Annotated in this window: 104 protein-coding genes (2 of these 104 only partly in view); 60 read left to right on the top strand and 44 right to left on the bottom strand. The window is 48.7% G+C overall.

The window, feature by feature from the left end:
* Both ACFPK9_RS09845 and ACFPK9_RS09840 read right to left on the bottom strand, forming a co-directional pair.
* Positions 1-233, bottom strand: the 5' end (the start) of a protein-coding gene (locus ACFPK9_RS09845; protein WP_377094711.1) for an alpha-amylase family glycosyl hydrolase. The gene continues 2,749 nt to the left of window position 1, outside the view; only the first 233 of its 2,982 coding nucleotides appear in the window; its start codon is at positions 231-233; the stop codon falls past the left edge of the window.
* A gap of 5 nt (positions 234-238) precedes the next feature.
* Positions 239-1,063 carry an HAD-IIB family hydrolase gene (locus ACFPK9_RS09840; protein ID WP_377094710.1) on the bottom strand — a complete coding sequence of 275 codons (825 nt, stop codon included), beginning with the start codon at positions 1,061-1,063 and terminating at the stop codon, positions 239-241.
* 159 nt (positions 1,064-1,222) lie between these two features.
* On the opposite strand from ACFPK9_RS09840, the gene ACFPK9_RS09835 reads away from it, so the two are divergent.
* From ACFPK9_RS09835 to ACFPK9_RS09815, 5 genes are all read left to right on the top strand, one after another.
* Complete coding sequence (locus ACFPK9_RS09835; protein WP_377094709.1) at positions 1,223-1,969, top strand: VC0807 family protein; 747 nt, start codon at positions 1,223-1,225, stop codon at positions 1,967-1,969.
* Positions 1,970-2,001: 32 nt separating this feature from the next.
* Positions 2,002-2,895: a DUF4261 domain-containing protein gene (locus ACFPK9_RS09830; protein WP_377094708.1), complete on the top strand. Its 894-nt coding sequence runs from the start codon at positions 2,002-2,004 to the stop codon at positions 2,893-2,895.
* 20 nt (positions 2,896-2,915) lie between these two features.
* Positions 2,916-3,347: a YchJ family protein gene (locus ACFPK9_RS09825; RefSeq protein ID WP_377094707.1), complete on the top strand. Its 432-nt coding sequence runs from the start codon at positions 2,916-2,918 to the stop codon at positions 3,345-3,347.
* A 134-nt stretch (positions 3,348-3,481) separates the two neighbouring features.
* Positions 3,482-4,117 carry a YceI family protein gene (locus ACFPK9_RS09820; RefSeq protein ID WP_377094706.1) on the top strand — a complete coding sequence of 212 codons (636 nt, stop codon included), beginning with the start codon at positions 3,482-3,484 and terminating at the stop codon, positions 4,115-4,117.
* A 304-nt stretch (positions 4,118-4,421) separates the two neighbouring features.
* Positions 4,422-5,774 (top strand): IS5 family transposase, encoded by a 1,353-nt coding sequence (locus ACFPK9_RS09815; RefSeq protein ID WP_377096607.1) that lies wholly within the window; start codon positions 4,422-4,424, stop codon positions 5,772-5,774.
* A gap of 215 nt (positions 5,775-5,989) precedes the next feature.
* On the opposite strand, the gene ACFPK9_RS09810 is transcribed toward ACFPK9_RS09815, so the two are convergent.
* The 3 genes from ACFPK9_RS09810 to ACFPK9_RS09800 all read right to left on the bottom strand — a co-directional run bounded on the left by ACFPK9_RS09810 (position 5,990) and on the right by ACFPK9_RS09800 (position 8,313).
* On the bottom strand, positions 5,990-6,805 hold the full coding sequence (locus ACFPK9_RS09810) for a CvfB family protein (protein WP_377094705.1): 816 nt from the start codon (positions 6,803-6,805) through the stop codon (positions 5,990-5,992).
* A gap of 78 nt (positions 6,806-6,883) precedes the next feature.
* On the bottom strand, positions 6,884-7,789 hold the full coding sequence (locus tag ACFPK9_RS09805; RefSeq protein ID WP_377094704.1) for a serine/threonine protein kinase: 906 nt from the start codon (positions 7,787-7,789) through the stop codon (positions 6,884-6,886).
* A gap of 356 nt (positions 7,790-8,145) precedes the next feature.
* Positions 8,146-8,313 carry a hypothetical protein gene (locus ACFPK9_RS09800; protein WP_377094703.1) on the bottom strand — a complete coding sequence of 56 codons (168 nt, stop codon included), beginning with the start codon at positions 8,311-8,313 and terminating at the stop codon, positions 8,146-8,148.
* Between ACFPK9_RS09800 and accB the strand changes: the two genes are divergently transcribed.
* Together accB and accC are read left to right on the top strand one after the other, a co-directional pair.
* Complete coding sequence (accB, locus tag ACFPK9_RS09795) at positions 8,302-8,733, top strand: acetyl-CoA carboxylase biotin carboxyl carrier protein (RefSeq protein ID WP_377094702.1); 432 nt, start codon at positions 8,302-8,304, stop codon at positions 8,731-8,733. The genes ACFPK9_RS09800 and accB overlap by 12 nt on opposite strands.
* 65 nt (positions 8,734-8,798) lie before the next feature.
* Positions 8,799-10,163, top strand: coding sequence for an acetyl-CoA carboxylase biotin carboxylase subunit (accC, locus tag ACFPK9_RS09790; protein WP_377094701.1), 1,365 nt, complete (start codon positions 8,799-8,801; stop codon positions 10,161-10,163).
* A 245-nt stretch (positions 10,164-10,408) separates the two neighbouring features.
* Here accC and tadA read toward each other — a convergent pair whose 3' ends face one another.
* Positions 10,409-10,969, bottom strand: a complete 561-nt coding sequence (gene tadA, locus ACFPK9_RS09785; protein ID WP_377094700.1) for a tRNA adenosine(34) deaminase TadA — start codon at positions 10,967-10,969, stop codon at positions 10,409-10,411.
* Positions 10,970-11,071: 102 nt separating this feature from the next.
* Here tadA and rpe point away from each other — a divergent pair, with 102 nt between their 5' ends.
* From rpe to ACFPK9_RS09750, 7 genes are all read left to right on the top strand, one after another.
* Positions 11,072-11,710, top strand: a complete 639-nt coding sequence (gene rpe / locus ACFPK9_RS09780) for a ribulose-phosphate 3-epimerase (protein WP_377094699.1) — start codon at positions 11,072-11,074, stop codon at positions 11,708-11,710.
* 205 nt (positions 11,711-11,915) lie between these two features.
* Positions 11,916-13,295 (top strand): dihydrolipoyl dehydrogenase, encoded by a 1,380-nt coding sequence (lpdA, locus tag ACFPK9_RS09775; protein WP_377094698.1) that lies wholly within the window; start codon positions 11,916-11,918, stop codon positions 13,293-13,295.
* Between the two features lie 176 nt (positions 13,296-13,471).
* Positions 13,472-14,383 (top strand): PEP-CTERM sorting domain-containing protein, encoded by a 912-nt coding sequence (locus tag ACFPK9_RS09770; RefSeq protein ID WP_377094697.1) that lies wholly within the window; start codon positions 13,472-13,474, stop codon positions 14,381-14,383.
* Positions 14,384-14,525: 142 nt separating this feature from the next.
* Positions 14,526-15,434 carry a DUF4339 domain-containing protein gene (locus ACFPK9_RS09765; protein WP_377094696.1) on the top strand — a complete coding sequence of 303 codons (909 nt, stop codon included), beginning with the start codon at positions 14,526-14,528 and terminating at the stop codon, positions 15,432-15,434.
* A 16-nt stretch (positions 15,435-15,450) separates the two neighbouring features.
* Entirely contained in the window at positions 15,451-16,374 is a 924-nt protein-coding gene (locus ACFPK9_RS09760; RefSeq protein WP_377094695.1) for a DUF4339 domain-containing protein, read from the top strand.
* A 15-nt stretch (positions 16,375-16,389) separates the two neighbouring features.
* The gene (gene hemF / locus ACFPK9_RS09755) at positions 16,390-17,301 is read left to right on the top strand and encodes an oxygen-dependent coproporphyrinogen oxidase (protein ID WP_377094694.1); all 912 of its coding nucleotides are present in this window, start codon (positions 16,390-16,392) and stop codon (positions 17,299-17,301) included.
* A gap of 42 nt (positions 17,302-17,343) precedes the next feature.
* Positions 17,344-17,586 carry a LapA family protein gene (locus ACFPK9_RS09750; protein ID WP_377094693.1) on the top strand — a complete coding sequence of 81 codons (243 nt, stop codon included), beginning with the start codon at positions 17,344-17,346 and terminating at the stop codon, positions 17,584-17,586.
* Here ACFPK9_RS09750 and ACFPK9_RS09745 read toward each other — a convergent pair whose 3' ends face one another.
* Positions 17,587-17,991 carry a hypothetical protein gene (locus tag ACFPK9_RS09745; RefSeq protein ID WP_377094691.1) on the bottom strand — a complete coding sequence of 135 codons (405 nt, stop codon included), beginning with the start codon at positions 17,989-17,991 and terminating at the stop codon, positions 17,587-17,589.
* Positions 17,992-18,074: 83 nt separating this feature from the next.
* Entirely contained in the window at positions 18,075-19,115 is a 1,041-nt protein-coding gene (locus ACFPK9_RS09740) for a DUF21 domain-containing protein (protein ID WP_377094690.1), read from the bottom strand.
* Positions 19,116-19,379: 264 nt separating this feature from the next.
* On the opposite strand from ACFPK9_RS09740, the gene fbaA reads away from it, so the two are divergent.
* Both fbaA and ACFPK9_RS09730 read left to right on the top strand, forming a co-directional pair.
* Positions 19,380-20,408, top strand: coding sequence for a class II fructose-bisphosphate aldolase (fbaA, locus tag ACFPK9_RS09735; protein ID WP_377094689.1), 1,029 nt, complete (start codon positions 19,380-19,382; stop codon positions 20,406-20,408).
* A gap of 172 nt (positions 20,409-20,580) precedes the next feature.
* Positions 20,581-20,928 (top strand): zinc ribbon domain-containing protein YjdM, encoded by a 348-nt coding sequence (locus ACFPK9_RS09730; RefSeq protein WP_377094688.1) that lies wholly within the window; start codon positions 20,581-20,583, stop codon positions 20,926-20,928.
* Between the two features lies 1 nt (position 20,929).
* Here the strand turns inward: ACFPK9_RS09730 and ACFPK9_RS09725 are convergent, their stop codons facing one another.
* On the bottom strand, positions 20,930-22,549 hold the full coding sequence (locus ACFPK9_RS09725; RefSeq protein ID WP_377094687.1) for an outer membrane protein assembly factor BamB family protein: 1,620 nt from the start codon (positions 22,547-22,549) through the stop codon (positions 20,930-20,932).
* 82 nt (positions 22,550-22,631) lie between these two features.
* The gene (locus ACFPK9_RS09720) at positions 22,632-24,035 is read right to left on the bottom strand and encodes an ATP-binding cassette domain-containing protein (protein WP_377094686.1); all 1,404 of its coding nucleotides are present in this window, start codon (positions 24,033-24,035) and stop codon (positions 22,632-22,634) included.
* 111 nt (positions 24,036-24,146) lie between these two features.
* Here ACFPK9_RS09720 and ACFPK9_RS09715 point away from each other — a divergent pair, with 111 nt between their 5' ends.
* Entirely contained in the window at positions 24,147-24,932 is a 786-nt protein-coding gene (locus ACFPK9_RS09715) for an L-fucose dehydrogenase (protein WP_377094685.1), read from the top strand.
* A gap of 100 nt (positions 24,933-25,032) precedes the next feature.
* Here the strand turns inward: ACFPK9_RS09715 and ACFPK9_RS09710 are convergent, their stop codons facing one another.
* A complete protein-coding gene (locus ACFPK9_RS09710) occupies positions 25,033-25,560 on the bottom strand; it encodes a FadR/GntR family transcriptional regulator (RefSeq protein WP_377094684.1) in 528 nt (175 codons plus the stop codon).
* Complete coding sequence (locus ACFPK9_RS09705) at positions 25,557-25,733, bottom strand: winged helix-turn-helix domain-containing protein (RefSeq protein ID WP_377094683.1); 177 nt, start codon at positions 25,731-25,733, stop codon at positions 25,557-25,559. The genes ACFPK9_RS09710 and ACFPK9_RS09705 overlap by 4 nt, the downstream gene beginning before the upstream one ends.
* Positions 25,734-25,895: 162 nt before the next feature.
* Here ACFPK9_RS09705 and ACFPK9_RS09700 point away from each other — a divergent pair, with 162 nt between their 5' ends.
* The 17 genes from ACFPK9_RS09700 to ACFPK9_RS09620 all read left to right on the top strand — a co-directional run bounded on the left by ACFPK9_RS09700 (position 25,896) and on the right by ACFPK9_RS09620 (position 48,316).
* Positions 25,896-26,717 (top strand): amidohydrolase family protein, encoded by an 822-nt coding sequence (locus ACFPK9_RS09700; protein ID WP_377094681.1) that lies wholly within the window; start codon positions 25,896-25,898, stop codon positions 26,715-26,717.
* Between the two features lie 29 nt (positions 26,718-26,746).
* Positions 26,747-27,496, top strand: a complete 750-nt coding sequence (locus ACFPK9_RS09695) for an SDR family NAD(P)-dependent oxidoreductase (RefSeq protein WP_377094680.1) — start codon at positions 26,747-26,749, stop codon at positions 27,494-27,496.
* 69 nt (positions 27,497-27,565) lie between these two features.
* On the top strand, positions 27,566-28,429 hold the full coding sequence (locus ACFPK9_RS09690; RefSeq protein ID WP_377094679.1) for a fumarylacetoacetate hydrolase family protein: 864 nt from the start codon (positions 27,566-27,568) through the stop codon (positions 28,427-28,429).
* 101 nt (positions 28,430-28,530) lie between these two features.
* Entirely contained in the window at positions 28,531-30,177 is a 1,647-nt protein-coding gene (locus ACFPK9_RS09685; protein ID WP_377094678.1) for a UxaA family hydrolase, read from the top strand.
* Positions 30,178-30,244: 67 nt separating this feature from the next.
* Positions 30,245-30,403: a hypothetical protein gene (locus ACFPK9_RS09680; protein ID WP_377094677.1), complete on the top strand. Its 159-nt coding sequence runs from the start codon at positions 30,245-30,247 to the stop codon at positions 30,401-30,403.
* Positions 30,404-30,520: 117 nt separating this feature from the next.
* The gene (gene fucU, locus ACFPK9_RS09675) at positions 30,521-30,952 is read left to right on the top strand and encodes an L-fucose mutarotase (protein ID WP_377094676.1); all 432 of its coding nucleotides are present in this window, start codon (positions 30,521-30,523) and stop codon (positions 30,950-30,952) included.
* 42 nt (positions 30,953-30,994) lie between these two features.
* Positions 30,995-32,284, top strand: a complete 1,290-nt coding sequence (gene fucP / locus ACFPK9_RS09670) for an L-fucose:H+ symporter permease (protein ID WP_377094675.1) — start codon at positions 30,995-30,997, stop codon at positions 32,282-32,284.
* A 325-nt stretch (positions 32,285-32,609) separates the two neighbouring features.
* Positions 32,610-36,014 carry a DUF7133 domain-containing protein gene (locus ACFPK9_RS09665; protein WP_377094674.1) on the top strand — a complete coding sequence of 1,135 codons (3,405 nt, stop codon included), beginning with the start codon at positions 32,610-32,612 and terminating at the stop codon, positions 36,012-36,014.
* 213 nt (positions 36,015-36,227) lie between these two features.
* Positions 36,228-37,040 carry a tryptophan synthase subunit alpha gene (gene trpA / locus ACFPK9_RS09660; protein ID WP_377094673.1) on the top strand — a complete coding sequence of 271 codons (813 nt, stop codon included), beginning with the start codon at positions 36,228-36,230 and terminating at the stop codon, positions 37,038-37,040.
* Positions 37,041-37,138: 98 nt separating this feature from the next.
* The gene (gene dapF / locus ACFPK9_RS09655; protein ID WP_377094672.1) at positions 37,139-37,945 is read left to right on the top strand and encodes a diaminopimelate epimerase; all 807 of its coding nucleotides are present in this window, start codon (positions 37,139-37,141) and stop codon (positions 37,943-37,945) included.
* A 137-nt stretch (positions 37,946-38,082) separates the two neighbouring features.
* Complete coding sequence (locus ACFPK9_RS09650) at positions 38,083-38,613, top strand: sigma-70 family RNA polymerase sigma factor (protein ID WP_377094671.1); 531 nt, start codon at positions 38,083-38,085, stop codon at positions 38,611-38,613.
* Positions 38,614-38,690: 77 nt separating this feature from the next.
* Positions 38,691-40,166 (top strand): FecR family protein, encoded by a 1,476-nt coding sequence (locus ACFPK9_RS09645; RefSeq protein ID WP_377094670.1) that lies wholly within the window; start codon positions 38,691-38,693, stop codon positions 40,164-40,166.
* 107 nt (positions 40,167-40,273) lie between these two features.
* Complete coding sequence (locus tag ACFPK9_RS09640) at positions 40,274-40,999, top strand: PEP-CTERM sorting domain-containing protein (RefSeq protein WP_377094669.1); 726 nt, start codon at positions 40,274-40,276, stop codon at positions 40,997-40,999.
* Positions 41,000-41,074: 75 nt separating this feature from the next.
* Positions 41,075-43,855 carry a sulfatase-like hydrolase/transferase gene (locus tag ACFPK9_RS09635; protein ID WP_377094667.1) on the top strand — a complete coding sequence of 927 codons (2,781 nt, stop codon included), beginning with the start codon at positions 41,075-41,077 and terminating at the stop codon, positions 43,853-43,855.
* A 37-nt stretch (positions 43,856-43,892) separates the two neighbouring features.
* Positions 43,893-44,633: a hypothetical protein gene (locus ACFPK9_RS09630; protein ID WP_377094666.1), complete on the top strand. Its 741-nt coding sequence runs from the start codon at positions 43,893-43,895 to the stop codon at positions 44,631-44,633.
* Positions 44,634-44,806: 173 nt separating this feature from the next.
* Entirely contained in the window at positions 44,807-45,541 is a 735-nt protein-coding gene (locus tag ACFPK9_RS09625) for a PEP-CTERM sorting domain-containing protein (RefSeq protein ID WP_377094664.1), read from the top strand.
* Positions 45,542-45,616: 75 nt separating this feature from the next.
* Positions 45,617-48,316 carry a sulfatase-like hydrolase/transferase gene (locus ACFPK9_RS09620; protein ID WP_377094663.1) on the top strand — a complete coding sequence of 900 codons (2,700 nt, stop codon included), beginning with the start codon at positions 45,617-45,619 and terminating at the stop codon, positions 48,314-48,316.
* Between the two features lie 51 nt (positions 48,317-48,367).
* On the opposite strand, the gene ACFPK9_RS09615 is transcribed toward ACFPK9_RS09620, so the two are convergent.
* The 12 genes from ACFPK9_RS09615 to ACFPK9_RS09560 form a co-directional block, all read right to left on the bottom strand.
* Positions 48,368-49,354 carry an MBL fold metallo-hydrolase gene (locus tag ACFPK9_RS09615; protein WP_377094662.1) on the bottom strand — a complete coding sequence of 329 codons (987 nt, stop codon included), beginning with the start codon at positions 49,352-49,354 and terminating at the stop codon, positions 48,368-48,370.
* 322 nt (positions 49,355-49,676) lie between these two features.
* Positions 49,677-50,402 carry a sialate O-acetylesterase gene (locus tag ACFPK9_RS09610; RefSeq protein WP_377094661.1) on the bottom strand — a complete coding sequence of 242 codons (726 nt, stop codon included), beginning with the start codon at positions 50,400-50,402 and terminating at the stop codon, positions 49,677-49,679.
* 217 nt (positions 50,403-50,619) lie between these two features.
* Positions 50,620-51,051, bottom strand: a complete 432-nt coding sequence (locus ACFPK9_RS09605) for a P-loop nucleotide/nucleoside kinase family protein (protein WP_377094660.1) — start codon at positions 51,049-51,051, stop codon at positions 50,620-50,622.
* A gap of 138 nt (positions 51,052-51,189) precedes the next feature.
* Positions 51,190-51,600: a F0F1 ATP synthase subunit epsilon gene (locus ACFPK9_RS09600; protein WP_377094659.1), complete on the bottom strand. Its 411-nt coding sequence runs from the start codon at positions 51,598-51,600 to the stop codon at positions 51,190-51,192.
* A gap of 70 nt (positions 51,601-51,670) precedes the next feature.
* The gene (atpD, locus tag ACFPK9_RS09595) at positions 51,671-53,137 is read right to left on the bottom strand and encodes a F0F1 ATP synthase subunit beta (RefSeq protein ID WP_377094658.1); all 1,467 of its coding nucleotides are present in this window, start codon (positions 53,135-53,137) and stop codon (positions 51,671-51,673) included.
* A 103-nt stretch (positions 53,138-53,240) separates the two neighbouring features.
* Positions 53,241-54,137, bottom strand: a complete 897-nt coding sequence (gene atpG / locus ACFPK9_RS09590) for an ATP synthase F1 subunit gamma (RefSeq protein ID WP_377094657.1) — start codon at positions 54,135-54,137, stop codon at positions 53,241-53,243.
* An 82-nt stretch (positions 54,138-54,219) separates the two neighbouring features.
* The gene (gene atpA, locus ACFPK9_RS09585; RefSeq protein WP_377094656.1) at positions 54,220-55,752 is read right to left on the bottom strand and encodes a F0F1 ATP synthase subunit alpha; all 1,533 of its coding nucleotides are present in this window, start codon (positions 55,750-55,752) and stop codon (positions 54,220-54,222) included.
* Positions 55,753-55,813: 61 nt separating this feature from the next.
* Entirely contained in the window at positions 55,814-56,206 is a 393-nt protein-coding gene (locus ACFPK9_RS09580; protein ID WP_377094655.1) for a F0F1 ATP synthase subunit delta, read from the bottom strand.
* Positions 56,207-56,253: 47 nt separating this feature from the next.
* Positions 56,254-56,796, bottom strand: coding sequence for a F0F1 ATP synthase subunit B (atpF, locus tag ACFPK9_RS09575; protein ID WP_377094654.1), 543 nt, complete (start codon positions 56,794-56,796; stop codon positions 56,254-56,256).
* 91 nt (positions 56,797-56,887) lie between these two features.
* Positions 56,888-57,082, bottom strand: a complete 195-nt coding sequence (locus ACFPK9_RS09570; RefSeq protein ID WP_377094653.1) for an ATPase — start codon at positions 57,080-57,082, stop codon at positions 56,888-56,890.
* A 92-nt stretch (positions 57,083-57,174) separates the two neighbouring features.
* On the bottom strand, positions 57,175-58,107 hold the full coding sequence (locus ACFPK9_RS09565) for a F0F1 ATP synthase subunit A (RefSeq protein WP_377094652.1): 933 nt from the start codon (positions 58,105-58,107) through the stop codon (positions 57,175-57,177).
* Positions 58,108-58,257: 150 nt separating this feature from the next.
* A complete protein-coding gene (locus ACFPK9_RS09560) occupies positions 58,258-59,604 on the bottom strand; it encodes a YiiX/YebB-like N1pC/P60 family cysteine hydrolase (protein ID WP_377094650.1) in 1,347 nt (448 codons plus the stop codon).
* A gap of 234 nt (positions 59,605-59,838) precedes the next feature.
* Here ACFPK9_RS09560 and ACFPK9_RS09555 point away from each other — a divergent pair, with 234 nt between their 5' ends.
* The gene (locus ACFPK9_RS09555; protein ID WP_377094649.1) at positions 59,839-60,114 is read left to right on the top strand and encodes an HU family DNA-binding protein; all 276 of its coding nucleotides are present in this window, start codon (positions 59,839-59,841) and stop codon (positions 60,112-60,114) included.
* 61 nt (positions 60,115-60,175) lie between these two features.
* Here the strand turns inward: ACFPK9_RS09555 and ACFPK9_RS09550 are convergent, their stop codons facing one another.
* The 10 genes from ACFPK9_RS09550 to ACFPK9_RS09505 all read right to left on the bottom strand — a co-directional run bounded on the left by ACFPK9_RS09550 (position 60,176) and on the right by ACFPK9_RS09505 (position 71,648).
* Positions 60,176-62,023 carry a tetratricopeptide repeat protein gene (locus ACFPK9_RS09550; protein ID WP_377094648.1) on the bottom strand — a complete coding sequence of 616 codons (1,848 nt, stop codon included), beginning with the start codon at positions 62,021-62,023 and terminating at the stop codon, positions 60,176-60,178.
* A 75-nt stretch (positions 62,024-62,098) separates the two neighbouring features.
* Positions 62,099-63,145, bottom strand: coding sequence for a Mul1B family putative transporter subunit (locus ACFPK9_RS09545; RefSeq protein WP_377094647.1), 1,047 nt, complete (start codon positions 63,143-63,145; stop codon positions 62,099-62,101).
* 25 nt (positions 63,146-63,170) lie between these two features.
* Positions 63,171-66,224 carry a tetratricopeptide repeat protein gene (locus ACFPK9_RS09540; protein ID WP_377094646.1) on the bottom strand — a complete coding sequence of 1,018 codons (3,054 nt, stop codon included), beginning with the start codon at positions 66,222-66,224 and terminating at the stop codon, positions 63,171-63,173.
* A gap of 126 nt (positions 66,225-66,350) precedes the next feature.
* On the bottom strand, positions 66,351-66,809 hold the full coding sequence (locus tag ACFPK9_RS09535; RefSeq protein WP_377094645.1) for an ExbD/TolR family protein: 459 nt from the start codon (positions 66,807-66,809) through the stop codon (positions 66,351-66,353).
* Between the two features lie 15 nt (positions 66,810-66,824).
* Complete coding sequence (locus ACFPK9_RS09530; RefSeq protein WP_377094644.1) at positions 66,825-67,280, bottom strand: ExbD/TolR family protein; 456 nt, start codon at positions 67,278-67,280, stop codon at positions 66,825-66,827.
* A gap of 13 nt (positions 67,281-67,293) precedes the next feature.
* A complete protein-coding gene (locus ACFPK9_RS09525) occupies positions 67,294-67,746 on the bottom strand; it encodes an ExbD/TolR family protein (protein ID WP_377094642.1) in 453 nt (150 codons plus the stop codon).
* 75 nt (positions 67,747-67,821) lie between these two features.
* The gene (locus ACFPK9_RS09520) at positions 67,822-68,598 is read right to left on the bottom strand and encodes a MotA/TolQ/ExbB proton channel family protein (RefSeq protein ID WP_377094641.1); all 777 of its coding nucleotides are present in this window, start codon (positions 68,596-68,598) and stop codon (positions 67,822-67,824) included.
* A gap of 289 nt (positions 68,599-68,887) precedes the next feature.
* The gene (nth, locus tag ACFPK9_RS09515) at positions 68,888-69,538 is read right to left on the bottom strand and encodes an endonuclease III (protein WP_377094639.1); all 651 of its coding nucleotides are present in this window, start codon (positions 69,536-69,538) and stop codon (positions 68,888-68,890) included.
* Positions 69,539-69,631: 93 nt separating this feature from the next.
* Positions 69,632-70,279 carry a 3D domain-containing protein gene (locus tag ACFPK9_RS09510; protein WP_377094638.1) on the bottom strand — a complete coding sequence of 216 codons (648 nt, stop codon included), beginning with the start codon at positions 70,277-70,279 and terminating at the stop codon, positions 69,632-69,634.
* Between the two features lie 391 nt (positions 70,280-70,670).
* Positions 70,671-71,648: a L,D-transpeptidase family protein gene (locus ACFPK9_RS09505; protein ID WP_377094637.1), complete on the bottom strand. Its 978-nt coding sequence runs from the start codon at positions 71,646-71,648 to the stop codon at positions 70,671-70,673.
* Between the two features lie 291 nt (positions 71,649-71,939).
* Here ACFPK9_RS09505 and ACFPK9_RS09500 point away from each other — a divergent pair, with 291 nt between their 5' ends.
* Positions 71,940-72,449 carry a hypothetical protein gene (locus tag ACFPK9_RS09500; RefSeq protein ID WP_377094636.1) on the top strand — a complete coding sequence of 170 codons (510 nt, stop codon included), beginning with the start codon at positions 71,940-71,942 and terminating at the stop codon, positions 72,447-72,449.
* Between the two features lie 79 nt (positions 72,450-72,528).
* On the opposite strand, the gene ACFPK9_RS09495 is transcribed toward ACFPK9_RS09500, so the two are convergent.
* The 4 genes from ACFPK9_RS09495 to rseP form a co-directional block, all read right to left on the bottom strand.
* Positions 72,529-73,563 carry a lipoprotein N-acyltransferase Lnb domain-containing protein gene (locus ACFPK9_RS09495; protein WP_377094635.1) on the bottom strand — a complete coding sequence of 345 codons (1,035 nt, stop codon included), beginning with the start codon at positions 73,561-73,563 and terminating at the stop codon, positions 72,529-72,531.
* A gap of 5 nt (positions 73,564-73,568) precedes the next feature.
* On the bottom strand, positions 73,569-74,747 hold the full coding sequence (locus ACFPK9_RS09490) for an esterase/lipase family protein (protein WP_377094634.1): 1,179 nt from the start codon (positions 74,745-74,747) through the stop codon (positions 73,569-73,571).
* Positions 74,748-74,863: 116 nt separating this feature from the next.
* Positions 74,864-75,250 carry a hypothetical protein gene (locus ACFPK9_RS09485; protein WP_377094633.1) on the bottom strand — a complete coding sequence of 129 codons (387 nt, stop codon included), beginning with the start codon at positions 75,248-75,250 and terminating at the stop codon, positions 74,864-74,866.
* A gap of 111 nt (positions 75,251-75,361) precedes the next feature.
* The gene (gene rseP / locus ACFPK9_RS09480) at positions 75,362-76,837 is read right to left on the bottom strand and encodes an RIP metalloprotease RseP (RefSeq protein ID WP_377094632.1); all 1,476 of its coding nucleotides are present in this window, start codon (positions 76,835-76,837) and stop codon (positions 75,362-75,364) included.
* 106 nt (positions 76,838-76,943) lie between these two features.
* Between rseP and ACFPK9_RS09475 the strand changes: the two genes are divergently transcribed.
* Positions 76,944-77,966 carry a hypothetical protein gene (locus ACFPK9_RS09475; RefSeq protein ID WP_377094631.1) on the top strand — a complete coding sequence of 341 codons (1,023 nt, stop codon included), beginning with the start codon at positions 76,944-76,946 and terminating at the stop codon, positions 77,964-77,966.
* 77 nt (positions 77,967-78,043) lie between these two features.
* On the opposite strand, the gene ACFPK9_RS09470 is transcribed toward ACFPK9_RS09475, so the two are convergent.
* Complete coding sequence (locus ACFPK9_RS09470) at positions 78,044-79,006, bottom strand: 6-phosphofructokinase (protein WP_377094630.1); 963 nt, start codon at positions 79,004-79,006, stop codon at positions 78,044-78,046.
* 165 nt (positions 79,007-79,171) lie between these two features.
* Positions 79,172-79,894, bottom strand: a complete 723-nt coding sequence (locus ACFPK9_RS09465; RefSeq protein ID WP_377094629.1) for a DUF1287 domain-containing protein — start codon at positions 79,892-79,894, stop codon at positions 79,172-79,174.
* A 290-nt stretch (positions 79,895-80,184) separates the two neighbouring features.
* Between ACFPK9_RS09465 and ACFPK9_RS09460 the strand changes: the two genes are divergently transcribed.
* The 7 genes from ACFPK9_RS09460 (at position 80,185) to ACFPK9_RS09430 (ending at position 85,527) form a co-directional block, all read left to right on the top strand.
* Positions 80,185-80,706 carry an NADPH-dependent FMN reductase gene (locus ACFPK9_RS09460; protein WP_377094628.1) on the top strand — a complete coding sequence of 174 codons (522 nt, stop codon included), beginning with the start codon at positions 80,185-80,187 and terminating at the stop codon, positions 80,704-80,706.
* Between the two features lie 5 nt (positions 80,707-80,711).
* Positions 80,712-81,179: a hypothetical protein gene (locus tag ACFPK9_RS09455; RefSeq protein ID WP_377094627.1), complete on the top strand. Its 468-nt coding sequence runs from the start codon at positions 80,712-80,714 to the stop codon at positions 81,177-81,179.
* Positions 81,180-81,194: 15 nt separating this feature from the next.
* Positions 81,195-81,803, top strand: coding sequence for a hypothetical protein (locus ACFPK9_RS09450; protein WP_377094626.1), 609 nt, complete (start codon positions 81,195-81,197; stop codon positions 81,801-81,803).
* Complete coding sequence (locus ACFPK9_RS09445) at positions 81,800-82,384, top strand: rhomboid family intramembrane serine protease (protein WP_377094625.1); 585 nt, start codon at positions 81,800-81,802, stop codon at positions 82,382-82,384. Before ACFPK9_RS09450 ends, ACFPK9_RS09445 begins: the two co-directional genes overlap by 4 nt.
* A gap of 65 nt (positions 82,385-82,449) precedes the next feature.
* Positions 82,450-84,183 (top strand): Na/Pi cotransporter family protein, encoded by a 1,734-nt coding sequence (locus tag ACFPK9_RS09440; RefSeq protein WP_377094623.1) that lies wholly within the window; start codon positions 82,450-82,452, stop codon positions 84,181-84,183.
* Between the two features lie 49 nt (positions 84,184-84,232).
* Positions 84,233-85,033, top strand: coding sequence for an inositol monophosphatase family protein (locus ACFPK9_RS09435; protein WP_377094622.1), 801 nt, complete (start codon positions 84,233-84,235; stop codon positions 85,031-85,033).
* 38 nt (positions 85,034-85,071) lie between these two features.
* Positions 85,072-85,527, top strand: coding sequence for a 6-pyruvoyl trahydropterin synthase family protein (locus ACFPK9_RS09430; RefSeq protein ID WP_377094621.1), 456 nt, complete (start codon positions 85,072-85,074; stop codon positions 85,525-85,527).
* Here the strand turns inward: ACFPK9_RS09430 and ACFPK9_RS09425 are convergent.
* On the bottom strand, positions 85,524-86,459 hold the full coding sequence (locus tag ACFPK9_RS09425) for a ligand-gated ion channel (RefSeq protein WP_377094619.1): 936 nt from the start codon (positions 86,457-86,459) through the stop codon (positions 85,524-85,526). The genes ACFPK9_RS09430 and ACFPK9_RS09425 overlap by 4 nt on opposite strands.
* A 236-nt stretch (positions 86,460-86,695) precedes the next feature.
* Between ACFPK9_RS09425 and ACFPK9_RS09420 the strand changes: the two genes are divergently transcribed.
* From ACFPK9_RS09420 to ACFPK9_RS09405, 4 genes are all read left to right on the top strand, one after another.
* Positions 86,696-87,220: a hypothetical protein gene (locus ACFPK9_RS09420; RefSeq protein WP_377094618.1), complete on the top strand. Its 525-nt coding sequence runs from the start codon at positions 86,696-86,698 to the stop codon at positions 87,218-87,220.
* Between the two features lie 60 nt (positions 87,221-87,280).
* On the top strand, positions 87,281-88,750 hold the full coding sequence (gene cls / locus ACFPK9_RS09415; RefSeq protein ID WP_377094616.1) for a cardiolipin synthase: 1,470 nt from the start codon (positions 87,281-87,283) through the stop codon (positions 88,748-88,750).
* A gap of 760 nt (positions 88,751-89,510) precedes the next feature.
* The gene (locus ACFPK9_RS09410) at positions 89,511-89,798 is read left to right on the top strand and encodes a type II toxin-antitoxin system HigB family toxin (RefSeq protein WP_377096604.1); all 288 of its coding nucleotides are present in this window, start codon (positions 89,511-89,513) and stop codon (positions 89,796-89,798) included.
* Positions 89,799-89,834: 36 nt separating this feature from the next.
* On the top strand, positions 89,835-90,995 hold the full coding sequence (locus ACFPK9_RS09405; protein ID WP_377094614.1) for an ImmA/IrrE family metallo-endopeptidase: 1,161 nt from the start codon (positions 89,835-89,837) through the stop codon (positions 90,993-90,995).
* 164 nt (positions 90,996-91,159) lie between these two features.
* Here ACFPK9_RS09405 and groL read toward each other — a convergent pair whose 3' ends face one another.
* From groL to dnaK, 3 genes are all read right to left on the bottom strand, one after another.
* Positions 91,160-92,821: a chaperonin GroEL gene (gene groL, locus ACFPK9_RS09400; RefSeq protein WP_377096602.1), complete on the bottom strand. Its 1,662-nt coding sequence runs from the start codon at positions 92,819-92,821 to the stop codon at positions 91,160-91,162.
* Positions 92,822-92,857: 36 nt separating this feature from the next.
* Positions 92,858-93,145, bottom strand: coding sequence for a co-chaperone GroES (locus ACFPK9_RS09395; protein WP_377094613.1), 288 nt, complete (start codon positions 93,143-93,145; stop codon positions 92,858-92,860).
* A gap of 90 nt (positions 93,146-93,235) precedes the next feature.
* Positions 93,236-95,173: a molecular chaperone DnaK gene (gene dnaK, locus ACFPK9_RS09390; RefSeq protein ID WP_377094612.1), complete on the bottom strand. Its 1,938-nt coding sequence runs from the start codon at positions 95,171-95,173 to the stop codon at positions 93,236-93,238.
* Between the two features lie 453 nt (positions 95,174-95,626).
* Between dnaK and ACFPK9_RS09385 the strand changes: the two genes are divergently transcribed.
* The 12 genes from ACFPK9_RS09385 to ACFPK9_RS09330 all read left to right on the top strand — a co-directional run.
* The gene (locus ACFPK9_RS09385; protein WP_377094611.1) at positions 95,627-96,325 is read left to right on the top strand and encodes a type II secretion system protein; all 699 of its coding nucleotides are present in this window, start codon (positions 95,627-95,629) and stop codon (positions 96,323-96,325) included.
* A 130-nt stretch (positions 96,326-96,455) separates the two neighbouring features.
* Complete coding sequence (speA, locus tag ACFPK9_RS09380; protein WP_377094609.1) at positions 96,456-98,354, top strand: biosynthetic arginine decarboxylase; 1,899 nt, start codon at positions 96,456-96,458, stop codon at positions 98,352-98,354.
* A gap of 86 nt (positions 98,355-98,440) precedes the next feature.
* Positions 98,441-99,214, top strand: coding sequence for a porin family protein (locus ACFPK9_RS09375; RefSeq protein ID WP_377094608.1), 774 nt, complete (start codon positions 98,441-98,443; stop codon positions 99,212-99,214).
* Between the two features lie 121 nt (positions 99,215-99,335).
* A complete protein-coding gene (locus ACFPK9_RS09370) occupies positions 99,336-101,084 on the top strand; it encodes a LamG-like jellyroll fold domain-containing protein (RefSeq protein ID WP_377094607.1) in 1,749 nt (582 codons plus the stop codon).
* A gap of 75 nt (positions 101,085-101,159) precedes the next feature.
* On the top strand, positions 101,160-102,134 hold the full coding sequence (locus ACFPK9_RS09365; protein ID WP_377094606.1) for a DUF6268 family outer membrane beta-barrel protein: 975 nt from the start codon (positions 101,160-101,162) through the stop codon (positions 102,132-102,134).
* 90 nt (positions 102,135-102,224) lie between these two features.
* Entirely contained in the window at positions 102,225-105,869 is a 3,645-nt protein-coding gene (locus tag ACFPK9_RS09360) for a hypothetical protein (protein ID WP_377094604.1), read from the top strand.
* A gap of 41 nt (positions 105,870-105,910) precedes the next feature.
* The gene (locus ACFPK9_RS09355) at positions 105,911-106,690 is read left to right on the top strand and encodes an SDR family NAD(P)-dependent oxidoreductase (protein WP_377094603.1); all 780 of its coding nucleotides are present in this window, start codon (positions 105,911-105,913) and stop codon (positions 106,688-106,690) included.
* Positions 106,691-106,813: 123 nt separating this feature from the next.
* Positions 106,814-107,029, top strand: coding sequence for an RNA-binding protein (locus ACFPK9_RS09350; protein WP_377094602.1), 216 nt, complete (start codon positions 106,814-106,816; stop codon positions 107,027-107,029).
* Between the two features lie 475 nt (positions 107,030-107,504).
* Entirely contained in the window at positions 107,505-111,011 is a 3,507-nt protein-coding gene (gene dnaE, locus ACFPK9_RS09345; protein WP_377094601.1) for a DNA polymerase III subunit alpha, read from the top strand.
* A gap of 31 nt (positions 111,012-111,042) precedes the next feature.
* Positions 111,043-111,996, top strand: coding sequence for an IS1096 element passenger TnpR family protein (locus tag ACFPK9_RS09340; protein ID WP_377094600.1), 954 nt, complete (start codon positions 111,043-111,045; stop codon positions 111,994-111,996).
* 150 nt (positions 111,997-112,146) lie between these two features.
* Positions 112,147-113,451, top strand: a complete 1,305-nt coding sequence (locus ACFPK9_RS09335; RefSeq protein ID WP_377094599.1) for a tetratricopeptide repeat protein — start codon at positions 112,147-112,149, stop codon at positions 113,449-113,451.
* 117 nt (positions 113,452-113,568) lie between these two features.
* Positions 113,569-115,343, top strand: the 5' portion of a protein-coding gene (locus ACFPK9_RS09330; protein ID WP_377094598.1) for a TonB-dependent receptor. Its footprint extends 292 nt past the window's final position; 1,775 of the gene's 2,067 nt are visible here — the first part of the coding sequence; its start codon is at positions 113,569-113,571; the stop codon falls past the right edge of the window.

The raw sequence follows: 115,343 nt of genomic DNA, 5'->3' as shown, positions 1-115,343 counted from the left end.
TCATTCGCTCTGTCCAAACCAATGATAATTTGATCAAGGTAAGGAACCTGCGCGATCTCATCGACAATCTTTGAGAGTGCTGGCCCTTCTAACTCTGAAAAAAGCGAAGGCAGCACCAGCGCCATCGGCTTTTTCTTAGAAAATTGTACAAGCTCATTCTCCAGATCCTCAAGAGGTCGGTCATTAAGCTGATGAAGTGTCGTAATAATTCCGTGTTGGTGAAAGTCGCCCATAATATCTAGAAGTTTTTAATAATGTTAGAAATAGCTTCGCCCCAACCTTTGGAGCCAGTTTGAACCGCATCGATGCGGTGAGAATTGTTCGGATCAACGCGAGGCCCATCTGCATGGGGAATCACTACGGCTATATCCGCAGCTTCAAGCATCGCCTTGTCATTTGCGCTGTCACCCACCGCCACGACCACCCATTCGGTCGTTGGCTCTGCTTGCTGATACAGCTCAGTTACCTTTTGCATGCCTTGCGCTTTGTCCACCGGCCCCATCAGATGGATAAATCGCCCACCTCGCAGCGCTTTCACTCCATGCTGCTGCATCTTCGCCATAAACACTTCCCACTCTTGATCTGTGTCGCGCCATAAAATCGGCTCTGTCGTATCGCGCTCCATCGCCTGCCTCGCAGACTCAGTGCTGAGCCCAGTGTGCTCAACCACCTGCTCTACCGACCAATCAGAAAAACCTTCAAACTGATATCCTTCACTGGCCCGCAAGCCATGTGCATACCTCAAAATCTCCTGCCGCGACATACCCGAAGACTGAGGGATGTAACCAAAAGCATCCGCCTCCCCCTCCGGAGCGATCACACTCTCCTTATGCACAGCAACCATCCCACCATTTTCAGCAACCACCGCATAACATTGCTCTAACTCATGCGCCAAAAAGCGCAATTCCGCGTAGGTTTTGCTCGAATTAGGCACCAGTGGGAAGCCATGCTCTTTTAACTCTCGAATCGCCTCTTTCGCACCATCATAGCCGTAATCCTCATCTAACAATGAGCTATCTAAATCAGTTACTACTAAAAGTTTCCGCGTCGTTTTTTGGGTCATGAGAGAGTTTGTGAATGAAATAATCAGCCACTCAGTAATCAACTAAGCAACTACCATACCAGCTTCCCATAAAACCTATGGGCGGCAAGAATTGATTCATGAAATCTCTGCCATACTAAATCGCGTTGACCAATGCCTCGTGACTGCTAAACCAAGCTCATGAGCCAAGCTCCCGCCAAAGAAGAAAACCCGTTGGTCAACATCATCATCAACGTACTCCTCCCCACCATCATCCTTAGTAAATTAAGTAAAGAAGGTGATGCCGTCTATCAGCTTGGCCCCACCCTCGCGATGGTCGTTGCGCTGGCACTACCTTTCGGCTACGGTATTTGGCATTGGGTCAAACATAAGAAACTGAACATCTTCTCCTGTGTCGGTCTCGGCGCCATTCTCCTCACTGGTCTCATCACCATCTTCCTCTGGAAAAGCCCAGAAGCGAAACCGCACGTCGCCCTCATTTTCGGCCTCAAAGAAGCAATCCAGCCACTCATCCTCGGCTCACTCTTCCTCATCACCCGCCGCTCTAGCAACCCACTTTTCCGAACATTCATCTACAACGACAGCATCTTCGACGTCAAACGCATCGAACAATCAGTCGCAGAAAAACAACGCATCTCAGAATACGATGGCCTTATCTGGAAATGCACCCTCCTCTTCTTCGGCTCCTTTTGCATCAGCGCTGTGCTTAACCTTGGCCTCTCATTCTATTTCCTCGGCGACCTCGAAGCCACAAACCCTGACTGGCGCACCGTATACAATGAACAAGTCGGCCGCATCACCTTTTGGGGTTTCCTCGTCATCGGTGCTCCTCTGATGATTGTCGCCTTCTACATTCTCTACACCATGGTCAATGGCCTTGAAAAACTCACAGGCCTCGACCGCGAAACTCTCCTCGTTCCCCGCTAGCATTCCCCCATTGACCAATGCCTAATTGACCAATGATTCGTGTAAAACAACTCGCCCTGCTGCTCGCCCTTCCATTTATCCACCAGCCCCTTGCCGCTGAACCTAACAAAGAGCCCGAAATCCCCACCACCGGTCTCAAACCTCTGCGCCCAGCCACCGAAGCACAATTCGCATTCCTCTGCCTCAATAATGTAAAAATCGCCAAATCAGAAGATCTCAAACAAGCTCTCGTAAAATGGTTCAAACTGTCATCTGAAAAAGAAATTCACGAGTGGAAATTTAAGCCAGAAACTCAAACCTTTTCATGGAGAATCGGCCGCTCCCGCTTCGTCGCTAGCTTCGAAGCTCAGCCAATCCCGAAAGACGATATCCGCTACGCCTCCAATAACTCCATCCATTGGCCAAATGCGGAACAAGAAATGCTCAAACACGCAGCCCACTACACCATCACTTGCACCAGCATTCACCACGAACCATGGCACGCAGCTCTCGATCTCTCACACGCCATTGCCGCACTCACTGAAACCCATCAGCCTACTGGCATCTATTGGGGGGACGCATCCATTGTCCATGCGCCTAACAGCTTCCTCAAACAGGCCAATTACCAACTCGATCAAGCAGGTAAAGTCCCTAGCTCGCTCTGGATCGGCATCCTCTTCGAATCCAATACGAAAGGTGGCTGGAACATTTTCACCGACGGCTTCAGCCCGCTCGGTCATAAAGACATCGAAATTCACAACTCCCAGCTTCAACGCACTCTCCTTTTCGACCTACTCAACGACCTCAAACAACGCGTCCTCGAACGCAAACTCAAGCTAACAAACGATCTAATCATCGACGGTCCCGACAATACCCAGTGGAAAATAAACACTGGAAAATCCATCATCGGTAAAACCAAACCCGTCTGGATCCTCACCCAGCAATAAGCAAACCATTTCCCATTCCTATGTCTGAAACTGAAGAAGACCGCCCACTACGCATACGCCTGCGCTCCGATTGCCCCTGCGGCTCCAGCCAGAGCTATAACGATTGCTGCCGAGATTATCACATCGGAAAAGCTCAACCAAAAACTGCGGAGCAGCTCATGCGCGCACGATATTCCGCCTTCTTTTTCCGCTTACCTGACTACCTCGTTAGCACCCAACACCCAGACACCCGTAAGCCAAATCTTAGAAAAGAGTTAGACGCTATGCTGCCCACAGTCATGTGGCGCTCACTCAATATCCTCAGCTCTAGCAAGGGCGGTCTCGAAGACAAAAAGGGAAAAGTCGAATTTACAGCCCAATACCACGAAGACGGCGAACTCCACGAAATGTATGAACACTCACGCTTCAGACGCCTCAAAGGAATGTGGAAATACCTCGATGGCAAGGGCTAAAAGCAAAACCAATGAAGACTCATAACTCTCAAATGAGCCCCCTTCATAAATCTTGGGAATAGTCTTCGCTATCTATCCTCCTATTTAAGGAAAGCGTTCCGCCACTTTCCCGATAAATTAAATCAATACCTGTCATGAAAAACGCCATCATCGCCCTCACCGGCGCAACCACACTCGCCCTCGTCTCCTGCGAAAACCCTGCAGATAACTCGACTGCAGCTAAAGTCTCAGACGCCAAAGAAGTCACCACTAGTGAGACTTCGGGTCAAAAATGGGTCTTTACTGACGCCTCCACCATCACCTTCGTTGGTTCAAAAGTAACTGGCAGCCATGATGGTGGCTTCAAAACATTCTCTGGGCACTTCTATCTCGATGGAGAAAGCCTCGCCCCGAGTGGACACCAAGTTGTCATCGACATGAACTCCACTTGGTCAGATTCAGAAAAACTCACAGCACACCTCAAAAACCCAGACTTCTTTGATGTCCCACAATTTCCAGAAGCGAAATTCGTCGTCACAAACATCAAAGACCAGCGCGGAGCCAAAGGCGAAACCCACCTCCTCACCGGTAACTTTACCTTTCACGGCATCACTAAATCCCTAGATATTCCAGTAACCGTTGATAAGTCAGAAAATTCTATCAACGTTAAAGCCGACTTCTTCATCAACCGTTTTGACTTTGACGTGAAATATGAAGGTAAAAAGGATGACCTCATTCGCAAAGAAGTCGTAATCCGTTTCGACCTACACGCCGAACCAGCTGCTGAATAATCCTTCCTTGAACGAATTCTTTTCACCTAGACCCTCTGAGTACACGTTTACTCAGGGGGTTTTTGTATTATTCCCATACTCAACAAACTGTTAAGCTCGTGGCTTTAACCTCACCGAAAATGTTGACTTGGGGGAACTTTATAAAAAGCCAGATAAAACAGCCAACCTAACACTGGAATCAAAATAGTCCCCCGTTAAAATCATTCAATCCTAAGCGTGCTCTTATCCAGCACGCTTTTTTCTTTAAATGATCTACAAGAAATCGCCTTCTCAGCGCGTAAACCTTGTAGATTTTTCTAACAGTATGCGCCCACCAAAGCATTCCAATCAACCTGAAACCGCCCACCTGTTCCAACCTCTGCTCATCGATATTCTTGACCCGTCCCACGAGCTCGTCGTCTTAGCAGCGAAAATCGACTGGGACTGGCTCGACGGACAACTCTGCGAATTGTACTCGACCACGGGGCGCGCCGCCATTCCCACCCGACTCATGGTTGGCCTGCATCTACTCAAACATGCCAAGGCTCTTTCCGACGAAGAAGTCTGCCGACAGTGGAAAGAGAATCCCTACTTCCAACTCTTTTGTGGTGAAAAATATTTCCAGCACCGCTTCCCGATCGAGCGCAGCTCCATGACCCATTGGCGCAAACGCATCGGTGATAAGAAACTCGAACCCCTCATCAGTGAACTGCTACGAGTTGCGCATCAAACAGGAGCCCTGGACATTGAAAGCTTGAGCAAGGTCATCGTCGACACCACCGTCCAGCTCAAGAACGTCACTCATCCGACCGATGCCAAGCTCGCTTTGCGCGGACTCACAGAGCTTGTCAAAATGGCAAAACTTCACGGCATCAAACTGCGTCAATCTTACGCGAAGGAGGCCAAGCGACTCGCCATCATGGCTGGTCGCTACGCCCATGCCAAACAGTTCAAACGCATGCGTAAGACTCTCAAAAAACTCAAGGGACGTCTTGGCCGCGTGGAGCGCGACATCGCCCGCAAAATAAGCGGCAACACGGACCTCGAAGAGACCTTTCGCCTGCCATTTTACAAAGCCTTCCTCATCCGCACGCAAAAGCCACGCGACAAGGTGAAGATCTACAGCTGGCACGCCCCGGAGGTTGAATGCATCGCCAAAGGCAAGGCGCACAAACCCTACGAATTTGGCATCAAAGTTTCGGTGACCACACCGATGGAACGCTCTGCAGGCGGGCTGTTTGTTCTGCACAGCGAAGCCATCGAAGGCCGGCCTTACGACGGCCATACCCTTAATCGGGTCATTCAGGCAACCCGAGCCATCAGCGGCATCAAACCCGAACGCATCTACGTGGATAAAGGCTATGTCGGTCACGACTACCCAGACAAGCGCGCAGTCTTTCGCAGCGGACAAATCCGTGGCGTGACCCCTGAGATCAAAAGAGAGCTTCGGCGACGCTCCGCGGTCGAGCCAGTCATCGGACACATGAAAACCGACGGTCACCTAGGACGCAATTATCTCCACGGCAAGGATGGAGACAAGATCAATGCAGTTCTGTGTGGCGCAGGCCACAATATGCGCCTTCTGCTCAAGTGGTTCGCCACTTTTTTGCTCAAAATCCTCAGTACAATCTTTTCGCAAAAAAGCTCCGGCCACAGACCGGAGCTTCAATGCGCTTGAAAAATGCTATTTTTAACGTGGGACAAAATAACCAGCGACCAAAAGATCTTCTTACTAGCGCTGCCCTCACGTCCCAACAATTGCCCCACCAAGAACCCTGTAACTATAAAGTATACCCCAATAAAACAGACCAACGCCACTACACTAGCAAGGTCTCCCTTCAAAGCATCGCTGACGGTCTCCTGAATTTTCTCTGCGAGCATTCTCTGTGAAATTTATTGCACCAGACGGATCCCGCCATCTTCAAAAATAATTTTCCTCTCTTTGAATAGCTGGCTCAGAGCTCGCTTATATGTCTTTTTACTCACGTTATAAGCTGCCAAAATAGAGCTCGGATCAGCCTTATCTCCCAACTCGGAAAATCCACCACTCTGCTTCAAGCGATCCAGAATTTGCTGACTCAAATCCATCGCTTTCTGTGGGCCAGGTTTCTGTAAAATGAGATCCAACTTGCCGTCAGGACGAGTCTCCAACACGTAAGCTTTGAGCTTCTGTCCTACTTCTAGTGCTTGAAAAATTTGATTATGATAAAGCAAACCCCAATCTTCTCCTTCGACCACCACTCGATAACCAAGGTCAGTACGATCTACGATCATGATATCCACCTCTTCATTTTCCAAGTAGCGTCGCCCCGTCTTACCTAGATATCTACCTAGCCTCGCCGTTGCAGCTATACGCCGCGTTTCCTCGTCCACATACACTCGCACAACCACATTGATTCCCTGGCTCACCTTCCTTTTCTGCTCACCAAATGGTAGCATTAAATCCTTCACCAAACCCCAGTCCAAAAACGCTCCATGCGGAGTCACCTGCGTCACTTTCAACACAACAAAATCCCCCACCATCGCTTTAGGCGTCCATGTTGTAGCAATCAGACGATCTGCCGAATCACGATAAATGAACACATCGAGCATATCGCCAATATAAGTCTCCTCAGGGACCTCCTTAATCGGCAAGAGAATCTCTCCATCAGTGCCAGCTTCGAGATAAATGCCACGTTCCTCTTCACGCGTCACCTCGAGAGTATTCATCTTGCCGAGCTCAATCATGTTCAATGCCTACTTCCATCTGACAACGATAGAAAGACAAAGTTTAACACATTAGACCGACTAGTCTGTCTCAGCCTTGTAATTAGGACTCATGTCCTCAGCTCCCATACGCATCGGCTGAGGTAAACTCGGTGCAGTCGTTGCCGCCTCAAATGAAGGCAACTCTTGAATCGCCACTAACACAGACTCAGGACGCTTACTCGGATCGGATTCGATCAACCAATAAATCCATTTCCTAAAAACCTCAGGAATATCTGCCCGATAACCTCTCAAATAAGGGATTTCACCCGCCTGATGCTTCGCATGCGCCAGATCTAGCGGCAAACCCGCAAGGGGATGCCCTCCCACAGATACCCAATACACTAATTGACCGAGCATATACAAAGAGCTCTTCGCCCCACACGGCTTTCCATCAAAAATTTCAGGTGCCATCAGTGCTGGATCTAATGTTTTAGACAATGCTCGCTGATCTCCTCCTGCGACCAAAGGAATCAACTTAGAGTGCCCTAAATCCATTAATATATAATGATAACCGCCAGAAGCCTTCGGCGTTCCAAGTACAGAGGAAGGGCATAGCGCATGATGGTAATAACCCGCATTTTCTGCCGCTTGAAGAGCATCCAAACATTGTCGCGTGAGATCATAAATACTACGCAAACTCATTTGCTCCTTCTGCTTTAAAATTTGACTCAACCGTAAGCCCTCCACATGGGCTGTCACCAAATAAGGGCCTTGCTCATCTACCCCAGCATCAAATACTGATAAAATATTAGAATGGCTAATCCCAGAAAGATCGCTCACAACTTCATTAAAACGCTTCAGCCATTCCTCATTGTGAAAATTTTCTTCCGTTGTATCGAACCGACGAAGCGCCACTAGACGATTGAGCTCGGTGTCATATGCTTCATACACCGCACCAGCCCTCCCTCGGCCTAGTTCTTGTTCAATCCGGTAACGTTCGTCCATCTAGAATAAGGGTATGCAGATGCTATATTTCCGACAAGTCGCATTTTCGAGCGCCATACATTTAATCTGTACGTAAATTCACAGAACATACATCAACATATAATTAAAATACACCGCAAGCTAAAGCTTAACATACTCACCTATCAATACTTACAAAACCAGCAAAAAGACCATTATCCTTCACTCGTTTTTCTATAATGAAAACCAGAAAAAATCTCAAAGGAGCCCTTCACATAATCTACTTTTCCAAAGCCACATTAAAGGATTTCCCCAAAATAGCCTTCTACGCATTGTAAAACACACCCGCAAAAACAACAATAATAAACTTTTTTTAGACACTTACATCAAATACACACTCATTCCAAACTAGCAACCATCGGAGCTTGACGCTGTCTACTAGCTACCGCTAGCCTGTAGGCCTTCTCACCGACTCGGGCGTCGGTGCCGATCAATATTAACTCAGCCAAATTACTATCGTGGACCACAACGACATCCGCAAAATCGTAGAGCTCATGGATGAGCACGATCTTTCCTACTTCCACCTTGAGAAGGACGACTTCAACCTCAAGCTTAAGAAAGGTCTCGATGCCGACTCTATCCAAGCAGCATTCGCAGCAATGCCGGCACCTGCCGCCGCTCCAGTAGCTGCTGCCCCAGTCGCTCCAGCAGCTGCTACTCCCACTGCCGAGCCAGCCGCTGCTGCTCCTACAGGAGAAACTATCGACTCACCGATGGTTGGCACTTTCTACCGCAAGCCATCTCCTGATTCCCCTAACTTCGTGGAAGTTGGCGACACAATCAGTGAAGGCCAGACTATCTGCATCATCGAAGCAATGAAGGTGATGAATGAAATCAAAGCAGAGACATCCGGAGTCGTCACAGCCATCAACGTAGAAGACGCCACACCTGTACAATTCGGTGATGCGCTCTTTACTCTCAAGTAATTTCGGCTCCCGCCGAGACATTTCCTTCACCTGAATCCTGAGCTGTAAGAACAGTTGTCTGTACCATGTTTAAAAAAGTCTTAGTCGCCAACCGCGGCGAAATCGCTCTCCGAATCATCCGCGCCTGCCGTGAGCTAGGCGTCGCATCTGTCGCTGTATACTCAGAAGCAGATGTCGACTCCATGCACGTGCAACTCGCCGATGAAGCAGTATGCATCGGCCCTGGGCCATCTAAAGATTCCTACCTCATGCCAGACCGTATCATCGCGGCAGCAGAGGTGACTGAAGCAGACGCCATTCACCCTGGCTATGGCTTCCTCTCCGAAAACGCACGCTTCGTAGAAATCTGCGAAAGCTGCGACATCACATTTATCGGGCCAAAAGCTGAAACTATCCGTCGCATGGGGGACAAGAACACAGCCCGCGCCACAGCACTTGAAAATGGCGTTCCTGTAACCCCAGGCTCCGATGGCATCCTCGAATCCGCACAACACGGCCTCGAACTCGCTAAAGAAATTGGCTTCCCAGTCATGATCAAAGCCACTGCAGGTGGCGGCGGACGCGGCATGCGCCCATCCTTTAGTGAAGACGACTTCATCGACCTCTACAATCAGGCATCTCAAGAAGCCATTGCCTGCTTTGGCAACGGCGAATGCTACCTCGAGAAATTAGTTCTCAATCCACACCACGTGGAATTCCAAGTTTTCGGTGACACCCACGGCAACGCCATTCAACTCGGTGAACGCGATTGCTCCATGCAGCGCCGCAACCAGAAAATTATTGAGGAATGTCCATCGCCACTCCTCACACCTGAACTCCGTGAGCGCATGGCTGAAGCCTCAGTGAATCTCGTGAAGAACATTGGCTACATCAATGCTGGCACCATTGAATACCTCGTTAACGCAGACGCCACTGACTTCTACTTCATGGAAATGAATACCCGTATTCAGGTCGAACACCCAGTCACAGAAGAAGTCATGGGCTGCGAACTCATTAAAGAGCAAATTCGTATCGCTGCAGGTGAACCACTTTCCGAGCATGTCAAAAATGCAGAACCTCGTGGCTGGTCCATCGAGTGCCGCATCAATGCCGAAGACCCGTATAACAACTTCGCGCCAAGCCCAGGAAAGATCGACCTCTGGTATGCACCTGGCGGTAAAGGCGTCCGTGTAGACACCCACGTCTACTCCGGCTACTCCGTCCCGCCATACTACGATTCCATGATCGCTAAACTCATCTGCACCGGCGCTACACGTGAAATCGCCATTGCTCGCATGAACCGCGCTCTTCAAGAATTCATGATTCGCGGAATCAAAACCACTATCCCATTCCAGCTCGAAATCATCAACCACCCAGACTTCAAGTCTGGCAATTACGATATCGCTTGGGTCGGAAAATTCCTCGAAGAAAAAATGGCCGAAAGAGCCTAATTCATTTTCTTCCTACATTTTCAACAAAAGCGAGGCTCATCGAGTCTCGCTTTTTTCGTGATCCAAATACCCATTCTAAGTCCGCATAAACAACGCATATAAAAAGAATGAGGCGACGAGCCGAAGCTCGCCGCCTTATTGTGTGTGTCGTTTTGCTTTTATTGCCTCAAGGTGGCGAGGACAATCTGTGCGAAAGTGGAGATTTTGTCTAGTAATTTGTGTCTATTATTTAACTCAAAAGTTAATCAGTCATTTGAACAACAGGAGCTATCACTTTCATCGCCCAAAGCTAATTCCTGTTTTCGTAAATCTCTCTCAGCCTTCTTCTTCGCTCGAGCTTCACGGAAAAAATGTTGGAGAATCGCCAAACACTCCTCTTCTAAGACACCAGACTCCAATTCGCATTTGTGATTAAGCGGTGGATTAGAATCTAATAAATTGATCCAACCACCAGCTGCACCACCTTTTGGATCGGGAATACCAAACACCACTCTATCTGGGCGACAATGCACCAAAGCTCCCGCACACATAGGACACGGTTCCTTTGTCACGTACACTGTACACCCCTCCAACCTCCAATCTCCAATCGCACTCTGCGCCGAAGTCAGTGCTAACATTTCCGCATGTGCCGTCGCATCTTTTAGCGTTTCTACCTGATTCCACGACCGCGCGATGATTCGCTCCTCTTTGACGATCACCGCCCCAATCGGCACCTCCCCAGCCTTGTATGCTTTCTCAGCCTCACGTAAAGCCTGCTGCATATAATACTCATCACCCTTGCCTTCGATCAAGAAATCCTCGCTCATGAATTAAGTTTTAATCCTGCAATCCCGCACTGCCAACTTGAAACCACCAATTTTCCGCCTAGTATTCAGCGCATGAAGAACTGGCACCACACAGATCGTATTATGGCACCTTCCCTACTCGCCGCTGATTGGGGACGCGTCACCGAAGAAGTTACTCGCGCAATTAACTCCGGAGCCGATTGGCTCCACCTAGATGTCATGGACGGCCACTTCGTCGACAACATCTCTTTCGGTCCGCAAATGATCCAAGCCATTCATGAGAGCAATGACATCTTCCTCGACGTCCACCTCATGATCACACGCCCAGACCACTATCTCCCACGCTTCCTCGCCTGTGGAGCTGATATGATCACCGTCCACGTAGAAGCCGAACACAACGTCGCGCACACCCTCTCTGAAATCCGTAAAGCCGGTGTCCTCGCTGGCCTCGCACTCAACCCAGCAACTCCATTTGAAGAAGTCATTCCGCACCTTTCAAACATCGACCTCCTCCTCCCCATGACCGTCGTTCCAGGCTTCGGTGGCCAAGCCTTTATGGAAGACATGATGCTCAAAGTTGAAGCCGCAGCAGCTTTCCGCAGCGAACACAATCTCAATTTCCACATCGAAGTCGATGGCGGCATCAACGCCGAAACCGCAGCCATCGCAGCCAAAGCGGGTGCAAACGTCCTCGTCGCTGGTTCCTCCTCTTTTGGCGCTAAAGACATGAAAGCCGCCATCACAGCCATGCGCGAAGCGTAATTACCTTCACGCTCACCTAAAAGCCCACCGCATAGAACGGCTCAACGGTGAATAAAACTCATACATCTCATTATTGTGTGTAGTGATAGTCACTGAAACTTCACACTTTTCACTTCACACTTACACGATCCACTCCTACCTTTTCCGCATTCGAAGCAAGCTAATCACCAGCGTGCAAAATTTTCACAACACAAATAAATAGATTATGTCCTACGACCTTATTGTCATCGGCGGCGGCCCTGCTGGATATGTTGGCGCAATTCGCGCAGCTCAGCTCGGTAAAAAAGTAGCCTGCGTAGAAATGGATAGAGCTGGCGGCACGTGCCTCAACTGGGGATGTATCCCAACAAAAGCTCTTCTTAAAAATGCAGAGCTCTACCAAACACTCACCAAAAAAGCAGGTGAACTGGGCCTTTCATTCGACAACCTAACGTACGATTGGTCAAAAGTAGTAGGACGCTCCCGCAAGGTTTCGACACGCCTCGCCGGCGGCATCGAGTTTCTCTTCAAAAAGAACAAAGTCGATTACGTCAAAGGTTTCGGCGCAGTCACTGGTGAAAACACAGTTGAAGTCACTGCAGAAGACGGCTCCAAACAAACTCTCGAGGGATCTAACATCCTCGTAACTACTGGCTGTAAATCTCGCGAACTCCCACCACTTCCATTTAACGGCAAATCCGTTATCTCTTCTAAGGAAGCAATGGTTCTCGAAAAACAACCTAAGTCTCTCGCCATCATCGGCGCAGGTGCGATCGGTGTAGAATTCGCATACATCTATAACGCATTCGGCACTGAGGTAACACTCATCGAAATGATGCCTAACATCCTTCCAGTCGAAGACGACGAGATTGGTGCTGAAATCGGTAAATCATTCAAAAAGCAAGGCATCAATGTGCTCACTGACACCAAGGTAACTGGCACCCAAGACAACGGTGACTCCGTCACTCTCACTGTCGAAAATGCTAAAGGCACTCAAGAAATCACTGCCGACGTTTGCCTCGTAGCAATCGGTGTCGCTCCTGTACTTCCCGGCGGCCTTGAGCCAGAACTCGACCGCGGCTTCATCAAGGTTGGTGACCGCTATGAGACATCCATCCCTAATGTTTACGCATGTGGTGACATCTCTGGCCCACCATGGCTAGCTCACACGGCATCATTCGAAGCGGTTCAATGTGTCGAAGGCATGTTCATCGAAGGAAAAGTCCCACGCAAAGTTGGCAACTTCCCAGGCTGTACCTACGCTCACCCACAAGTAGCTTCCGTCGGTAAGACTGAACGCGCACTGAAGGAAGAAGGCGTCGACTACAAGGTTGGTAAATTCCCATTTGCAGCGATCGGTAAAGCACAAGCTGCTGCCGACACTGAAGGCTTCGTCAAACTTCTCTACGGCAAAGAACACGGTGAACTTCTCGGCGCCCATATCATTGGTGACAACGCCACTGAGCTCATCGCTGAAATGGGTCTCGCACTCGAAATGGAATGCACCACGGATGAAATCCACAGCACCATCCACGCGCACCCAACACTCGCAGAAGCCATCCACGAGGCAACTCTCGACGCAGACGATCACGCGATCCACTTCTAAGACTAATTAGAACACAACTCTCTTAAAAGCAGCCCTCTACGGGCTGCTTTTTTTATTTAGGTGACAATTCCTCCTCAAAAATCATTAAGAGTTGACCGAGACCTTAAATATACTTACGGCACGCTAACTGCTGCGAAAGCAGCGATAAAAGGAAACTTTTACCCTCAAACACACACATGAAACTTACCATTCCCCTAGCGGTACTGCTCTTCGCAGCCCCATACGCTTCGGCTATTACCGTGTTCGACGTAACGAACATGACTGTAAATGACTCTGGAAACCCAGGTAATGTAGCGCTTACCAATGGAGGATCCACACAGATTACTACCTCAGGAGACCTCAACTTGGTCAACTTTACTGTCGGCTCTTCCACAACCTACCTTGCCACGGACTTTATCTCAGGCATTGGTACCAACCGCGATATCACTTCCAGTAATGTCGCCGGAGTGATCCAAAATTCAACAGCAACTAGCGATGGATCTCTCGCCCATGGTACCCCATCAGATCTTTCTACCTACCTCACCCAAGGTGAGCGCGGACTAGCGTTCTCCTCGGCACTGAATTACACCACCTCCGATGATCCGGGAACCATCACTTTTGATCTTTCATTCAAAAGCGATCCCACAGCTGGCAGCCGTCCGACTTTCATCGTTGGTGACGGAGCTGACAATCAGTCGATTGACCTCTGGAGCTTTCTTGATTCAGACGATAATGTTCTTTTCTCATTCACTATCGGTCCTGACGAATATTCCGTTTTTGGAAAACAAGTCGTCGACCGTGTTTCTAGTGACGACTCAGGTTTTAATGGAGGCAACACCTCCAGCTCAAACAATACTGCACGCGGCTTAGGCTTATCCGCTTTTAGCTTAACAAGCGCTGACCTTAATGGCGCATCTTGGGAAGATGTTGCACAACTATCCATTCGTGTCCCCGCCACAGGCAACCAACCAAAAACCGACTACGCTTTCTTTGGCGTAGACACAGGGCTAGTAGATTCACCAGACATGGTAGTCGCCGTTCCTGAGCCAAGCTCAAGTGCCCTACTGTTACTCGGTAGTATCGGCTTCATCCTTCGCCGTAAGCGATAAACAACCAAAAAGTTAGACATCAACTCTATATAAGGCGACTCGTAATCGGGTCGCCTTTTTGCTTTCCATCAAGACCCTCTAACCACAAACTCCCACTGAATCAATCACTCAGCATTCAACCTCTTTTTTCTTCAAGATTTCCATGTGGTACTATACCCTCAATGGCCAGCAAGCAGGCCCCATTTCTCAAACCGAGCTCGCTCAGAAGCTCAACGGCCAACTACCCCCAGACACACTCGTATGGAAAGAGGGTATGGAAAATTGGTCCGCAGCTAACACCATCGCTGTCTTTCGAAACTTTCAGACACCACCACCTCTCAACCCCACCACTGCCGACTCTAATAATCCCTACGCTCCGCCTTCCAGCAATCTCGCCACCGAACCAGATCCGACATCAGAGTACCCGTTACCTAAAGTTAAAAAATCTAGCTACCCGCTACTCGCCAGCCTCACCATACTAGGAATTCTCGTACTCACTACTGGTTACGGTCTGATGTTTGCCGAGCTCATATCCTCCGCAGAAACCAGCTCGACCTACGCGGAAACTCATTACTCGATCGAAAACTCTGAGGGAGCTATCATCGAAACCACAGAAACTGAATCCTCCCAGGTCTCGAGCGATCCCGATTTCGGCAACATTGGCAGCTCAATGCTCATTATCGGCATAGGTTGGCTAATAAATATGGCCGGCTTCATTCTTGGCCTCATCTACCTCCACCGTGCATGGAAACTCGTCCAAGCCAATGGCACAGATGTCACCCCCGCCAAAGCTGTCGGCTTCTTATTCATTCCCTTTTTTAATCTCTACTGGGTATTTATTGCCTATAAAAAATGGGCGGAAGAATGGAACTCCATCCGCAACTCCTCGCCCTCGATGTTCCAAGCACCCGCCGGAGCTGCAGGCGTTTTCCTAGCAATGCCCATCTGCTACTATTCCAGTATCTTCACCAGCATCCTCGGAATCCTCGCCTGCGGCATCCTCTACCTGATCGGAATGAAATCGATGTGCAATGCCATCAACTTCGCCTCTGAATACGGCAATCAAACCTAACATCCAACTTCATACTATGTGGTACTACACTTCCAACGGCCAACAAGCTGGACCCATCTCCCAAGAAGAACTTGCCGAAAAGCTAAAACACGAACTCCCAAGTGACACACTCGTATGGAGAGAAGGTCTGACCCAATGGAGTGCAGCCAACGAAACCGAAGCCTTCAAAAACATCTCCAGCGCTATCCCCCCAACTCTTCCGCAGTCCCTAGGAGCGAACCCATATATAGCACCCTCAAGCATCAATACCCAAGCGACTATCACCGATCCCTACCCATTTCCAAAAGTCAAAAAAGCGAGCTTCCCGCTCCTCATCATCGCCACCTCACTCGCTTTACTCAGCACTGCTTTCTTCGTCGCCTACTTTATGGCAAATGGCCTTAGCAGCCTCCAAGTATTAGAAGCTCAGGCCAGCGGCGGACTCGAACAAACGATCCAAGCACAAATGGATCCCCATGCCTCTCCAGAAGAAAGAATGCCTGAAATACCAGAGCTCGACCCAATGGCTCAGCTCAAGCAAATCTTCACTCCCACCTTCTTCTTTCTCTTAGCCCTCACCTCTGGACTATTCATCTGGTCCACCATTCTCGGCCTAATCTACCTCCACCGTGGATGGAAAATCCTACAACCAGCCAAAGCCTCGACCACCCCAGGTATGGCCGTCGGTTTTCTCTTCATCCCACTCTTTAACCTTTACTGGACATTCATCGCCTACTGGAAATGGGCACAAGATTGGAACAAAGCAAAACAACGCTACCAATCCCTTCAAGACGCTCCCTCAGTAAACGAAAACATGTTTCTCGGCATGGCCATCTGCCAATGCGCTAGCCTGATCCTCAGCATCGCAGGCCTCGGCCAAATTGTCCTTTACTTCATCGGCATGAAATCTATGTGCGACACCATCAACTACGCAGCCGATCAAAACACCAGCAACGCCTAACACCACCTTCTAACCATGAGCAACTCTATCGATCTCGACGCCATCAAAACCTACTTATTAGGATTGCAAGACTCTATCTGCCTACAGCTCGAAACCGCAGACGGAAAAGCCAAATTCCAAGAAGACTCATGGCAGCGCGAAGAAGGTGGAGGTGGTCGCTCGCGCGTGATGACTAATGGCGCCGTCTTCGAAAAAGGTGGTGTCAACTTCTCTCACGTTCACGGCACCTCTATGCCTGCATCAGCCACAGCACATCGTCCAGAGCTCGCAGGTCGCTCATTCGAGGCAATGGGCGTCTCACTCGTCATGCACCCACACAACCCTTACGTGCCGACCAGCCACGCGAACGTGCGCTTCTTCTGCGCACAGAAAGAAGGTGCGGAACCTATCTGGTGGTTCGGTGGCGGCTACGATCTCACTCCCTATTACGGAAATGACGAAGACTGCCAACACTGGCACCAAACCGCTAAAGCAGCCTGCGACCCCTTTGGTGACGACGTCTATAACCGTTTCAAAAAATGGTGCGACGACTACTTCTACCTCAAGCACCGTGCAGAACCACGCGGAGTCGGCGGGCTATTCTTCGATGACTTCAACGAGCTCGGCTTCGACAGATCCTTCACCTTCATGCGCTCCATCGGCGATAGCTACTGTGACGCTTACATTCCCATCGTAGAAAAACGCAAGGACACTAAGTACGGCGAACGCGAACGCCAGTTCCAACTCTACAGACGTGGACGCTACGTCGAATTCAACCTAGTCTTCGACCGCGGCACTCTCTTTGGCCTTCAATCAGGTGGTCGTACCGAATCTATCCTAATGTCGCTCCCTCCACTTGTCCGATGGGAATACGATTACCATCCAGAGCCTAACACTCCTGAAGCGAAACTCTACGACCACTACCTCAAAGCCCAGGACTGGCTCTAGAACGGTTCCTCCGTTTAACAAACCAACAATTAGAACATCCTCATGACCACTGGTAAAAAAATACGCCTCGGCATCATCGTGGCCCTCGTCGCGATAGCCGCCATTGTCATTCTACAAAATAGAGAACAGGTCACCACCAAGATTCTTTTTGCCAGCATTGAGATGCCACAAGCCTTCTTGCTCTTTCTTACCTTTGTACTAGGTGCTTTAGCAGGCTTCATTCTCGCCTACATGCGCTTGGGCTCACGATTGAACGCAGTGCAAAAAAGTATTTCTAAGAAATAATCAATCCTGTGTCACCTCAGAATTAATCTCATAAAAATCAATCACTTTTAAACATTCTTCCTCATTGGGAAAATGGTGCAGGCTGAAGATGCCCTCATCATGAATAAATTCGACGCCGTAATCGTCACCGTGCCGCTCTTTTATTTTCACCATAATCACACGTGTCACTCTCGACATTTTAATGGTTTCAGCTTTCGTGATCGTATCGAAAAACCGATGCTCCCTCCGCAAATAATCACGGTGCAAAATGTAACGCCGCGTATCGATAGCTGGGTAAAGTAAAGCTCCCAGTAAAAGCCCAATAACTAAAGCAGTACCTGGTGACCAAAAAAGCAAAACAATCACGATTGCTAAATAGCCACCTAAAAAACAATACTGCTTCTTTCGACCATGATCACCGATCATGAATACGAAGCACTCCTCACTCAGTCGGTTCAAGCTCCCCTTTTCGTACAAGAGCGCTTTCTCTATCGAATCAATTGGCATGATTACGTCACTGGCCTTAAACCATGCTCTTCCGCCCTATCAGATGGATCCATCGGCACACGCTGTGCAATCCCCACCAATAACTGCCCAAAGATGTCAGCGCCAGTAATGATACGTTTCTTGTCAGGCGTCCAATACAACACAATGTCCTGATCCACCACGTGGTCATTCCGATCATCCGCTTCCACGACAAACTGGCCTAATACTGCATCCAGAGTCACATGATCATCCTCAATAAGAATCGGTCGATGGCAGAAACGATAAATATCCACATCGCCATCGTACGCTAAATAGCGCGCAAGGAATTCCGGCGTATCTAACACAATTAGCGGCAAATCATTTTCATCAGTCACGATCCGCCACTTTGCCGGATTAATTTTCAAGCTCGCTAAAAATGCTCGTCCCTCATCGGTCGTAAATTCTGGAAATTCAGGCAAATCCATCTTCGCCGGCATCTTGATAATCGTACTCGGCTTGATCACACTCCCCTGTGCCGAAATTTTCCTATCGTCCAATGCCAAGAAATTGAGTGCTCCTCGGCCTTCATTCGCACTAATTTCACTCGCATCTTCATCAATGTGCTTCTCGAGAATTATCTCAATATCGCGCTCGCGGAAAAACGAAGGCCCCTCTGGCCCGATCCAACCATCAAGAATCAACGAACAAGGTTTCGCCACGGGATAGAGTAACACTTTATAAAACCAAACTGCTGGAGCAAGCTTCGCCCCGACCTTCATAGCGTGTCTCGAAAAGTACGCCTGTGGGATGATTTCACCGAAAAATGTAATTCCCACAGTCGAGAACACAAAGCCAGCGACGCCAGCCATCACGCTCTCAGAAAGCAATGCCAGTAACACATTCACAGACACATTACCCCATAAAATAGTGCACAGCAAAAGGTTCGAATCCTTGCGTAGTCTCAATATCTTGCCAGCAGAACGAGACCCCTTTTCGGCCTCCGCTTCTAACCGCATTCTACCAAGAGAAAATAAAGCCAAGTTAAGCCCTGAGAACATTGCTGATTGCGTTAAACAAAAAGCCATTCCCACCCATATCCAAATATGTTCCGTTTGCATTCTCTATTGAATATCAGCTTTCCTGCGCTGATTGCTGAAACTAAGTAAGCATCTAAGTCAGAAAGTGCCAGAAAAACCGTACACCTCATTGCGTCATTACCTCCAAAAGCAGGTCGCATGCCTAAATACATTCAAACCTCCTTCCTATAGAAGAAATAGATTCATCGCCAGCCACAGAATGTGACACTCTCGGTACTTGCACAATTCCCAGAAGTCCACTAGATGAATGGTATGCCAGTTGCAACTCCACAACAATACGCTGAAATGTTAGACGCCGCACAAAAAGGCGGATATGCGTACCCAGCTATCAACATCACCTCTCTCACCACAGCCAGCGGAGCTCTTAAAGCTTTTGCCGAGTCCGGTTCAGACGGCATCATTCAAGTTTCGACTGGTGGTGGCGCATTCGCTTCCGGTACGTCCCTGAAGGATGAAGCCTTCGGTGCTATCGTTCTTGCTGAGGCAGTTCACCGCCTTGCCGAGAAATATGACGTTCTGGTCGCTCTCCACACTGACCACTGTCACCCAGAGAAAGTCGAATCCTTCCTCAAACCACTTCTCCAAGCTTCCCGCGAGCGCATCGCAGAAGGCAAAGGACCACTTTTCCAGTCCCACATGTTTGACGGCTCTGTCGTTGATCTCGACGAAAACCTTAAGATTTCTAAAGAACTCCTCAAGGAATGTGCCGAACTCGACATCATTCTCGAGATCGAAGCAGGCTGCGTTGGCGGTGAAGAAGACGGCCACGACACCTCAGGACTTCCCGCTGAAAAACTATACACTTCTCCTGAAGACATGCTTCAGGTCTATGAAGAGCTGGACGGCCTAGGACGCTACATCTTCGCTGCCACATTCGGAAACGTCCACGGCGCTTACAAACCTGGCGCAGTAAAACTCAAGCCAACTATCCTTCGCGACGGCCAAAAGGCAGTCATGGACAAATACGGTGCAGACGCTGAAATGGATCTCGTATTCCACGGCGGTTCCGGCTCTTCACTCGAAGAAATCCGTGAAACCCTCGAATACGGTGTCATCAAAATGAATATCGATACTGACACGCAATACGCATTCACCCGCCCAATCGTAACTCACGTCTGCGAAAACATCGAAGGCGTTCTCAAGATCGATGGTGAAGTCGGTAACAAGAAGAAGTACGACCCACGTTCATACCTCAAGCTCGCCGAGCAAGGCCTCTGCGACCGCCTCAAGGAAGCCTGTGACGACCTCCTCTCCACAGGAAAATCCATCTACAAGAAGTAATTTTTAGAGAAGCACTTTCTAAGCCCCGCGTGATGTCACTCATCCGCGGGGCTTTTTTATATCAACCATCTCAAAATCACAAGTAGAGTTCAGCATCGCGTAGTCACGGTGAAACAACCTAAAGCTTCACTTAACACTTGAAACTTAGAACTGCTTCAGCTCAGCTAGATCCATGTCTGAAATCACCTGTCCACTCTGCACCATGGACGATGTCCTTGAACACAATTCGAAATACGAATGCATGGTTTGCGGTCACGAATGGGAAAAAGAAGTCATCGAAGAAGAAGAGGCTACTGGCCCCCGTGTCGTCAAAGATGCTTTCGGAAATATCCTCCAAGACGGTGACATTGTCCAAATGATCAAAGACAAAAAGCTGACAGGTACTTCAAAGGTTCTTAAAAGCGGTATGAAGTCCAAACCCATCCGAATTCAAGAAGACGGTGATCACGAAATCTCCTGTAAAATGGATGGTCTTTCGATCGGGCTCAAAGCCATGTTCGTGAAAAAAGTGAACCCATAGCTCACTCTTCACCAATACAGACAATTTCCTTTAAGCCTCGGTGGAAAAACCTTCCATTAGCATAACTCAGCCCACTAAGACTCCAAGTCATCTCGGCTGGTCCCAAGTCATTCACTGAGACTAAGGCCTGTGTGTCAAACACAGGACGTGTCGCATCAACCACGTAAGTCATGCCGATCATTGTCGGGAAGTACACGTATTGATTCACGGCGATGGGCGCGCCGCTCGTCACATGCCCCCACCCATTTCCTAGCGATCTCTTATCACTTGAAGTATCAATGCCTCGGGCATTTTCCGCACGAGCAGGCACATGCTTATCCCAGAGGAATAGATCATCTTTCCCTAGCTCGCGCACCACTTGGATCGGAGCTTGAAGATACTCCACCTTACCACTCTCAGTATCTACTCGCCCAATGCAATGACCTTCATGCGTGAGAAACAAAAAATACTTCCCCACTAAGATAGGCGTATGATTCGTCGGCTCAGCTTTGTATTTTTTAGTGACTACCGAAAATGGCTTATCTTGATGCAACTCATACTTCTGCATATTAGCATCCCATAAACGGATATCAGCTTTGTCGAAAAGTGGGTATTTCGCCAGAAGCCCACCATTGCGAATATCAAATTTAAGCAAATTCCCCTGATCGATACCAAAGGTATAGTCGTCGTTCAACTGAGAGACCGTGTAGACTGCTGGATGCTTAGCATCATAAGCCCATAAAGACGCACCCGCATGCTCGCCCTCCACACTCGATACGCTAAACCCATAGGGAGCTTCAGGAGGACGGTGGCCGCCACCACGCATGTGGTAAACCACAGGCTTCCCATCCACATTACCAATCCGAGGAGTATTATGGATCGATGTCCCACTTTCTTCTACCCAGAGCGGCTTTCCTGTGAGCGAGTCAAAGGATCTAACAAATGTCCACGGCCAATCGCCAGGCGCGGATTTGCGATCACCAGACCTCGCTTTCATTGGCCGAGCCAGAGGGTCCTCTTTATCACGCATCATCACATACAAAAGCTGCTTTCCTATAAGAATGGGCTGGCATTGCTTCGCATTGTGACGTGATCGAGCATCAAAGGGACGTTTCCAGACTTCTTGACCATCCATGTCGTAACAAGCCATCATCCCACCAGCATTGACGAACCAAACATGCTTTCCATCAGTGACTGGTGTTGGCGTAGAAGCATCACTAAAGAGTGAAGAAAAAGGACGCACTCGAGCGCTGGGAATCGTCACCGACCAAACAATCTCTCCACTCTTGGCATCTAGACAATACCCCACGATGTCTGAACCTGCCGCCTCGCCATCTTTAGTATTATCTGGCAGAGGTTTATTTGTTGTTAGAAATAGCTTATCACCCCACACCGCAATCCCACTCAAACCAGCTTCTGGCAGTTCAGTGCGCCAGAGAACCTTCTCATCTCGACTGACACTCCATTCTGTAGGAACTGCTTGCTCAGTCTTAGTCACACTCGTTCCATTAGGCCCCGATGCCATCGGCCATTGACCCTCCGCACCAGCAATAGGTCTCTGCCCATACACATCTGAAGGAGCACAAAAAATACCTGCCAGTGAAATCGCAGTAATTAGGAGAAACGAAGGAGAGCTTTTCATAAGATCAAATGAGCAACGCGGCTACACACCGCACCAGCTCAATTTGAATACTCACCCAAACCGTAAATTATTTCGCCGATCTTCAGCTTATCTCTTTTTGCTCAATACGATACGGTGCTCTACCTTGCTCTGCATTTGCTAGCGATGATACAAAACTCAGCTCATGTGTGAGAAACTCCACCTTGTCTTCACGTTCATGAGAAATGTAAATAATCTGAGCCATCTGCCGTTCCACAATGGTACGCATCAGCTGCAACACAAGCGCCCTGTTTACCGGATCGAGCCCCTGACAAGGTTCATCCAGAATCAACAAACGCGGACGCTTAATCAAAGCTCTCGCTATCAATAGCATTCGCTGCTGACCAAACGAAAGCTGATGAAAATTCTTCTGTCTTAAATGGTCTAAACGAAGAAACTCGAGCCACTCCTTTACGATAGATCGCTGCTCTTGCGTCACTGGCCGATACACCCCAATCGTGTCGAAAAATCCCGACAGCACCACCGTTTCCGCAGCCACTGTCACTCGGTATTGCTGATGCAGAGCAGTCGACATAATACCGATGAAATGCTTCACTTCCCAAATCGACTCCCCAGTCCCACGCCTTTTCCCAAATAGATAAAGCTCGTTAGAATAACACTGCGGGTGATCCCCTGAAATCACACTCACCAGTGTCGACTTCCCACAGCCATTTGGCCCAGAAACTCTCCATTGCTGGCTCGGATAAATCTTCCAATCCAAATCATCGAAAATTGGCTTATTGTGATAACCGACCGTCACTTTTCGCAGGTCGACAATCGGCTCATCCTCTCCGCCATCGTACTCCTTGCTCTGCGGCAAACTACTCGGAAGCTTGCTATCTCTAAAATCTCCTGAAAACAATTGCTTCACCGCTGGATTTGCTAAAACCTCATCTTTCTCGCCTTGGTAAACAACCTTCAGTTGGTCCAAACACAACACATGCGTGATCCGCTCGTTGATCTGTGAAAGTCGATGCGTGATTAATAAGGTTGGAATCTTACGCGCGATCGCATCAATACATTCTTCAATCCGCGCCACAGTGTCCTTATCCACGCCATCATAAGGTTCATCAAAAATCAGCACATCAGGCTGCTGCGCAATCGCCCGCGCCAGCATCAATCGCCGACGCTCACCTGTAGAAAGCAAACGAAAGCCCGTATCTATGCATGACTCTAGCCCCAATGCTTCAATCAAATCCTCCATCCGCACAGCTGCGACACGATGCTCCTCGATCAGCTCACGCATCGTCCGACCGTGATCCACTTTGTCGATCCATTCGCTATCGTCTTCATAAATCTCGCGCTCTAACAAAGCCTGTTCTTCTTCAAACGAAACTACCTGGATATTGCGCTCCGGTGAACCATCTCGAAGCTCTCTGGCAAAACACGTCTTGCCTGAGCCATTGCCACCTACCAACGCCCAGTGCGCCTCACCGTCCAAGTTCTCTATCGACCAGCTCTCTGTCATTGTCACTGAACAAAGCAAGCCTCGCACAAGGATGCAAGCGTCACCTTAGCAGACAGATCTAGAATACTTTGTTCTTGCCTTCAGCCCTCGAAATCTCAACCTGTATTACAAATGAATTTGAACCTAACTGACAAAGTTGTCATCGTCACTGGTGGCGCAAAAGGAATCGGCGCCGGATGTGTAACCGCCTTTGCCGAAGAAGGAGCCATCCCAGTCATCGTCGGCCGCTCGCCAGATGTTGGCCAAGTATTGATCGACCAATGCAAAGTAGGGGCAGTGATCGAAGCCGAACTTACTTCAGAAGAAGCCTGCAAAAACGCGATCGATGAGACTCTCAAGCTTTACGGTCGCATCGACGGCATTGTCCATAACGCAGGAATCAACGATGGAGTTTCACTTGAAAATGGTTCCCCCGCCGAATTCATGGCCTCGCTCCAAAAGAACATTTTCCACGTCTTCACCCTCACTCACTACGCTCTTCCTGCACTCAAAGAATCTAAAGGATTCATCGTAAATATCTCCTCCAAAGTTGCCGAAACTGGCCAAGGCGACACCTCAGGTTACGCTGCATCTAAAGGAGCCATGAACTCACTCACTCGTGAGTGGGCACTCTCCCTCGCCAAAGATGGAATTCGCGTCAACACCGTCGTCCCAGCTGAAGTCATGACTCCCCTCTACCAAAACTGGCTCAACACACTCGAAGATCCTGAGACCACTCTCAATCAAATCGAAGCCCGCATTCCATTCGGCCAGCGCATGACCACTTCTGAAGAAATCGCTAACACCGTAGTCTTCCTCGCCTCCGACAAATCCAGCCACACCACTGGCCAAATCATCTACCCTGATGGAGGCTACGTTCACTTCGACCGCTCCTACGGTGCCGTGGAAAAGGAATAGTTATTTGAACGCTAGTGACTCTCACCCTAATACCCGCTCACTCGATGAAAATCAGTGAGCGTTTTTTCTGCCTTCAAGGCTCAACAACAAGGCCCCTAAATTAATGAATCCCCATCAGCTCGGAACGCTCCTTCGCAGCCGAAAGATGCTTCTCTAACGCTAAACGAGCAGCTTCCCCGTCTGATGCAATCAAGGCCTGAATAATCGCATCGTGCTCCGCCACTGTATCCTCACGCATCCCCAAAGTAGCCATAGCATGTGCATGGCCTATACAACTCTGATAATGCGAATACAGCGCCTTACCTATCATGTTGATAAATGCGTTATTACACGATTCCAGAATTTGAATATGAAACTTCGAATCTAACTCGCCAAAAACTGCTGGATCACTCTCACCACGCATATCTTCTAAGATATCAATCAATCGCTCCACGCGCGCCTGCTTGTCACGCTCACTACGCGCTAAGCGATTCAATGCAGCACCTTCGATCAACACTCGAAATTCAACCAAATCGTTCGACGCCTTTTCATCATTGATCAAACTCGAATAAGTCGCCACCGCTTTTGAAATGACATCAAGATTCCCGCGCGCTACATAACTTCCACTGCCACTAATCGTCTCGATCATCCCTCTGCCACGCGCTGCCTCAATGCCTCGCGCAAGGCTGTACGACTCACCCCATATTCCTCACATAACTTACCCTCAGATGGCAATCTCTGCCCCTCTTCTAACTCTCCCGACAAAATCCTTTTCTCCAATGCCAACTCAACTCCTTCGCTGAGTAAAACTTGTCTGGTCACATTGGGGATATCAGAGCCTCGATTCATTAAAATTCAAACTATCTCAGACTCCTAAACTGGACAAGCGAATGTTGTTTCCAGATCCATACATGAATCCCGCAGACCTTTGTATAAGAGATTGACCACACCCATCCTGTATTACAGACTTCCGCCCCAAACGCTATGATTGACACCCATCACCACCTCTGGAAATACACCGAAACAGAATTCGGCTGGCTAGAAACCGACGAAACTCGTCGCAATTTTCTCGCACATGAGCTCGATGAGCTCTTCCCTAAAAATGGAATGACAGGAGCCGTCGCCGTCCAAGCACGTACCATCCTAGAGGAAAATGACTTCCTGCTCGAACAAGCGGAACAAAGCGAAATCATCAAAGCCGTCGTCGGTTGGGTCGACCTCACATCCCCAGAAGCAGGAACTCAACTCGATCACTACGCAGCCAACACCTATTTCAAGGGCGTACGCGAAATCACTCAAGGCGCCGAAGATGCGACCTTCCTCGACAACAAAGAGTTCAACGCCGGCATCCGCGAAATCACCGCCCGTGACCTCACCTACGATGTCCTCATTTTCCAAAATCAATTAACTGCGGCGACTCGCTTCATCGATCAGCACCCGAGCCAACGCTTCGTCCTCGACCACGCCGCCAAACCAGAAATTCGCTCCAGCCAGTTCCCGACCCAATGGGAAACACAAATCCGTGAAATGGCAAAACGCGAACACCTCGTTTGCAAGATCTCTGGCCTCGTCACCGAAGTACGTGACAGCTCGTGGGACGACGCGCTCATGACCCGCTATTTCGAGGTCTTGCTCGAAGCCTTCACCCCGCAGCGCCTCATGTTCGGCTCCGACTGGCCTGTCAGCCTCCACGCCAGCGACTACGCACGCTGGGTAAATTGCTTTACCTCCTACTTCAGCACTCTATCAGAAGACGAACAACGCGCCATCTACACAGATAACGCCACCCAATTTTACTCACTTTAATCATCTAACAAATCAACTAAATCACCTCTATGAAAACAGCAGTCGTCACAGGCGCTGGCTCCGGCATCGGCCAAGCCATCGCAGTTAAACTCGCAGAATCTGGCAACCACGTTGCTATACTCGACTTCAACGTCGAAGCAGCATCCAGCACAAAAGAAATCATCGAATCAAATGGCGGCACCGCCGAAATCGTCCAGTGTGACGTCTCCTCCACTGATTCCGTCAAAGCAGCTTTTGACCAACTCGATCGCGTCGACATCCTCGTCAACAATGCTGGCATTGCCGCTGTTGGTAACGTCGAAACATGTTCCCCAGAAGAACTCGACAAAATATACAACGTCAACGTCAAAGGCATCTACCATTGCTGCCACTTCGCTATCCCGAAAATGCTCGAAAATAAAAGCGGTGTCATCCTCAACCTCGCATCCATCGCGAGCAAAGTCGGCATCCTCGACCGTTTCGCTTACTCCATGTCCAAAGGCGCAGCACACGCCATGACTCTCTCCGTCGCCCGCGACTACGTTGACAAAGGCATCCGCTGTAACTGCATCTGCCCAGCACGTGTCCTCACTCCATTTGTAGAAGGCTTCCTTGAGAAAAACTACACTCCTGAAGAGCGCCCGAAAATGATGGAAACTCTCAGCGAATACCAACCAATCGGCCGCATGGGCACCCCTGAAGAAATCGGCGACCTCGCCGCCTTCCTCTGCTCCGACAAAGCATCCTTCATCACCGGCTCCGCCTACGACATCGACGGCGGCGTCACATTACTCCGCTAGAAAACTTAAATCTGAAATCTAAAAAGTGAGAAGTTCACCCACTTCTCACATCTAACCTTTTACTTCTATATGAAACTCATCCGCTTTTACAAAGACAACACCATCACTCCAGGTATCATCTGCAAGGACTGCTCGAACACAGCTGTCGACTGCTCCTCTTTCGGTGAAGACTGGAACGAAGCATTCTTCGAAAACAATGGCCTCGAGCGCCTCCTCGCATTCCTCGTTGAAAACCGCGCAAACCTTCCAGAGTCAAAACTCGATGAAGTAAAACTCGCTCCAGCGATCGCACGTCCGTCTAAGATCGTTTGTATCGGCCTCAACTACGCGCTCCACGCCAAGGAATCCGGCATGGAACCACCAGCTGAACCCGTTGTCTTCTTTAAGTCCACATCCGCATGGTCAGGACCAAACGACGACATCGTCATCCCACGTAAATCTGAGAAGTCTGACTGGGAAGTTGAACTCGCTGTCGTCATCGGCAAAAAAGCAAAATACGTGTCCAAAGAAGATGCACTCGACTACGTCGCAGGTTACGCTGTTCACAACGACCTCTCTGAGCGCGCTTGGCAGATCGAAATGGGTGGCCAGTGGGTAAAAGGAAAATCCGCAGATACCTTCGCTCCATTCGGTCCATACCTCGCAACAACTGACGAAATCGCAGACCCTAACAATCTCAACCTCTGGCTCAAACTCAACGGAGAAAAAATCCAAGACAGCACCACTGCCGACTTCATCTTCAACGTCCAGCACGTCATCTCCTACCTCTCTGAGTTCATGACTCTCCTCCCAGGCGACGTCATCTCCACCGGTACACCAGCAGGTGTCGGCCTCGGTTTCGACCCACCAAGATACCTAAAAGAAGGCGACGTTGTCGAACTCGGCATCGACGGCCTCGGCACCCAAAAGCAAGTTGCTGTTAAAGAGAAGTAAGAAGATAATAGACTGAAGAAGGTAGAAGGCTCTCCAATGACCCCACTACCTTCTCATCTCTAACTTCTACCCACACACTTCCACCTTCTCACTTCAGAAAAATGAACGTTCTTCAAATTGACCCTCGCGACAATGTCCTTGTCGCACTCCAAGACCTTAAAGCTGGTGAAACCATCAACTTTGCAGGCAATGACATCACGCTCACTACCGACATCGATGCCAAGCACAAGTTCCCTATCAATGATCTCACATCAGGTGATAAGGTAACCATGTACGGCGTCCTCGTAGGCACCGTTTCAGAAGACGTACCAGCTGGTACCCTTCTCCACACTCACAACCTCCATCACGCAGCAGACCCATTCGGTATGGATCTCTACAAAGAAGGTGAATTCCAGTGGAACACAGCACCCGATGTCTCACAATTTGAAGGACGCACATTCCAAGGGTTCCACCGCGAAGACGGCAAAGTAGGCACTGCCAACTACTGGATCGTCATCCCGATGGTGTTCTGCGAGAACCGCAACCTGCGCATGCTCCAAGATGCCCTCCTCAAACCACTTGGCTACGCTAAGTCCACCAAATACGCAGACTTCGCCGAGCGTATGGCTGAAGCTGCGACAAATGGCCAAGATCTCACAGAGATAACCTTCGAATCTGACGAATCAGAAGCAGCAAAACGCCTCTTCCCTAACATCGATGGCATCAAGTTCCTCTCCCACTCCATGGGCTGCGGATCTGACCGTGGCGATTCCGACTCGCTCTGCCGTCTCCTCGCAGGCTACGCCACTCACCCTAACGTCGCCGGCGTCACCGTTCTCTCCCTCGGCTGTCAGCACGCTCAAGTTTCCATCCTTCAAGATGAAATGAAAAAGCGCTGCCCAGAATTTAACCGCCCATTGCTCGTCTTTGAACAACAGCAATACCCATCCGAAGAAATTCTTCTTGAAGAAACCATGCGCCAAATGTTTGCAGGTCTAGCAAAAGCTAACAAGCAAACCCGCCAAGAAGCACCTATCACCAAACTCGCAGTAGGCATGGAATGTGGTGGCTCAGACGGCTTCTCAGGAATCTCCGCTAACCCAGCCATTGGCCACGTCACAGACGTACTCACCGTCCTCGGTGCCCGCGCTGTGCTCTCCGAGTTCCCTGAGCTCTGCGGTGTCGAAGCTGACCTCATTAAGCGTTGTAAAACCAAAACAGAAGCCGCTCGCTTCATCCAGATCATGGAAGACTACAATGCCCGCGCCGAAGCCATCGGCTCAGGCTTCTCCATGAACCCCAGCCCTGGTAACATCAAAGACGGCCTCATTACCGATGCCATCAAATCCGCTGGCGCAGCCAAAAAAGGTGGAACCGCTCCAGTCACCGACGTCCTCGACTATACCGAACCTCTCAGGCGCGACGGCTTCACCCTCCTCTGTACACCCGGCAATGACGTAGAATCGACCACCGCTATGACCGGTTCAGGCTGCAACGTCATCCTCTTCTCCACCGGACTCGGCACACCAACTGGAAACCCAATCTGCCCAGTCATCAAAGTCGCCTCCAACCGCACCACAGCAGAACGTCACCCAGACCTCATCGACTACAACGCTGGCACTATCATCGAAGGACAAGAAACCATCCAAGAAACTGGCAATAGACTCCTTGAAATGATCCTCGAAGTCGCCAGCGGAAACTACACCACGAAAGCCGTCGGCCTCGGCCAAGACGACTTCATCCCATGGCGACGCGGAGTCAGTTTATAATGAAAACTTTAAATCTAGAAACTAAGATTTACACACTCGTTCTAAATTATAGAGTACACGATCTAACATGAATACCTCTGAGCTCAAACTGCGTACATTCCAGTTTTATCTGAGGGTTTTGAACCTCATCAAAGCCCTACCGAGTGGAGTTGGCATGTTTCGGTTAGGAGATCAAGTATTTGGCTCAGGAGCAAATTACCGTGCCGCTCTGAAGGCAAAATACTAGAAAAAAAAAGTGCAACCGCTTCTAGATCAAGCACACGAACTCACCGCCATTTTCTCCTCTACACTTAAAACATCACGAGAAAATCTTAATTCTTAAATCCATTATCTTAAATCCATCATGCTAAAAGGAATCAGCCATCTTCTCTCACCAGAACTTCTATCCACACTCTATCGCATGGGCCACGGTGAAGAAATCATCTTTGCGGATGCCCACTACCCAGTACACAAGGCCGGTATCCCAGTCATCCGAGCAGACGGCCACAAAATTCCTGAGTTATTAGATGCTATTTTGCCTCTCTTCGAACTCGATGCCTATTCCGACCATCCTGCAGCAATGATGGATGTAGTCCCTGGTGACACGCCCGATCCTGAAGTCGAAGCAAATTACCGCGCCGCGATAGATCGTCATCAAAAAGACGTACCTTCTATCGACAAAGTAGAACGCTTCGCTTTCTACGAGCGCGCTAAAAACGCCCACGCCATCGTTGCTACAGGCGACACAGCCAAATACGCTAACATCATTCTTACCAAAGGAGTCACTCCTATTTAGTAACCGATCTCTCCCTCCAAAAACCTATCACAACTACATACCATGACTAAAAAACCCGTTGTACCTAAGCAGTACCTCATCCCCTTCATCCTCGTAACCTCGCTCTTCGCACTATGGGGCTTTGCCAATGACATCACCAACCCCATGGTGAAAGTCTTCTCAAAAATTCTCGATATGAGCGCCTTTGAGGGGTCACTCGTCCAAGCAGCATTCTACGGTGGTTACTGCTTTATGGCTCTCCCTGCTGCCATTTTTATTACAAAATATTCCTACCGCGCAGGGATACTAACAGGTCTGAGCCTTTACGCTATTGGTTGCTTGCTCTTCATCCCAGCCAGTATCACCCTCAGCTTCACTCCCTTCCTCGCATGTTTCTTCATCATGACATGTGGTCTCTCTTTCTTAGAAACCTCCGCCAACCCGTACATTATGTCCATGGGCGACGACGAAACTGCAACGCGCCGTCTCAACCTCGCTCAAGCATTCAACCCTATGGGTGCCCTTACTGGAATGTTTGTCGCTAAGACATTCATCATGAGCAAAATTGACAGCCGCACACAAGAAGAGCGCGCAGCGCTCCCAGAAATTGAACTCGAATCGATCATCCAATCCGACCTCGCCATTCTTCGCGCGCCCTACGTCACTCTCGGCGTTGTCGTCTTAGTGATCCTCGTTGTCTTTGCTCTTTTCAAACTCCCTATTCACCAAAGAGATAATTCCCAAGGCCTCCAGATCGGAGCAACATTCGGACGCCTTTTCAAAAATATGCGCTGGGTCGGAGGTGTTATCGCTCAAGCATTCTATGTGGGTGCACAAATCATGTGTTGGACCTTCATCATCCACTACGGTACTGAAGTGTTCACCGCTGAAGGGATGGCGGAACAAGATGCTGAGACACTCTCGCAAAACTACAATATTGCAGCGATGTCCATCTTCTTAGCATCCCGCTTCATCTGTACCTTCCTCTTGAAATACTTTACCCCTGGCAAACTCCTCATGGTTCTTGCTCTCGGTGGAATGGCCACTACGCTCGGAACCATTTACATCGGCGGTCGCCCAGGCCTCTACTGCCTCGTTGCTACTTCTGCTTGCATGGCTCTGATGTTCCCAACCATCTACGGCATTGCTCTAGAAGGTCTCAAGGACGATGCGAAACTCGGCTCCGCTGGGCTCATCATGGCCATCGGCGGTGGCTGTCTCATGCCCCCACTCCAAGGAGCAATGATCGACACCCAAGGAGTCAACCTCTCCTTCTACCTGCCATTCATCTGCTTCGTAGTCATCGCCCTCTACGGCTTCGCCTGCAGAAGACCTAGAGCGATTGCAGCCTAAACTCTCTCTATCAACTTCCATCTGATCCATACTGGAATAGGAAGTTGAATCACCCATTAACGAAAGCTGCTCATAGCTAGTACCTCTTCTAACTATGAGCAGCTTATTTATAAATCACATCCGGTATCCAGCGATACTCTAGGACCGAGACCAAACGTAGCCATTGATAAAGCGTCCAATCCCAGAGCGCTAACGAAAACCCTCTCAAAACATGTATTCATCCCAATTGAATACATTTTCCGTAAGTACTAACCATGCTGAGACCTCAGCATTTTACATCGAAGAGTCCCCCCCCATTGGCTCTTTTTTCCCTACATTAACCACTATGAATAAGCTCTTCTTCCTTTTCTACACCCTCATTTCCCTATTCTGTTTTAAAACAGCACAGGCAGAGCCTAAAAACTCCATGCTCTTTTATGGGAACTCTATGGTGGAAAGACTACTCGAACAGGGATATCTAGAAGCTTACCTACAGCTGTCTCAAAAAGCGGCAGACAAAGACCCTCTCACGGTTCGCAGCCTCGCGTGGACTGGTGACGAAGTCGGTTACCGCCTCCGACCTGAAGGCTACGTGAGACATCTCACGAAAGTTCTCGATAAATGGAAGGCCAACACCATTGTTCTCGGTTATGGCATGAATGAAGCCTTTGCAGGCGCAGATGGTTTAAAAGATTTTAAAGACCAATACACTTCATACCTCACACAACTTCAAGCGATCCATCCCTCCGCGCGAATTATTCTCCTCTCACCCATTGCAGTTGAGCCCAAATCCTACCCAGTTGTACAACGAAAAGGAGAGGCATCTAACACGAATAACAAATCCTTTAATAGCTCCACGCTCAACGAAAAGTTGCAGCTCTACACCAACGCGATCAAAGAAATCGCAACGGTAAACGGCATGCAGTTCATTGACCTCTTCTCCCCAAGTAAAGCTGCCTACGTCACACACCAACAAAACCTAACATCTAACGGTATTCACCTCAATGAGGTAGGCAACGCGCTTATTGCTAAAACCATAGCTTCGCAAATGACTCAGCTCAAACTTGAGTCCGTAGACAAAAACCATCTCAAACAAATCGCCCAAGCGGCTGCGCAAAAACACAGCTACGTCGCTGAAATCACCAGACCTAAAAACTCCGTCGTCTACTTCGGTGTCCGCCAGCGCCCCGATGAATATCTCGCTGAAATGCCACGCTACCACAAGCTCGTAGCACAGTCTGACCACATCATCCAAAAGATCCTCGCCGACCCAAAACTCACATTCGACTCGCTCCCGAAACCATCTCTCCCACCCTTGCCCGCTATTAAAGGAAAAAAAGCTCGCAAGGGAAATGGAGTCGTAAAAAGCCCCGCTGAATCGATGGCTGAATTTAAAGTCGCCGACGGATATGAAGTCTCACTTTTCGCCTCCGAAGAAATGTTCCCAGAGCTGCGCAACCCAGTTCAAATCGCCTTCGATGCCGAAGGCCGCCTCTGGGTCGTCACTATGCCGTCTTTTCCACACACCGTCCCTGGGCTTCCTAAAGAAGATAAAATTCTTATCCTAGAAGACACCGATAAAGACGGAAAAGCTGACAAATCCACGGTTTATGCCTCCGGTTTTGACGCGCTTGATGGCATCACTTTCCACCACACTGGCCCGATCATTTCAGCTCAACCAAAACACATCTTCGCTGTCGACGAAAATGGTGATGACCGCGCGGACAAATTTACCGAACTCCTCCGCGGCATCGACATGACAGATTCTCACCACGGCGGCATGCTCGCAGCAGACCCTTATGGTGGAATCATCTTTTCCGATGGTGTTTTCCACAGATCCCAATTCGAAACCCCGTACGGCGTGCACCGTGGCATTGATGCCAGCACCTATCGCCATAACCTCAACACAGGAGAAATTAGAACCGAATGGCAAAGCGCCATCCCGAACCCTTGGCAACCCACCTTTGACCGCTGGGGCAACACCTACCAAATGTACGGTGATGGGCTCGTAGTCGACGGCCTCATGCTTACTTGGACACCACTTGGCGTCTACCACCCGTTCCGCCACGGCTCCATTCTCGGTTATGGAAAAGGCTCAGCCGCTGCGATCATCTCCAGTGAAAATTTCCCGAAAGAATACCAACAAGGCATCGCCTCCGCATCTTTGTTAGGAAATTACACAGTTTCCATTTCCAAAACTCACTTCGACAATGGCCCCATCAAAGCCACTGACAGACTCGATCTCGTCAGCTCCAAGAACCCTGCATTTCGCCCCGCCGCACTCGCCTTCGGCATGGACGGCTCACTCTACATTTCAGACTTTTGCAGTGCCATCATCGGCCACGCCCAACACGCCATGCGCGACCCCAATTGGGACCACCAACACGGCCGAATTTGGCGCGTCACGTACACCAACAATCCCACAAATAAAGAATTTCCGGAAATCAAAGGAACCTCTCCAGCAGATCTCTGTAAACTCCTCGAACACTCCAACGACCTCGTCAGATACCACGCTCGCATCGAACTGCGGAAGCATGAGGCCACTGGCCTCACAGCCCTAAACACCTGGGTCAAAACTCTCGACCCGGCCGCTCCTAACTACGAACAATCCCTACTCGAAGCCATTTTCGTTTCCGAAGGCCTTGGAAAAATCCAGCCAGAGCTGCTCGACATTCTACTCGCCTCCAAATCCCCACTCTATCGCTCAGCTGCCATCCACACCATTCGCCTTCAAGCCGACCGCTTACCAGCGCCTGCGAAAATGCTCAAAAAATGCATCAATGACCCTCACCCTCGTGTGCAGATGGAAGTAGTCGACGCCATTGCACATATGCAAAAAGAACTCCCAAAAATCATCGATTTGGCAAAGCAACTGAAGAGCAAACACAAACCCGTGACTCAAATGCTCGATGACCTCAAACACGGCACCGCCTCCCACAAACTACGCAGTATCCCAGTCCTCTCAGTATCACCTAAAGCACAAATCCCTTTCTGGATGCAACTTGGAAAAGAAAACACAGCATTCCAATACACCCAAAAGAACCCCTTCAAAAAAGGTAAATACCTCACCTTCATTCAGTCAGAAAAAGAACAACCCGCCATCTTAGGCGCTGTGTTCAACTACATCAACGTCTCCGTCAATGGAGTCCTCTTGCTCTCTGACAATGAACGCTGGAGTAAAGACCAACAAGTTTCCTTCACGCTCAATCAAGGGATCAATGTCATCGAAATAGAATTCCCAAAAGACAAAGTCGAGAAATCATCCATCGCTATCTACAACCTCATGGGTGAAGCTCTAACAAACGTTACTCTCTGCGACAGCAAAGAAAACCTACTCTCCCTCGACTCAAAATACCGCGCGGAACAAGCCAAGTTCACCGGCGCCATCCGCATCCAAGCGGTCCCTCACCAACTCAAATTCTCACCCACCGAATTTACAGTCAAAGCTGGCAGCGACGTCCGTCTCATCTTTGAGAACCCTGACAGCATGCTACATAATCTCCTCATCCTAAAACCAGGCACCGCACAAACAATCGGAACACTCGCTGACCAGATGGCAACCCAAGCAGATGGCATTGAAAAAGCCTATATTCCAGACACGCCAGATGTCCTCCACGCCACACAATTAGTTAACCCAAACAAAACCGAAGAACTCACCTTCAAGGCGCCAAACAAACCTGGCCGCTACCCATACCTCTGTACCTTCCCCGGCCACTGGAGAGTCATGCAAGGCATCATGATCGTAGAATAAAAACCTCTCTCCATCGCGACCATACGATGCATTCCCATACTTTCGACCTACCGACCTTCGACACTCGGAAGCACAAAAACACCCTCTTGCCATGCGACCTGTCAAAAATCTAAAAGTCCAATATCATCTCAGCAAAGTCTAATAACTCTATACCCCTCTTTTTAGCGAGCATTTGGAGTTGAAAAGTCATCTCAGCAGACCGACACTTCGCCCATGAGCAACCGCATCGATACCACTTTCCAAAAGTTGGCCGAGACTAACACACCTGCCTTCGTCGCCTACGTCGCGGCGGGTGATCCAAATTTGGAAAAATCCTTAGAAATCATCAAAGGCCTTGCCGATGCAGGCTCTGACGTGATCGAACTGGGTGTCCCATTCTCCGACCCGCTTGCCGATGGTGTCGTCAACCAGCTCGCAGCAGAACGCGCGCTCAAAGCGGGCACAACATTTCCCAAGGTGCTTCAGCTGATCCGTGATTTCCGTGAAACACACGACACACCCATCGTGCTCTTCACCTACCTCAACCCCATCTACACCTACGGGTTCGAAAAATTCCATACCGATGCCGCAGCTGCTGGTGCCGACGGAGTGCTCCTACTCGACCTTCCTCCAGATGAAGTTCCTTTCAACAAGGAGCTCGCCGCGCACGAAGGCCTCAAACATATCACACTCATCGCTCCCACATCGCCCGACGAACGCATCGCAGCCCTCGCAAAACAATCCGAAGGTTTCATCTATGCGCTCTCTCGCACAGGCGTGACCGGCGCCCAAGCAGCTCCATCTGATGCTATCGGTGCGACTGTAGAAAAGATCAAAAAGCACACCGACACACCCGTCTGCATCGGTTTCGGTATCAACACCCCAGACCAAGCAAAAATGGTCGGCGAGCTCTCCGATGGAGTCGTCGTCGGCTCAGCCATTGTCAACCAAGTCGCCGAAAATGCTGACTGCGCAGACGTCGCTGCCAAAGTCGCAGCATTCGCAACCCCACTCATCAAAGCCGCAAAAGGACAAGCGACAAACTAACTCGCCTCACATTTTACCCATTCTAACGAATTCCGGCAATTCTATCTAAATGACTCCATTCTACGAGTCATAAAACATCTCACTTAAAACATACCACTATGTTAAATTTCACAAAAATGAACGGCGCGGGCAACGACTTCGTTGTCATCGATAACCGCGACCTTTCCATCAATCTTTCCAAGGAACAAATCGCCCAACTTTGCGATCGTCACCGCGGTGTCGGCGCCGATGGCCTACTCGCTGTCGAGCCTGCCGAAAATGGTGCCGACTACAAATTCCGCTACTACAATGCAGATGGCGGCGAAGCCGAAATGTGTGGCAACGGTGCGCGCTGCTTTGGCGCCTACACTGCACGCCTCAGCTCACCTACAAAAGAAATTGTCACCTTCGAAACCATCGCTGGAACACTCAGCGCGGAGCTTATCGGTGACAACGTACGCATCGCCATGTCTGACCCATTCGATCTCGACATGAACCTGCCCATCGCGCTTCCAGACCTTGGTAACATTCACTTCGTCAACACCGGCGTCCCACACGCAGTCGCCTACGTCAAAGACCTTCCTGCTCTCGATGTCGTCAAAAACGGAGCAGCCATCCGCTACCACGACCACTTTGCCCCGAATGGCACTAACGCGAACTTCGCCTGCGCCATCGGTCCAGACCACATTGCCATCCGTACTTACGAACGCGGAGTCGAAGGCGAAACTCTCGCTTGTGGCACCGGCATGTGTGCAAGTGCCCTCTTCCACCACATCCTCACTGGCGCAGCATCACCCATCAAAGTCGATGTCGCTGGCGGTGATACTCTCGAAATCGGCTTCGAGCCACTTGGCGACAATAAGTTCTCCAACGTAACCCTCACTGGCCCAGCAGACTTCGTCTTTACTGGTTCCATTGAGGTATAATCGCTACCAACCTTAAGCTTTTCCCATGCCCAGCAAGTACCTCGTTACTTCTGGGCATTTACATATCCACAAAGAACTACAAGATATCCACATCCTGCGCTTGCCAATTCATCTCGCATTTTCATAGTAAACCACAGATGAATGAGAGCAGTGCATCAGAGAACCCTCCAGAAGAACTATGCTTCTCTCAATTACTTGCTGGTGAACAAGGCTTTTTGCACGCCCTCATTCGCTCACTAGGCGTCCCATCTTCGGACTCTGCCGACGTCCTCCAAGCTGCAAATATGTACCTCATCGAAAATGCGGATAAGTTCGAAACTGGAACCAATTTCCGCGCATGGGCCGCGCAAGTCACCCGCTATAGGTGTCTCAATTACTTTCGCTCCCAGAAGCGTCGGCCCATGGTCAACCTCTCTGAGCAAGCGCTCGACTTGATCACTGAGGAAGTCTGTCGCCAGTACGACGAAACTGCACAACAACTCTCCCACCTCGACCAATGCTTAAAAAAACTCCCCTTCGAACACGCCTCACTCATCCACGCCATTTACACTGAAGGTCAATCTCTCAAAGAGTACGCCCACTCTCATAAAAAATCTCACACCGCAGTCCGCAAAACTATCTCCCGAGTTCGTCAGCTTCTTAAAGACTGCATCGAACGCCAAAACTGATGCGCCGCTCTTGCCACAGTAAAAAATAAAAAATACTGTGTCACACTTCCCCTATTTCCTCTCTATTTAAGTAGACAATGCCCGAGCCCACTACAGACCTGCCATCGCAAGAGTTCATAGAACTCGTGCAACGCGTGCTCGATAAAGAGTCTAGCCTCGACGATTTGGCTGAGCTCAACCGCATTCTAGCTCAAGACCCACAGTCCCTGAGTTACTTCGTCAAAATGCGCATGCTCCACTCCCATCTCGTGGACAAACTCGGCACCAGCTCTTCTGGTCTCACCGGCATTCACCAAGCCACCAAAAAGGCCAAATCCTCCCCGATCACCGAGCAGCTCACCCTAACACAACCGAGCAAGCTCACTCGCCCAGTGATCATTAAAATGGCTCTCGCAACAGCCGCCCTCATTCTCCTCTCATTCCTTATTCCTGTAGGATACCGCAGTGCCGTCGCTGAAGGGGCCTACCAAGTGGTTGCAACCCATAACACTCAAGAATTCCAGCGAGGCACATGGATGACGACCCACAAGACATACAGCCTTAAAGAGGGATCTATCCAGATCAACTCCTCGGACCACAACCGTCTCACCATTCAGGCTCCGGCCAAATTCACCATTAATTCCCATCGAGAGATCACCCTCAAAAAAGGAAAAATCTGGGCCGAACTCGATGGTAAGCCCCTCGACATTCACACTCCTCAGGGACTCGTCAAAGACCTTGGCACCACCTTTGGTATCGACCAATCCTCAGCAAAAAGTACACGTATCGACGTACTTGATGGCGCGATCCAACTATCAAGATCTGCCACCAGGCAGAACAAGGCTGAGAAAGGCCAAGCCCTCATTACAGATGCTAACCAATGGCCGCCAAAGAAGGTCGACGCAGACGCATCGCTCTACACCACCAAACTGCGACAATCAATAGGCATCGTTTTCAGCGAGTACTATTTCGACAACCAAAGAATTTTAGCTGAGCAACCCTTGTCCACTCGCTGGACAGTCGCAAACACAATCGACGGCTCAAAAACTCTCGACCAATCGCCTGTCACCGTCAAATGGCTCTGCGGCTACAAACTTTTCCCCGAGGGCTCTGCAAACTCTGCGGAAGCAGCACTCTTTCGAACCCATCTTTTATCTGGTCACAATGACAGCCGCGACCTATCAGCAGCCAAAGAACTCGGCTTCACAGGAGACCCTGAGATTGGCATCATTATCCGTATCGAAAACCTCCAACCGTGGCTCGAGCAAATCGGAGCATCGAGCTACCGCATTCAAGTCCTGCGCAACTCAGGCCAGCCAAATGTTCATTTTCTCCCTCTCAGCATTCACCTATCCGAAAGCTCTCCTGCTATCGAAACACAAAAAACAGATTCAAGCGAACTTCTCTCTCCGCAATACCCAGAGCCAAGTGACACTGAAGAGGGGGCACGGTCCTTCACCAATTTCCAAACCATTTTCACAGCAGACTCCCTCACCCTCACCACCCCCATCCAACAAAAGGGCAATGACCGTGGCAACATCTCAGCTGTGAGAATTATCCCGATTTTTAATTAAATCATTTTTTTAAGTCACACTTATCCCTGTGACGTTCTTTGTTAGGGAGAATCCGTTTGTCATTATTACTCACGGATTTTTCAAAATGATATCAATCAATCATTATAATGAAGAAAACAAACATATCCTCCTTATCAATTGTCGCTACAGCCCTTCTTGGCCTTTCAGCGACCTCTCAAGCATCCAGTATCCTTATCGATTTTGGTGCTTCTGCTGGAGTAACCACAGGTAATTACAATAATGTCAACGGGAACGGAACTACCGGTGCCAGCTCTATCAGCGATGTAGAAGATACCTATTCGCTCATCGACTCCACTGGAGCCTCTGCAGGCCAAGTAGTAGTTTCTAGTAACACCACTGCAAACTGGGGTGACGCAGCCAGCGGTGCAAACTACACAGGCACGAAACCAGTGACCCTCAGTGGTATCGCGGCTACAGCTACCGATGACGGCTTATACATGAACAATGCGGGCGCCATCGACCCTATCGTGTCACTAAGCTTCACGGGTTTGGCTGCTTCACAAACCTACGACATCCTCTTTTACTCTGCTCGTGGTAATAACGGCGGCGTAGCTACGAACATTGGAGTCACTACAGGAACTGGTACAGGAGCGAGCATCAGCAATAGCTTTAACAACGATTCAGATGTGGGCATATTCTCCGCCACCACCACAGCATCGGGTGAACTTACCCTCACCTACACCGTAGGAGGAAGCTCAAGCAGCGCAGGAGCGCTGAACTTCATGTCTATCACAGCCGTTCCAGAGCCATCATCCACTGCTCTTCTCGGCCTCGGAGGTCTCGCGCTGATCCTTCGCCGTCGCCGCGCATAAAGACACCCTTGCCTCATGTTTAAAGCCGGGTAGGTAGGCAATATCCCCTTCCCGGCTTTTTTCTCACAAGTATCTATGAAACGGCTCCTTCTCTCGATCCCCCTAGTCCTAGCTCTCTACTGCTCAGCGTCTGCTCAGATCAAAGTTGCAGTCCACGAAAACAACACCATCGCAGCCGGAATGAGCTCGCGGCCAGATGGAACTATCGTTTCCACAGGCTCAGAAACTTGGAATAACGCCGTAGGCCAAACGGCAGCCAATATCATTCTAGCAGACACCAATGGCAGCGCCACTAGCGCAAGCCTCTCTTACTCAGCCGGCTTCATCAAATCAAACGCACTAGGCTGGGAATCGCAATCTCAAGACTGGGTTATGATGGAAACCTGGATCGGCTTCAAACAAAACGAGTCTCTCACTGTCAGCGACCTACCAGCCAATTACGCTTCTGGCTATTCTGTAGTGATCTATGGTGACTCCAACGATGGAAATACCCGCACCATGGACTATTTCATCGACGACGGCTCTGGCACGAAAACTAGCACCATTCTCGACGCAGGCTATTTCAATGGCAGCTTCTCCATTGATAAGACCGTCACTATCACCGGACTAACTGGAACTTCTTTCACTCTCACAGGAAATCCTAACTCCAATGATTCACGTTCCGCCATCTGCGGCTTCGAAATCATTCCCGGAGCTATCACTTCGATTCCCTCATTCGAGGCCGATGATCACTACGTTCAATCAGGGACTGAAGTCACGCTTAGCTGGTCAGCAAACAACGCAACTACCCTCACTCTCAACCCGGGTAACATCGACGTCACAGGCTCCACCTCTCTCAATGTCACCCCAACTGAGACCACCACCTATACACTCACAGCTGCGGGTGAATCCGAGAATGCGACCGCAGAAGTCACGGTGAGTATCGGACCAGAAGTACCTAACATTATCATTTTCCTCGTCGATGACTTTGGAGTCACGGACACATCGGTTCCCTTCGCTTACGATAGCTACAACGATTCAGGCTCCCCACTCCTCACTGGCTTCAACAATTTTTATAAAACACCTAACATGGAAACCCTCGCAGCACAGGGAATGAAATTCACTCAAGCCTACGCCATGCCTGTCTGCAGCCCTACTCGCACAAGTGTGATGACTGGCCACAATAGCCCTCGCCACGGCATTACTGTCCACTTAAACCTCGCAGGCACTATCGATAACAACTCCTTTGCACAAAAAAGCCACCGCGGTCCTAACAATTGGCGATACATGGGAATGGACGCGACCGATGTGACACTACCACAGCTTCTCTCAAATGCTTCCTATCGCTCCATCCACTGCGGCAAAGGCCACTTTGGCGGCAAAGGAAGATATGCAGCAGATCCGACAGCTATCGGCTTCGACGTTAACATTGCCGGTTCCTCCTCTGGTCAGCCGGCGCGTTATATTTCAAATTCTTCATCAGGTTTCGAGAGCAGCTCGCGTGCAATGCCGGGAATGGAAGCCTACACAGGCAGTGGAGCGGGAACGTACCTCACCGATGCCCTCACCATAGAAATGAATTCAGCAATCAGCACCGCAGTCAGCGATGGTGTCCCGTTTTTTGGCTATATGTCCTATTACGCGGTCCATTCCCCCTTCACCTACAACCCTGGAGTCGATGCTTCCGCCTACAGCTCTGGAGTTTCCACAAATCATAAAAAATTCGCCACCATGGTAGAGGGAGTCGATATCTCCTTAGGAAATATCATCCAGCATTTGGACAGCCTCGGTGTAGCTGAAGACACCCTCATCCTCTTCATGGGAGACAATGGCAGCGACTCGCCAGCTCTCAATGACGAAGGGCAAATTGGCAACGCCAACTTCAATGACTTCCCAATGCGCGGCAAAAAAGGCTCAGCCTACGAAGGCGGAACCCGAGTTCCACTCATCATTGCTTGGGCAAAACCCGATACGCAAAACGCGTTCCAACAAGCCCTCCCTATCGTCGAAAATGCTGTTGAACACGACATCGTCTCGCTAATGGATATCGCCCCCACAATCCTCTCAATCTGTGGTGTCGATCACCCATACATGGATGGGTTCAACCTTAGCCCCTACCTCCTGGGTCAAAGTGGCTCACATCGCCCACAACAACTCATAAGCTACGTACCACATGAACATCGTAGTGACTACTTTCTTTGGTACCGTGAACCCGACTGGAAATTAATCTATCGCTTCTACAACGACTCCTTTGAGCTCTATAACCTAACCTCTGACCCCGATGAATCAGACAATCTCTCGTCAGCGCAGCCTGAAAAAGTGCTCACCATGGCGCGCGCTATGGCTGCAGAATTGGACAATTCCTGGGGCGACCTTGGCGAACTATGGCCCACACTCAATCCTACTCAAGTGGCTGTCCCCGCAAGACCCTTAGAAGACGATCCCTTCTACATCCCGTTTGATGTCGATGGAAGAGACTCTGTCGACACCGATGCTGATGGACTCACCGACGCCCTAGAAGACACCGATGCCAATGGCCTACTCGGAACTAGCGAAACCAATGCTGATGATTGGGACACCGACGACGACAACACAGATGACTACACCGAAACTCGTTTAAATCTCGATCCACGCGACCCTAACAAAACATTCACCGTACGTGCTACCCAATCGGCCGAAGACATCGTGACTCTCACATGGCCATCTGCACCTGGCTTGAAATTCGATATCTTATCAAGCCCTAATCTCGGCACTTCCACCCCTAGCTGGACACCGCTCTTTTCAGACCTGGACGCAGACGCCACTGAATCAGAAACCAGCCAAGAAATTCAGATCGACTTCGATCGCAAATTTTTCTCCATCCAGCTCAAACCCTAAGCTCTCAGCTATTCACCATAAAACATACCAAACCGCTATGAAAAACACCTTCCTCCTCTCCACAATAGCTCTCCCCTTATTAGCATCAACCGTCCTAGCAGAAAAGGCCCCCATCTGGATCGACTTCGGAAGCGCCGCAGGCAACGCAACTGGCCACTACAACCTCATCAATGGCGCTGGCCTAACAGGAGCCCAATCCATTGCTAAAGTAAAGGGAACCTACCCGCTCATTGACACTGATGGTACCCCCTCTGGATCTGTCACTGTCTCAAGTGAGGCCACCTCCAACTGGGGAGATTCTCTAGCTGATGTCAATTGGACTGGCTCCAAGCCATCTGCTTTATCAAAAATCCAATCCGCCGCTACCGATGATGGCCTCTTCCTTCACGCTACAAGAGGAAAAGATAAACCGCGCGTGAGCTTCGCTTTCAGTGGCCTAAAACCACAACAAGAATACGCCATTCTCTTCTACTCCGCACGTGTCGATAAAGGGATTGGAGAAGGTGCCACACACATCACCGTGACTAAGGGAAACGGTATAGGAGCTAGCATATCAAATAGTTTTAAAAATTCCGAAGAGCTTGGCTCTTTCACAGTGACCTCTACATCCAACGGCCAATTCACTCTCGATTTCAGCATAGAAACAAACAAAGCCTCAGCAGTGTGCGCACTCAACTTCATGTCCATCACCCCCATCGCCCATCAATCCTCAGCGGCTCTCCTCCACTTCGGAGGCATCACAGTGACCCTCAGTGACCCGCAGGAAAGAACAGACTAAGCCATCCCCCACACATCGCGACCACGCGATACTTACTCTGATATTCTATCTTCCCATAACAAAGGATCACTTTTTTTGTCACACCTACCCCACCTTGGTTCTTTCTTACTGAGAGTTCGTCAGCGTGTAGCGCTTGCGACCCCCTCATACACGACAAACAACAAACAATTATAATGAAAAAACTAAACTACTCTCTAGTTTCAGCTAGCGCAATGGCTGTGCTCGCTTCTGCTTCAGTTTCTTCAGCGGCTACTATTTACAACGTGGCCATTGGTGAAAGCGGAACTCAACTTGGCGCAGGAGCTACAAACACCTCTAAAGACAACCTCACTGCTGAAACAGGTAATCTATGGGGTGTCAGTAACGCCAATAACTACATGGGTATCACATACTGGCAGTTCTCTGACATCGCTGGTTCAGGTCAAACCATCCAAGCTGGCACTTACACTTTCGAAGCCCGTATTGGTAATGGTGATGCGTTCAGCTTCGCCGGATTAAACGACCTCTCCTCTTCAACAAACACCGCTGGTGGCTCTGTTGCAGGCTTCTTTGAAACCGCTCCAGTCACGGGAGGCAACGCAGGCACCCAACGCTCTAATGCCCAAGTTGCTAAAAACAACATGTACACAGAGTTTAATGCTCTCTCTGATGTAACATACACAGCTCCTACGGAAGCTGATCCCGCTGACCAAACTTTCACTACTTGGACCTTCAACTGGGAAGTAGCAGAGGGTAGCTCAGTCATCGGCAAGGATCTCTACTTCGGCATCTACACTAAAACCGGTGGCAACGGCTCAGCCTTCTGGGATGACTCCACACTTTCCTACACAGCCGTCCCAGAGCCATCTTCCACAGCTCTTCTCGGCCTCGGAGGTATCGCTCTGATCCTTCGCCGTCGTCGCGCTTAACAGAAGATTATCATAGTTATTACTTGGAGGCCGAAAGGGAGTGATTCCTTTTCGGCCTTTTTTACACGGTGCCCAATGAAAACCTACCTCATCCCGCTCGGCCTGATTGCCTCCTTTGCATCGCTCTCAGCCCAAATCAAAGTAGCAATCCATGAGACCAACGCCATTGCTGCAGGCATGAGTTCGCGTCCAGACGGCACAGTCGTCACAAGCTCCACAGAGACTTGGAATAACGCCATTGGACAAACTGGCTCAAGCATCATCCTCAGTGATACTTCAGGAAGCGCCACCACAGCCAGCCTCTCTTACAACGCCGGATTCATCAAATCAAACACACTTGGCTGGGAATCCCAATCTCAAGACTGGGTCATGATGGGAACTTGGATCGGCTTCAAACAAAACGAGTCACTCACGATCAGCAACCTTCCAGCCAGTTACGCCTCTGGCTACTCCATAGTCATCTACGGTGACTCTAACGACGGAGGCACACGTACCATGGACTACTTTATCGATGATGGAACTAACACTAAAACTGCAACTATCCTCGATTCAGCTTACTTTAATGGCACATTTTCCAACGACAAGACAGTCGTGATCACAGGACTTACTGGCAACTCCTTTACTCTAACTGGCAACCCAAACTCCTCCGACTCCCGTTCCGCCATTTGCGGATTAGAAATTATCTCCCTCACCACCCCTTTCATCAGCTCCTTTGAAGCAGACCCGAATTATATACAACCTGGCTCAAGCACCACGCTTAGTTGGTCTACATTTAACTCCACCCATCTTACTCTCAACCCAGGAAACATTAATGTCACAGGATCTAGCTCTTACTCTGTCAGCCCAAATTCCAGCACCACTTATAGCCTTACAGCAAGCGACAGTACTGACAACTCCAGCAGACAACTCACCGTACATGTCGGACCTGAACGGCCAAATGTACTAATCTTCCTAATCGACGATTACGGCTCCATGGACACCTCTGTCCCCTTTGCTTACGACCAATACAACTACTCTGGCACTCCTCTCATCACTGCTTTTAATCATTTCTATAAAACTCCTCACATTGCCTCCCTCGCAGCAAACGGCATGAAGTTCACCCAGGCATACGCAATGCCCATGTGTAGTCCCACACGCGTCAGCCTCATGACCGGCCAAAACTCCCCACGCCACGGAGTCACAGTTCATCTTAATGCCTACCAAACTGTCGACAACAAATCATTTAGTATCAAAACTCATCGTGGCCCGAACAATTGGCGCTACCTCGGCATGGACGGCACCGACGTCACCCTCCCGCAGCTCCTCAAGGACACCGGCTATCACACCTTCCTCATTGGCAAAGACCACATGAGCCACCAACAAAACCCCACCGCTATCGGCTTCGATGTCAGCGATGACGGCCTAGTCAAAGCCCCCGTCATGACCAGCAAAACCAACGCGGCTCTAGAAAACGCCGTCACCCTCGGAAATCCCTTCTTTGCCTATGTTTCTTATCGAGACGTCCACACCGCATTTTACAACGCAACCGACGCCATCGGCGACTACTCTGATGCTTACAACACAAACCACGCCAAATTCGCCACCATGGTCGAGAGCGTCGATAACTCAGTCGGAGCTATCATGGCTAAACTCACCGAGCTCGGTGTCGCAGAAAACACCCTCGTCTTCTTCCTTGGCGACAACGGTAGTGACTCACCCGCTCTCTCGGACGAAGGCTGGCCACGTGGCATCTTTTTCGATGACTTCCCCATGCGTGGTAAAAAAGGCTCAGCCTACGAAGGCGGCATCCGCGTCCCTCTCATTATCACTTGGGCGACACCAGATTCTAACAATTCACTCCAACAAACGCTTCCCATCCCCGCCGCCAGCGTCGAACACGACATGGTCACTGTAGAAGACCTTGCTCCAACGATTTTATCCCTCGTTGAACAATCCTCGCCTACTATGGACGGCTACGATCTCACTCCCTACCTCCGCACAGAGGCCGGAACCCACCGACCACAGAAAATCCTGCGTCACATGCCCCACGAACACCGCAGTAACTACTTCACCTGCTACCGTGAGAGTGACTGGAAAATTATTTACCGCTATCACATCGAAGAATCCATCGCCAACAGTGAAACTCATGAGGACTCTGCTTACGAATCCTTCGAACTCTACAATCTAGCATCTGATCCAAATGAATCAGAAAACCTCGCCTCATCAAACCCTGAACAGCTTCTAAAAATGGCCAGAGCCATGGCTCAAGAGTTGAATAACTCTTGGGGCAGCCACGGAGAACTCTGGCCAGCTCATAACCCTACCCTTGCTGAAAAACCAACGCGCAACCTCATCGACGACCCCTTCTTTATCGATTTTAACATCGGCTCACGCTCTCTCGTCGATTCAGATCTCGACGGACTCACCGACCAACAAGAAGACCTAGATGCCAATGGCCTCCTCGGTCTAACAGAAACCAGCGCCGACAATCCTGACACGGATACCGACAACACAGACGATTACGCTGAAACTCGCCTTGGTCTCGACCCCCTCGATCCTAATGAACGCTTCCGTGTAAGCAGTATAGTGCAATCAAACGGCTCCATCACCCTCACTTGGCCTTCTAGCCCAGGCCTCAGCTTTGACCTTCATTCCAGCCTCGACCTGTCTTCCCCTACATCCAGCTGGAACATCCACACTCCAAATTTACCTGCTGATCTTAGCGAATCAGAAACGACTATCAATATCCCCATCACAGCGGACCGCAAATTCTTCTCGGTCGAACTCAAGCCCTAACCACTCGTTCGCAAAACGACACATTAGCAACGCCTCCGGCTCATCACTTCACTACCATTCAAATCTTTCTGCACTCCACCGGTAACCCTTTTCAGTAGCTAAGATTCTACCAAGCCCAGGATAGGCTAAATGAAAGCCGTAAGCCCGCGACCTCTTTTCAGCCAACTCGCTAAACACGCGCTTGCGTGACTCCACCGCTAAGGTCGGATTGTGATCAAACCCAATGCACCAAGTCGGATCATCAAACATCAACAAGTGGTGATGCGCCAAATCAGAAATGTGTACCAATTCCTCTTCTCCTGAGCAAATGCGAAAATACACATGACCCGGTGTATGGCCGAATCCATTCTCGACCCTCACTAAACCATCAAACAACTCAGTCCCTGCCTTCACTTCTACCAGCACATTCTCCAAGGCTTTAAACTGTTTCTTTATCGTTTTAACCATCCGAGGAATACTTTTCGGATCACGCCTAGACATACTAAAATCTGGCTCGCTCTGAGTCCAAAACCCCAACTCTTCTGGAGTCACATAGATCTTCGCATTCTTAAAATAAGGTTCTCCATTTTTTACAAACCCCACTAAGTGATCCGTATGAGCATGACTTAACATTCCCGCGGTGACCTCATCCGGGTGAATCCCGATTTGCTTCAAGCCATCATAAAACCAACCCCGAGGCGCCCCAAAACCTGCATCAAATACCACCACCTCTTTGCCTTTTCTAATCACTAGAATGTTCACGTAAAGTGGTATGCTATCAGTCGGCTCAGAATACCTTTCGAGAACTTCTAACATCTCAACGCGCTCCGCTTCTGGATACATTAACTTCAAACCAGCTCGTAGATCAAATCTCCCATCACTAATCGACCAAGCCTCGATATCACCTATCATAAAAGAATAAACAGTAGGATTGCGCTCAAGCCCTGCAGACGCTTTCTCCCCTTGGGCCTTAGCGCTCGCTGAAAGTAGTTGTGCGCCTAACAAAGCACTGCTGAGCCCAATAAAATTGCGTCGCGAATGGGAATCATGAATCGGCATTCAACAAACTAATCTTCAAGATCATATTGCCTCAAGAACAAATACAACCTCAGCAAAAGCGCAGCAGTCCAGCGGACTTCACTCCCCCCAGTTGGCGCAGCCCTCCACATGGGGGTTCTTAGGTCAGCCATCCAAACAACGCTGGAAGCGTTGCAGCTGAGAAACCTCATTACGCTAGGCCAACACGCTCTAATAGTGAATTAAGCTATCAGCCATGGGATATATAGTTACGATAGATCCACTTATCTCTATTGACTGGAAAGCCTAGCTTCATCTCTCGGAGATGGCATGGATCATTCGCCTCTCACTTGAAAACAAGAACTTAATTCACCGCGCCCACCAACTTAAGCGCAGCTTCAGCGTAGCGCTCGCCCAGGGTTTCTATCCCCTTCTTATCAAATTGGAGCTTATTCTGCTTTCCATTTAAATCGTCAGTATCGATCAGGATCCAACCCTTGTTTGCATGCACCAACTTCTCTTGAGCAGCACGTACTTTTGCCCAATCTGGGTATTTTTTTTGCCACTTTTCCTGTAGTCCATGATCAGACAGACGAACAAGCACAACGTCCAGCTTACCCAACTCCATATCTGCTTCTAACTGCTTCACAAAACGCTGAAAAGACGCGGCGTATTGATCACCCCACCCTTTTTGCGCATCGCTCTCCCCTTGCATCCAAAATAACACGATCGTATCGCATTCCTTTTTACGCGCCGTATCTCTAGCAGTTTCCAATAAGCGCTCGTATTCTTTCGCCTGAGTTTTCGAATAGCCCGATCCATAACTCGCCTTTTCATTGCCGTCCGAATCTGTCCAATCAGAATCAACATCATGCATCGCCATCGTTCTGCGAGCCATCCGCATCCATAGCAAATCTACCTTTTTAAGATCCTTATCCAAGTCCACCAAGGGCGGGATCACGGTGCGCTCAGGTTTGAGCGATTCCATATTATTCTCACCCGCAAAAATAAACAAATGACGCGGACGTGGAGCTGATTGAGAAATCAAAACAGAACAACAAAAAAGCAAAGTGACGATGGAAGTTTTCATAACAGGGAATCTCCACTCTAACTAATAACTCTTTCGCATCCAATAACTTTCGAAACACATCCATAGACATTTCAGCATATGCTAAGAAACCATCGAAGTGAGTTTGCCCATTGGTAATAGTCGCAAAGGCATTTATTCAAATGCTTTACACTAAACCTTAATAGAGAGAGCTCGTATCAGGAGCTCAATACCGAGAGAATGATAATAAACTACATTTCTAACCGTACTTCGCTTCATCGCGCAGCGCACAGCGCTGTTTCATTTGTTGCAGCCTTACTTCTTCAGAGATCTGCAAATGATGAATTTCCACCGAGTGCGGGCTAAAGCGTTCCAGCAGCTCACACTCCCACGCTTCACATTCCACTAGTTCCTGGGTAAATGGCCCCGCGATAATAACATCGGTATGCGCTAGGTTCTGATCGGCTAAGGCAAACAAGGTCTCATACACTGGCTCACGATAGGTCTCCTTATACAGCTGTGAGTCTCTGTCGTGTGGATCTAACCCTGCCGCTCGATGCGCAGCCTGAATTATTAGGTCTGTAGCCGTGTCACTGTCAAAAAATGCCGCACCCAGCTCCTTCGCCAGCTTTAGCGCATAAGTCGTCTTCCCTACTGCAGGAAGTCCACAAACCACATGTAATGTCTGCATGTAATGCTTCTAACCCTCCATCTCAATAAACGCTAGTAACAAAAAGCCCCGGCTGGCGGTAAGCCAGACGGGGCAGTTACTGATAATACTTTTTAAAGCGTAAGCTTTGTTCACTAAAGAGGCTGATAGCCTGTTCTACTAGTGGCGGCGCTTGCGCTTGATATTCAGCTTAGCCATATTCTGAGCGATCAACGCTTGGAGATTTGCGAGATCTTCAGCCTGCTTGCTGTGGTCAATATTCTTAAGTTCTTCCTCAGCGCGCTCGATGGCAGCTTGTGCAGCCGCTTCATCAATCTCGTCTTCGCCAAGAGCCATATCTGTGAGGATGATGACTTTGTCGTCAGAAACTTCGGCAAAGCCAGAACCGATCGCAAGCTCGTGTTCCTTACCGTCCTTCTGGTAGCGGAGCTCACCAGGAGCGAGTGCAGTAACGAGAGATGCGTGCAAGTCAAGCACACCAATCTCACCATCAGCTGCTGGTAGATAGACGTCTGCTACTTGTTCTGAGAGTACTTTTTTCTCAGGAGTAACGATTTCGAGATGAAGCATGAGTAGAATCTAAAATTTGAAATTTGTGATTTAAGATAAGCTGGTGGCTTCACACCACCAGCGTCTTAAATTAGTCGCGAGATACCTTGTCGATACCAGCCTTCATGTAGAAGTTGGATTCAGGTACGTCATCCCACTTACCGTCGAGGATCTGTTCGAAACCTTCGATTGTTTCTTCGATGGAAACGTAAACACCAGGAACGTTGGTGAATACTTCACCCACGAAGAACGGCTGTGTGAGGAAACGCTGGATCTTACGAGCACGGAATACGGACATCTTATCTTCGTCAGAAAGTTCGTCCATACCAAGAATCGCGATGATGTCTTGAAGATCTTTATAGCGCTGAAGTACGCCCTGTACACCACGTGCAACCTTATAGTGACGCTCACCAACAACTTCTGGAGCAAGTGCCTTAGAAGTAGAAGCGAGTGGGTCAACCGCTGGGAAGAGAGCTTGTTCCGCGAGGGAACGCTCAAGAACAACCTGCGCGTCAAGGTGAGCGAATGTGTTCGCTGGAGCCGGGTCAGTCAAATCATCCGCAGGAACGTAAACCGCCTGGAGGGATGTAATGGAACCCTTCTTAGTAGAAGTAATTCGCTCCTGGAGTCCTGCCATTTCCTCAGAGAGAGTTGGCTGGTAACCCACAGCAGATGGTGTACGGCCGAGAAGGGCAGACACCTCAGAACCTGCCTGAGAGAATCGGAAAATGTTATCAACGAAGAGAAGAACGTCTTGGCCTTCTTCGTCACGGAAGTATTCCGCCATGGAAAGAGCAGAAAGAGCAACACGGAGACGTGCACCTGGAGGCTCATTCATCTGACCGTATACGAGAGCTACTTTGGAGCCTTCCGGCTTGAGAACTGGAGTACCGTCAGCATTGATCACTGGCTCACCGTCAGCATCTTTTTCTACTGCGATAACGCCGGATTCGATCATTTCCCAGTAAAGGTCGTTACCCTCACGAGTACGTTCACCTACACCGGCGAATACAGAGTAACCACCGTGTCCGAGTGCGATGTTGTTGATAAGCTCCATGATAACAACTGTCTTACCAACACCTGCACCACCGAATGCTCCAACTTTACCACCCTTGAGGAATGGACAAACAAGGTCGATTACCTTGATACCTGTCTCGAGGATTTCTGCGGAAGCTGCTTGGTCAACAAGCTTTGGTGCTGGACGGTGAATACCTGTACGCTTCTCAGCGTTTGCAAGTGGTACGTTCTCATCTACGAGATCACCTGTGACGTTGAAAATGCGGCCAAGGACCTGCTCGCCAACTGGTACTGTGATAGGAGCTCCTGTATCGGAGATGTCCATACCACGCTTAAGACCGTCTGTAGTGCTCATTGCTACCGCACGAACCCAGCCGTCACCAAGGTGCTGTTGCACCTCTAAAACGAGCTTAGTTTGTACGCCTCCGAAGTCATAGTTGACTTCAAGAGCGTTATAGATGTCTGGAAGATTATCTGCGTTCGAGAAATCAGCGTCGATAACCGCGCCGATGACCTGAACGATTGTTCCTACGTTACTCATGGTTTTGTTGTATTATCAGTTAGTAAATTTGTTTAAGTATAAAGTGGGTAGTATGAAGTGATGCAGTTCCAGTCAGTCTGCCAACTGAGAACTGCCAACTACCTTATTCCATCGCCTTCATGGCAGTGGTGATTTCGAGAAGTTCTGCAGTGATCGCTGCCTGACGGAGCTTGTTGAACTCGAGGGTGAGGTCTGCGACCATGTCCTTCGCGTTGTCAGTAGCAGCCTTCATGGAAACCATACGAGCGGAATGCTCGGAAGCACGAGACTCAACCAACATCTGATAGACTTGGAAGTTCACGTACTGTGGAAGAAGAGTGTCGAGCACCTTCAATGGTGATGGCTCGAAAAGATATTCTTTCTCAAGTGCCGCAACTTTATTCGTCTCGGCGACATCGTCTTTGCCTACACCTTCGTACTCCTGCTTTTCACCGAGAGCATTCGAATCGATTGGAAGCAATTGCACCACTTTTGGCTCTTGGACCATGGTGGATTTGAAGTCGTTGAATGCAACCTTGATGCTATCGTATTCACCGCTGAGGAATTGCTCAGTAAGGAACTTGGAAATAGGACGTGCTTCAGAAAAAGGAACTGGGTCCTTTACTACGAAATCCGCTTTGATTTCCTTACTGGCCTTCATCAGGCTAAGACGAAGCTTACGGCCAACAGTCACGTACTCAGTCTCGCCAGTGTCTGCTTTGGTCACCTCTTTGAGAAGGTTCGCATTGAGACCGCCACAAAGACCTTTATCGGTGGAGATGACGAGCGTAAGAGTCTTATTCCCTTCACGCTTCTCGAGCAGTGGGTGAGCATTCTCATCCACGTTTTCTTTGAGATTTACGAGCACCTTGTTGAGCTCATCAGCATATGCACGACCAGCGAGCGCTTGATCCTGGGCCTTTTTCATCTTGGCCGCTGCAACGAGCTCCATCGCGCGGGTGATTTGCGCTGTGTTTTTCACCGACTTGATGCGGCGACGAATGTCTCTCAGATTTGCCATTTTTTAAATTTCAGTAGCGTGTGGATTAGAGAAAGGGAGAAAGTGCGGACAGCTTCTCAAACTGCCCGCCTAATGGGTGGAATTACTTCCAAGAACCTTTGAAGTCTTCGATCGCCTGTGTGAGGCCGGACTTCACTGCATCTGTGATTGCCTTATCATCAGCGATAAGCTGAAGAACATCTGCCTTGCGTGTGTTGAAGAATTCTTCAAGCGCAGCCTGACACTCGTTGATGCGCTCTACATCTACATCATCGAAGTATCCATTCTGCATCGCGAAGAGAACTACCACCTGCATTTGCATGGAAAGTGGTGAGTACTGGTTCTGCTTGAAGAGCTCAACGATACGCTGACCACGTTCGATTTTCGCCTTAGTAGCGGCATCGAGATCGGAACCGAACTGAGCGAATGCTTGAAGTTCACGGAACTGAGCGAGGTCGAGTTTAGTTGTACCAGAAACCTTCTTGATCGCCTTTGTCTGAGCAGAAGAACCTACACGGGAAACGGAGAGACCAACAGAAATCGCTGGGCGGATACCTTGGTTGAAAAGGTCAGTTTCAAGGAAGATCTGACCGTCTGTGATGGAGATCACGTTTGTTGGGATGTATGCGGATACGTCACCAGCTTGTGTCTCAATGATTGGAAGCGCTGTAAGGGAACCACCACCTGCGTTCTCAGAGAGACGTGCGGAACGCTCAAGAAGCTTGGAGTGAAGGTAGAAAACGTCACCTGGGTAAGCCTCACGTCCGGAAGGACGCTTAAGAATGAGGGAAACTTGACGGTAAGCTACAGCGTGCTTGGAAAGGTCATCAAATACGATGAGGCAGTCTTCGCCTTTGTCCATGAGGTACTCAGCAATCGCACAACCTGTGTATGGTGCGAGGTACTGGTTAGCCGCAGAGTCAGCAGCGGAAGCAGAAACGATAGTGGTGTACTCCATAGCACCTGCTTCTTCGAGAGTAGCGATGATACGAGCAACGTTGGAAGCCTTTTGGCCAATCACAACGTAGATACACTTCATTGGCTTGAAGCCTGGAAGCTTACCGGCTTCAGCAGCCTTGTTCTGATTAGACTGAGAAATGATAGTATCGATTGCGATAGTTGTCTTACCTGTCGCACGGTCACCAATGATAAGCTCACGCTGACCACGGCCGATTGGCACCATTGCATCGATCGCCATGATACCTGTCTGCACTGGAACAGAAACAGACTTACGCTTAATGATACCAGGAGCAATTTTCTCAACTGGATAGTGAGCAGCAGCTTCAATTGAGCCTTTGCCGTCTACTGGGTTACCGAGTGTGTCAACAACACGGCCGAGGAGAGCCTCGCCTACAGGAACTTCGAGAAGTTTACCTGTGGTCTTACACTCGTCGCCAGCTTTAAGTTTGCGGTAGTCACCGAGGAGAACGATACCGACTTCACCTTCTTCAAGGTTAAGTGCGAGACCAGTAACTCCACCAGGGAAGTCGATCATTTCGTTGAGTTGAACGTCGCTAAGACCTTCTACTTTAGCCACACCGTCACCGATTTCACGGATGGTACCTACGTTGGTTTTACCGACGGAGGTCGATACGTTTGCGATCTCCTGTTCGAGTTCCTGAAGAATGCTGCTCATAGCTTACTTATTGGTTAGATTGGTTAAATTACCCTGTTGTGGGATTCGTTTTGGGATTTGGTTAAAACGCAGAGGCGATGTTTTCGAGACGGGTCTTAAGTGTGCCGTCCCAGACATCATCACCCTTGCGGATGCGAATTCCACCCAAGAGGGCAGAGTTGACTCTGTATTCAAATGTGAGGTCGTTGCCATGCTGTGTCGTAAGCTTTGCTACGATGCTATCCTTAGTCGCGGCATCGAGTTCTTCGGCGCTATCCACTGTGACGTGCTTAGCGGCGAGGTCGATTTCAAGCAAGCGCTTGAGAGTGACTAGGATTCCACGGAAGTTGCGCGGCTTGCGCTCGGCAACAGTCTTTACAACTTTGCGGAACTTCGCTTCATCGAGTGAACCGTCTGCGTTACAGAGGCGGTAAAGTCGGCGTGCGGCTGCGGCTGCGTCTTTAGTTACTTTCATGGTTTATAGGATGACGATCGACGTTTGAAAAAATTGATGAATTGAGATTAGCCCTCGACTGTTGTGAGTGCCTCTTGGTTGATGCGCTTCTTGTCTTCATCAGTAAGCACCTTGCCAGTGACCGCTGTAGTAGCGGAAACCACAAGCTGACCGAAGTCTGACTTGAGTTCGGAAACCATCTGCTCGCGCTCTGCCTTTGCAGTCGCTTCTGCTTTGTTGAGAATTTCCTGAGCCTTGACGATCGCTTCCTGAGTTTTTTCCTCAGTGTGCGCTGCGGAGCTTTGCTTCGCTTCTTCGATAAGGCGTTTTGCATCGTCGTTAGCTTTTGCAAGAGCTGCTGCTGTAGACTCTTCAGATTCTGCTAACTGTGTCTCAATGCGCTTAAGCTTTTCTTCACCTTCTGCGATGCGCTTTTTGCGCTGTTCAAGCATTGCGGTGATTGGGCCAAACGCAAACTTCTTCAAAACAACGATCACAATGACGAAGTTGATAAGCTGGAATGTGAAAAGCCTCCAGTTCACTCCGAATGTTTCGAGAAGGTTGGCATCTGCTGATGCTTCTGCACCTGCTGCTGCGAGTAGTGTGATCATTATCGTAAAAGTTTAGTTGATGAAAAATTTGGGTAAAAATCCGCTACCACTCATCGTGCGGCAGCGGATGGTAAAATGTATCCGTTACGAATTACTTGCCAGCAACGAAGAGCGTGAGGATGAAGATACCTTCACAAAGCGCTGCAAGAATGATGGAGAGAGTAAGGATCGGGCCTGCTGCGCCTGGGTTACGACCAGTTGCTTCAGTTGCTTTGAAACCGATGAGACCGATTGCGAGGGCTGCGCCGAATGCGGCGAGTGCTAGGTGAAGTGGTGCTGCTTCCATAGTAGTATTATTTCTATTTTTGTTTTGTTGTTGTGTTCATGCCCTCCTCCACGGTCGCTATGCTATGGATCCGAGGGCTGAGAGTTGTCAAATTAGTGAGCGTGCTCTTCGTCGTGATCGTCGTGTTCACAGATAAGTTTAAGGAACACCGCACAGAGGAGTGTGAATACTAGCGCTTGCACGCCACCCACTAGAAGCTCCATGAAGTAAAATGGAAGGGATGTGAGCCAGCCGAACCAGTTACCACCGAGGAACATCAGAATTTCGAGAGTCTGCTCACCACCGTAAATATTACCGAAGAGACGGAAGGAAAGAGCAACTGGACGAATGGCGATGGAGACGAGCTCAAGCACGCCGACCACACCGAAGATGAAGATCATCACGAGTGCCATGAGACCGCCAAACTTACCTTTAGGTGCGAAGATATGACCGAAGAAACCTTTAAGTCCATTTTCTTGAATCGCCCAGACAAACCAGAGAATCGCGAAAGAGAACGCCATTGCAGCAGTCATATTCACATCGGCATTACCACCACGCATCAGCGGATGAGTGAAGTGCCCGTGGGAGTCCATCCCCCAGCCCATAGTACCCACACCAGGAAGAAGCCCGAGGTAGTTAGTAAGAATAATAAGAAGGAAAGTAGAACCGAAGAACCAGAATGTCTTCTTCACAAGGTGCTCACCGAGAATACCACCGAAAAAGTTATAGAGGGACTCGATCACCCACTCTGCAAAGTTTTGGAAGCCTTGAGGAATCACGCTGATCTTGCCGGCTGCTGCACGACAGAAAAGAACGATTAGAAGAACCGCAATCCAAACACTCACCGTGGAGTTAGAGAAAAAACCTGGCTCATCATTCACGTAATGAAGAGGAATAGCCGTCTTAGGAAGCACAGGTGCTTCTCCGCCAGCTGCAGCGCCAAAACCCATTGTGATGAACAAGAGGATCAGTGATAGGAAAGTCGTTTTCTTAGCCATGATTTTGAGTCGCTCCATTTGGGCGAGCGCAAGTGCAATAACCGCCACACAACAAGCGAGCAAGTCTATTTGTGAAATTTTTCACAAAGTCAAATTAAGCCACTGAAAATAAGCGCCTTCCGTGATATTTTTCTTAGTCATACGAAGTGCCTCTTAATGTTAGGAAATGTTAATTATGACAGCTACATGCAACAATTCCTAATCCCTGATCTCCCAACTTGCTGCATAGCTCTCCCACAACCGCATTTTCGCCTCATTTCCAAGATAAACTTTCATCCCTCCCACTCCATACATTGCGACCGGCTCAAATGTTCCCATTTCAATGCCTTGATTCATCAAAGCCTCTGCCGGCAGACACAACCTACCCGAGTGTTCCTCTAACTGAAAGTCCACACCAGCAGCAGCCTGATAGGCTCGATACACTAGTTCAGTACAAGCTAAGCGATCCGATTGGCGAAAATCAAAAACGAAGTCGTATCGCTTTCCCACATGACTCAATGCACTGCGAACGGCAGCTGCTATCGCTGTAGAATTTAGCTGTGGTCGGAGAATAACAAAGGCGTCCACCGCCAGCGTCTCTGTCAATGCTCGTAGCTTCACTCCATCCTTTTTCGCCTCTACCACATTTGCCCCCTCTACTCCTGCGGCTTCTATTCCCATCTCCTTACGCCGTTCTTCACTCCCAACATACATCGCCACATGCGGCCAAAATCCAGGCAGAAATAAATTGCTCAGAGCTTCATCATGCCGCGTCACAATAATGTCTCCTGGCTGCAATACAGCCCATGCCTTTGCTAAGACACGCGGTGTCACCCGCTTTTGCTTCTTCAGAGCCAACTTTGGCTGCTTCGCTTCAGCCACCACATTGCCACCAATTCTAAACAGCTGGAACATCACCTTGCGAAAGCCCGAATGCTGCCTGCGCTTAAATGAAAACACCCGATACTGCAGCTGACGCCTCAAATACTTCTTCTTACTCTTCTGCACGAAGGGAATCTCCTCCTTTAACACATCAATCAGCTCGGCAAGCCTTCCACCTTCCTTGCGCAAATCCATAACTTCCTCTGCATGCAGCTCCCAAAACAAAACCGCTTCATAAAAACGCCACATCCGTCTGGGCGAGGTTAAATTCTTGTAAATCGCACTGAAGCTTCGACGCGGAATGCCGTAGCGAGATTCCGCCTCATCTAACTTTTTCCATACCAAAAACCGATCACCAGCCAGATCCACTACAAACTCAGCCGACCTCATCAACACACACGCAGCAGTATACGCCACCGCAAAACAACGGATGCAATCCTCCCAGTCGCTCTGATCATCCCAATGCGGCTCGAGTTCGGTAATCGCACCTAACAAAACAACTCTCAACCGCAAATAACGTCGGTAGTGTTCGCGCAAGCGTTCATCCTCGTGAGGCATAAAATAACCACGCTGTTGCGCAGCCTCGACATCACCTAACAGCTCAACTAATTCGCTACGTAGCGGAATCCCTTTAGCCGCAGATACCACCTGCTCCAAGATCACCTCATACGTTGTTACAGACATCGACATAAATTTCCATGGGGTGTAGGAAATTAAAACCTTAAGAGTCAATATTTATATCTATCAACTATATACTAACATGACCTAACAATTGCTACTGTACGATTTAAAAGGAAATAGACGCGCAACTACACTGAAAACAGAACTCTTAGCAAGCTTAAAACCCTTATTCTATAAGGATTATTTCTTCTCTTTTATCTTTACAAACTATTGGTAGTTCGCGAAAAGTGTAGCGCTATGAATAAAGCTGAACTTGTAGAAGCAATCCAAAAAAACCTCGGGAAAGATGCAACTAAGCGCGCTGCTGAAGACGCACTTTCTGCAGTACTCGAGTCTATCGCAACTGGCGTTAAGAAGGACAAAAGAGTCCAACTTATCGGCTTTGGCACATTCGAAGTTAAGAAGCGCGCTGCTCGTATGGGCCGCAACCCTAAGACTGGCGAATCCATGAAGATCAAGGCGTCCAAGACCGTTGGCTTCAAGGCTTCCTCTACGCTCAAAAACTCTCTCTAATATACATAGAAAGAACTACTTACAAACCTCATCACTTGTAGTGATGAGGTTTTTTTGTACTCTATTTACGAATAATTGGACGCTCACCTTTGCGCATTTGATCGAGGATTTCATCCACCGTTTCCACCTCTCCACTTTGCTCCCACTGGCTTATATTTTTACGGATAGCCACTAAATGCGAACCCACCTCTGGCAGCTCTTTGCGCCACTCTGGAGCATCTTCTATCAAACTAAAATAGCGGTTCGCCAACTGATAAGCAATTTGCCGATCCGCAAGCTGACCTCCCTGCGCAGGCATATTTCTCACCCACGTAAGCTGAGTTAGTCGCTCCACTGCCGGAGCCGAAACAGCTAAATCTCCAGTCGCCGCTGTAAATATGTGTGTGTATTTTGCGATGGCATCCTCCACTTGACCCTGCTTGTCATACGATTTCGCCAAATAATAATGTGCTTGGTTTCGATGTTGTTTCAATCGGTTCTGCATTAAATAAAATTGTGATTTCTGCTCTAACTCTTCCCATTGACTTAACTGATCAAGCACCCGCAGTTGTTCTATCAAGACATCATCTAACAGCTCTACATTGCCTTCTCCACGAATTTCTAAATCTCTCAAAATGGAAAGTGCCTGATCTAGTTGCTCGTCGCTTTTTTGAGCCAGAGCTCGGGCATATCCAAGTTTAGCCCACAACTTCTGTTCCTCCACTTTAGAATCAGATGCTCGTTCAAAATACCCTTCAGCATCAGTCGCAGCCCCTTCCGACTCGAGCGACAGTTCACCTAACTCAAGCTGTACGAAACTTGGAAATGATTCATTATCAGTAGATAGCAGCAAACCACAGCGCAAGCCTCGAGCAAGTGTGCGAAACTTCATTTGCCGTCCCCAACTTAGGTGGGCCTGATCAGCGCCAATTTCGTATATATCTGCTAGAGCAGAACGCATAACTGCTTGATAAAAAAAACTGCTCTCGGAGCTCTCAGCAAGCAACTCCTCACGTATTTTCGAAATCTCCTCGCCTTGATCCATTCTCGCCCAAAGTAAAGCTTTCGCAGCCTCTTGAACACCAGCTTCCACTCCAGCAATAAGTGCCTCCTGCACTACCATTTCTAACTTCTCAATAGCCTCTCCAACCCTCCCAGCTTCGTTCAAGGCTGGCAAGCTAGCCATCAAGACCTGTGCTCGGTACTCGGATTCTGGAAAGCTCTTTTCAAAAATCTCATAATGGGGAAGCGCTTTCGCCATCTCAAGGTTTGGCTCTCCCATGACTTTCTCCCTGCCGTAAAATGCCACCAGATAGAATAAGCATTCCTCCTGGCTAGAACTGAGCTCATTAGCCTCCGCAATACGGTAGGCCGACAAGTAGCACTTCTCCGCCGCTTCGCGATCACCAGTGGACTCTAACACCTGTCCCAACAATAACTGAGCCTGAACTTCCTGCTCAGCGTCTAGCTCATTAGCGACTAACTGTTCTCCATAATTTTTTGCTTCTGTATAATTACCAGCTCGCAGTTCTAGCAAACCCAGTTCATACATAGACAAATACTTGTACCTTCCCTCTGCGGAATCGACTAACTGCCGAAGTAAAAAATCTGCTCGCTCGCGGTAACCCATGCGTGCAAGGCTCACCCCATAGTAATAGGCAATCTCAACCAGATATTTACCTTCTGGGTTTTCGTCGAGGTATTTACGACAAAACCCGACAGCATCGCGATACTCTCCAAGAAGACTGCTAGATGCAGCCGCAACATATAAACTCGTCTCCTTATCTCCCTGTTCGTAGGCGAGGCGGGAGGCTTCGATTGCCTCTTGGTACTCCCCTTTGTCAAATAACTCTCCAAGCGCGCTCGCTCCCGCTGCATCATCAGCCAAACAGCTACCAGCACAGAGTAATATTAATAACAGAGACTTCATTACATCTAAATAAAAAGCACCTGCTAGAACTTATCAAGCAGGTGCTAAAACTTGGTTCTAATAGACTGCCCTAGGCTATTTATTTTTCTTAGGTGTCGCTTTTTTCTTAGGAGCTGGTTGCGCTACTGGCTTTTTCTTTTGTGCTGCAGATTTTGCCGTTTCCGCTGGTTTCTTTTTTTCCGGCGTGCCGGCATCCTTAGCTGCTGCTGGTTTCCCCTTTTCATCTGGTACAACCACTTCTGGAGCGTACTCAAGGAAAACCTTGTACTCTGCTGGTAGCGCTACACCGGCACCTAAGCCAGCGCGTTCATAAAGTGCTGCTAGAGCTCCCGCCTTCACTAGGTCTGGTTGCTCTGCAGATTTACTCTTCAGAGCTTTCTCTACTGCAGGAAGCGATTTATAGACGCGCAGTGAATTAATGACCGCATTCCGAACAATAACTTCAGACTGAGTGTAATCCGCAGTCATCGCAATCGCATAGGCGAAAAGAGCATCTTCAGATCTGCCTTCTTTCTCCAATGCTAAACCATGACAATAGGCAACTTGCGCTCTGATAGAAACAGGAAGGCGCTTCGACTGCCAATCTTCAGCCATGCGGATCACACGCCCCCAAGCCTTGGCATTGATTCCTGTCCAGAATGCATATGCTTCTAACTGCTGTTGCTGATACTCTCTCAGAAGTTCGGGAGTACCAAAGTTGGTCACTTCTTTCGTTAACGTCGGCAGATCCATTTGCTTCCGCAAACATTCCAATTTGTAGTAACCCGCGAGATGATGGAAATTGTCAGGAAGAAGTTCTAATTTCTTATACTTTTTCTTCAACTCATCAAAGCGCTTTGCAGCCTCGCTGTACTTACGGTCTTGGTAAAGCTCCATCGCTTCAGTATAGTCCGATGGCTGCATTAGGTAGACACCATCCACTTGGCTCATTCGAACGCTTTGTGGTTTTTCATCTCCCTCATTTTCAAGATAGAAGAGGCTGGTTTTGGTAGAACCTACGATGTAGCCATTACGTGTAGAACCATCGCTTAATGTAATGGTGCCGGGAGTAGACGCCTGTTGAGCTACTGCAGACACTGTCAATGCAACAGCCAATGTGGCGACTTTTGATAAAATTTTCATAATGATAGAATTTAAAGTTTAAAAGTTAGCCTTTCTCAGCAGCAAGTTGCTCAAGAGTTTTGATTTGCCCGCTACTTTCCCATTTTTTCACACGAGCTTCGATTTCCAGCCAAGCTTCACGCGCTTCTGTTGGTATTTCAGATTTGTTCTTATCGAACCAATCTCGACTAGACTTGATGTAAATCGCTGCAACCTCGTAGGCTGCTTGCTTACGTGATTTACCACCCGATTCAACACCGTAGTCCCACATCAATTCAGTAGCACGGTTCTTTGCCGGAATAGCCACAATGGCATCTCTACCATTAGAGACGATCACGTAGTATTTAATTGCATTAGTGAAGTCCTTCTTCGCATCGTAAGACTCAGCAAGAACTTGCTGAACATCGCTACGATAAGTAGAATCTTTCGAGTCGAGGTAGGCAAGACCTTCCTCAATCGCCTTATCATAGTTTCCTTGCTTCGCATAAATGGCGATAATTCGGTTCTGCGCACCATTCGCAGCGGAGCGTTCTTCCTTATTCTTAGAATCCTTATTCTCAGCATAGATCGCTTTAAGATCTTTAATCGCCTTACTCATTTCCTGTTTGGAACCGACTTGGCCAAGTACGTCTGCAATTCCGAAACGTGCTGCGAGATAATCGCTCTTATCTGGACGCTTAAGTAACTCCTCATAATAAGGAATCGCTTGGCGCGGAGATGCCGTTTTAGCTCTAAGATAATCTGCGATACTCACCAAGATTTGATTCGAAAGCTTGTCCAACGGGAAGTCAGCTTTCATCACCTTAAATAAGGCATTAATCTGCGCTTGGTTCTGATTGGCCAACTCCGTGTCCTTAGCCTTGATCGCAGCATTGTAGCCTTCTTGATACACTCCAAGTACCGCAAACATCAGAAGTGCTCGACTTCTTACATCATTGTTAGGTACTGGGAACGAATAATAGTGCTCTTTAAGATCGTTGGCCGCTGTCACAGCATCCACTCCTGCCGCCTTCTTCGCAGCGAGGTAGCTCGTCGTGTAAGAATTGATCGCGCGATCCAAGCCTGCTGGATTTTTCTGCTTGGCCACTCTGACGATAGAATCCTTGAGATTCTTCAAACCTTCTTCCGTACGCCCAGCTTCGACCATCGCTGGCATACCAGCTACAGCCACTTGAGTCGCGTATGGTGATTGAGCATGCTTATCCCAAAACTCATCATAGTAAGGCAAAGCCTCTTTCATGTTCGGGTTCGCCTTTTTGTCAATCTCATCTTTACCTAACAGAGCAACAAGATGGTAGAGTGCTTCCGTTTTCCCAAAGGTCTTTCCAGTCTTCTTAGCGAAATCTAATGCCTCCTTATAGCTGGCAGCTGCCTTCTGGTATTCGCCAGCTTCTTGTTCGACTTTACCCTTGATGATCAAGGCTGCATCGATCACAGAAACTTCTGGGAATTCTTCGAGTAAGCGTTCCACATTTTTCAACGCTACCTCATCTTCTTCTAAATTATATGCCGCATCCGCTCTATCTAGCAGAGCATATGGCAAGTATGGGTTATCAGCCGCTTCAGGATACTTTTTGATAAATGAATCCAGGCTCGATGCTGAACGCGCCCAGTCCTGTACCTTCCCTAAATTTGAAGCTACGAAATACAATGTGGCTAACCTCGATTCACTCTCTGGATACTTCTTCAGGTGTTCCTCAAGAATCGGCAAAGACTCCCTGTACTTCCCTTGGTAAAACAGAGAAGCGCCCTCCATGTGCATCGCAAGATCGTTAATCTTAGATTTCTCAGGAAATGCTACTAAAGTCTCACGAGCCAGCTCTTCACACTCCACATACTCACCACCTTGGAAGAGTCCAGTAAGCATGATTGTGTAGGTAACATCAGCTTTATCGCTCTCAGGGAAAGCCTTTTTAAAGGCTCTACCATACTTCATTGTACGTTCAATATCACCTAAGCTGTAGGCAACTCGTGTTAGATTATAAAGATTATCTTCACGGCGGTCAGAACCTTTGAAATACATTTCTAACTGCTCATAAGCCGCAAGCGCTCCGAGATCATATCCGCTAGACTCATGGGTAAATGCGAGGGCTGAAAGTGAAACTACTTCCGGCGGATCACCATCACGGTCTTTTTTGCTGAGTTCCGCTAACCACTCATTGACCTTTTCCTTATAAATCAACACATCGCCATCTCTTAAGCCTTCTCTCGGATAGTCCTTCAGTTTGTTCTGAAGCACTTGTAGATCATTCAAGGCCACTTTAGTTCCTGGTACTAGAGCAAACAAAGTATACGCAGCATTTGGCATATTCGCCTTCAATGCATCGGTCGCCAACTTTTGATAAAACGGTGTGAACTGCACCATTTGGAAAGGGCGCAGCATCAACACCGCGCGGTTCTGGTTCACAAAATCCACTAAGCGAGCTTCATCCTTCGCTTCGATCACTGCCTCAGTAAACGCTTGGAAAGTGCCAACCACCGGTGCATCGGCAAGTCCCCAGCGCTCTTTATTTTTCAAAGCCGTCTCGAAAAATGGAATACCTTCTGCGAGTTTCGCTGGCTTTTGCTTAAAATGACAAATCGCCATATTTATGTTCAGCATGCCTGGGTCAAAGCTATCCGTCTCTGCACGCTCATTGACGAACTTCTGATACATTTCGATCGCACCAGCGTATTCCTCAAGTTGCTGCATTGCCTGACCTTTAAATAACAGGGACTTAACCTGACTCTGGTTTTGACCGCTCTTGTTACCAGTCTTGTAGCAATTTTCGAGCGACTCCTTCGCCAGAGTGTAAAACTCACGCGCTTTCGCCACATCGCCCGCACTCTTCGCCTCAGACGCTAACTTTAACTCAGCATTTCCTTTCCAGTAATAGATATTACCAAATTTATCGCCAATCTGCTTCGCCTGCTTGCCATGTTCGGCGACGATATCTGCAAAAATTTTCTGAGCCTCTGCCCATTTTTCTTCCTTCAGAGCATTGATACCTTTGGGAACAGCGACTCCAATAGCTTCAGCACTAACCGTGCTTGGAGTAAATCCCACCAAAGAAGCACTAGCGATAGCTAACGCGAGAGTGAGTGAATGTTGAGTTTTCATTATAGGTGTGTTGGAAAGTGTGTGATTAAAAAAGGACGCAATCCTTAGAAAACGTCCTGAATAGACCTTAAGCCGCAATATAGCAGACTTTTCGGAAAGCTATAGAGGATTTTGGGAAGTGGTGAATTACTCCTGGAAATCAGTGAAGGTAACTTTATCAATACCCACTCCGACCAGACAGTTGAGTACATCAACTACCGATTGCTGAGGAGCTTCACCGCGGACAGCAACCTGCACCAGCGCTTCGGCCCCACCGGCTTCCGCCCCGAGTTTATAGGTTTCTAAGCGTTGTTGCAGAAGTGGTAAGTCGCGCTTGGGACCGCTCGCCCCAAGATCCATTTTCTCATCATTATTCACGATGACAGAACCATCGTCTTGTACCTCTACCAGCATTGGCTCGAGATCTGATGGAACAGAGCTAGCGGCAGATGATGGCAGTTGAAGGCCAATATCACTCTCACGAGGTTGAATAGTGGCCGTCACCATGAAGTAAATCAGAAGCAAGAAACAGACATCAATCAGTGACGAAATGTCCAATTCTGGTTCATCCTCTTCAGTAAGTGTGCTGTGTTTACGTCGAGACATTTATTTAAAAAGTTTTTAGTTGAGTAAATCAGTAAAGGTAACATTGCTGAGCTGTAAACCGACAAGACAGTTCATCACATCGATCACGGACTGTTGTGAAGTCTCACCGCCAACTGCTAGTTGAACCATGGGAGTCCCTCCGCCAGCTTGTATACCCATTTTGTAGGTTTCAAGACGTTGCTGGAGCTGAGGAAGTTCTCGCTCGGGGCCGACTGCCGCAAGATCCAGACGCTCATGACCTCCGTAAAGGATCGATCCATCTGATTGAATTTCTATCAACGCGGAGGCATCAGCCTTGGAGATCGCGCCACCAAAACTCGGTAGTTGCAAGCCAATATCACTCTCACGAGGTTGGATAGTGGCTGTCACCATGAAGTAAATCAGAAGCAAGAAACAGACATCAATCAGTGACGAAATGTCCAATTCTGGTTCATCCTCTTCAGTAAGTGTGCTGTGTTTACGTCGAGACATTTATTTTAAAGGGTTAGTTTTCGAAGTCGTACGCAGCGAAGATTACATCATTCACCCCTGCCTGTGCAGCGGCGCGAATGACTTTTCGTGAGTACTTAAATACAGATTCTTTATCTCCGCGAAGGTGAAGCTTCACTTTGTAGCCATCGCCAAAATCCGCCTTTTGCTCTCGCACATATTTAACGATGTCAGCTTCCTCTTCGAGTTCACCTTCATCGAATTCTACTGGATAAATAGAGCCATCTTCACGTACGTTAACTACGATCCGACCACGTTTATCATCTGGAGCTTTCGCATTATAGGCGACAGAAGGCTCCACTTCTGGATCTTGCTGAACAACCATCGGTGTGGAAACCACGATGAAGAACACCAGCAAGAGGAAAACCATGTCAATCATCGGAGACATGTCCATCTTTGCTTCTTCCTCTACATGTGCATGTTGAGCTCTGAGTCTTTTAGATGCCATAGGATTTCTTGATGTTAGAATTATTGGTGTAAACTCCTAGGAATTTACACCACCATATTACCCCAAGTTTAGGGATTAAACAGCAAGACCTTCAGGGATCTTCGCTAGATGCGCGTCACCATTCACAGTCTGGATAGAAGCATTAAGAAGCTCCTCCGCTGTCTGATGACACTCCGCTACAAGATTGTTGTAACGAGATTTGAAGAAAAAGTAGGCAACCACAGAAAGGATCGCTACGATAAGTCCCCACATCGTAGTCAAGAGAGCGACGGAGATATCACCAGCGAGTTGGTCTGGTTTCGCTCCAGCTTCCTTCAAGGTCGCAAACGCTGCAATCATACCAAATACTGTACCGAAAAGACCAAGCATCGGCGCGGATTGTGCCACTAGTGAAATAAGGTTAATCCAAATCATCTGCTTGCGATTCTCGTTAATAGAGAAATCTGCAATCGCATCTTCCACTGCATCACGACCGAGATTTTCTGGCTGTGTCGCGTCAATATTAGGAAGAGAATACGCTAACATACGACCAAGGTAAGATGGGTGCGAAGCTGAAAGCTCAATCGCAGAACGCACTCGACAGTTAGTCATATGGTCTAGCAGGGCAGCCTTCAGATCATCCGGGCAAAACTTAGCCTTACCTAGATTAATAAAATTATAAACAGAAAGACCAATCAATGAAAGAAGGCCAACAGCTACAATGAAAATGGTAAGTCCTCCACCTTCAAGAAGGTACTTATCAAGTGCACTAGATTCTCCACCTTCCTGCGCGAAAAGTGGGGAAATTGTTGCTAACGCTGCCAAAAGAGAAAGGCCTGCAGTTTTGAACGGTCGATATGCGAATTTTTTCATGATTTTCTATGAATGGATGTCGGTGTGTATGTGATTTTCACAGATGGATGTACTGAAACAAACCATATGCGAAGAGTGATTCTGCGAATCGTTTGCCTCGAGTAAAGGATCAAATTGTAAAAATGGACGCTACTTTTAGCTATTTCATTCCGCAACCCCCTAAAAATACTGATAATAGAGTATTTACATCAATCCCGACCTAACACCTTTAGAGAGAAAAAATCTGAGAATCCTTTCTATATAAAGCACATAGTACAGATATCTTAATAAGTTGAGATCTCAACACTCTCTACTTTTTAGTCACCACTGGCGACTTTCTACGTGGAAACATGGTCCGGCAAAACTCACAAACCGTCCCATCGCAGCCGCGTGCAGAGCACGCATCTCGACCATAAAATATAATTTGCAAGTGCAGCTTATTCCACTTTTCCGCGGGAAAGAGCTTCTTTAAATCCGCCTCGGTTTTCTCCACACTTTTTCCATCCGTCAGCTTCCAGCGTTGAGCCAGACGATGAATATGCGTATCCACCGGAAATGCCGGAACCCCGAACGCCTGCGCCATCACCACGGAGGCAGTCTTGTGGCCCACCCCAGGAAGAGCTTCTAGCGCAGTAAAGTCTCTAGGAACTTCTCCTTCATGCTTTTCGATAAGGATTTTTGACAAGCCAGAGATCGCTTTCGCTTTTCGCGGCGACAGCCCACAAGGACGAATAATTTGCTGAATTTTCTCCACCGGCTGCAGCGCCATATCCTGCGGATTATCAGCTAGTTCAAATAAAGCCGGCGTGATCTGATTCACACGAGCATCCGTACATTGTGCCGACAACAAAACTGCAACTAACAAGGTATACGGATCTTTGTGATCTAAGGGAATCGGTGTCTCAGGGTACAGTTCCTCAAGCCTCTCCATGACCCATTGCGCTCTTTCAGCTTTCAACATGTCAGAGATCTACCCTAGCCCCCACTCCTGTCCAAGAAAAATGCCGCACACCTCTTGGCATGCGGCATCTTTAAAAATCAGTCTTTCGCGCAATCACATAGTAACCTTAGAGGTTTTACTCAAATGCGCCAACTGGCCTGAATCCATCTTGCGCACAATCGATTCATACATCTTGCGACAGTGAGAATAACGCGTTCTTCCCTTAAGAATCTGGCGGCTCTTTTCAAAACTGCCCCACTCGACCACAGTAAGCTCCACTTGGCGTGTTCCCCACTTGTACATCTTAGAAAGATTTGGCTTAAAGAGATCCACTGTATTTGTGCCTACTAATGCAGAACCATAATCATTTACCTCATAAATATATGGCAATCCTTTGATCTTAAACTTCGTTCCCATCGGGTAAACTGACCAATCTGCAGCAGCACTACGTACTGTACCAGTATACTTGAGCGAACAGCCCGCTGCACTCTTCAAGCCGTGACAACCCACTTCTTTTTCCATGTGAGAATAAGCAGTCGTGCGTACGTGACGCACCTTTTCAGTCACTTTATAAGTCGGCAGACCATGCTTGTCTTTACGACTCATCTGCTGCCCTTTGTGGACCAACGTTGGGTTAGGTGGATGTGGCATGCCCTTTTCTACCTTTTTGCCGTGTACATAGGTTTCGCTCTGCATTGAGCAGCTCGTAAACGCCACACCTGCAATTAATCCCAATCCTGCCTTTAGAAGTAAGCTCGTCATAATCATTGCCGAAAATTCATTAAATGTTTATCATGGAATGTTGACTATCAACAAGTCCCAAGCCCGTAAAGGGGCGGACTTCTAAGACGACTTCTCGCACAGCGCAAATCTTTTTTGAAAACAAGCCCCCATCCAGAAGCCTTTTCTAAAAAACAAAAGCTGGCTAAGCCCCCATTCTATCGAGCTTCCACAGCGTTACTAAAAAAAATTAAATTTTAGAAGTTTTTGTAAGATTTTTGATTTAATTCACGTACGTATTTCCTGTTTTTCACAAAAAAACAGTGAGCCCGTATGAAAATAAGAGCCCTATTTTCCACAAACAGGAAAATTCTTACGCTTTCACTTCAGAGCGCTACTGCACAGATAAGAACTAAAACTTACCGAGGTGAACTTATGGCTGCTTAGCCTCTGGCTGCACAATTCCGAAATTCGTTTTCGACATCGTATTTGAGTTCGAGGACTCGCGAGTCGCCAGTAAGATAGTTCCCGGCGTGAGCACTCCACTCACTTTATTACGAAATTCACGAGGTAAAGTAACATTGTTAGCTATAGCGCTAGCAGGATCGCCAAATACCTTTCCGCTATTAAGGCTAAGTACCGACCAGGATTGCGCGCCCGTTCCTCCTTCTAGCTTCATGAACACACCTTCAGGCGGATTCGCTCCCGGCATAATCGCCACAGGACTCTGCCCAATCTTGATCCCATTGCGCCATACGTATGCAGTCTTATCTGCATAAGAAAGCAGAACCGAGTACGGACCACTGCGGCTGCGACCCGGCTCCCACATGACCTTTCCTTGCGGATCAGGAATCGCTTTATTCGATGGCGACTGGGCCCGAGACGCCAAAAGCACGCTTGCCGGCTTTTTGGAATAGGAAGGTACCGTGCCTTTTTGAGTGATCGCTACAGTTGAACCATTACTTAAGACACCATAGACCTTTTCAGAGAATGCATAAGGTAAGCGAATACACCCACCGGATGCTGGATATCCTGGTAATTGGCCAGCGTGCATTGCGATACCAGTCCATGTGAGACGCTGCATGTATGGCATCTTCGCACCCTTATAAATATTAGACTCGTGATCCACCTTGCGCTCGAGAATAGTAAACACCCCTGTCGGCGTTTCCTTTCCTGCACGTCCAGTACTCACTGTAGAACGCGCTATCTGTACCCCGTTTCGATACACATACGCCATCTGATCGTCTATACTCACCACCATCAACACCGGCCCAGATGAAGAACGTTCAGGGTGCCACTCAAACTCGCCTGGTGCTAATTTCGCCTGGTGTGAACTAGTCGCACAAGAACTCAGTCCTACTGCCATAGTGACCATCGCTGCGAACATGAATGCTTTTAAAAGTTTCACCATGCCATCCATATACCTCAACTCTCTACCTACAAGCAACACCATATCGAAAACATAAAAACTCAACATCAATCAGTTAAGACACCTTAAGCAATGAATGCAAATTTTAAAAAATGCTTGCCATGATCCTCGACGTTCCGTAAACCAGAGATGCAAGACGCTTAAGATTTAGTATATTACTAACTTAAACGTACGATAAATACCAACAAACAACTCCACTCCTAATGAGAAAGCGCCCCCCAGTTCGCATTCAGGATAAAGAGAGTCTGCATAAAGCAACCCTCAATATTCCCTATGAAAAACACTATCGCATTACTGGCGGCACTTATCACTTCTTCTACAGCATTCGCAGCTGATAACTCAGCATGCCCTTCCGTAGCAGAGACCGCGAAGTCTGAAATTTCTAAAGCTCCTGAGAACGTTCTCAAACTCGTTGCGACACTCGTTGCACAAAACGAAGCTTGTGCGGGTGACATCGTAAAAGCTGCGATCACCTCCACCAATGCGAAGCCAGAGCTCGTTGGGCAAATCGTTGAAGCCGCAACAGCAGCCGCTCCTAAGATGGCCTCACAAATTGCAAGCTATGCTTTCGCTGTTGCTCCTGATGCTAAACCAGCAATCGTCGCCGCTCTGACTAAAATCAGTGCCGAAAACGGTACCGCTCAAGCGAATGGTACTAAAGTTAGCCCAATCGAGTTTCCAGGTGGATCAATCGTTGGATTCCAATCACTCTCAGGTCCTCAACAAAATCTTTTCTGGCCTATCCCCAACACTGGTGACAGTGCTCCAGTTGTGACACAGTAAAGAGTCTGATCCTATTCTTTTTAAGATAACCTGTGAGTCTCCTCGATTCACAGGTTTTTTCGTGTCCAGTTCCATCAAACTAGTTCTGACCTGGGCGACCTACCCTAATCAATTTCGAAAAATCAGGAGCACTATGAGCCTCTCGCGCCACAGCATTAATGTGGCAAGCATCTCGTAGCTCCTCATAGCTAAGACCCTCGCTCACAAATACCCCTTTCTCATAAAGGTATTCATCAAGTAAACCATTGACCAACATCCGAATATCAAACGGCGACCTTTCAGATTTCGGATACTGATTGCGGATACTTATCGTGCAATTCGCGTTGAGCACATGATAGTACTGAGGATTTTCCTTCAATTCATTTTGCACCACCACCGAACTCAGAAACAAATCGCGAATTTTTTTGGTACTCAGCGCTGATTTATACAGAAATACTGGCTCCTCCCGTACATTCGTACGCACACGAACAGCATCCGTTTCCGTAGTAAAGAGATACTGTAGTTCAAACATCTTATACAAACCTCCTATGGGGCTAAATGTTTCTCCCTCCTCACGTCTAGTCTCAATACTCAAACACACGTGCCCCTCGTCCCCAAAATCAAATGATAGGATAGGGTGCGCCATAAAATTACCTAAAAATCGATCGTGGAAAATATCCATCCCTTGCAGCTTCGATAAATGCACCGTCTTAGTCCGCCAGAGTGGGTTCACTTCCCATGCTCCGTCAGCACCCTTCGTGTAATCAAAATCTCTGAAATTATAAAAAATAATCTCGTCGTCCGCTACTTCCACCCAGCCTGTTTTCTCAAAATCTTGCGCCCAGTTTTTATCATTAGAGGGCCCCACCATACTCCAAGGAACATAAACGATCAAACAAGCCACTAACGCTACTAGCAACTTCTTCCAACGCTCTTCAACCCTCCTCCATAGAATAAAGAAACATACAAACCACACAGCAGCTAAAAGCCCATTCCAGACATTCGCTTGCCCCAATGGCCCATCATAAAAAATAGCTCCGAAAAGATAGCAGACAAAAAATCCCACCAACACATTCGAAAGCACCCGCAACACTCGCTGCAACCACTCAGGATGAATATGCAGAAGCGTAGACATCCCACTTATTGATACGCATCGAGATGCTCATGTAGAATCCGACGCATCTCTTCAACCGCCTCGGGATTGCGATGCGATGAATGCCCAGAGGGAACAATCAGCTCAGACTCTGCCCCCTTCAAATGTGAACTCCAATAAGGCACGACCCCATCAGAACTATCCGGAGTATCACCTTTGCCGCGATCACCTATCACCGAATGGTAAGTCACTCGTGGAATAATAGGCTTTTCAGCCATATACTCTAACAATGGGTTACCAGCTTGCAAGGTGATCATACTATTCACAGGACCATCTTGGTTAAATACTGACTTTCCTAAATCCGTCATAGACTGAGTCATCCCGACCAAGTCTAACTGTACGAATTTACTCGGTATTTCAATTAACAGAGAAATAAAGCTCCCGTACCACGCATTCGCCATATTGCTACCGTGATGCGGTGTAGAAAAGAAAACTGCGCGCTTAAGACCTTCCACCTGATTCGTCTCAAAAATGGTCTTATAGTCTTTCTTAATTTGCTCAGGTGCTGCCAAGCTTTCTATAGACACAGTCGACAGCTCAGCCCATGTGGAGCGCTCAATACTTCTTACATTTAGTGCAGTAAGCAATCCCCCCATACTATGACCAAAAATCACCATCTTACTCGCTTGTTCAGCGCCACCATGCTCGCGTGCATAATCTTGCAGACGAATTAAATCCTCCTTCAGCTTACTGCCAGTCATCCTCACTGGGAAGCCAGTTGGATAATAATACGTGTACGCTTGATACTTGTCACGAACTCTAGGGTCAGCAAAAAGCTCATTCATTGGATCAAACCATGTCGTAGGACTCGAGACCAAACCATGCACTAAGATCAACGGGATTTTCTCAGGATCGTAACGCGTCTCAAGATACAAACCCATTCGCCCAGAATACTTTGCCGGGCGAAACACTCCCATTATCTTGGAAAAACCAGCGCCGCCAGACTTGCGATACGCTGTCATATAGTAACTGGCTGTCAGATTTATATTGAGCGGCATTTCCTCCCCCCAAAATGAGATCTGATGCTCCTTAGTTACATTGTAAAATCGTAAAACTGCTTTACCTGATTCGGAAAAATCAATGACTGCAGTCACATTAAAATCCCCACCCGTTGGGCTAAGAAACGGATTCTCATGCTCTCCCTCAGTCCCGTGCAACGCAATCATCGGTGCCCCAACCCCACTTTGACTAACCTCAGAACGTAACCCACTCCTCCTCAAGCAGTCTACAGGAATAAGATCATCAAAACTATGGCTTGAATAAGTCTGTGGTTCAGATCCATCTATACGCAACTGATACAACCTCCCCCCCCTTGAAAAGCAAGCGTATCCACACCTCCCAACTCCACAAATAAGTCCGCTATCTGCCCTACAGCGTGATTATAAATGGGTAAGAATTCTGCATCCTCATAAGAATACGCCTGATGAGCGACGTCCAAGTAAATGCCAATTGCTCGGCGAGTATCACGCCTTTCCAATTTGCGCGCCGCATTCATTTCATCTACCAATGAATCAAACAATTTCCTCTCAGCCTCACTGACTGGCGCTTTTTTACTTAATTCTATTGGATCAACAGGCTTTTGCTCCTCGCGCACATTGATCTTATGGCCACATTGACAAAGCAACATTACCGATGCACAGATCAGCCCAGTTAATAACGATTTTTTCATCACTTTAAATTAGTGGTCTATAAATTAGAAACTCTTCAGTCAACTATCCATCTGTGTCGAGCTTTTCACTTTTTCCATCGCAGCCACTAACTTCCGCCTCTTAAAAAGAAACTATGCTTGGCCAAAGGCCTTTTCTAAATCTTCTTTGTTCCAGATTGGCAGCTCAGGGCTGTTAGGATCGCGCTCCGGCGCTTCGCCTGTAAAACTAGTGAAACTATCCTTCATCGTCACGTAGACAAACACAGACAGCAGTACCACCACAAAACCGGTTTGGATTACCTCGAGAAATCGCGTATTTAACGGCTTCTTACGAATCGCTTCCGCCACTGCCATCGTAATGTGACCACCATCTAACACCGGGAAAGGAAGCAAGTTAAAGATAGCTAGGTTCACGTTAAACAGTACCCAGAAATAAAGCATTTTGCGCAATGGATACTCACCTTGGAAAATGTGGTACTTCACTTTGCCAATGCCTACAGGCCCAGATAAATGCTCAACCTTGATACCTGAATCTTTCGAAAATAAACCATCGATCGTCACAAACATCATCCGGCTCGTCGCTGAAATCTGCTCCCACGGACTAGGATGCAGCAATTCAGTCACCTTCTCAGGAGGAGCAAAGCCCATTCCAATCATCGGTAACGGATCCTGCGTAGGATTTAATTTATAACCATTACTTGGCACCAGTGGCATCGTCTTGAGAGTCAATTCCTCATCACCACGCTTCACCTCCACTGTCAGCAATTTACCTTCATTTTCACGTAAAATACTCGAAAAATGTGGTGTGCTTGCCACCTCGATACCCTCAACCGAGAGCACCCGGTCGCCCACCCTAAAACCACTGTACTCAGCTGGTCCTCCTTTCATCAGTGAGCCAACGATCACCGGTCCATAGGGTCCAATACCAATCTGCCGCACCCCGTCACGCTTCAAAAAGCTCTTCGCTTCAGGCACGAAAAATCCGCATTCAATATCCATCACACCCACACCGGGGCGATCCACCGTCAGCGTGATCGAATCTCCCTTACTAAACACTACCCGCTCAGAAATGCTGTCCAGCGAGCCCGCAAAACCTTTCACGTCCTCACCATTGATTTTAAGAATCTTGTCACCAGGTAAAACCCCCGCTGTTGCCGCTGGCATTTCAGGTGCAACATATCCCACAATTTGAGTATCAATCAAATCCTTCGGCTTGCCCACCTGCCAGAGAACAATCGCAGCAACCACCGCCAACAAAAAGGAAAACAAGGGACCAGCGAAAGCTACGATGATTTTATCTAGTGGGCTAATCGGCGGAAGAGGCTTCTCACGATCGGTATTACCTCCCTCAATCGATTCCATCGGAGCCATTTGCGGAAGCGCCACAAAACCACCTGCGGGGATCGTTCCCAAACCATACTGCACGCCATTGATCGTTTTTTTCCAAATCGGCTTACCAAACCAAATCTGAAAACGCTCAACCTCCAGCCCACGCCAACGCGCTGCCAAGAAATGGCCCAGCTCGTGGACAAAAATAATCACATTAAAACTAAAGATTACAGCGAGGATGAGCCCGATGGTTTTGAGGATTGTCAGAAAATTTTCCATACAGTATTGCGCTGAATCTAAGGCGAAATGCGGTGATGACAAGTGGATAGCCACAATTCCTTCATCATCGTGTTGACGTGCAGGGTATTTAAGCCATCATGTAAGTATGGCATTCCGTATTGATAAGGCGATTATACGAGGCTGGATCGATAATACTACCCCTGGAATTACACGAGGCGGCCTTGAAATAATGGGAATGGAGCGACCTGTAAAAATTTTGCTCCGTGGGAATTGTTGGCGCGATCTAGCTGGCACCCGCATTGAATTCAAAAATCCCAAACCCATCATGCAAGAAGACGTGGTGGAAGGATTACACGCACTCCAACGCGGAGTAGTCGGTGACATGACAGCATCAAAACGTGTCAAAGCCCCATTTCTTACTCAAGAACAGATCGAAGAACTAGAAATGGAGGACAAAGACATTCAGTTCGGCTGGAAAAATGCACTCAGCCTCGAATGGTACAGTCTCGTCAATGGACGTGTGATGTTAGAAACAACTCAATACGAAATGACCATTACTACCCACCAGTGGGAACTCGACGAAGAAGGTGAGAAAAAACAAATTGCCGACAACAATGCAGCCATGGAACATTTCATGGAACTCATGCTAACCGCTTCAGAAGCACAATCTGAAGTCAAAGAAGTCGAAGGCGAAGTCGATGAGTTCGAATGGGAAAAACGCCTCCGCGTTCGCGACACCCTAGAAGAAGCTGCTTGGTTCCTCGGAGAAGGTCCACCAGATGATGAAATCATCGAATACGAAGTCGAAGAAGTCAGTTTAAAAGGACGCGAACCACTCGTCCAGCACGCCATTCTCGTTCAGTCCACTGCTCTAGACCTGTTAGGTGACTCGATCCTCGATCAAGGGCCACGCAGCGATCTCGCGCTCGCTGTCGCCTACATCTACGATACTCTCGATGAGACTTGGCCCGCCGAAGAAGACGACAAAGTCGCCCTAGAAAATGGCTATATTCTCGCCGTGCTCAAGCGCGCGCTCGAAGCCTGTAATAGTGCTGTCGCCGCCTGCAACACACTCAACATGGAAGACGACCGCTACGAAGACCTTCGTTCACACGTCTTCCACCTTCGCGATCTGATGATTGATAAATCGCACACATTGCGCGATTAACTTTTTCATTCCCCATCTAACAAAAAGCCAAGACGCACTACGCGCCTCGGCTTTTTTCGTTCTACTATGAAAAGCTTCTACTTCGTAAGATGACCACAAAGGTCGATGATTTGAGGATCCAGCTCTACCTTCGAACTATTCACCGTTTCGATATCCAAAGCGCCAAGCTGGCCTTCTCTAAAGACCATAATTTTATTTGTATGACCAGCCAGCAGAGAATCCACTGCTGCCACTGAGAATTTATACGCCATGATCCGGTCATTCACTGTCGGCGACCCACCACGCTGAACGTGACCAAGTACTGTCAAACGAGTTTCCATATTCAGATTCACAGTAATCCAGCGCGTCAGGTATTCCGCCATATTCGTGCCTTCTGCTACAATTGCCAGAATAGAACTACGCCCATTTTCAATGTCTTTACGCAGGCGCTGCCCGATAGCATCTAGATCGTACTCAAGCTCGGGAACGATACAAATTTCAGCCCCACTGGAAAGCGCACTGACCATCGCAAGATAGCCACAGTCACGACCCATCGTTTCGATCACGAACGCTCTATTGAAAGATGTAGCAGTGTCGCGGATAGAATCCACGCTATCGCGAATCATGTTCAGCGCTGTATCCACTCCTAGACAATAATCGGTGCCAGGGATGTCGTTATCGATCGTTGCTGGAATCCCTGCAAAAGGTACTCCAAAGTCGGCATAAAATTGATTTAACGCGGCAAAAGAACCATCGCCACCTATGACGATCAACTTATTGATTCCGAGCTTTTGCAAATTATCGTATGCCTGCTTGCGATACTCATACTCAAAAAAGCGCTTCGAGCGCGATGAGCGGAGCACCGTTCCGCCACGGTGAAGAATTCCAGACACGTCCTCACGCGTGGCTGCAGATATATCTCCATCTATCATACCACGCAGGCCATCGCGGATAAGGTAAGGTTTGAGCCCCTTACTGATTGAATAGTCGACAGCGCTTTTTACTGCAGGGTTCATACCGGCGGCATCTCCGCCAGATGTCATGATTGCTATACCTTCCATGGATAAAAATAATTTGTGGTGAATAAAATGTCTTTCGACACTCCATTAACTACAGATATTTCCCTGGGAACGCAAGCTGCAGCTCAATCACATTTTTCACTCGATACATGAAACCTCGACAATAGCGAAGAGTCTCTCGCAGCGTACATAAAAGCACCACTGAGTCTATTTACCGTATCTATAATGACCAACAATCTCGTAGTCTAGCAGAGCGTCACTCCACTCCACTCCTTCACCAGCATTCTGTACCACCCACTTCTCATGAAAGCGTGATCCAGGGCCAGGCACAATAATGCCAGTATGCGTTTCGCCATCAGGTAAACGCCAAAGCACTACATCACCATTCTCGTAGTCTGAAACCACTCTGCTAACAGGGACCTCTTGCCCATTACGCGCAAAAAAGCGCTGTAAGTTTGGAAGTCTGCGATGATCAATGTTAGTATCTGGACCTTTCAAACCCCATAATTGCGGATAAAGGCGAAAATTATCTCTCATGTCCTCGTGCACCCGCTCCTGCAAGTCAATCCCCACTCCACGAAAACTTCTCACAAGCACATCTGCCGCTACGCCGCGTCCCTCTGGAATATCTCCCATCGGATATGAAATGTGGTAATACGCTGCATCGTAACGCACCGAATGCTGAGTCCTCTCCAAGGCCGCAGCCGCCAGCTGATCGCCAAAGTCAGTACTCTCGCGCAAATGCGAAATCGCCACCGTCGCCTTGTCCACCGATGCCACATCCTGCTGAGTTTTCACATAATCCGCAAAAGTTGGCCACGCGAAGTACGATACGAACAACCCAGCCATCAGAAGTATCACCCAACCACCGATAACCGGCTTGCGTTTCTTTTTTTGAGGGATCGGTCCAATGTATTCGATCGGTGTCATTCAGTCGTCTCTAAAAAGTGGTATTTACCGAAATAAAATGCGCTATCCAGCGAGTTACATCTTTGTAAACCTGCATTGACCATTAGACAATACTTTTCATCTAACATAATTCATCTTCTAAAGCACCATAGATATTTCACAATCAACAACTTAAACTCAACGAAAAACATCCGTGAAAAAAACTACTGTAGAGCCTCTGAGAGTAACTAAAAATTCTGATGAAAATCGGACGAATTTGAGACCATTTTAACCTTTCGTAATCACTATTCTCATCGCTAATCTGTCATTTCATGAAAATACTCTCATTGGCTGGCTCAACCAGTTCGAACTCGATTAACCGGCAATTAGCTAACTATGCTGCAAATCTCGTTCCGAATGCTATAACAACCAAACTCGACCTTCGTTCCCTAAACCTCCCGATCTACAGTAGCGACCAAGAAGAACAAATCGGCATCCCCCCAGATGCCAAACACTTCCTCGAACTCATCCGTTCCCATGATGCCATCGTTATCTCTCTTGCTGAACACAACGGCTCCTACTCTGCTGCTTTTAAAAACCTCTACGATTGGACCTCTCGCATTGAGCAAAAACTATGGTCAGACAAGCCAATGCTACTGATGGCCACCTCCCCTGGTGCCCGTGGTGGCGCGACAGTTCTCGCCGCTGCGCAAGCCACCTTCCCTCGCATGGGCGCAGACCTAAAAGCTACATTCTCTCTGCCTTCTTTTTACGACAACTTTTCCGACGGAAAAATTACTACTGACGAACTCAATCAGGCTTTGTTAGATGCATTAGAAAAACTCACATCGTAAAAACTATGATCAAAACACTACTTACCTGCACCGTCCTAGCCACAGCTAGTATCCTTTCCACCACAAGCTGTTCTTCCACAGTCGGCCTCGGTGGTGCAGGCTCCTCCTCTTTCGCCTCCACCACCATTCAAAACACCACGCGTGCACGAGTCGATTCAGCCATCCTCCAAAGCTTCCGCCAAGAAGGCTTCAGCTTGATCAACCAAACCGCCAATGGTTTCAATTTCCAAAAATGGGGCGGCACCTCTGCCCAAGTCGTCTACGGTAGCTGGTTCAGTGATGGAGTCGCAGTGGAACCACAGGTCCAAGTCGTCGATATCGGCGGTGGTAACTATACTGTCCTTTGTGATGTCTACATGCGCGAGCACAATGGAAACGAGTTGTTAGATGCTAACTACAAACTCCTCGCCAGCGGAAAACTCGCCTATCACAACCTCCTCAAAAAAATCAAAAAACAAGCTGAAGGTAAGTAATTTTCTGTTAGCCACATGAATATCGAAGTCTCTGATAAACCCCTCCGCTGGGGCTCACTCGATCTCTCCCTATTTGGAGTCGACCACGACTGGCAAGGCAACAAAGTCGAGCCCCCCATCGCCTTCGGCATCGCTGTCGACCGCGATTACCTATGGTTTGTTGCAGCTCACCAGAAAGCTCCTCAGCTGCACCCGAAATCACTTCCGGGAAAATTTCAAAATGAGCTATGGAAATACGATGTCGCCGAGTTATTCTTATCCGACCCGACAACTGGACGCTATCTCGAATTTAACCTCGCCCCTAACAGCGCCTGGTGGAGCGCCGAGTTTAGCGCACCACGCATCCGCGCCGAAATTGGCGAGCACCCATTCCCAGAAGTCGCGACCTATGCAGACATCGCTGCCGATGGCTCATGGCTCACTGCTGCGGCTTTGCCTATTTATCAACTGCAACACCGCCTCAACTTCGGCCCCGAATCAAGGCTGAACGCCTGCTTCATCGTTAACTCCCCCGAACAACAATTCCTCTCCGCCGCCAAGCTCAACAGCCCAAAACTCGACTTCCACCTGCCCGACCAATTCCCCGCGGTCAACTTTTTCCACAATAAACAAGATGCTGAATGAAATCAGCTCACCCACGCAAAACACGCACTGAACGGCCCACATTTCTCTACCTGCTCGACCTCGTGCTGCTCGCCTGGGTAATCGAAGCAGTAGATCAGTTCCTGTTAGGTGGCTGGCTCGACCGTTTCGGTATTCACCCGAGAAATCCCTATGGCCTAATTGGGATCCCGCTCATGCCATGGCTTCACGGTGGCTTTGCCCACCTCAGCTCAAACACCCTTCCCTTCCTCACCCTCGGCTACATCATGATCAAGTCGGAAGGTAGGCGCTTCTTCTACAGCTCGGCCGTCATCATTCTGTTAGGAGGCATCGGCACTTGGCTCATCGCAGGACCGGGAGAAGTCCACATCGGCGCCAGCGGATTAATCTATGGCTATTTCGGATACGTCATGACTCGAGCAATCATCGAGTCTCGTCCACTCTGGCTCTTCACTGGGATACTTGTAGCCCTGTTCTATGGTTCGATGCTCTTTGGTGTCATTCCCAGCAAGGATCTCCCCATCTCTTGGCAAGGTCACCTCACCGGCATGCTCGCCGGAATTTGGTTAGGCCGCCGACACAAAGGAATGCGCAGCGCATAGCTTAAATGCACCCACATCGTATCCTGCCTTCTCTCCAGAAAGAAAATAGGTTAGATTACGTCCCTATGTCCCGAAGGAGCACTTTTGTCCGATGCACATGCGCAGTCATTTTACTGAGCTGGCTGCTTTGTCATGCTGCCAGTACTTCTGAAATAAAGGTCGACTCTAAACCTACTATTGATTGGTCACACCTATACTTAGGGCTGTTTGCTGGCCTTGCGCTGTTTCTCTACGGCCTCGAACTCCTCTCAGATGGCTTAAAAACACTCGCGGGAAACCAACTCAAAAACCTGCTCCAGCGCTTCACCAGCAACCGCTTTAAAGCAGCCCTCACCGGTGGTGCTATCACCGCCTTAGTCCAATCATCCTCTATCACCACCGTCCTCACCGTCGGTTTCGTCTCTGCAGGGCTAATGAGCCTCACACAGTCCGTAGGAGTTATCATGGGTGCCAATGTCGGCAGCACCCTCACCGCTCAAATCATCGCCTTCGACATCGAACAAGCCTCCCTCGCCCTCATCACCACTGGTTTTGCCTTTATATTCATCAGCCGAAAAAAACGCCTACGCCATTACGGCAAAGCACTGCTCGGACTCGGGCTCCTGTTTTACGGAATGAATCTCATGAGTTCGTCCATGACTCCACTCCACCACTATCCTCCATTCCTTGAGCTCATGAGCTCAATAGAGTCCCCTCTTTTCGGCATTCTCATCGGCGCACTCTTTACCGCTCTCGTGCAGTCATCCTCAGCCACCACTGGTATAGTCATAGTGCTCGCCAGCCAGAATTTACTCAGCCTCCCGGCCGGCATTGCCCTCATCTTCGGTGCCAATATCGGCACCTGCGTCACCGCCCTACTCGCTAGTCTTGGAAAAAATTTCGAAGCCAAACGCGTTGCCTGCGTCCACATCATCTTCAATTTAACAGGTGTGTTACTCTGGCTCGCCTTCATTCCTCAACTCGCCTCATGGGTCGATGCCGCCACCAGTAATAGCGCCTTTGCCTCCGATGATCTCGCTCGGCAAATCGCTAATGCCCACTCCCTCTTTAATCTTACCAATACACTACTCTTACTCCCACTCGCAGGCGTCATCGCCAAACTCGCTGAAAAATGCATTCCAGAACCTCATGAGTCTCAACAATCATTTGCTAAATTCCTCAACAAGGACGCCCATGATCTCCCCTCCGTCGCCGTTACTAATGCCCGCTTAGAAACCGCACGACTGGGTGAAAAAGTCTACAGCCTCATGCTTAAGTTTCCTTCAGAGCAAAACCCAAACGTCTCAATGTTAGACTTCGAACACACACATTCAGATATCAACCAGCTCTACCACGAAATTCACCAATACCTCTCAGACATTCATCTCAACGAAACCAGCGTGAAAGTCAGTCACGACTTTCAAAAAGTGATGGTCGCACTTGAGGTCATCGAAGGAATCGCCCAACTACTCTCTAAAGACCTCAATCGCCTCGAAAAACGCAAAGGAAATGTCCAAGCCAACATGAGCGACACCTTAAACTCTCTCTTCTTTTCGCTTCATAAAGCCACCGCCCAGCGACTCAGCAATGCCATCAGCGCCTTCCTTCACGAAGATCAGGAGAAAGCGAAAGAACTGCTCCAGCACAGCCACGAGCTCAACACCACCTACACTCAAATCAACCATTATCAAGAACAGCGCTTCGCCCAAGCCAGCCCTCATAGCTTCTACACATTTAAACTAGAAATGCGCCTGCTCGACCGTCTTCGCCACATCCATTCCCTCTGCGACCTCATTCTCGAGTCCACCGCCAGCAAATGAAAGCCACTTTGGGCTTCACAGCACCCCCCACTCCGCACAGGCTACCACTATGAAAGAGCACTTCGTCTCCATCTTACCTAACTGTCTAGAAATCGTTGAGCGCGCTGCCGCATTCCAGCTCCAGCACTTCCGCTCAATGCCCGCTGGCACCGATGACCAAAAAGCCGCACGCGAGATGGTTTCCTTTGTCGATGTCGAAACGGAGAAAATCTTACTCGACGGTCTGCTTCCTCTCGTAGAAGGTGCTGGCTTCTTCGGTGAAGAATCTGGTAAAACTGGCTCGCAAGATCTCGTCTGGATCGTCGACCCGCTCGATGGCACTACAAACTTCCTCAGCGGCCTCGACCACTTCTCTATCTCCATTGCCCTCGTTGAAAATGGCCAACCGATCTTTGGCATCGTCCACAAGCCAATGACCAAAGAGACCTGGACCTGCGTCAAAGGCCAAGGGCTCCACTACAACACCGAGCCCGTCGAAACAGTTTCCCAGACACTCACCGCCAAAGACGCGCTTTTCGTCACCGGTTTCCCTTACCGCTCACAGGACATCGCTAAGAATTTCTTCGCCTGTGCCGATGAAGTACTCATCACCGGCCGAGGCATTCGCCGCACAGGAAGCGCCGCACTCGATGTCTGTAACGTCAGCTGCGGCTGGTACCAAGGATTCTGGGAAAGTGACCTACAGCCCTACGACATCGCCGCCGGCATGCTTTTCATGCAGGAAAATGGGTGTATAGTCACTAACATCGACGGCGAACCTTACAACATGTTCGAAGACCGCATCATGGTCGCAGGACTCCCAAAGGTTCATTCCACACTTCGTGAAATCGTCGCCAAGCACTACGCTTAATTCTCGAGACATCACTCTAACTTTTCAACGCTACCACCATGCCCTACCGCATATGTAAAATGATCGAGGTCGAGAACGGCCACCTCCTTTCTAAGCACCCAGACAAATGTCGCTTCCCACACGGTCACACCCGCAAGGTGGAACTTATCTTTGAAGCTGACACTCTCGACGATCATGAAATGGTCTTCGACTTCAAGCTCGTCAAACGCATGGTCGATGACTTCCTTGAAACCTACGATCACGCACTCTGCATGAACACCGAGGACCCCAAATTTGAATTTTTCAAAGAAGCCTACGGCGAACGCATCATCGGCTTCGAAGGACTCGACCCAACGACGGAAGTGATGGCCAAGACGATTTTTGACCATACATCTGCTCAGCTCAAGCACCACATCGACCATCCAGATCCAGAGTACCCAGTCCGTGCAGAAGTACGTTTGAAAACAATCCGCGTCTGGGAAACCACCAGCTCATGGGCTGAATACGGCCTCTAACCAAGGAAAACGTGACATGCCAGCGCAAAGAAGCCCGCTGGCACAATCAAACGGCACCACCGGTCCATCCGCAACGCTATATGCGCCTTGCCGTACTTCCCGAGCACTGAGGTCAGCACTGCCTCACCGAGCGTTGCAAAAACTAACAAGGTAGAACTGAGAATGAAAGTATCCATTCTTGTTAAATATGAAACGGCCGGAACCAGATTATCGATCGAAAATCGATAGGCTATCAAGGTCAACATCGACGTCGTCGCCACCCCTATCTGGGTTCCCGCCTGCTCTGGGTCGATCCAGAAAACGATCCACGACATCGCCACTATCAAGAACAGCGGCAGAATCACTTTAATCACATAATATTCGTTATAACGCTTCGCTTCGAGGGAAACGGTAAACATAGAAGCCGCATCCATTCCTTCAAATATCGAGCTTTGGTGCGCCCACGATTTATGCCCTAAGATTTCCCAATCAGGCAATGAAAACTGACGGGAAATCCCAGAGGGTAAATCCTTTTCTAAAGCAAATTCCACCTCATCCGTGGAGTACCCCACAGAAACCATCGTCACTTCAAACTTTTGCGAATCGAAGGGGAAATCCTTCAAATCGAGAATCTGCGAGAAATCTCCCCACACACGCTGCGACTGAATCACCGTTCCATCGGGTTCAATTTTTACAACCTCATCCATCGTATTAAATGTCTTCTGGCGATTCGAAATCTGAATATTAGGATGCCAGACCTCTCTTAAAGCCTTGGTAATCGCACTGTCTCCATCATGCGCCTCGCGGGGGTCGTGCCATTTTGCTTTATAAAAAATATTAAGGGTAAAGCTCTGAATCGCGCTGTTCACCCCATCAATATCCACCACCACGTAGCGCATATCGACTTTCGTCGGTTCACCAGTTCCATAATTCGGATGACGATCATTCGCCATGCCATGCGATGTGAAGCACGCAAACCAACAAAACAAAAGCGCAACAAAGCGCGAAGTCACAGTTTTCATAAATTAAACAGAAAGCCAATATGCACAGGTGTGCAGCTCTCACTTCCCTCGTATTTTCATAAATGATTTCTACCACAGATAAAACAGTTTTCATCGCTGCCGGCGAAATTCGTTTCTTTTTCTTTTTGACCAAGCCCCCACCCTCACATTCCATCACCCATGAAACTATGACGCGCGATTCCTTCCTCAAGCAAGCCAGACCACTATCCCTCACTGCGCGAGCCTGTATCTGCCTCCACATTACCGAGGCCTACTTTAGAAAAATCGGACTCAGCCACCCGCTAGTCGATGAATTTTTCAACCATCTCTGGGAACATCCGCTGCAGGCCGAGCCCAAAGCCTTTTCCACTTGGGAGGCAAACCGTGGTGACCTCGTCGACTTCGGCTTAACTGATGACTTACCTGACGATCTCGAAGAGCTTATGCCCACGCTTCCAATCGACGAAGCCCAACTCTTCTCCATCGTCGAAGCTCCCGTCGAAATCCTCTGGGGCAACTTTTTTAGTACACCTGACGAGCAAACCTCCTTCGACTATCTCAGCTTCAGTGTCGATCTCGCCGACCGCGAAGGTCTCATCTTCCCCAAGATCGACCTCTATCAAGCATCGCTCTTCGCCGACAATAATGGCTGGGGAAAGCCGATCAGCCAACCCATACGCGACCTGTGGCGAACTGACGGAAAAATCAATTAATAGCCTTCTCCATTCTCAATACGTTGACTCGGCTAAACTCCCTGTTAGAATCTGCTAGTCATGGAGATAGACGATAAAATTGTAGCACTAGCGAAAGCTGCTTCCCCCTACCTTCTCGCTACCCTACACATCGTCTGCGCTGTCTGGGTCACACTCCACGCCATCCTACGGCGGCGAGAAGTGCGTACCGCCATTGCCTGGATCGGCCTCGCATGGCTCTCTCCTCTACTTGGCTCAATCGCCTACTGGATGTTTGGCATCAACCGCATCCAGCGCAAAGGCGTCTCACTCGGGCTCATCCAAGAATGGGACCACACTCCAGAACAATTTCTTACGAACGAAGATCAACAATACATCCACCGCGGTAGTACCGAACATCCGACATTTCTCGGCCTCGTCGCTCTCGGAGACCAAGTGACAGGAACAACTCTGCTGTTAGGCAATGCCATTACCCCTCTGGTGAACGGTGATGATGCCTACCCAGAAATGCTCAAAGCTATCGATGATGCTGAAATCTCTGTCGCACTCAACAGTTACATTTTCGATTCTGATAGAGTCGGCGACCAATTTCTCGAAGCACTGCAGCGAGCCCAACACCGAGGCGTCGAAGTGCGCGTCATGATCGATGGTGTCGGCGCGCGCTACTCAAAACCCAGCATGGTAGGACGCCTGCATAAAGCTGGCATCCACGTCGCAGCATTTCTCCCCTCCAAGGCACCCTGGAAAATGGCTTTTGCCAACCTGCGCAACCACCGCAAAATCCTCGTAGTTGATGGCAAACTCGGCTTTACCGGTGGTACTAATATCCGCGAAGGCCACTGTCTAAATCTCCAACCAACCTTCCCCGTCGCCTGCCTCCATTTCAAAGTCGAAGGCCCCGTCGTCTGTGACCTCATGGAGGCATTTGCCGTCGATTGGGCATTCATGACTCAAGAAAAGCTCACTGGCCTCACTTGGTTTCCTAGACTCGAACGCCACGGTAATGTCATTTCCAGAGGGGTACCTGATGGTCCAGACGAAGACCTCGATAAAATTAACGAAATCATCCTCGGAGCTCTTGCCGTCGCTAAAGAACGCGCGCGCATCGTCACCCCCTACTTCCTGCCCTCACGCTCAATCATTGACGCCCTCTGCGTCGCTGCCATGCGTGGAGTCGAAGTCGATGTTTTACTTCCTTCTAAAAATAACATCCCCATCATGAACTGGGCCGTCGTGCCACAGTTACCCCATCTAATCAAAAAAGGCGTCAATATCTACCTCTCCCCAGCTCCTTTCGACCACACCAAACTCTTCGTCGTCGACGGCATCTGGTCACTCATCGGTTCCACCAATTGGGACCCACGCAGTATGCGACTCAACTTCGAGTACAACCTCGAGTGCTATAGCCAAGAACTCGCAGAAGCTCTCGACGCCATTATCGATGAAAAACTCGACCGAGCCGAGAAAATCACCCTGGAGCAACTCGAACAACGCTCTACCCTAGTACGACTCCGCGACGGCGCCTCTCAACTCATGGCTCCTTATTTGTAAGAAGCCAAGCACCTAAACTATCGCGACCACTATGGGGATTTGAAAATGGGATCAACTTCCTGAGGTACTTCCTATCATTCCTGAATATAGAGCCATAGAGCTCGGGACACAGATAGATAAGGATTTTTGCGCGGACCAATCCTACTTCCGCAACCACCTACTCTACCCAGGTGTCATTGAAACACTGAAGAAAATCAACGAGCTCGGCTACCGCCACACCACCTTCTATGGGGAGCAAAAACCTCCTACTTCAAGGATATCCTCGCCCCTGTGACCGATCCCTCACCATCGAGTGCGTGGAGCACGCCGCCCATTCACCACCGACACCTCCGAAGAACTCGCCTCGATTCCTGAATTCAAAAACATTCAAGAAGTAGCCGTCTGGCTACCAGCGTAATCCCATCAATGGGGTTGAACCCTCTTCAACAAATCCACAAAAAAGCCGACCACGTATCAAACGTGGTCGGCTTTTAAATTCTTAATGTCTAGCACTTACCAAAAATTGGGGGAATCTTTTAAGCACAACCACCTCCGTGATCTCAAAGAAGTCTTAGCTCAAACGTTTCTGAGCTTCCTTGAGAAGGTCATCTTTTCCAGTCAGTTTGATCTCACCATTAGACATCTCAACTCTAAGGCCTTTACGAATAAGGTCACTGCCAAGATCTCACTCATTCGTCAACATTCAAAAACAACTAGTTTCACATTTGGGAACTTTTTGTCTTGTTGGGAGGTAATATACCCTACTAGTATCGCTTCATTGATGAGGATTGTCGGTAAACCCATATTGGAGAAATTCATGAAAAAGCACGCACGTGCTCGTTCTCCACTCTCGGCATGGGTTCAAGACGCCATCGATAGCGAGTGGCTAACCCCACAAGACATCAAGAACCGATACAACTCGGCAGACTTCCTCAAAGATAACAAGGTTGTTTTCAACATCGGTGGAAACAACTTCCGCCTCGTAGTCATTGTACGGTACCAGAACGGTATTGTAATGATCGACAAGGTGGGTACCCATGCAGAATACAACAAATGGAAGTTAGATTAACCTACACAGGTCTGGCTCCCGCAACACCATTGAACGATGAACAAGCTAATCAAAACAGAATCTGATTATGAGGAGGCAATGGAGAAGCTACACGCTCTCATGCTTGCGAACCCAGATGAAGGGACTGCTGAAGCTGACGAGCTTGATCTCCTTGCTCATCTCATCGAAGTATACGAAAGCCAAACGGTTGATATCCCTCCACCAACTCCTATTGAAGCAATCAAGTTTCGTATGGATCAACAGGGTTTAAAGCAAAAGGATCTTATCCCATACATTGGTAATAAAGCCCGTGTATCCGAAATCCTTTCTGGCAAGCGCGAGCTTACGATGGCAATGGCACGAACACTGTCTCGTGAACTCGATATCTCAGCACAAACCTTACTGGGGATTGATAGCATTCCAGAAGCTATTGATACTTCAAAATACCCATTAAACCAGATGCTGAAACTTCGTTACTTTGGCGATATCACCATCAAAGATCTCAAAGCTAAAGCGGAAGACTATCTTCATCATTTTTTCCAAGGTGCTCACCAAACACCAGCTTTAGCATTCAACCGAACAGGGTTTAAAGTAGATGCGAAACTGGATGAGTATGCGCTTCATGCATGGCGTTGTAATTTAATCAAAGAATCTGAGAAGGTTGAGGTACCAATATACAGAGTAGAAGATCTTACTGATGAGTTTCTTAGTAGTTTAGCAATGCTTACCCAGTTTGACAGCGGTAAGGATCTCATCATTCAGGCGCTTCGTGATAAGGGTGTCATTGTTCTTACTAATATGACCCACTTCCCAAAGACTTACCTTGATGGTGCTGCAATGATGAACTCCAAGGGTAATCCTGTGATTGGCATGACCTTCCGACACAATCGTCTTGATAACTTCTGGCACACTCTTTTCCATGAACTTGGACACGTGATTCGTCACTTACCAAGTAATCCTAATGAAGCGTACTTTGATGACACTGAATCACATGATAACGCAAAAGTTGAAAGAGAAGCTGATGACTTCGCTCTGAACACCTTGATTCCAGAAGACACTTGGAAAAATGAAATTCGCCACCTTGAGAAGGCTGGTGAAATACGTGCAGCAGCCAAGCGCCTTGGAATCTGCCCATCCATTATCGCTGGTCGTTTACGTAAAGCTAACAACAACTACCGACTTCACAGAACCTTGATTGGTAGCGGCACTCTAAGATAAGAGCCTAGCCAATTTTCTACCCAGAAACTAGTATCTAAAAAAGCCGATCACGCATCAACGTGATCGGCTTTTAAATTTGCTAGGCTTATTAGTTAGCGTTTCATCCTGCTAGTTCTGAAAACTGGCTACTGGAAACTGCTAACTAGAGGAGCGAAGCGACGTGATTACATCATGCCGCCCATGCCACCCATTCCGCCCATGCCACCAGCGTCGTGGCTGTGGCCGTGCTCTTCAGCTTCAGGAATGTCAGTAATAAGTGCTTCTGTAGTAAGAAGGAGACCGGAGATGGAGCACGCGTGCTGGAGAGCAGAACGTGTCACCTTAGTTGGGTCAACCACACCAGCTTCGATGAGGTCAACGTACTCGCCAGTCGCTACGTTGTAGCCTGTGCTACCTTCTGCTTCGCGAACTTTGTCCACGATGAGCGCACCTTCGAGACCTGCGTTTGTCGCAAGCTGACGAAGTGGAGCTTCGATAGCGCGAGCTACGATGCCCATGCCTGTTCTTTCGTCTTCGTTAGAAGCCGCGTCACAGCAGTTGTCTGCCTGACACTGAGCAAGTGCGCGAATAAGAGCTGTACCACCACCTGGGACGATACCTTCTTCAACCGCTGCACGAGTCGCGTGAAGCGCATCGTCAACACGGTCTTTCTTCTCTTTCATCTCAGTTTCAGTAGCAGCACCTACGTTGATCACTGCAACACCGCCTGCGAGCTTAGCAAGACGCTCTTGGAGCTTCTCACGGTCGTAGTCGGAAGTAGTGTCTTCGATCTGCTTACGGATTTGGTTCACACGGCCAGAAATGTCTTCTGATGCGCCTTCACCTTCAACGATAGTAGTGCTGTCTTTCGCGATGGAAACACGCTTAGCAGAACCGAGGTCGTCGATCTCAACAGACTCAAGCTTGATACCGAGTTCTTCAGTGATCACTTTACCACCTGTAAGAACTGCGATGTCTTCGAGCATTGCCTTACGGCGGTCACCGAAACCAGGAGCTTTTACAGCTGCGATGTTAAGTGTGCCACGAAGCTTATTCACTACGAGAGTCGCAAGTGCTTCACCTTCTACGTCCTCCGCAATGATGAGAAGTGGACGACCAGTCTTCGCTGCCTTCTCGAGAAGTGGAAGCATGTCCTTGAGGTTTGTGATCTTCTTCTCGTGAATGAGGATAAGAGCATTGTCGAGGTTACACTCCATGCTCTCAGGATTGTTCACGAAGTAAGGAGAAAGGTAACCTTTGTCGAACTGCATACCTTCAACAACGTCGAGAGTAGTTTCGATACCTTTTGCTTCTTCTACAGTGATGGTGCCGTCCTTACCGACCTTGTCCATTGCTTCTGCAATGATGTTACCGATCTCTTTGTCCCAGTTCGCGGAAACTGTTGCTACCTGAGCGACTTCCTTGGACTCAGACACTGGCTTGGAAATCTCAGCAAGCTTAGCGACGATTGCCTCACATGCTTTGAGAATACCACGCTGGAGGTTGATTGGGTTTGCGCCTGCAGTTACGTTACGAAGACCTTCTTTGTAGATTGCTTCAGCAAGAACTGTCGCTGTTGTGGTACCGTCACCAGCAACATCATTTGTCTTGGAAGAAACTTCCTTAATGAGCTGTGCGCCCATGTTTTCGTACGGATCATCGAGCTCGATTTCCTTAGCAACAGTAACACCGTCTTTGGTGATTGTTGGGGAACCGAATTTCTTGTCGAGGATTACGTTACGACCTGCAGGTCCAAGAGTTGCTTTTACTGCACGTGCAAGCTTTTCCACACCACGGAGGAGGGATTGGCGTGCTACTTCGTCAAATTCTAATTGCTTAGCCATAATTGATTATAAATACTTTAAATTTAAATACTTGATTGCTTAGTTGATGATACCGAGGATGTCGGACTCAGTCATGATGAGGTGGTCTTCACCATCAACTTTGACTTCAGTTCCGCCATACTTGGAGATGAGCACCTTGTCGTTCACAGAAACAGAAAACTCAAAGTCTGAGCCATCATCGTTTTTGCCACCTGTACCGAGAGCAATAACGATCGCTTCCTGTGGTTTTTCTTGTGCGGAGTCTACAAGGACGATGCCGCCTGCAGATACTGTCTCAGCTTCGACGCGCTTAAGAAGCACGCGCTGTCCGATTGGTTGGATTGCCATAGTATTTAGTTTGTGTTTTTTGTTTGATTAGTGGGTTGATAAAACCACCCAGCCCCTCAAAGAGAAACTAGGTGGTGAAAGTTAGAGAGATTATTTGTCATCAACGACTTCAGCGTCGACTACCTTGCCTTTAGCAGACTTTGGCTCGGAAGACTCAGCTTCAGAAGCTGGTGCTGCGCCACCCATGTCAGGCATTGGTCCGCCCGCTGCGCCTGCGCCACCAGCAGCTTGTGCTGCTTGAGCGAGTTGCTGAAGCATTGCTTCGAGCTCTTCCTTGGAAGACTTGATCTTATCGAGGTCGTCTTCTTTGAGAGCTTCTTTCACAGCGTCAACTTTGCCTTGAATCTCAGTCTTAAGCTCGGCTGGTGCCTGGTCGCCCATTTCTTCGATCTGCTTCTCAACTTGGTGAACCATACTGTCTGCATCGTTCTTCAGCTGGATCGCTTCGGCGCGCTTCGCATCCTCATCAGCGTGCTCTTCGGCTTCGCGTTTTGCCTTCTCAATTTCTTCATCGGAGAGGCCGCTTGAGCCTTCGATGGAGATCTTCTGTTCCTTGCCAGACTTCTTGTCTTTCGCAGAAACGTGAAGGATACCGTTGGCATCAATGTCGAATGTGACTTCGATTTGTGGCACTCCACGAGGAGCTGCATCAATACCATCGAGGCGGAAGTTACCGAGGATCTTATTGTCTTCGAACATCTTGCGCTCACCTTGACAGATGCGGATGTCCACTGCTGGCTGGTTGTCAGCTGCTGTTGAGAATACCTGAGACTTTTTCGCTGGGATCGTGGTGTTACGCTCGATCATTGGAGTAGCAATCTGACCTGCTGTCTCGATAGAGAGAGTAAGTGGTGCTACGTCGAGAAGGAGTACATCCTGCACGTCACCTTGGAGAACACCACCTTGGATACCTGCACCAATCGCAACAACCTCATCTGGGTTGACGCCTTGGTTTGGCTTCTTACCTGCGAGCGCCTCAGCTGTTTCCACAACTTTAGGCATACGAGTCATACCCCCAACGAGGACGAGCTCATCGATCTCACTCGCGGAAACGCCTGCTTCTTTAAGACAGTCGAGAACTGGCTTCTTGGTACGTGCGAAGAGTGAGTCAGTGAGTTGCTCAAGCTTGGAGCGTGTGAGAGTTTGCTGAATGTGCTTAGGACCAGTTTCGTCCATTGTGATGAATGGCAGGCTGATGTCGTAAGTCTGTGCAGAAGAGAGAGCGATCTTCGCTTTTTCTGCTTCTTCTTTAATACGTTGAAGTGCATCAGCTTGCTTGCCAAGGTCGATGCCAGAGTCGTTTTTGAACTCGTCGACAATCCACTTAATAAGTGTGTTATCCCAGTCATCACCACCGAGCTGTGTGTCACCGTCAGTTGCAAGTACTTCAAAAACACCATCATCGATGTCGAGTACGGAAATATCGAATGTACCACCACCAAGGTCATACACTGCAACTTTCTCTTCGCTCTTCTTATCGATACCGTAAGCCAGCGCAGCCGCTGTTGGTTCGTTGATGATACGACGGACTTTGAGACCGGCGATCTCACCCGCCGCCTTGGTCGCAGAACGCTGAGAGTCGTTGAAGTAAGCTGGAACAGTAATCACTGCTTCGGTGATTGTTTCACCGAGTTTCGTTTCTGCATCGGCCTTAAGCTTGCCAAGAACCATTGCTGCGATTTCCTGTGGTGAGTATGTCTTTTTCTCACCTTCAATTTCTACCTGAATGTGCGCGTCGCCATTGTCTGCTTTGACAACTTCATAAGGCATCGCCTTGTCCGCATCAGTAAGCTCATCGTATTTACGACCGATGAAACGCTTTGCTGAGAAAATTGTGTTCTTTGGATTGGTCACAGCCTGGCGCTTTGCCGCTTGACCAACGAGACGCTCACCAGACTTGGTGAATGCCACAATGGAAGGTGTAGTACGTGCACCTTCAGAGTTTTCTAGGACAGCAGCTTCGCCACCATCCATTACCGCCATACATGAGTTGGTGGTTCCTAAATCGATTCCTAGAATTTTAGCCATAATAGTTTGTTCGTTTAAATTTTGAATGCCGCGCCTTTCTTAAGGCTGACACAATTCGTTAACTTTCATCTGCAAAATGTGTGCCACCACTGAAAACAATACATGAAAACAACTAAAACACAGCAACTTATAATAATCTATAAGAGCTCCATCCACGTCTATAACTGCCAAAATGTCCCAAATTACATAGCAACAATTAGACAAAATGACGCGCATGTGCCATACTGTCCTCTTATACACATTTCTCACAATCGTGATCTTATCGTGTAACTATTCCCCAAAGCTCCTACCACTATCACTTTTTCCCTTGCCACATTATGAAGCACCGCTAGTTTGTCGTATCGGTCTCATGCCGCCTGCGTGATTCCACCATATCATAACGCGCTGCCTTTAACGGCAATATACAAGCGCATCATACAGGTAAAACCAACAACCCATATTACAATAATGAAAATGAACCATGTACACCACATGCGTAAAAGCCCGAAAGGCTTCTCACTTGTGGAACTCCTTGTGGTGATTGCAATCATCGCGGGTCTAGCAGCTATGTCCTACGGCCCTATTATGAAGCAGATCCAAGAGGGTAAAAAACTCGAAGCGATCAATAGTGGCAAGAACATCCACACCGCACTTCTTTCTTATGCTAAAGATAACGACGGTCTCTTCCCTAGTGAAGATACAGCGCGTAATAGTGAAGACGGATCTTCAGCTGAAGGCTGTTTCACTATGCTGATCAATTCTGGAAAAATTGAAGACGAAAAAATCTTCTGGAACGTCCAAAACAACGTTACTGGCGCCACCAAGGCCGCACAACCAGATCTCAACGGCGAAGTCGAATCCGGTGAAAATGCTTGGGGCTATGTTTCTGGCCTTTCCTCTTCTTCTCGTACTAATGTACCACTCATCTTCGACTCCTCTGTTTCCGTAGGTGAATTTGATACTGCTGTTTGGAATGGTCTCGCGATCATCGTAAAAGCTGACGGCTCTGCTTCCGCTATGCGCATTAACTACGGTGACGGTAAACCACTCAACGACGACGGCTCCTCAAAAACCGGACCGATCGAAGAAACTCGTGGCGGTACAGATGTAGATCTTTTCTCTGACACGAACCTTCCAAACGGAGCTGAAGTGTTAGTTCCATCTGGTAGCTAAGAATCTACTTTAGATACTTCTCAAAAACCGAAGGCTCACCCCCTTCGGTTTTTTTATGTCTCACTTTTTACACATCCTCTGCATTTCTAACTAGATAATACCAAGTTCAGGCTCTAAAGAGGCACTAACTATGAGCAAGTGGTCCATAAATGACGCCCGCGATCTCTACGGAGTTCAGCGCTGGGGCAACGGGTATTTTGATATAAACGATGATGGCGAAGCCGTCGTATTACTACGGGACGGAGAAAAAGAAGTGCCTGTCTCCCTTCAACAAATTATTGAAGGCCTCAAAGAGCGCGGCTCAGCCATGCCTCAACTGCTGCGATTCCGTGACCTGTTAGACCGCCGCATCGAACACCTCAACGAATCATTCCGCTCGGCCATTTCCGAAACAAGCTACCAAGGAGAATACCGAGGCGTTTACCCGATCAAGGTCAATCAACAGCAACAGGTGATCGAAGAAATTTCCGAATTCGGAAAAAAATACCACTACGGGCTCGAAGCCGGTTCAAAGCCAGAACTCATCGCCGCTCTCGCCTATATGCACGACCCCAATGCTTACCTCATCTGCAACGGCTATAAAGACGATGAATTCATCGACCTCGCCCTGCGTGCTGTAGAAATGGGAATTCGTGTCATTCTAGTGCTAGAAATGCCAAGTGAACTCATGGCCATTATCGAGCGCTCAAAAGCCCTCGGCATTCGCCCAGAACTCGGTATCCGTTTCCGCCTCTCCACCAAGTCTGAAGGCCACTGGGCAGAATCCGGTGGCGACCGCTCGGTCTTCGGTCTCAACTCCTCCCAACTCATCGACGCTGTCGACCTTCTCAAGGCCGAAGGCTACCTCGATTGCCTCAAACTTTTCCATTACCACCAAGGCTCCCAGCTCCCGAATATGCGAGCTATCCGTGAGGCCGCTACCGAAGCCGTACAAGTCTTCGTCAATCTCGCCCAAGAAGGCGCCCCAATGGAAATTCTAGACATGGGTGGTGGCTTAGCCGTCGACTATGATGGCTCACACTCAAACTTCCATTCCTCGTGTAACTACACGCTCAAAGAATACGCCTCAAACCTCATTGAGGTGGTACAAAAACACTGCGATCTCGCAGACATTCCGCACCCAACACTCGTCACAGAATCTGGCCGCGCTATCGTTGCCTACTACTCAGTACTCATTTTCAATATCCTAGACGTCACCAAATTCTCCCATCCAGAAGAACCCGATGCCCCAGAGAAGGACGCCCATGAAATGCTCCACAACCTCTGGGAAATTCGCAACCGAATCAAAGTGAAAAACCTCCAAGAGTGCTTCAACGACGCGCTCTTCTACCGCGATCAAGTCCGCGACCTCTTCCGCCTCGGATTCGTCAACCTGCGCGAACGCTCGATCGCTGAAAAAATTTATTGGTACCTCTGTACCACTATCGCCACCCAAACCGCAGAATTAGAACACGTCCCAGAAGACCTTCAAACACTAGAGTCGAATCTCATCGACTTCTACTACGCCAACTTCTCCGTGTTTCAATCCCTTCCAGATGCATGGGCGATCCAACAGCTCTTCCCAATTATGCCGATTCATAAACTGGATCAAGAGCCAACCGAACGCGCCATCCTCGCTGACATCACCTGCGACTGTGACGGCAAAATAGACCGTTTTATCGACCAAGATAAAGTCTCAACCTATCTCAGAGTGCATAAACGTGAAGCGCATGAAGAATACAACATCGGCGCATTCCTCGTAGGAGCTTACCAAGAAACACTAGGCGATCTGCACAACTTATTGGGCGACCCACATGTAGTCTCAGTTAGCATGGAAAACGGTCAACTCACCTATACTCACGAAGTAGAAGGAGACACTGTCGCCGATGTGCTCTCCTATGTAGAATATTCGCCAAAAGACCTTGAAAAGCGCTTTCGGGGCTTTGCTGAAAATGCGGTTCAAAAAGGCACAATCAGCGCCAAACAACGCAAAATTATTATGGAAGCATACAAGGCTGGTCTCCACGGTTACACCTACTACGAAGACTAAGGGATAAGACGATTCCCGAACTCCCCCGCGTCCTCGAAATGCAACTTGACCCAGAAGACTCTATCATACATAAGCCTTAAACAATTATGCTAAAAAACCTCACATGCATCAGCATATCACTCGCATTAGCATCACATAATTATGCTGGTGATTTCGCTAGCGGAATAGACTCTTCGAAATCCACACCTATCACTCTTCCTGAAACGAATGCGTGGGAATTTAAAATCGCTCCCTACATATGGTTCTCTGGAATCGATGGTACATCAGGCGTTCCCGCTTTGCCACCAGCGGAAATCGATGCCTCATTCGGTGACATCTGGGATAATCTGGATTTTGCTGGCTTCCTAGCATTTGAAGCCAACAAAGGCAAATGGCGGATCTTTTCAGACCTCCAATACGTCAACCTCGGCACCAATGCCACATTGCCCAGCGGAATCGACCTCCAATACGACCTCGAACAAGTTAGACTAGAAGTAGGTGCGGGTTATGAAGTATACTCTAATGAAACCACATCGCTCTCCGTCTACGCCGCAGCCATGTATAACTACATCAATCAAGAACTCTCAGGCGGTGGCATGTCCGAAGGACTTTCAGAGTCATGGATCGACCCAGCGATTGGACTCACCCTACGCCACCGACTCTCCAATAAATGGAAAAGCGAACTATCAGCCGAATATGGTGGCTTCGATGTCTCTTCTGAAGAAACCTGGCAGTTATTAGCTATCCTAGGCTATGACATCACCCAACAATGGGCTGTAGTCGGCGGCTACCGCTACCAATCCATTGATTATGAAGATGATGGTTTCATCTATGACACAAACACACATGGACCATTTCTAGGAGTTGCTTATTCTTTCTAACACTCTAAGCATTTCACAATCCTAATCATTACGCTTCACTCGCTGCGCGTTTAGTGTTAGCGATGTGAAGCCCCTCACCTAATTTCTCTCTAACTCAAAAATACCCAGACCACAGAGCCCAATGGACGAACGCTATAATGTAGGATCGCTAATCGAGGAGCTATCCTACGGTAAACAATTCGAAGCTGAAGATTCACTCATTCAGCGACCAGTTCAAATTTTCCGATTTGAAAGACCAAGTGGTAATGCAACTGAATGGCAAGAAACATTCGGCCACCTTTCAAGTGAGCTCGCGACCATCGCTCATCCTGGTCTTCCCATAATCTACGATCACGGCGTTGATGACGAAGGTCCCTACCTCATTCGCCAACTGCAAGAAAGCACCGACATCAACCATCATCTGGTTCAAAACGGCGCATTCAGCGAATACGAAGGCTGGGAACTAGCTCACCAATTACTTGAGATTTTTGACGCAGCTCGCACCAGTGGTAACTTCCACGGAGCGCTCGACCCCATGCATGTCCGCTTCATGTCGCGTCCGAGTGGTGCCAAGCGTTTCACCATTACTGACTACGGCCTCGCTGAAATCTACAACCAGATAAATGGCTCTTCTGACTTCCTCGGAGCTCCATACTTAATCTCTCCAGAACAAGCAAAAGGAGAAAAAGCCAACGAAGCATCACAAGTCTATGCGATTGGCCAACTCATCTTTCACGCTCTTTCAGGTGGTCACCCATGGTTAGAAACTCCCATAGATGAAGTTAAACAATTCGTCCTAGAAAACCCTCTAGGGCCCATCATCGACTACAACCCTAGCGTCCCGGAAGGATTCTCTAACTGGCTCCAACAAATGACAGCTGTTGACCCAGCTGAACGATTCAGTAGCTACGAAGAAGCTACCCAGCACCTTCCCCAGCCTATCCAATCAGCTCCAGTCCCTATCTCAGCTTCCACTGCGACTGTTGCACAGTCCGTGGCGGCTGCACGAGTCGTCACATCCACTCAGGCTATCCACCCAGCTGAACAGCACATCACCACAGCTGCCGAAGACTTTGCCGCGAAAAAAGCAGCGGAAGATGAAGTCAAAAAACAAGAAATTGCACAGAAAATCTCCATCATTAAAAACCCAATGGTTCTCGGTGGAATTGGTGTCGTCCTCATTTTATTAATCGTGGTGATCGCCATGTCAGGTGGCGACGATGACTCCTCTAACACAGTAGCAGTCCCAGTTATTGAAGAATCACCCGTCTCCATCCCTCAGCTCGGCTTAGTCTCATTCATGGACTTTAACAATGGTTCTGTACAGGATCCTAAAAATGATGATTTTTCACTAGAAGCGCTCAAAAATAGACCTTCATTCTCTAACAATGGTCTTAGTGGTAAGGCCCTAGTCATTGATAGATCTCACTACTTCCGACTTCCAATTGCTGGCACACCTCTAGCTGATAGATCAAAAGATTTCACCATCTCATTCTGGATGAAATCAGGTAGCTCTCACTCCAGTAAACTAGCTATGATAAGTAGAAAGCCATGGAAAAGAGGCTCAAACGAACCCTTCGAAGGGAATGATCAATTCTGGCAATGGACCCCAGACAATAATACTTCTCTACAAACAAGTAGCTGGAGCATGGTAACTGTCGTCTTCACTACTTATGACAAATCCATCTCCCTCTATCTTAACGGAAATAGTATGGGTAATAGCTCTAACGACTCTCAAACAGTAAATAGTCACATCTACATTGGCTGTGACAGTAATGAAAACTTCCTCCACAAAACGCCCATGGTCATTGATGACCTCGCAATTTGGGATCGATCCCTCAACCAAAACGAGATCGAAAAAATGTACGAGGCCAGCATCTCCTATAACTAAATATCTCTCATAATTCACCACTGGGCTCTCATTCTTGAGAGCCCTTTTTCTAATACCCCAGCACACTACATCTTAATGAAAAAAACGCTCTGTTTACTTTTTGGTGCATTCTTCGGCCACACTGCTGCCCAAGCGGGATCTACACCCGATGCTCTCATCGACGAAGCAACTGGTACCGAAATCACAACAGAGCCCGATGGCCTCTACCTCGGTGACCCCCATTTAGAATTTTTTACTCGCTCCCAAAGCATCACCACCAGACTCCCTGGCTACTTTGTCGGCTTTACTGGCTACCAACATCAATTCGAAGCTGATTTCGATGACATGGACGGAGATGTCAGCTCAAACGAATTTGCCCTCTTTAGTCCCATTCTCCCGCTCAACTATGGTGATTGGCACCTCCTCAGCTTTTTCTACTACACAAACACTCAATTTGAGAATAGCGGCATGCCACTACTCCCAGATAGCAGCCTACACTCTCTCAGTGTACCTATCGCAGTGCTCAAAGAACATGGAGATCGCTGGATTTCTGGTGCTTTCGTCATGCCCAGCTGGAATGGTGACTTCGAGGCCAGTGATAACGATGCTATCGCTGCTGGTGCCGGTGTTGGATACGTATTCACCCCAGACTTTCGATTCCTTTTGGGTGCCTACTACTCACATAACTATGGAAATGATTTCTTCATCCCCGCTATCCAGTTGATCTACCGACCTTGCACAGATGTAGAAGCCTACATTCTAGGGCCAATCGCAGGTGTGTCTTATAGCGTGAACGATGACTTCTTCATCGGTACTAGCGTTCGCTTCAGCTCACCCACATGGAAAATCGAAGCAGATGACGCAGGACCCGAACGCACCGTGAACTCCAGCCGAATCAACCTCGCCCTCCGCGCAGAGCACCGCCTCTACAAAAATTTCTGGGGTTCTGTAGACTTCGGTTACACCTTTGGACGTGAAATCAAAATCGAGGACCTCGACAATAACACACTCCAAGAAACAGACGTCAAGCCTGGCCCATTTCTCGGCCTAGCTATAAACTATCGCTACTAATAGCATTTGCACAGTTGATTGGTGTAAACTAGCTACCAATAAACTCCTCGACACACACTAACATTGTGACTTACTGTCAATCTGTTAGTTTTGTATTTTCGTCGTCATAGAATACTAAGGCGCGATACTGGGTTTGCACTGATCTCCAGTATCGTACTACTAGTACCTCTCTGTATCCTCGCGCTCGCCTGCGTCCAACTGAGCGTTATTGAAAGCCAGCAGAGTCAGCATAGCCTCTCTAAATCCTACGCAAAAACTAATGCTAGGCTCGCTCTGCAAATAGCGCTGACACAACTCCAACTCTATACTGGAAAGGATCAAACAACAACTTCGCGCGCTGACTTGTTAGATTCTCGAAAAACGCCAAATTCGCAAACAGATCCAGCTCTCATCCACCCCTACTACACGCTAGCCTACCAAACAGAGAAAGTCTTAACTCCAGAAGCCAACGACAGCATTAAGCTGAGAAAAATTCAAAAGCTCCCCGCCTACCTCGTCTCAGGAAACGAATTCCATAACTTGCTCGACTGGAACGGGACAGAATATCCAGAGAACTATACCACTGCACTCTCGGAGATTCCTTCCGAAAAGTCAGTCACCCTCAAACATTCAGCGTCGTCCCACGCCGTTAAAGCTCCCCGTATTTCACTGCCTAACAATGGAGGCTACGCTTACTGGATCTCCGACGAAGGCTGTAAAGCTCGTATCGACAGTTACGATACCGAACGGCAATACAACTCCAAGCTCACGCACGATGAAACACACCATTTTCGTGACTACAACAGTCTGAGAGCTCCCTCTCAGTTACGCCCCATAGGTCTAGCTGACTTTTCACATCCCGAGCGAAACCTCACACTCAACACTATCTCCCTCTACAGCGAGGAACACCACAAGCTCCTCGACGAGCACGCACATAGCTACACGGTCTACTCCCAATCAGTCCTATCCGACCAACAAAATGGCGGCCTCAAGAAAAACCTAACAGCTGCTATCAATTTAGATGATGTTAAATTTAAAGACCTAACATCTCATTCAGGCACTGAATCTTCTCAGCACTCTCCCATATTTCTCTACCAGAAATCGACATTCCCAGCTGAAACTAGCCCTGTAAAATTCAGTCACTATGCAGGTGTCCCATGGGAGGTGATTCGCTCCTATATAAGACGACCAGAATGGGAATCTAACATCAACGGAAAATGCCCCACACTCTCCTCTCACTTGGGCTCCCCAGCTCACCAACTGCCTTATTACTGGCAGAGCTCTGACCGGAATTACCGGCACCAAATGGACGCTCGCCTGATCCGCCGACAAGCCCTCTTAACACGGTTCCAAATTGGCTACGATTTTAGCCTACAGTACCAAGGCATAGAAAAAGAAGCAGATGATACCTACTGGCACGCATACGCTCTGCGCCAGCACTTCATACCAATTGCCATCTTTTGGAACCCATACAATGCAGACCTTAAAATCACTGAGGCTATTGAGTTCCAGCTTTATCTAGATAGAAATTGGAGCTCTGGAAAACACAACACAGAACTCGAGCTCACCCCTGCCGACGATAGAGAATGGCAAATTTTTGCACTAATAGACGACTCCGAAAATGAATCTCCCAATTGGTCATACCCCACCTCAGGAACTGAAAAATTCATCTATCCCTTCCATCCCCAAGGCAACATTCAAAGTTCCGACATTTGCCGACTCAGCTTCCACATCCCCACCTCCACCATCCCTGCTGGTAGCACCGCGGTCTTCACAGCTCCCACAGGAAACCAGATTCTCCAGTACTCCAGAAATACGCCTAACACTTTAACCCAAGGCTACGCTCCAGGTAATGGATTCTATTCAAAAAATGCAAAACTACGTGTCAAAGCCCAATCCGAGAATGAAGCAAAACCCTCGCCGCCCACACTAACTATCCTGCGCTACCCTACAGCGGCAGGAGCTGAACACACTCGCCTCCAAGTCACCAATCATTCTAGCTTCCAGAGAATCAATTGGGATTTCGCAAACATCCTACCAACGAGTGGAATCCGATTCATCCCTCAAGACCAAGCAGACCACGAACCACTATCGTCAGGAACCAACAACGGCTCACAAACTCCACAATTTACAGCAGCTCTGATCCGTAAATTCCCAGATATCACTCACCATACAGGCAACTCTACCGCGTGGACCACACCTTCTAACAAATTAGATACTAACTTATTCACCGCCCCGTGGAACATCTTCTTTAACAGTAATCCGGCTCGCTACGGAGCCTACGGTGCACACCCAGATGCCGAGGAAACCTTCACAGCTCCTCCCCAGTTTCTATCTGGTATAAGCATCGGCGCCAGTCCACTCATTCACCCTGAATTAAACTCTAACAATGAAGCTTTTGTCGGCCATAGCGATAGCTTTGCTTCCGGATCTAACAAGGCAATCCAACTAGCACTTCCCCGTCATGAAACCCGCACCATCTCCCTCGCCCATCTGACCCAACTTAATATTTCAAAGTGGGTGAGCAACTACAATGCAGACCAAAGTAATGCCTCAGCCACAGACACCTTCTTCCCCCACTCCGCCATTGGTAACGCCTTCCTTCCTCCCAATATTCCCCCCGCAAACACTAAAATTACCCTGCAGGATAAACATGCCTACGCCAGTTCTGCCACCAGCACCCACTACGACCAAAGTTTCCATTACAACCATCTGCTCTGGGATCGCTACTTCCTTACCGGTGCTCGACCACAGGACCATATCAACCTTCAGCAACAACAAAATTTCTGTCCTAACAAAAACCTAGAAGCCATAGAACCTCTCGATTCACAACATTGGAACAACCCACACCTCTCCGCTACCCAGTTGCTATTGCGAGGCGGATTTAATGTAAATTCCACTTCCTCAGAAGCGTGGAAGTGCGTGCTTTCAGCAACCAGAAGCCTACAAACTAATGAAGGGTCTAACATCTCTGAAAACCTCACCCCTTTCGCTAGATTACCCTATGTCGAAGCCAAACATATCAGCACCCCTCCCACAAACCTAAGTGACCCCACACTCTATGACGGAAGCACCTACCGGGCGCTGACCGATGGTGAAATCGAAGCACTTGCCCAAGCGATCGTCACTGAAAATAAACTCAGAGGCCCGGCTCCAACACTTTCTCAATGGATAAACCGAAGCCTCAACCCTGAGTTCCATTATAGAAAACGTGTCCAACAACTCCCCCTAACATCATTACAAATTTGCTACGAAGGGACACTCCAAGCAGCCATCAACCGCACCTCGATCAACGGCGCTTATAACACCCCAAATTTTTCACCTCCCTCCGAAATCGTCGCTGATCCTCAAACCCCAACAGACTTCCAACTCGGCAAACTTAATACTCTAACATTTAAATACCACAGTGGCTACGGAGCTCCTGCCAGCCTAACACAGGCGGACGTCCTGCAGCGCATCGGTCACCTCCTCACCGCCCGTTCAGACACTTTTATAATCCGCGCCTACGGAGAACACCGGAGCCCCGAAGGTGAAATTATAGCCACCGCCTATTGTGAAGCCATTGTCCAACGCTTGCCCGAATATTTAGATCAAACTAACCCTCCTGAGACCCCACCTTACAAGTGGTTACTAAGCTCTCAAGAACCACTGAAAGGTCACTGGGAAAAAAATAATGAACTCAGCCTAATCAATCAAAAATTCGGTAGGCGTTACCAACTCATTCACTTCCGCTGGCTACACCCTAACGAAATATAAATTTGAGAAACTCCCATAAATAGCTTAAGTGGATTACTATCATGTCATACATTGATTCCCTTTTTAACCTTACCAACAAAGTCGCTGTCGTTCTTGGTGGCACCGGCGAACTCTGTAGCCAAATCGCCTTCGGTCTCGCCAAAGCTGGTTGCGAAGTCGTTATCTCTGGACGCGATGCCGATAAAGGTGAAGAACGTGTGCTCGCCATCGAAGCCATAGGAGGAAAAGCCTATTTCGTCGAAGCCGAAGTCTCCGAACGCGGCTCCATAGAGGCCCTCGTCGATATCGTTAGCGAGCGCTCGGGACGTATAGACATCCTGATCAATGGAGCTGGTATCAACTACCGCAACGCCGTGGAAAATATCACCGAAGCCGAACTCCAAGGCATTTTCGAAGTCAACTTCAATGGTGCATTCCGTGCCTGCCAAATCTTCGGAGACTATTTCAAACAACACGATCGCCCGACCAGCATCATTAACATCGGTTCCATCTCAGGACTTACTCCACTCTCCGACCGCTTTATCCAATCAGCCAGTAAAGCTGCGCTACACAACCTCACAAAAAACCTCGCCCGCGAATGGGCCGAGTTCGATATCCGCGTTAACACTCTCATACCAGGGTTCTTCCCTGCCGACCAAAGTACCATTATGTTAGATGAAGCACGTGTACTTGAAATCCTTCGTCGTACCCCAGCATCGCGCTTTGGAAGCCCTGAAGAACTCGTCGGAGCCACCCTTTTACTCGCGTCTAGCACCGCTAGCAGCTTCATCACAGGTTCAGAAATTCTTGTCGATGGTGGCTTCTCTGCCACTTCAATATAATTAATGTTGTTTAATAATATGAGCTACTTCCATTGATTTACATTGACTTACGTTTTTATTTAAGAGAAAACCAGCTGTATCCTCAAAGGAGAGGAACGTTTTACATTTATAAAAGGAGGCTAGATGCAGAATAATAATAACGACCTGTTGCACACGGAAAAGATCATTGCTGATCGCAAAACATTTTACTTAGACCTGAAGCAAAATGCGCGCGGCAAGGTCGTAAAAATCACAGAGGACGTCAGCGGCAACCGCGACACGATCATGGTACCTGCTGATATTCTCGGCGACTTCATCGCAGCACTCTCAGATATAAAAGAAACATCTGACGATAACTAAGCATCTAGCTGAAAATATCATTTTCTAATAAGCTAAACGCGCTCCATCAATGAGCGCGTTTTTTATTACCCGTTATAACATTTAAACTGTTAGTTTTGGTGGTACTCATATTTCTTTATCAAACTTAAATCCCGAACCTACACAACTTACTCGTGTAGAATGTCCTTGCATTTTTTAAACACCTGATTCATAGTCATAGATACCAAGACAAACGGTTATCTGCCCAAAGCAGATATTTCGGAGAGTTTTGTAAAATTCCCCCCCGAACAAATTCCCCCCGAAAAGAAAAAATCCCCCCAATCAAGCCCACCTTAAAACGGCGGGCTTTTTTCTTGCTGAGATTCTAGTAAAAATCTCTTTCCACTGCGACTTTGAAGTTGGTCTCCACTCCACCACTCGCTACAAACTCAGCTACCAACTCTTCCGCTAGCTGCAACGCTCCTTTTACTCACTATTTTATCCTAGTTCCTGACACATGTCTGACTCCTTCGTTCACCTTCACGTCCACACTGAATACTCCGTTAAGGACTCCATCGTCCGCATCAAAGATCTCGCTGTAGCAGTGAAAGAAAACGATATGAGCACAGTTGCCATGACTGACCACGGCAACCTCTTTGGCACCGTCGAGTTCTATCAGAAAATGACCAGCGAGGGCATCAAACCGATCCTTGGTTGCGAAATCTACCTAGCACCCACCTCGCTCACTGATAAAAAAGACATTCCCGGCCGCAAACGTTCCACCCACCTCACTCTCCTCGCCAAGAACACCACTGGCTGGAATAACCTCACCAAACTCGTCTCCGTCGGCCACCTCGATGGCGACTACTTCGGCGAACCACGCGTCGACCGCGACACTCTCCGCAAATTCTCTGAAGGTATCATCTGTCTCTCAGGAGACGACGAAGGCCCTATCCAAGAATGGTTAGAAAAAGGCGATGTTGCCGCCGCCAAAGCACAAGTCGAAGAGCTAGTCGATATTTACGGCAAAGAAGATTTCTACATCGAGCTGATGGATCACGCCCTAGAAACTCAGCCAGCCACCATCAAGGCTCTGCGTGAACTAGCCACGGAGTACGATCTCAAAGTCGTCGCCACCAATGATATCCATTTCCTCAAGCCAGAAGAACACGAAGCGCACGATGTCCTCATCTGCATTGGTGAATCTTGCCTGCTATTAGATGAAAATCGTAAGAGCTACTCAGACCAAGTCTATTTCAAGTCCGCCGCTGAAATGCGTGAACTTTTCAAAGACATTCCTGAAGCCTGTGACAACACCCTCGAAATCGCAGAGAAGTGTAATGTCGAGCTCGTGTTAGATCCCACTTCCTCAGACAAATACCCGCAATTCGAAGCGCCAGACGGTTCGCCACGAGAAGAGTATTTCAAAAAAGTCTGTCGTGAGGGTGTAGAAATGCGCTACCCCGAAGATAAAATCCAAGAACTCTGTGGCATCTACGACACCGATGTCGACGGAGTCTGGAAAATCCTCAATGAACGCCTCGATTACGAAGTTGGAATTATCAACTCGCTCGGTTTCGCATCCTACTTCTTAATCACCGCCGATTTCATCGTATGGGCGCTCGATCACGATATCCCCGTCGGCCCAGGACGCGGTTCGGCTGCCGGTTCACTCGTTGCCTACGCCATGAAGATCACCGACATCTGCCCGATGCGCTTTGGTCTCCTCTTCGAACGATTCCTCAACCCTGAGCGTGTCTCCCCGCCCGATGTCGATATCGATTTCTGTCAGACACGCCGCCCGGAAGTCATCGACTACGTCCGTAAAAAATACGGCGAACGCTGCGTCTGTCACATCATTACCTACGGCACACTTGGAGCCAAATCCGTACTCCGCGACGTCGCTCGCGTACTCGGTGTTTCCTATGGCGATGCCGACCGCATTGCCAAGCTCATCGAAGCCGTCCCCGGCGTCAAACTCCAAGCCGAATACGATGCAAAAGAAGAACTCCGCGAGCTCATCGGAGCTTCCACCACTTACAAAGAACTCTGGGACTACGCCACCAAACTAGAAGGTCTCAAAAGAAATACTGGCGTCCACGCTGCTGGTGTCGTGATTGGTGACGGCGACCTCGACCGCCACGTCCCACTCGCCCGAGCGAAGGAAGGTGAAGTTGTCTCCCAAGCTGACATGGGAGCAATTACCGAAATTGGCCTCCTAAAAATGGATTTCCTCGGACTGAAAAACCTCACAGTGATTCAGGACGCCGTTGACCACATCACCCCACACACACCGGGCTTCAATATCACCCAAGTCCCACTCGACGACAAACCAGCCCTCGCCCTCCTCAACCGAGGCGAAACCATGGGGGTGTTCCAGCTAGAATCCGGCGGCATGGTCGAAACTTGTAAAAAGTACGGCATCGACCGAATTGAAGACGTCATCGATTTGCTCGCCGTTTATCGTCCGGGTGCGATGCAGTACATCGATGAAATGATCGCCGTCAAGAAAGGCGAAAAGACCGTCGATTACGAACACCCGCTGTTAGAAGAAATCTGTGGCGACACATACGGCGTCATGATCTATCAAGAACAGGTGCAAAATGCCGCCAAAGTCCTCGCCGGTTACACACTCGGTGGTGCGGATATTCTACGCCGAGCGATGGGTAAGAAAAAACCCTCGGAAATGGCGAAACAACGCGAAATCTTCGTCGAAGGCGCCGCCAAAACTAACAATATCGATGCCACAACTGCCAACAAGATCTTCGATAAAATCGCAGGCTTCGCGGGTTACGGATTCAACAAATCCCACTCCGCTTGCTACGGCCACATCTCCTACTGGACAGCCTACCTCAAAGCCAACTTTCCCGTCGAATTCCTCTGTGGCCTCCTTTCAAACGAAATCAACAACACAGACAAGATTGCCGTCTTCATCGCTGAAGCACACCGCATGAAAATCGAGGTTCTTCCACCCGACGTCAACAAATCAAAACTCCGCTTCGCCCCAGAAAAACTCCCCTCAGGAAAAATGGCCATCCGCTACGGACTCTCCGCCATTAAAAACGTCGGTGAAGGAGCCATGCAGATCGCCATCGCTAACAGAGATGAAAATGGACCATTCGAAAGCATGGACGACTTCTCGAACCGACTCGACACCAAGGTCGTTAACAAGCGCATCCTCGAAAACCTTATCAAAGCCGGCGCCATGGATTGGACCGGTGAAACGCGAGCCAGCATGGACGCACGTCTCGAAACAGTCATCGCCACCGCATCCTCATCGCACAAAGACCGCGCCGCAGGTCAAGTCTCGCTCTTCGACTCTATGGACTTCGGCTCCGCACCTGAGCCAGAAGACGCACCACTCGTCCTCAGCGAATGGCCAAAAGAACAACGCCTTGAAACTGAGAAAGAACTGTTAGGATTTTACGTCTCAGGTCACCCGCTCGATGCCTACCGCGGTATCATCGACGCAGACATGTACACCCGTATCGGCCTCATCAATGAAATCGATCTCAGCGACCGCCGTAAGCGCCACCGCTTCGCCGGCATGATCAAACACATCGAACACAAAGTCACCAAAGCTGGCAAACCTTTCGGCGTCATCCACCTCGAAGACTTCACCGGTACAAAAGAAATTCTCGCCTGGAGCGAATCCTACACACCAGCTCGTGATGAAGGACTGTTAGAGGCAGGCAATGTCATTCGCCTCTTCGGCAATATTCAAGAAGACGACCGCAACCCAGAATCCCGCCGAGTCTCAGGTTCCAAGATCGAAGGCCTTGCCGGAAAGCGCGTCGCAGGTGCTGACAAAAAAGCTCTCAACATCACTCTCTGGACCGCAAAACACGACGAGAAGGATCTCCGAGAAATCAAAGACATCCTCCAGTCCAACCCGGGCAAGACTCCCGTCCTGCTCCACATCCAGAACACTATGGGAGACCGCGCCACCCTCGAGGCCGGTGAATCATTTAACGTCCGCAAATCCGACTCCCTAGAAATGGCCCTCGCAAAGTGGATGGAATAAACCCAGTCAGTCACCCTCTCTAACAAAGCTCATGACCTACTATCTTTTTACGCTCTCCTGCGATGAATCCTTTGCCCGTGTTCGCGTCACAGAAAATACATCCCTCTTCGATCTAGCAGCCGTTCTCCTCGAATCTATCGGTTTTGATCTCGACCACGCCTTCGGCTTCCACAGCAGCCCTAATGGCCCATACGATAGAAATGAAACCAAAGAGTATACTCTTTTCGCTGACCAAGGAGATGGCCGTTTAGACTCTGACACAGGTGTAGAAAACACTCCTGTTAGTGCAGCTTTCTCTGAGAAAGAAACAATGCTCTTCCACTTCGACTATGGTGACGATTGGCTCTTTCCCGTCACTTGCGAAGCCATTGAAACCACGAGTAGCCGTAAACGCAAACCGGAGATTCTCGAAGTCAAAGGAGACTTCCCCGTCCAGTACCCACCACTCGATGAAGATTGGGATCAACCAATAAATGAGGAGGATCTAACACCACCAAACGTCATCTCGTTTTCAATGCCATCTGATGACACCGGCGAGGATCTCGATGACGAGGAAGCTGAGTACGAACGCATCTTCGACTTTAATGCAAAGATCGTCGACGAATTCGCGATCTACCAACTCGCCAACAAAGTCAGCCAAGCAACCATCAACAAACACTGCAGAAACGTTCTCTTCTTCGGAAATGATTTCCTACTGAACTACGAAGGCCTCTCTCTCACAGATGACCCGTCCTTCATTGATGAATATCTAGGGAATTGGTTCATTCGCAAATGTATGTGGTCAGATGAAAAATCCATCAAAGAAAATATCACCAGCTTCAAAAAATTTTACGCCTGGGCAGCATCTCACAAAAAAATCGACCAACAAGACTACGACGAACTGCTCCTCACAATCAAAGAAATGAAAGATACCTGGATCCAACGCGTCAAAGATTACAACAACCCCGACAAGCAAATAGAAGACATCTTCGACTTTCCCCTCTGATAGCCATCTCCTCTAGATCACCATAAGCTGACACTGTTTCAAAAAACTCTGGCAAAAAAACCAGAAACCACACGCACACAGTGGATCAATGAGAAAATCCGGTACACTTTCTCATCGCCAGTATTGAAACCCCTGAGATAGCTTCAGTCCATGCATTCTCAATTGTGGACCATTGTCGGAGCCTCAGGGCTTTCGCTCATCGCTGGCTATTTTATAGGAAATACGCAAGGGCCTAAGCTCTCTCAGAGCCAAACAGCCATTGAGCAATCCTCACATTCACACACAGCCGCTTCTTATATTGAGAGACAGAGCAACAATCTTAGCTCCAGCAAGCATACTTCTCTCCCCAGCTCAGCTCGTGGACGCGCAGAGCTTGCAATTCATCACGCCAAAGCCAAGCTTGATGAGTCAGGCAATATGATGATGGATTTCGGCACCTTCGCCGAGGTCTGGAGTACTGTCGACAGTCTGAGCAGCGAAGAACTTCATCTCGCACTCCAATCTCTAGAAGGTGAACCAGAAATGGACCAAAGCGCCATGATGCTGCGCATGATGCTTCTCAGTAAGTGGGGAGAAACCAATGGCCAAGCCGCAGCCGAATACGCACTCAGCCAGCAGGAAGGAAGTATGAGAAACGGAATGTCACTGATGGGCTGCATGGCTGCATGGATCAAAGTCGACCCCGTCGCTGCCGAAGCTTGGTATGAGAAAAACCAAGATTCCTTCAAAGGTGGCATGTTTGGCAGAGGAAACATCAAAAGCATGTTCGTCAGAGGTCTCGCCAAACGCGACCTCGATGCTGCATTTAAAAAAATTGATTTCAGCAAAACCAGCGAACGCAATGCCGCCGTCCAAACAGTCGCCAGCCTCGTTGCTGAAGAAGATCTCCGCGATAAAGTAGTCGCAAAGGTCCTCTCGCTCGAAGACGCCCAGCTCAAACAAAAGATGTTCGAAAGAATGATCGGAACGCTATCCTTCCACGACATCAATACCGCAACCGAATTGCTCGACCAACTCAAAGAAACAGATCCAGAGAACATCAAGAAATATCAAGAACGCTTACTCAGCGGCATGCGAAGACTCGATCCAGAAAAAGCCATCGAGTACGCTCAGACAGAAATAACAGACCCTAAAGAGCGCGTGAAAGAACTCCGGTCAAGCTTCGCCCAATTCGCTGAAAGTGACGCCCCTGCGGCCCAAGCATGGTTAGACCAACAAAGCTTCGAAGACAAAGACGCCTTTTACCAACGAGCATCATCTAACCAGCGCTGGCAAAATCCAGACAAAGCAATGGAATGGGCATTAAAAATCGGCGACGACGACAAACGCACCGACGAAGTCGTCAATGTCTACAAGCGATGGACAGAAGAACATGAAGCTGGCGCTCAACTATGGCTCAATACCTTAGACGAAGAAAGCCAAGCCGCCATCCTCGAAAGCATCGAAGAAAATTAAAACATTTTCTCGTACCTAACACTATCTAACACATTGCCACATAAGCTCTGCTTCATGATTCAAACACTTCATTAAAAATAGATTGTAACCGCGTCCCTTTTATCCTTAGTTACCCACATGAAATGCAACATAATTGCATCTACTGCTTATGCATTGAGCATTACAGCAGCCCTCCCACAGGATGCCGAAAACTCTGTCACCGAATCAAAAACACTCCCAACCTCTATTATCACAGGCAAAGCTGAAAACCTTCTAGGCGAAGCACCCTCAGCCTCACGAGGTCAATCAGATCGCGAGGAACTGCTTAAACGCCCCTACCTCCGCCGAGGTGAATTGCTCGAAGTCATTCCTGGGATGGTTGTCACCCAACACGCCGGTGGAGGCAAAGCCAACCAATACTTTGTAAGGGGGTACAATCTCGACCACGGCGTCGATTTCGGCCTCTTCGTCGATGGCATGCCAGCCAACTACCGTGCACACGGCCACGGCCAAGGATACGCTGACATGAATTTCCTCATCCCAGAATTCATCGAACAGCTCGATTACACCAAAGGCCCATTCTACGCCGAACTCGGCGACCTCACCACCGCAGGATCTGCACAGTTTTCCCTCGTCAATAGCCTCCCACGCGATTTTGCAAAACTAGAAATCGGACAAGACAACTACTGGCGTGGGGTCTTCGGAAATACCATCGTCGCAGGAAATGGACTCCTCACCTTCGGTGGCGAATATAACTATTACGATGGCCCATGGGAACTTGAGCAAAATGCCCAACGCGGCAATGGCATCATCCGCTGGTCCCAAGGAGACGATAAACAATGGCTCAACGCCACATTCATGGCCTATGCCGCCGACTGGAATTCCAGTGACCAAATCCCAAAACGCGCGGTCGATGCCGGCGTGATCGATCGCCTCGGTTATGTCGACCCCACGAACGGTGGCGAATCCCAACGCTACTCGCTCTCCATGAACATGGGAAACCGTCTCAGTGACAGCTTCTGGCACGCAAATGCCTACGCTGGATACTACGACCTCGACCTCTTCTCTAACTTCACCTACGCCCTCGAAGCCCCCGCCAATGGCGACCAATTCCGCCAGAGCGACAACCGTATATTCTTCGGTGGTGACATTTCTAACACGCTAGAAGACCGACAACTTTTTGGAGCCAACACCGCCTACACCATCGGCTTCCAAACACACAACGACTACATCTGGGACCTCGAACTCGCGCACACCAGCGAACGCAAGGACATCTCCAGTGTGCGTAAGGACGACGTCTTCACCGGCAACTATGCCCTCTACGCCACAGCAGCCACTCAGTGGAACAGCTGGTTCCGTACGGAAATGGGTCTCCGCGGTGAACTCTTTTACTTCGATGTCGAAAGTGATCTCGCAGAGAATAGTGGAGACGACTTTGACGGAATCCTCGTCCCGAAACTCAACATGATCTTCGGACCTTGGGACCAAACTGAATACTACATCAACCTCGGTGGCGGCTTCCACAGCAATGACGCCCGCGGCGTCACCATCAATGTAGATCCATCTACTGGCCTTCCCGCAGACAGCGTCGACCCACTCGTCCGCACCTGGGGCTCTGAAGTCGGCGTCCGCTCCCAATGGTTAGAAAACTGGACCAGTACTCTCGCCGTCTGGTGGCTCTATAACGACTCAGAACTCCTCTACGTCGGCGACGCTGGCAATGTCGAAGCAGGTCCAGCCACCCAGCGCTACGGCATCGAACTCGCTACCTATTGGCGCCCAAATGACTGGTTCACCTTCGATACAGAAGTCTCACTCGCAGAAGGACGCTACGAGGACAGCTCAGACACCGGCGGTCCATGGATCGAAAACCAAGTCCCACTCGTCGTCTCCTCAGGTTTCACCATTGGCAA

It is taken from the genome of Rubritalea spongiae, assembly GCF_042652385.1.
GTDB classification, from domain to species: Bacteria; Verrucomicrobiota; Verrucomicrobiia; order Verrucomicrobiales; family Akkermansiaceae; genus Rubritalea; species Rubritalea spongiae.
The sequence above is the reverse complement of the archived record's forward strand: the minus strand, read 5'-3'. Positions and strand labels throughout refer to the sequence as shown.

Bases quoted from the DNA above. Each gene is read 5' to 3' on its own strand.
- ACFPK9_RS09640 (WP_377094669.1), top strand. From the start codon at position 40,274: ATGAAGAAAACAAACATATCCTCCTTATCAATTGTCGCTACAGCCCTT.
- ACFPK9_RS09355 (WP_377094603.1), top strand. From the start codon at position 105,911: ATGTCATACATTGATTCCCTTTTTAACCTTACCAACAAAGTCGCTGTC.
- ACFPK9_RS09745 (WP_377094691.1), bottom strand. From the start codon at position 17,991: ATGATCGGTGATCATGGTCGAAAGAAGCAGTATTGTTTTTTAGGTGGC.
- tadA (WP_377094700.1), bottom strand. From the start codon at position 10,969: ATGAGCGAGGATTTCTTGATCGAAGGCAAGGGTGATGAGTATTATATG.
- ACFPK9_RS09630 (WP_377094666.1), top strand. From the start codon at position 43,893: ATGAAAAACACCTTCCTCCTCTCCACAATAGCTCTCCCCTTATTAGCA.
- dnaK (WP_377094612.1), bottom strand. From the start codon at position 95,173: ATGGCTAAAATTCTAGGAATCGATTTAGGAACCACCAACTCATGTATG.
- ACFPK9_RS09535 (WP_377094645.1), bottom strand. From the start codon at position 66,809: ATGTCTCGACGTAAACACAGCACACTTACTGAAGAGGATGAACCAGAA.
- ACFPK9_RS09470 (WP_377094630.1), bottom strand. From the start codon at position 79,006: ATGGAAGGTATAGCAATCATGACATCTGGCGGAGATGCCGCCGGTATG.
- atpF (WP_377094654.1), bottom strand. From the start codon at position 56,796: ATGATCACACTACTCGCAGCAGCAGGTGCAGAAGCATCAGCAGATGCC.
- ACFPK9_RS09405 (WP_377094614.1), top strand. From the start codon at position 89,835: ATGAACAAGCTAATCAAAACAGAATCTGATTATGAGGAGGCAATGGAG.
- ACFPK9_RS09525 (WP_377094642.1), bottom strand. From the start codon at position 67,746: ATGGCATCTAAAAGACTCAGAGCTCAACATGCACATGTAGAGGAAGAA.
- ACFPK9_RS09445 (WP_377094625.1), top strand. From the start codon at position 81,800: ATGAAATCAGCTCACCCACGCAAAACACGCACTGAACGGCCCACATTT.
- ACFPK9_RS09645 (WP_377094670.1), top strand. From the start codon at position 38,691: ATGCCCGAGCCCACTACAGACCTGCCATCGCAAGAGTTCATAGAACTC.
- ACFPK9_RS09440 (WP_377094623.1), top strand. From the start codon at position 82,450: ATGTCCCGAAGGAGCACTTTTGTCCGATGCACATGCGCAGTCATTTTA.
- atpA (WP_377094656.1), bottom strand. From the start codon at position 55,752: ATGAGCAGCATTCTTCAGGAACTCGAACAGGAGATCGCAAACGTATCG.
- cls (WP_377094616.1), top strand. From the start codon at position 87,281: ATGGAGATAGACGATAAAATTGTAGCACTAGCGAAAGCTGCTTCCCCC.
- ACFPK9_RS09825 (WP_377094707.1), top strand. From the start codon at position 2,916: ATGTCTGAAACTGAAGAAGACCGCCCACTACGCATACGCCTGCGCTCC.
- ACFPK9_RS09495 (WP_377094635.1), bottom strand. From the start codon at position 73,563: ATGTCTACGCTTCTGCATATTCATCCTGAGTGGTTGCAGCGAGTGTTG.
- ACFPK9_RS09840 (WP_377094710.1), bottom strand. From the start codon at position 1,063: ATGACCCAAAAAACGACGCGGAAACTTTTAGTAGTAACTGATTTAGAT.
- ACFPK9_RS09690 (WP_377094679.1), top strand. From the start codon at position 27,566: ATGAAACTCATCCGCTTTTACAAAGACAACACCATCACTCCAGGTATC.
- ACFPK9_RS09375 (WP_377094608.1), top strand. From the start codon at position 98,441: ATGCTAAAAAACCTCACATGCATCAGCATATCACTCGCATTAGCATCA.
- atpG (WP_377094657.1), bottom strand. From the start codon at position 54,137: ATGGCAAATCTGAGAGACATTCGTCGCCGCATCAAGTCGGTGAAAAAC.
- dnaE (WP_377094601.1), top strand. From the start codon at position 107,505: ATGTCTGACTCCTTCGTTCACCTTCACGTCCACACTGAATACTCCGTT.
- ACFPK9_RS09615 (WP_377094662.1), bottom strand. From the start codon at position 49,354: ATGCCGATTCATGATTCCCATTCGCGACGCAATTTTATTGGGCTCAGC.
- dapF (WP_377094672.1), top strand. From the start codon at position 37,139: ATGTTAAATTTCACAAAAATGAACGGCGCGGGCAACGACTTCGTTGTC.
- ACFPK9_RS09720 (WP_377094686.1), bottom strand. From the start codon at position 24,035: ATGACAGAGAGCTGGTCGATAGAGAACTTGGACGGTGAGGCGCACTGG.
- ACFPK9_RS09350 (WP_377094602.1), top strand. From the start codon at position 106,814: ATGCAGAATAATAATAACGACCTGTTGCACACGGAAAAGATCATTGCT.
- fucU (WP_377094676.1), top strand. From the start codon at position 30,521: ATGCTAAAAGGAATCAGCCATCTTCTCTCACCAGAACTTCTATCCACA.
- ACFPK9_RS09365 (WP_377094606.1), top strand. From the start codon at position 101,160: ATGAAAAAAACGCTCTGTTTACTTTTTGGTGCATTCTTCGGCCACACT.
- ACFPK9_RS09340 (WP_377094600.1), top strand. From the start codon at position 111,043: ATGACCTACTATCTTTTTACGCTCTCCTGCGATGAATCCTTTGCCCGT.
- ACFPK9_RS09765 (WP_377094696.1), top strand. From the start codon at position 14,526: ATGTGGTACTATACCCTCAATGGCCAGCAAGCAGGCCCCATTTCTCAA.
- rseP (WP_377094632.1), bottom strand. From the start codon at position 76,837: ATGGAAAATTTTCTGACAATCCTCAAAACCATCGGGCTCATCCTCGCT.
- ACFPK9_RS09485 (WP_377094633.1), bottom strand. From the start codon at position 75,250: ATGAAAAAATCGTTATTAACTGGGCTGATCTGTGCATCGGTAATGTTG.
- ACFPK9_RS09835 (WP_377094709.1), top strand. From the start codon at position 1,223: ATGAGCCAAGCTCCCGCCAAAGAAGAAAACCCGTTGGTCAACATCATC.
- ACFPK9_RS09695 (WP_377094680.1), top strand. From the start codon at position 26,747: ATGAAAACAGCAGTCGTCACAGGCGCTGGCTCCGGCATCGGCCAAGCC.
- ACFPK9_RS09395 (WP_377094613.1), bottom strand. From the start codon at position 93,145: ATGGCAATCCAACCAATCGGACAGCGCGTGCTTCTTAAGCGCGTCGAA.
- trpA (WP_377094673.1), top strand. From the start codon at position 36,228: ATGAGCAACCGCATCGATACCACTTTCCAAAAGTTGGCCGAGACTAAC.
- ACFPK9_RS09635 (WP_377094667.1), top strand. From the start codon at position 41,075: ATGAAACGGCTCCTTCTCTCGATCCCCCTAGTCCTAGCTCTCTACTGC.
- ACFPK9_RS09725 (WP_377094687.1), bottom strand. From the start codon at position 22,549: ATGAAAAGCTCTCCTTCGTTTCTCCTAATTACTGCGATTTCACTGGCA.
- fbaA (WP_377094689.1), top strand. From the start codon at position 19,380: ATGCCAGTTGCAACTCCACAACAATACGCTGAAATGTTAGACGCCGCA.
- ACFPK9_RS09605 (WP_377094660.1), bottom strand. From the start codon at position 51,051: ATGCAGACATTACATGTGGTTTGTGGACTTCCTGCAGTAGGGAAGACG.
- ACFPK9_RS09520 (WP_377094641.1), bottom strand. From the start codon at position 68,598: ATGAAAAAATTCGCATATCGACCGTTCAAAACTGCAGGCCTTTCTCTT.
- ACFPK9_RS09715 (WP_377094685.1), top strand. From the start codon at position 24,147: ATGAATTTGAACCTAACTGACAAAGTTGTCATCGTCACTGGTGGCGCA.
- ACFPK9_RS09555 (WP_377094649.1), top strand. From the start codon at position 59,839: ATGAATAAAGCTGAACTTGTAGAAGCAATCCAAAAAAACCTCGGGAAA.
- nth (WP_377094639.1), bottom strand. From the start codon at position 69,538: ATGTTGAAAGCTGAAAGAGCGCAATGGGTCATGGAGAGGCTTGAGGAA.
- lpdA (WP_377094698.1), top strand. From the start codon at position 11,916: ATGTCCTACGACCTTATTGTCATCGGCGGCGGCCCTGCTGGATATGTT.
- rpe (WP_377094699.1), top strand. From the start codon at position 11,072: ATGGCACCTTCCCTACTCGCCGCTGATTGGGGACGCGTCACCGAAGAA.
- ACFPK9_RS09710 (WP_377094684.1), bottom strand. From the start codon at position 25,560: ATGATCGAGACGATTAGTGGCAGTGGAAGTTATGTAGCGCGCGGGAAT.
- ACFPK9_RS09740 (WP_377094690.1), bottom strand. From the start codon at position 19,115: ATGGCTTTTTGTTTAACGCAATCAGCAATGTTCTCAGGGCTTAACTTG.
- ACFPK9_RS09580 (WP_377094655.1), bottom strand. From the start codon at position 56,206: ATGAAAGTAACTAAAGACGCAGCCGCAGCCGCACGCCGACTTTACCGC.
- ACFPK9_RS09600 (WP_377094659.1), bottom strand. From the start codon at position 51,600: ATGCTTCATCTCGAAATCGTTACTCCTGAGAAAAAAGTACTCTCAGAA.
- ACFPK9_RS09650 (WP_377094671.1), top strand. From the start codon at position 38,083: ATGAATGAGAGCAGTGCATCAGAGAACCCTCCAGAAGAACTATGCTTC.
- ACFPK9_RS09420 (WP_377094618.1), top strand. From the start codon at position 86,696: ATGACGCGCGATTCCTTCCTCAAGCAAGCCAGACCACTATCCCTCACT.
- ACFPK9_RS09685 (WP_377094678.1), top strand. From the start codon at position 28,531: ATGAACGTTCTTCAAATTGACCCTCGCGACAATGTCCTTGTCGCACTC.
- ACFPK9_RS09465 (WP_377094629.1), bottom strand. From the start codon at position 79,894: ATGACACCGATCGAATACATTGGACCGATCCCTCAAAAAAAGAAACGC.
- ACFPK9_RS09570 (WP_377094653.1), bottom strand. From the start codon at position 57,082: ATGGAAGCAGCACCACTTCACCTAGCACTCGCCGCATTCGGCGCAGCC.
- ACFPK9_RS09385 (WP_377094611.1), top strand. From the start codon at position 95,627: ATGAACCATGTACACCACATGCGTAAAAGCCCGAAAGGCTTCTCACTT.
- ACFPK9_RS09335 (WP_377094599.1), top strand. From the start codon at position 112,147: ATGCATTCTCAATTGTGGACCATTGTCGGAGCCTCAGGGCTTTCGCTC.
- ACFPK9_RS09500 (WP_377094636.1), top strand. From the start codon at position 71,940: ATGAAAAACACTATCGCATTACTGGCGGCACTTATCACTTCTTCTACA.
- accB (WP_377094702.1), top strand. From the start codon at position 8,302: ATGGATGAGCACGATCTTTCCTACTTCCACCTTGAGAAGGACGACTTC.
- ACFPK9_RS09510 (WP_377094638.1), bottom strand. From the start codon at position 70,279: ATGACGAGCTTACTTCTAAAGGCAGGATTGGGATTAATTGCAGGTGTG.
- ACFPK9_RS09545 (WP_377094647.1), bottom strand. From the start codon at position 63,145: ATGAAAATTTTATCAAAAGTCGCCACATTGGCTGTTGCATTGACAGTG.
- fucP (WP_377094675.1), top strand. From the start codon at position 30,995: ATGACTAAAAAACCCGTTGTACCTAAGCAGTACCTCATCCCCTTCATC.
- ACFPK9_RS09505 (WP_377094637.1), bottom strand. From the start codon at position 71,648: ATGGTGAAACTTTTAAAAGCATTCATGTTCGCAGCGATGGTCACTATG.
- ACFPK9_RS09410 (WP_377096604.1), top strand. From the start codon at position 89,511: ATGAGGATTGTCGGTAAACCCATATTGGAGAAATTCATGAAAAAGCAC.
- ACFPK9_RS09530 (WP_377094644.1), bottom strand. From the start codon at position 67,280: ATGTCTCGACGTAAACACAGCACACTTACTGAAGAGGATGAACCAGAA.
- speA (WP_377094609.1), top strand. From the start codon at position 96,456: ATGAGCAAGTGGTCCATAAATGACGCCCGCGATCTCTACGGAGTTCAG.
- ACFPK9_RS09750 (WP_377094693.1), top strand. From the start codon at position 17,344: ATGACCACTGGTAAAAAAATACGCCTCGGCATCATCGTGGCCCTCGTC.
- ACFPK9_RS09460 (WP_377094628.1), top strand. From the start codon at position 80,185: ATGAAAATACTCTCATTGGCTGGCTCAACCAGTTCGAACTCGATTAAC.
- ACFPK9_RS09760 (WP_377094695.1), top strand. From the start codon at position 15,451: ATGTGGTACTACACTTCCAACGGCCAACAAGCTGGACCCATCTCCCAA.
- hemF (WP_377094694.1), top strand. From the start codon at position 16,390: ATGAGCAACTCTATCGATCTCGACGCCATCAAAACCTACTTATTAGGA.
- ACFPK9_RS09550 (WP_377094648.1), bottom strand. From the start codon at position 62,023: ATGAAGTCTCTGTTATTAATATTACTCTGTGCTGGTAGCTGTTTGGCT.
- ACFPK9_RS09620 (WP_377094663.1), top strand. From the start codon at position 45,617: ATGAAAACCTACCTCATCCCGCTCGGCCTGATTGCCTCCTTTGCATCG.
- ACFPK9_RS09560 (WP_377094650.1), bottom strand. From the start codon at position 59,604: ATGTCTGTAACAACGTATGAGGTGATCTTGGAGCAGGTGGTATCTGCG.
- ACFPK9_RS09425 (WP_377094619.1), bottom strand. From the start codon at position 86,459: ATGGCGAATGATCGTCATCCGAATTATGGAACTGGTGAACCGACGAAA.
- ACFPK9_RS09810 (WP_377094705.1), bottom strand. From the start codon at position 6,805: ATGAATACTCTCGAGGTGACGCGTGAAGAGGAACGTGGCATTTATCTC.
- ACFPK9_RS09610 (WP_377094661.1), bottom strand. From the start codon at position 50,402: ATGAAAACTTCCATCGTCACTTTGCTTTTTTGTTGTTCTGTTTTGATT.
- ACFPK9_RS09475 (WP_377094631.1), top strand. From the start codon at position 76,944: ATGGCATTCCGTATTGATAAGGCGATTATACGAGGCTGGATCGATAAT.
- ACFPK9_RS09625 (WP_377094664.1), top strand. From the start codon at position 44,807: ATGAAAAAACTAAACTACTCTCTAGTTTCAGCTAGCGCAATGGCTGTG.
- ACFPK9_RS09820 (WP_377094706.1), top strand. From the start codon at position 3,482: ATGAAAAACGCCATCATCGCCCTCACCGGCGCAACCACACTCGCCCTC.
- ACFPK9_RS09770 (WP_377094697.1), top strand. From the start codon at position 13,472: ATGAAACTTACCATTCCCCTAGCGGTACTGCTCTTCGCAGCCCCATAC.
- ACFPK9_RS09450 (WP_377094626.1), top strand. From the start codon at position 81,195: ATGAATATCGAAGTCTCTGATAAACCCCTCCGCTGGGGCTCACTCGAT.
- ACFPK9_RS09730 (WP_377094688.1), top strand. From the start codon at position 20,581: ATGTCTGAAATCACCTGTCCACTCTGCACCATGGACGATGTCCTTGAA.
- ACFPK9_RS09435 (WP_377094622.1), top strand. From the start codon at position 84,233: ATGAAAGAGCACTTCGTCTCCATCTTACCTAACTGTCTAGAAATCGTT.
- atpD (WP_377094658.1), bottom strand. From the start codon at position 53,137: ATGAGTAACGTAGGAACAATCGTTCAGGTCATCGGCGCGGTTATCGAC.
- ACFPK9_RS09700 (WP_377094681.1), top strand. From the start codon at position 25,896: ATGATTGACACCCATCACCACCTCTGGAAATACACCGAAACAGAATTC.
- accC (WP_377094701.1), top strand. From the start codon at position 8,799: ATGTTTAAAAAAGTCTTAGTCGCCAACCGCGGCGAAATCGCTCTCCGA.
- ACFPK9_RS09665 (WP_377094674.1), top strand. From the start codon at position 32,610: ATGAATAAGCTCTTCTTCCTTTTCTACACCCTCATTTCCCTATTCTGT.
- ACFPK9_RS09680 (WP_377094677.1), top strand. From the start codon at position 30,245: ATGAATACCTCTGAGCTCAAACTGCGTACATTCCAGTTTTATCTGAGG.
- ACFPK9_RS09815 (WP_377096607.1), top strand. From the start codon at position 4,422: ATGCGCCCACCAAAGCATTCCAATCAACCTGAAACCGCCCACCTGTTC.
- ACFPK9_RS09830 (WP_377094708.1), top strand. From the start codon at position 2,002: ATGATTCGTGTAAAACAACTCGCCCTGCTGCTCGCCCTTCCATTTATC.
- ACFPK9_RS09455 (WP_377094627.1), top strand. From the start codon at position 80,712: ATGATCAAAACACTACTTACCTGCACCGTCCTAGCCACAGCTAGTATC.
- ACFPK9_RS09540 (WP_377094646.1), bottom strand. From the start codon at position 66,224: ATGAAAACTCAACATTCACTCACTCTCGCGTTAGCTATCGCTAGTGCT.
- ACFPK9_RS09370 (WP_377094607.1), top strand. From the start codon at position 99,336: ATGGACGAACGCTATAATGTAGGATCGCTAATCGAGGAGCTATCCTAC.
- ACFPK9_RS09430 (WP_377094621.1), top strand. From the start codon at position 85,072: ATGCCCTACCGCATATGTAAAATGATCGAGGTCGAGAACGGCCACCTC.
- ACFPK9_RS09490 (WP_377094634.1), bottom strand. From the start codon at position 74,747: ATGATTGCGTTGCACGGGACTGAGGGAGAGCATGAGAATCCGTTTCTT.
- ACFPK9_RS09805 (WP_377094704.1), bottom strand. From the start codon at position 7,789: ATGGACGAACGTTACCGGATTGAACAAGAACTAGGCCGAGGGAGGGCT.